This window comes from Nocardia sp. NPDC058480, from assembly GCF_042720495.1.
Taxonomy (GTDB): domain Bacteria; phylum Actinomycetota; class Actinomycetes; order Mycobacteriales; family Mycobacteriaceae; genus Nocardia.
In genome coordinates, this window is sequence record NZ_JBHXMN010000019.1 from 1 (window position 1) to 115,343 (window position 115,343).

A 115,343-nucleotide genomic window follows, 5' to 3' on the forward strand; every position below is an offset into this window, starting at 1 on the left:
CACACTATTGAGTTCTCAAAGAACACACGCACACACTTCTACCCACAACATCTAGTAGGGGTTTCGGTGAGGCAAGGGTTCAAACTTAGCTCAGACAACCGGTCGGAAGCAAATCCGACCCGAGTTCCTCTGAACACATGATCAGTCAGGCGCTCAACGTCCTACCTCGTGTCTCAACCGTTGGGCGGCTGAGTCGGTGTCCGTGTCGCTCTGACTCGAATAAAGTTACGTGCCGACCAACACGAAGTCAAATCGGCTGGTCAAGGGTGGTTTCCAAGCAGCAGGCCGGTGGTGAACCAACTCGGCGCCGCCGTGGTGAAGCGGTGGCGATCCCATTGTCCCGCGCCTGCGGGGATTGTGCCGACTACCGGGGTCTCGGTGACGCGCGGAAGATCATCGCGATTGCACTGGGCGGCGAGGTCGGGGTCGGTCGGCCAAGAGCCGATGACCAAGCCGGCGCAGGGAACACCGGCCGCGGCGAGCGTGCGGGTGGTGAGTTCGCTGTGGTTGAGGGTGCCGAGTCCGGCCGCGGCGACAACCAGCACCGAGGCACCGATCTTCTGCGCGAGGTCGAGCAGGGTGAACTCCCCCATCCGGACCAGCAGACCGCCCGCGCCTTCGACCAGCACCAGGTCGGCATCGCCGAGCGAATCGACGCCGGCGACGGTGTCGCTCAGAGTTAGTAGCGGCATAGCCGCGCGGCGTGCGGCGGTGTCGGGAGCGAGCGGTTCCGGGTAGCGGGCGAGCTCGAGGGTGCGGGTTACCCCGCTCAGGCGGGTGATCTCGGCGAGGTCGCCGGGTTCGCCGGGGGCGATGCCGGTCTGGGCGGGTTTGCAGACCGCGACGGTGCGGCCCGCGGCCTGTGCGGCGGCGGCCAGTGCCGCGGTGACGACGGTTTTGCCGACGTCGGTCGAGGTTCCACTGATCAGCAGGACAGTCATGCCGTCACCGATTCCTTGCCGCGGGCCGACGCGAGAACATCGCCGAGTACCTCAGCGATGGTCTCGAGTTCGGCGGAAGTGAGGTCGGCACGGGCGGTGAGACGCAGCCGTGAGGTGCCTTCGGGAACCGAGGGCGGGCGGAAGCAGCCGACGTCGAGTCCGCGGGCGCGGCAGGCTTGCGCGGCATCGAACGCCACCTGCGCTTCGCCGAGAACCACCGAGACCACCGCGGAATCAGGGTCGGGCACTCCGGCGATCCGGGCGATGTCGGCGGCGCGGCCGAGGACGCGGCCGGCCATCGCGGGATCGCGGCGCAGCAGTGCGAGGGCGGCGCGCGCCGCACCGACCGCGGCTGGCGCGAGCCCGGTGTCGAAGATGAAGGTGCGGGCGGCGTCGATGAGGTGGGCGCGGATCCTGGCATCGGCCAGGACTACCCCGCCCTGGGCGGCGAATGCCTTCGACAGGGTCGCGGTGACGACGAGGTCGGGTTCGCCGGCCAAGCCCAGCTCGTGCACGAGTCCGCGTCCGCCCGCGCCGCGCACACCGAGTCCGTGGGCTTCGTCGACGATCAGGATGGCGCCGTTCGCCCGGGTGACGCGATGGAGATCGGCCAGTGGCGCGAGGTCCCCGTCGGCGCTGAAGACCGAATCGGTGAGGACCAGCGCGCGCTCCTCGGTGCGGTCGGCGAGCAGCCGCTCGACCGCGGCGACATCGCGGTGCGGTGCGATCGCGACCCTGGCGCGGGAGAGCCTGCACGCGTCGACCAGCGAGGCGTGCGAGCCCGCGTCGGAGACCACGAGAGTGCCGCGTCCGGCCAGTGCGGTGACCACACCCAGGTTGGCGGCATAGCCGGTGGCGAAGACCAATCCTGTTTCGGCGCCGACGAATTCGGCCAGTTCGGCCTCGAGAAGCGCGTGCTCGGCGGTCGTTCCGGTGACCAGCCGGGATCCCGTGGCTCCCGCTCCCCACCGACGCACGGCCTCGATCGCACCCTCGACGACCTCGGGGTGCCGGTGCAGGCCCAAGTAGTCGTTGGAGGCGAGGTCGATCGCGGGCGACTCAGCGGCACGCACGCGCAAGTGCCTGCGTAGCCCGGCGTCGACCCGTTCGGCCGCACGCTCGTCCAACCAGCTCAACGGATCCGTACTCACAGTTGAGCAGCATACTTGAACACCGTTCAGGACGGTTGGCCGCGCACTCATCCGAGCGCTGCCGTTAGTACGGTCGGCATGACTCCGGCACCTCTCGACCAGGCGGTCACACGAGCGACGATGTCACCGTGGTGCGAACGGCCCCGGCGGTTCATGCGACCGAGGCCTTCACCGCCGCGCGCACGGCCTCGGTGATGGTGGCGATGTCGGCCGTGCTGCTGATGAACGGGGGCATCGTGTAGATGAGGTTGCGGAACGGGCGTAGCCAGGCGCCCGCGTCGACGGCGGCATCAGTCGCGGCGCGCATGTCGACGGGTTCATCGAGTTCGACGACGCCGATCGCACCGAGCACGCGGACCTCGGCGACGCCGGGCAGCTCGGCGAGCGGCGCGAGGCCTGCCAGTAGTTCGGACTCGATCCTGGCCACCTCCCCCTTCCAGTCTCGCGAGCGCAGCAACTCGATCGAGGCGACCGCGACGGCGCAGGCCAGCGGATTGCCCATGAAGGTCGGCCCGTGCATCAAACCGCCGTGCGCCGCACTGATCGTCTCGGCGATCCGCGTGCTGCACAATGCCGCGGCCAAGGTGAGATAACCGCCGGTCAGCGCCTTGCCGACACACATCACGTCCGGCGCGACGCCTGCATGGTCGGCGGCGAACAGTGCACCGGTGCGGCCGAATCCGGTGGCGATCTCGTCGAAGACGAGCAGGACGTCGTTGTCGTCGCAGATCCGGCGTAGTTCGGCGAGGTAGCGCGGGTCGTGCCAGCGCATGCCGCCCGCGCCCTGCACGACCGGTTCGACGATCACCGCGGCCAGCTCGTCGCGATGGGTGGCGACCGCGCGTTCGAGCACGGCGACGTAGTCGGGTTCGAAGTCGCGCGGCGGCGGGGGGACGAAGACCTGCTCGGTGAGGACGTCGGTCCACAGCGAGTGCATACCGCCGTCGGGGTCGCAGACGCTCATCGGCGTGAAGGTGTCGCCGTGGTATCCCCCGCGCCAGGTGAGCAGCCGGTTCTTCGCCGGGCGCCCGACACTGCGCCAGTACTGCAGGCACATCTTCGTCGCGACCTCGACCGAGACCGAGCCGGAATCGCAGAGGAAGACCTTGTCCAAGCCGGCGGGCGTCAGTTCGACCAGCAATTGGGCCAGACGGGTGGCCGGTTCGTGGGTGAGGCCGCCGAACATCACGTGACTCATCCGCCGCGATTGCGCGAGTAGGGCCGCGTCCAGGACGGGGTGGCAGTAGCCGTGGACTGCCGCCCACCACGAGCTCATCCCGTCGACGAGTTCGCGGCCGTCGGCGAGAGTGAGTCGCGTGCCCGCCGCACTGGCCACGACCAGCGGCTCGGTGGTCGCGGGAAATCCGCCGTAGGGATGCCAGACGTATTCGGCATCGAGGGCGGTGATCTGCTCGGGGCTCAGGTCCACAGGTTTCCTCGTCGTCGCCCGGGGCTGCCGAGACGACAGCCTTGAACGCTGTTCAAGTTATCACCTGCCGTCGCTCGCGGACCTGGCGTCGGAGTGATTCGCGATCACGGCAGGCAGCCGAGCCAGCGCGTTACGGAGCACGACCACCGAGTCAGCGCCGAGTTCGGCGGCGATCGTCTGTTCGATGCGCGCCAGGAGCTGCCCGCCCAGCGCCACCGCATCCCGCCCTCTTGCCGTGAGGAGGATCAACCGCGCGCGCCGGTCGGCAGGGTCGGATGTGCGCTCCACATATCCGGACTTTTCCAGGTGCGTGACCAGTTCCCCCATCGACTGTTGGGTCATCCCGGCAGCCTCGGCCAATTCGGTCACCCGCGATCCGCCGGGCGCCAGGTACCGGAATACCGGGTAGTGCGCGGGGCGCAGGTCGGTGCCCAGCTCCGCGCGCAGCAACGGATTCAGCGCACGCTCGTACGCATCGGCAGCCTGGACGAGAAGCTTCAACAATGAGGACCGCTCGGGCATTGACATAATAGGAAGGTTACCTTTATACCTGGAGTATGGCTGACATCGGTACGGTCCTCACTTTCCGTGACGGGAGTCGGGTCACTCTCGTCGATCGCGGCACCGACGCGCAGGGCCCCTTCCTGCTCCTCGAACACCGCACAGCGAAAATCGGCAGGCAAGCAGGCCCGCACTGGCATCCCGAGCTCGCTGAAACCTGGACCATTCGCACCGGCCGGGTGCGGTTTCGCATCGACGGGGAAGAGGTGGTGGCCGGGCCTGGCGACTCCGTCACCGCCGCACCGCGCGTCGTGCACGAGTTCTGGAACGAAGCGAACGACACCGTGATGGAACATCTGATCCGGCCGCCGCTGCACCACTGGGAGATGTTCGCGTTCTGGAGTGGCCTGGACAACGCGGGCAAGACGACGTCGAACAGACTCCCCCGCAACCCGCTGGCCCTCGGGCTGCTGTGGGAGTACGGAGACGGTTATCTCGTCGGTCCGCCCGTATTCCTGCAGCGGCTGATCCTCGGCGGATTGGCCCGGCTCGCGCGCCGCACGGGCTACGCCCGGCAACTGGTCGCGGCCACCTCCGCCTGAGCAGCGGTCAGCGAGCACCCAGTCACATCGTGCGCGGCGCGGCCATTGGTTCCATTACTGTCGTAGCATGTCGAGCCCGAACGACCGACCCGAGGTGTGGCCGGGCACCGCGTATCCGCTCGGCGCGACCTACGACGGCGGGGGCACGAACTTCTCGGTGTTCTCCGAAGTCGCCACGAAGGTCGAGCTCTGCCTGATCGCCAAGGACGGCGCCGAGACCCGCATCGACCTCGACGAAGTCGACGGTTATGTCCGGCACGCCTATCTCCCCTCCGTCACGCCGGGTCAGCGCTACGGCTTTCGCGTCCACGGCCCGTACGATCCGGAGCTCGGATTGCGCTGCGATCCCAGCAAACTGCTGCTCGACCCGTATGGGAAGGCGTTCGACGGCGAGTTCGTCAACGACCCCTCGCTCTATACCTACGGGCTGGATTCGCTGGGCCACACGATGACCGGGGTGGTGATCAACCCGTTCTTCGACTGGGGTCCCGACCGGCCACCGCACCGGCCCTATCACGAGACGGTGATCTACGAGGCGCACGTCAAGGGCCTGACGATGACGCACCCGGATATCCCGGAGGATCTGCGCGGCACCTACGCGGGTCTGGCGCATCCGGCGATCATCGGACATCTGAAATCGTTGGGCGTCACCGCGATCGAGCTCATGCCGGTGCACCAGTTCTTCCACGATCACGTACTCACCGATCAGGGTTTGCGTAACTACTGGGGCTACAACAGCATCGGGTATCTCGCGCCACACAACCAGTATTCGGCCCGGCCGCGTGGCGATGGTGCGGTGGCGGAGTTCAAGGCGATGGTGCGTGCGATGCATGCCGAGGGCATCGAGGTGATTCTCGACGTCGTCTACAACCACACCGGCGAGGGCAACCACAACGGGCCGGTACTGAGCCTGCGCGGCATCGACAACGCGGCCTACTACCGGCTCGACGAGACCGACCCCGAGCACTACAAGGACTACACCGGCACCGGCAACAGCCTCAATGTCCGGCATCCGCACACGCTGCAGCTGATCATGGATTCGCTGCGGTACTGGATTCTGGACATGCACGTCGACGGCTTCCGCTTCGACCTCGCCGCGACTCTGGCGCGCGAATTGCACGATGTGGACCGGCTTTCCGCGTTCTTCGACCTGGTGCACCAGGATCCGGTGGTGAGTCAGGTCAAGCTCATCGCCGAACCGTGGGACGTCGGCGAAGGCGGCTACCAGGTCGGCAACTTCCCCAGTCTGTGGACCGAGTGGAACGGCAAATACCGGGACACGGTGCGTGATTACTGGCGTGGGGAGCCCGCGACGTTGGGCGAGTTCGCCTCTCGGCTCACCGGGTCGTCGGATCTGTACGAGTCGACGGGGCGCAGGCCGGGCGCCAGCATCAACTTCGTCACCGCGCACGACGGCTTCACGCTACGAGATCTGGTGTCCTACAACGAGAAACACAATGACGCCAATGGCGAGGGCAATCGGGACGGCGAAAGCCACAATCGATCGTGGAACTGCGGGGTCGAAGGCGAGACCGATGATTCCCGAGTCCTCGCGCTGCGTGCTCGTCAGCAACGGAACCTGCTGGCCACGCTGATCCTGAGTCAGGGCACGCCGATGCTGGCCCACGGCGACGAGATCGGACGCACTCAGCTCGGCAACAACAATGTGTACTGCCAGGATTCGCCGCTGGCGTGGATGGACTGGTCGCTGGCGAAGACCAATGCCGACCTGCTCGCGTTCACCCGGGCCGTGATCACGTTGCGCACCGAGCATCCGATCTTCCGGCGGCGCCGTTTCCTGGCCGCCGGTCCGAGCGACGACCAGGGTCACCGGCGCGAAATCGCCTGGTTCACACCCGCGGGCACCGAGATGACCAACGACGACTGGGACAGCGGCTTCGGGAAGTCACTGGCCGTGCTGCTCGACGGCGACGGCATCGCCGAACCGGGTCCGCGTGGTGAGCGCATCACCGACGACTCGTTCCTGCTGTGCTTCAATGCGCACGACGACGCGATCGATTTCGTGCTGCCCGACCCGGAGTTCGGTGCGCAATGGTCGCTCGCCCTGGATTGTTCGACCCCGACCGGCGCGGCCGACGCGGTGTACGCCGCCGCGGCGACGCTGCCGGTTGCCAGCCGCTGCCTGCTAGTACTGCGCCGAACCGCCTAGCCGCCGAGCGAGACGATGACCGAGACCTATGTGACCGACCCGCTGACCATGCTGCATCGCGCACCCGTACGGGCCGGCACGGTGCGCAGCACCTACCGATTGCAGCTACGCCCCGACGCGCTCACCTTCGCCGACGCCCGCGCCATCGCCGAATACCTACAGCAGCTCGGCATCTCGCACCTGTACCTGTCGCCGATCCTGACCGCGACGCACGGGTCGACGCACGGTTACGACGTCACCGATCCGACCACGGTCTCGGCCGCGCTCGGCGGCCCGACGGGACTCAAGGCGCTCTCCGACGAAGTGCGTAGTCGCGGCATGGGATTGATCGTCGACATGGTGCCCAACCATGTGGGTGTCGCTGATCCGCGGCAGAATCCGTGGTGGTGGGATGTGCTGCGCAACGGCCAGAAGTCGCCGTACGCCAAGTATTTCGACATCGACTGGAGCTCGGGTAACGGCGCGGGCGGGCGGCTGGCGTTGCCGGTCCTGCAGAACGAGAACGACCCGGCCGCGCTGACCGTCGACCGGTCGGGGGCGGAACCGATGCTGGCACTGCACGATCTGCGATTCCCGATCGCGGCGGGTACCGACGGCGACAACGCGCTGCGCATCCATGACCGCCAGCACTACCGGCTGGTGAGCTGGAAGGCCGGGGTGTGCACGTATCGGCGGTTCTTCGCGGTGAGCAGTCTGGCCGCGATCCGGCAGGAAGACCCGGAGGTATTCGAGGCGACGCACCGGGAGCTGGCGGCCTGGTGCGAACACGATCTGATCGACGGTGTTCGGATCGACCATCCGGACGGATTGTCGTATCCGAGTGCGTATCTCACCCGGCTGCGCAGGCTGATCGGGCCGCAGCGGTTGCTGCTCATCGAGAAGATCCTCGCCAATCGCGAGCCCCTCGACGCGACGCTGCCGGTCGACGGAACCACCGGCTATGACGCGCTGGCCGATCTCGGCGGGGTATTGATCGATCCGGCGGGTGAGTCGACGCTGACCGAGCTGTCCCAGCACGTCGCGGGGCATGGTAGCGACCGGGCCTGGTTCGGCGAGACCGAGCACCGGATCAAGCGGGCTGTCGCCGAAACCATTCTGGCGCCGGAGATCCGGCGATTGGTCGCCGCGATCAAACGCGACGGCAATGCGGGCAGTTTCGACACCCTCGCGGTGAGCAACGCGACCATCGAGGTGCTGGCTTTCATGCCGGTGTACCGGGTGGATTACGCGCCGCTGGCCGGGATGACGGCCGCGGTCGTGGCGGAGGTGGAGAAGCGCAATGCCGAACTGACGGCGCCACTTTCGGTACTGGTGACCGCGCTGTCGGTGGGCGGTGAAGCGGCGCGGAGGTTCTCGCAGGTGTGCGGGGCGATCACCGCCAAGTCGGTCGAGGACACCATGTTCTATCAGGGTGCGCGGCTGGTGTCGTTGCAGGAGGTCGGCGGAAATCCGGCGCGATTCGGCCATTCCGTCAACGACTTCCACCTGTCCAACAGCGAACGCGCGCAGCGCTGGCCCGCGACCATGACGACGATCTCGACCCACGACACCAAGCGTGGCGAGGATGTGCGCGCCCGGATCGGGGTGCTGTCACAGGTCGCCGAGGTCTGGTCGCAGCGGGTTCGAGGCTGGCTCGAGACCACCCCCGCACCCGACGGGGCGACGGCATTGTTCCTGTTGCAGAACATGTTCGGGGTGTGGCCTGCCGACGGCCGGCCTGCCTCGTCGGTGCCCGGCCTGCGAGATCGGCTGCACCTGTTCGCGGAGAAGTCCATTCGCGAGGCCGGGACCAAGACGTCGTGGGAAGAGCCCGACGGTGAGTTCGAATCGGCCGTGCACGGCTGGCTCGACGCGGTGATCGACGGGCCGGTCGGCACCGGCATCGGCGACTTGGCGCATGAGCTCGCGCCGCACGCATGGTCGGACGCGGTGTCGCAGAAGCTCTTGCAGCTGGGCGCGCCGGGGATTCCCGATATCTACCAGGGCACCGAGTTGTGGGAGGACTCCCTCGTAGACCCCGACAATCGGCGGCCGGTCAACTTCGCCACCCGGGTGGGGATGCTCCAATCACTTACCGACACACCGACTCTGGATACCACTGGGGCGGCGAAGATGTGGGTGGTCGCCTATGCGCTGTGGTTACGCAGGGAGCGGCCGGAGTGCTTCGTCGGCGGGATGTATCGGCCGCTCTATGCCAGCGGTGAGCACGCGCAACGGTTCATCGCCTATGGGCGGGGTCCCGCGGGAGAAGCGCCGGAGGTGATCGTGGCGGCGACCAGGCATTCGGTCGGGCTCGGCACGACGGGCTGGCTCGACACCACTTTGCCGTTGCCACAAGGGAATTGGACTGACCGACTCACCGGAATCAGCTATTCGGGTAGTGCTCGGGTGGACAAACTGTTCGCCCGCCTGCCTGTCGCACTGCTGGTGCGCTGAACAGCGCGATGGCGCTCCACAGCGCTGCTGCCGCGGCAGCAGTCGTGGGCCAGAGCGACGGGTCTCGTACGCGGTCCGGGAGGCCGGGCACAAGCGGAGGGACCGACGCAGCGTGCGTCGGTCCCTCGTATCGGCTCAGCCCCTGTGTCCAGCTCAGCGGCCTCGGCGTAGACCCAGGTACTGAAGGGCGGCGAAACCGCCGACGGTCACCGACTGCATCACCGCCCACACCGCACCCACCGTGGTGAGACCGAGTGCGCCGGTCACCAGCGCGGCAAGGCTGGCCACGACCCAGGCGGTGTTGCCCATCGCCACCACCGACGCCGCGGCACGGTTGACGGGCGCCGATCGGCTGACGACCGCGACGGCGAGGCCGTAGACGGTGAGGAAGGCGCCGATCGCGAGGCCGACGCCGGCCTCGAGGCCGAGTAGCCGTTCCAGCGGTTGCGCCAGTGCCAGATAGGCCAGGCCGTTGGCGGTGGTGACGACGGCGTCCAGGCGCAACGACAGCCGCAGCAGGTTCTCGCCGGAGGCGAACAGTGCGGACAGGCGGGATGGGGCGGTGGTGGTCATGGCTGATCTCCTCGGCTGCGAAAGGGGTTAGGCGAGTGCGCCTGTCAGGTGGTGGTGGGGACCTGGTCGAGGAAGCCGTAGACGCTGTCGATGCGGCCGTCGGTGAGGACGGCGACGTCGAAGCCGATCACTACGGCGGGGGCGTCGGCAGGGCCGAGGCCCCAGGTGAAGCGGACCTGGTCGTGATGGGCGTCGACCGGGCCTGCCAGGGTGAAGGTCCAGTCGGGGAACTGGGACTGCACTCCCGCGATGGCGGCCTCGAGCTCGGCATGACCGGTGACCGCGACCAACGGATCGACGTAGCGGGCGTCCGGGGTGAACAGACGGGCGACCGCGGAGCGGCGGGCGGCGGGCTCGCGGGTGTTCCAGGCTTCCAGGTACTGTGCGACGACGGTGTTCATCTCGACCTCCGAAATGGGCTTTGAGCTGGTATTTCGCGGGTTGTTCCTGCGATGACACCAACGTTATGGCGCGAGGGGGGTCGGTCGAATCAGTCGCCTATAGGTACTTTTTCCGACGCGACTACTGCCGATACCGGTACGGCGATACGGTGGAGCCCATGCTGCACGGACGCGACAGCGAACAGGCCAGGATCGATGACCTGCTCAGTGGGGCGCGCGCGGGCCGGAGCGGGGCGTTGGTACTGCGCGGTGAAGCCGGGATCGGTAAAACGGCACTGCTGGATTACGCAGCGGCGCAGGGTATTCCGACTGTGCGCAGTGCGGGCATCGAGTCCGAGGCCGAATTGCCTTTCGCGGCACTACATCTGCTGGTCCGGCCCGGCATGGAATTGGTCCGCCGATTGCCGTCGCGGCAGCGTGACGCACTAGAGGCGGCGTTCGGGCTGGGCGAGGGCACCCCTGCCGATCAGATGCTGATCGGGCTCGCGGTGCTGACACTGCTCGCCGAGGAGGCGGCGCAGGGACCGCTGCTGTGCTTGATCGACGACGCGCACTGGCTGGACCGGGCAACCGCGGCGGCACTGCTGTTCGCGGCACGCAGACTCGACGCCGAGGGGGTGGTGATGCTGTTCGCGACTCGCTCGGGTCCGCAGGATTTTCCCGCTCCCGGGCTGACGGAACTCGTGCTGCCGGGGTTGCGTCCCGACGCGGCGGCGGCACTGCTCGATGCCGGTACGACCCCGTTGAGTCCGGCCGTGCGGTATCGGCTGCTCGCCGAATCGGACGGCAACCCGCTTGCGCTGCTGGAACTTCCGTCCGTCGTCGGCGCGGGCATCGTCGGCGAGACGAATCCGCTGCCGTTGACGCAACGGTTGCAGCTGGCCTTCCACGGGCGGGTCACCCGACTGCCCGCGGCGACGAGAACCGTGCTGCTGGTCGCCGCGGCCGCCGGCGCGGCAGACCTCGCTCCGGTGCTGCGTGCCGCGTCCGCGCTCGGCACGTCACTCCAAGACCTGCAACCCGCGCAGGACGCGGGCATGGTCGCCACCGACGGTCAGTCGCTCACCTGGCGCCATCCACTGTTGCGCTCCGCGGTCTACCAGGGCTCAGCGCTCACCGACCGCCTCGCCGCCCATCGTGCGCTCGCCGACGCGCTGGTCGACGACGACGCCGCCGACCTGCGCGCGTGGCACCTCGCTTGCGCGGCAACAGGTCCCGACGAGCACACCGCGACCGCGCTGGAGCGAACGGCCGATCGCGCCCGTCGCCGCCACGGCTACCACGGCGCGATGACCGCCTACGATCGCGCGGCGGCGTTGAGCACCGACGCCGGTGCACGGGTACGCAGACTCGTTCTCGCCGCTGAGACCGCGACCGAAGCCGGCCTCGGCGACCGAGCCGAGCGACTGGCTGATCGGGCCGAATCACTGTCCCACAGAACTGAATTCGATGCCGCCAAGCGCGAGTTCGACCGAGCGGAGACCGACCCGACGAGCCGGCCGGGCGAAGGAGCGACGTTCGGGTCCGAGGAGACCGAGTTCGAGCTGCGGCTGGACTTGGTGCGCGCGCAGGCCGAATTCGCCGGTGGTAAACCGGGTTCCGCGCATCGGCGGCTGATGTCGGCGGCCGTCGCAGCGCGCGCGACGGATCCCCGCGGCGCTGCCCGCATTCTGACCAAGGCCGTACACACCGCGTGGTACCTCGGATCCGATGAACTCGACGAGGTCGCCGCCGTCCTGACCACGCTGCGGCTGGTGGAGGACGATCCCGCGACGCCGATTGTGCGGTACCTGTCCGGGTCGGTGGCGGGACAGCGGGTCGCCGACCTGCGGGACGCGGCGGCCGCGGCGAAGGCAAGCGGGGCGGACAGTCCGGCCGACCTCGTGCAACTGTGTGGCAGCGGCTTGGTCGTCGGCCAAGACGAGCAGGTCGAGGAGCTGTCGGGTGAGTTGATCAGGGAATGCCGGGAGCAGGGGCGGATCGGGTTGCTGGCGCCACTGTTGTTCTTCCGATCCGAGGGGTTGTCGTTCGGTGGGCGCCCGCGGGAGAGCCGGATCGCGGCCGAGGAGGGGTTGCGGATCGCACGCGACATCGGGCAGGCGCAGTGGGTCAGTCAGATCCACGCGTTTCTCGCCTATCTCGCGGCACTGCACGGTGATTCGACATCCTGCCGCGACCACGCCGATCGTGCGGTGGCCGAGGAACTCGGTGGGCCGGGCGCGGTCGGTGCGTCGTGGGCGCACGCGGCCATGGCGCTGCTCGCACTCGGGGAAGGCAGACTGGAGCAGGCACGGACAGAGCTCGCGCATATGACGATCGAGCCGGCTCGACATCACGTGATCGGCCTGCGCACGCTCCCTGATCAGATCGAAGTGGCGGTTCGCCTCGGCGAGACCGACCGTGCGACCGACGCGCTGGATCGGCTCACCCACTGGTCGCAGCGGGCCGGACAGGAGTGGATCGCGGCGCTGGCGGCCCGCGGACGTGCGCTGCTGGCCGACGGATCGGACGCCGAGCAGCACTTCATCGCCGCGCTCGCCGCGAATCGCCCGTTCGACGAAGCCCGCACCCGGCTGCTCTACGGCGAGTGGCTGCGCCGCGACAAACGCAAGGTCGACGCGCGGGCGCAACTGGAGCAGGCGATGAACGTGTTCGATCGGCTCGACGCGACACCGTGGAGCCAGCGCGCCCGCACCGAATTGGGTGCGCTCGGCGTCGGCACCGGGGCCCGCGCGAGCGGCGGCCCGCTGCGCCTGCTCACCCCGCAGGAGTCACAGATCGTGCGGCTGGCGGCGCAGGGCTTGTCGAACCGGGAAATCGCGGCGCGGTTGTTCCTCAGCCACCGCACGGTCGGCCATCACCTGTACAAGGCATATCCGAAGCTGGGCGTGCTGTCGCGCGGCGAATTGAGCGCGCTCGACCTGACGGAGTGACTCCGCCACGGCGGGCCGAATCAGTGAAGCGAGGCGGTGCGGGTCGCGCCCACGGTCCAGCGGAGGGCGGCGACTGCTGCCGCGGCCAGCACCGCGACCTGCGGCGACCCGACGATCAGCAGCAACAGCGCACCGACCACGAGCGCGGCGACGAGCGCCTCGAGCTTGTAGACCGGCCAAGCGCTACCCGCGATGTCGACGGTCGCGGATGCTGCCGATGAGGTGAGTACTGCCATGCAGACCAGGATAGGCGCACATCGAAGTTCGGGCCACCGAACTTTCCCGGCTCACCCTGTCGGGAACATCACACAGCGTCGATTCGTTGTGCAGGTCATGCCACTGACAGGAGAGTACGCACCGAGCACCTCGGACTGGGCACGCGAACAGGCCGAGACCTACGAGAATTCCGGCGGCGCCGAGGGCACTTCGCTGCAGGGAAAGCCCGTCATCCTGCTCACCACCAAGGGCGCCAAGTCCGGCAAGCTCCGCAAGACGCCGCTGATGCGGGTCGAGCACGACGGTGAGTACGCCGTCGTCGCTTCGCTGGGCGGGGCGCCGAAGAACCCCGTCTGGTACTACAACGTCAAGGCCGATCCGCACGTCGAACTGCGCGACGGCACCACCACCGGGGACTACACCGCACGCGAGGTCGTCGGCGACGAGCGAGCGCAGTGGTGGGAGCGCGCGGTCGCCGTGTGGCCCGACTACCACGAGTACACGAAGAAGACCGATCGCGTGATCCCGGTCTTCGTCCTCACCCCGCACTGAACCCGCAGGTCCGAGCACACCCGCCGTGGCTGCCACGGCGGGTGGTTCCGCTCACCGAGCACCCGAACCGCCTCGGTAGCATTGTCCGGGTGTCCCCCATCGCTGACGTCGCCGACGTGTCCGTAATCCGTCCGCCGCTCACCGCGGACGAGATCGACGCCGCCGCCAAGCGAATTTCCGACATCATCGAGCCGACTCCGCTGCAGTACAGCGCGCGACTGTCGGCGAGCACCGGTGCGCAGGTCTACCTCAAGCGCGAAGATCTGACCGCGGTCCGTTCCTACAAGCTGCGCGGCGCCTACAACCTGATGGTGCAGCTCACCGCCGCCGAGCGCGCGGCCGGTGTGGTGGCCGCCAGCGCGGGCAACCACGCGCAGGGTGTGGCCTTCGCCTGTCAGGCGATGGGTGTGCGCGGGCGCATCTACGTGCCGACCACCACCCCCAAGCAGAAGCGCGACCGCATCCGCGTGCACGGCGGCGAGTTCGTGGAGCTGATCGCCGTCGGCGAGACCTACGACGCCGCGGCCGCGGCCGCCGCCGACGATGTCGCCCGCACCGGCGCCACCATGGTGCCGCCGTTCGACGACCCGCGCACCGCCGCCGGTCAAGGCACCATCGCCGCGGAATTCCTCGAGCAGCTCGGCAGCGCGCCCGACCTGGTGATCGTCCCGGTCGGCGGCGGCGGCTGCCTCGCCGGCATCGGCACCTACCTGCGCGAACGAGCACCGCACACCGGTCTGCTCGGCGCCGAACCCGCGGGCGCGGCCTCGCTCACCGCCGCGCTGGTCGCCGGTGCTCCGGTGACGCTGCCCGAGATCGACCCGTTCGTCGACGGTGCCGCCGTGCGCCGCATCGGCGACCTGCCCTACCGGGCGGCGGCCTCGTTCGGCGGGCGGATGGTCTCGCACGCCTCCCTGCCACTGCTCACCACACCCGAAACCCACACCGGCACAGCACCTTTCCGGGTGATGCTGGTGGACGAGGGCGCCATCTGCACCGCGATGCTCGACCTCTACCAGAGCGAAGGCATCATCGCCGAGCCCGCGGGCGCACTGGCCACCGCGGCACTGACCGAGATCGACGTCGAGCCCGGCAGCACCGTTGTGGTGCTGGTCTCGGGCGGTAACAACGATGTCTCGCGTTACGGCGAGATCATCGAACGCTCGCTGGTGCACCGCGGCCTCAAGCACTACTTCCTGGTCGACTTCCCGCAGGAACCCGGTGCACTGCGCCGCTTCCTCGACGATGTCCTCGGCCCCGACGACGACATCACCATGTTCGAGTACGTCAAGCGCAACAACCGCGATACCGGGGCCGCGCTGGTCGGCATCGAACTCGGCGCCACCGACGACTTGGCCTCGCTGATGCACCGCATCGAGGAGTCCCCGATCCAGGCCGAACGCCTGGAACCGGGCTCCCCCGCCTACCGCTACCTCACTTGACGTCCTCCCCGGCCTGAAGGCCAGGGATTCCTACCAACGCCCTGACGGGCGCTCTTGGTGGGTTCCTGTTTCACCGGGACTTGCCTTCCGCTACGCGGAGGGACTTACGGTCCCTCCGCAAGCGTTTAACCACTCCGCACGTCCTGCGGCGTGAATATTCATCGCAGCGTTGAGATCCCGGTCATGGACAGTGCCACACACGCACGACCACTCCCGCACATGCAACGGCTTCTTGCCATCCACCACCCCGCATACCGAACACAGCCGAGACGACGGAAAGAACCGGTCCACCTTCGAAAAGACCCGACCGTACCGAGCCGCTTTCTCCTCGAGCATGCGGGTGAACATGCCCCACCCGGCATCATGGACCGACTTCGCCAACCGGGTGCGCGCGAGACCTTTCACACACAAATCCTCGACGAACACCGCTTGGTTGTCACGGATGATCATCGTGGACTGCTTGTGCGCCCAATCCCTACGCGTATCAGCCACTCTCGCATGCGCCCGAGCGACCTCGACACGCGCCTTGGCCCGATTCCTCGAGCCTTTCTCCTTGCGGGACAACATTCGTTGCGCCTTGCCGAGCTTGCGTTCCGCCCGGCGCAAGAACCTCGGATTATCGATCGTCTGACCGTTCGATAACACCGCGAACGTCGTCAAACCTAGATCGATACCGACCTCGGAATCCGACACAGGCAACGGCTGCCCGTCCACCTCCACCACAAACGACGCGAAATACCGGCCTGCCGCGTCCTTCACCACGGTCACACTCGAGGGATCCGACGGCAGATCCCGCGACCAGCGAACCGCGACATCACCGATCTTCGGCAAACGCAACTTTCGGCCGGTCGTGACCGCGAATCGGGCGTTCTTCGTGAACCGGATAGCCTGCCGATTGTCCTTGCGAGACCGGAAACGCGGTGGCGCGACCTTACCGCCCTTCCGTACGCCGGTGACCGAGCCGAAGAAGTTGCGGTACGCGGTGTTCAGGTCGGCGAGGGCCTGCTGCAGCACCACCGCCGACACTTCTGCCAGCCACAATCGTTGCGGGGTCTTCTTCGACTCCGTCAACAACTTCGACAGTTCCGCATCAGTAACCCGACGGCCCTCCCGGAACGCCTGCTGCCGGATGGCCAGGGCGTCGTTGAACACGACCCGGGCACAACCGAATGCTTGCGCCAACGACTGCTGCTGCCCCACAGTGGGGTAGAGGCGGAAGTTATATCGCAACTGCATAACCGACAGTGTGACACCGGGGTACGACAACAAACCAGCCACCGGGAAACACCTGATCCCGAAAGCCGTGCAGGACCATCGCGTTCAGGGCACGCTCTGCCCTGTCGGCCTCCCACGTTGACCTTCACCACCCTGAAGGGTGGCGTACTTGACCCACACCCGGTAGCGGCTAAGCCGCCGCGCGGTCGACGCGGGATCCGGATTCGCGGCTCGCGCGCACGCTCGACAGGACCAGCGGCAGCAGCCAGCCCATGGCGACCTGGTCGTAGGGCAGCAGTATCTGGTCGAGGCGGTTGTGGACGTAGGCCACCGACAGGCCCGACTGCGGGTCGACCCAGCCGAACGAACCACCCAGCCCGATGTGGCCGAAGCCGTGCCGTGCGCCGGGGACGGGCAGGGAGTGGTAGCCCAGGTGCCACATCATCGGGAGGTAGAACAGCGCGTGGTCGAGCCGGTAGGTCTGGACCCGGCGGATCGCGGCGTGCGTGCTCGGCCGCAGGTACGGTGCGCCGTCGACGGTGACGCCGTCGGCCAGCGCGGCGTACATCTTCGCCAGCCCGGCGGCGGTGGCGACACCATTGCCCGCGGGCATCTCGGTGTTCAGGATCGTCGGGTCGTCACCGTCGAGGATGCCGTCGAGGCCGGGCACGAACAGGCAGCGAGCGGCCGCACCGAGCGGTCCGGGCAGCCGGAATCCGACCTTCGAGAGGAAACCCGCGGCGATCGGGTGCGCGGCGAAGCTCATGTGTGCGCCGGCCAGCCGGGCGTATTCGGTCGACGAGTCCGCGGCGGGCCGCCCGAGATGGATGCCATCGATACCGAGCGGATCGGTGACCTCGCTGCGGATCAGCTCGCTCATGCTCCGCCCGGTCACACCCCTGGCCAGACCGGCGAGCAGCCAGCCATAGGTCAGGGCGTGATAGGTCGGGGTGCCGAGCATGCGGTCGGGAGTGGCCAGCGCGAGGCGGTCCTCCATGAGCTCGTGATCGAGGGCTTCCGCGGCGGTGTTCGCGACCGCGGACAGCGACGACAGTCCGGCGCGATGGGTGAGCACGTCGGCGACGGTGATCGAACCCTTGCCGTGTGCGGCGAAGCGCGGCCAGTACTCGGCGACCGGCGCCTGGTAATCGATCAGTCCGCGATCGGCGAGCCGGTGGATAACGGTGGCGGTAACGCCCTTGGTCGCGGAGAACACGATCGCACCGGTATCGGCGTTCCATGGCCGGTCGCCCCCGCTGCCGGTCCAGAAATGGGCGAGGGGTTCACCGTGCCGATAGATGGCGATGGCACCGCCCGCGTCGCGGCGATGGCCGATCAAGGCGGCGAATGCGCGCACCAGCGGGCCGAATCCGGCCGGGGCGTAGCCCCCCACACCGGCCGGGAGGGCAGCGCTTTCCTGCCCGTAAGCGTCGTTGCTCATCATCTGACTATACGGCGTTATGCCTATTCGGCAATGCCGCGTTTCGGACTGTGGCCGACCCGTGCCCCGGCGTCATCACTCAGTGACCACCGCGCCCGCGCCGTCACCCTCCTCGAGAACGGCGAAACTATGGCCCGAAATGAGCGTTCCCGCACCACTTTCGGTGGCGGGTGACCAGGCCAGCAGGACCCGACCGTGCACCGGGATCAGCACTTCGTCCTCGGCGAGGTTGCACACCACCGAGATTCGGCCACGCCGCAGGATGAACCAGCGCGCCGCCTCGTCGTAGTCGGCCCAAACTCGTTCCAGCCATGGGTCGGTGAACTCCGGTCTCGACTTGCGCAAAGCGAGCAGGCCCCGATAGCAGGCGAGCAACCGAGCGTGCGGTTCGCGACCGACCTCGGCCCAGTCGAGCTTGGAGCGGGTGAAGGTGGCCGGATCCTGCGGGTCGGGCACCTCCTCGGTGGACCAGCCGTGCTCGGCGAATTCGGCGCGACGCCCGGTGGCGGTTGCCGCGGCGACCACCGGGTCGGTGTGGGAGGTGAAGAACTGGAACGGGGTGCGCGCGCCCCACTCCTCCCCCATGAACAGCATCGGGGTACTCGCCGAGAGCAGCACCAGCGCCGCCTTCACCGCGAGTTGGCCGGGGGTGAGATAGTCGCTGGGACGATCACCGATCGCTCGATTGCCGATCTGATCGTGGTTGCAGGTGTAGCCGAGCAGGGCGCTGCCGGGGATCAGGTCGCGCGGGATGGGAGCACCGTGCGTGCGGCCGCGGAAGCTGGAATACGTTGCGGCGTGGAAGAACCCGTGGGTGAGTGTCTGCGCGAGACAAGCCAATGAGCCGAAATCGGCGTAGTAGCCCTGCCTTTCGCCGGAGACAACCGTGTGGACGGCGTGGTGCAGGTCGTCGTTCCACTGGCCGGTGAGCCCGTAGCCGCCTGCCGCGCGCGGGGTGATCAGGCGGGGATCGTTGAGGTCGCTCTCGGCGATCAAGCTGAGCGGTCGGCCCAGATGTGCCGCCAGCGCGGTCGTTTCGACGGTGAGCTCGTCGAGCAGGTGCGTGGCGGTGCGGTCGACCAGCGCGTGGACGGCATCGATGCGCAAGGCGTCGATGTGGAATTCGCGCAGCCAGCGCAGGGCATTGTCGATGATGTAGGCGCGGACCGCGTCCGAGCCCGGGCCATCGAGGTTGAGGCTTTGCCCCCAGGTGTTGCGGCCGGTGGTGAGATAAGGGCCGAAGCGTGGCAGGTAGTTGCCGCAGGGGCCGAGGTGGTTGTAGACCACGTCGAGGCAGACGGCCAGGCCGCGGGCATGGCAGGCGTCGACGAAGCGTTGCAGGCCGTCGGGGCCGCCGTAGCTCTCCTGCACCGCATACCAGAGGACGCCGTCGTAGCCCCAGTTGTGGGTGCCGTCGAAGGCATTGACCGGCATCAGTTCGACGGTGGTGACGCCGAGGGCGACGAGGTGGTCGAGATGGGGAATCGCCGCGTCGAAGGTGCCGTCGACGGTGAAGGTACCGATGTGGAGTTCGTAGAACACCGAGCCGGCCAGGGCTCTGCCGGTCCAGTTCCGGTCGGTCCAGGCCGTCTGGTCGAGGTCGTGGACCGCGGAGGTTTCGTGCACGCCATCGGGTTGGCGGGGTGAGCGCGGGTCGGGCAATACTGTCGGATCGTCATCGACCAGGAACCCGTAGCGAGCCCCCTGACCTGCGTCGACGCGCACCGACCAGTTGCCGCCGCCGTTCCTTCGCATCGGGTGCTCGACCCCGTCCAGTTGCAGCCGCACCGCTCCCGCCTCCGGTGCCCACACCCGAAACTGCCTCATCGGCCCAGCATCGCATGCCCCGCGCCGGTGTGCTCGATCAACGAATCACCGCGCGTGCGCGGCGACCCCGACCGGTCCGGCGCCGATACACAGCGACTGCCGCTCGTCGAGGGACCTGATCCGCAGGGTGTCGCCGCCGCCGAGCAGCCGGACGTACACGGTGTTCAAGCCCGCACGCACGTCGGCGATCGTCTCGGTCTCGCCTTCGAAGGACACCGCGATCCGGCCGTCACGTTCGGCGTGGTAGTTCACCTGGGCGGTCCAGTCGCGGATCTGCATGGGGCCGTCGAGTGGGAGGTTGGCGCCGGTGGTGCCGTGCACGCGGTACCCGCAGCGGGGTTCGGGGCCCTCCACGATGGCGCGGTTCCACCAGACCTGTGCGTCGACGATGGCACCTTCGTCGGTGATCATCCGCAAGCGCGGGGTCGAGCGGGCGAACGTGCCGGGCGTTGAGATCGGGGCGAAGACACGGTCGGTCATGTTCTCGGGGAAAGCCAACGGGTTCAAGACATTCCACGGAACCTCTTGGGGCAGCAGTGGCGCGTCGGCAGCGCCCGGGAGAGCGGCGCGCACCCCGCTGACATAGGTGCGGGCCGGGCTGGGTTCCCAGGACCTGGTGAACGTGATCGTCGAGAACACACTGCTCGCGACGAACGCGATGATCGCCGCGATACCCGCCAGCTGTCGCCTCGGTCGACGCCGGCGGGGTGCCGAACCGATGAGCGCGAGCGCGATGGTGGCAACGACGGCGAAGTCGGCGAAATAGCGCATGGACTGCAGAAGTATCCCCGCGGTGCTCGGCCCGTCGCGCAACAGGACGACAGGTGCGATGGTGACCACCGCGTAGGCGACGGTGCACAACCCGACCGCGGCGACCCGGCTACGAGCGCGAATTGCCCACACCGCGAACAGGATCAGCAGTATCCAGCTCAGCGCGACCAGCACACCCGGTGCGTCAGCCCACGGCGTGGCGGGTTGCCAGCGTTCCCAGCGCCATGGGCCGCCGAACAGCGCGGGCACCAAGCCGTCGGACAGCGCGCTACTCCACAGGGACCCGGGATGTTCGGGAGCCGAGAGCCCCCTGGGACGTTGGATGACGAGCAGGAAGCACGCCGACCATGCGAGCAATACGGCGCCGCCCGACGTCCACAGCGCGGCCCCACGGCGAGCGGCGTCACGCACCGAACCATCCGACACATGTGCCGCGAGCACCGTGACCACGAAGGCCACCGGCAGCACGACCACCGCCTTCTCGAAGAACAGCAACGCCACCGCGAACACCACAGCCCCGGACACCGCATACCCGCGCCGCCCGGTCCGCACCAGCCGCACCGCGTCCGCGCTCACCCAGGCAAGGGCGATCTGCAGGGGCAGCGCGTTCACCGCGGCCGCCCACCAGGCGAACGCGGGCACCGTCAACGGCACGAACAGGTAGAACGCCAACGGCCCCAGGATCCGAGCCCGAACTCCGAGCAGTACGACGAGCAGGCGCAACACGGCCAGCGACGCGAGCACCTGCAACGCCACCAGCACGACGACCGCCACCGTCCAGTCCAGCGGCGCCACCGCGGTGACCAGCCAAGTCAGCACCAAGGCGAGCGGCATCACGTGCCCGTCGTGACTGGTGAACAGCAATTCCGCCGACAACACCGGCTGACTGCTCACCCGGCCGATCAGCAGGAAATCGTCCCAGTAGAAGAATCCCGACGCGGCCACCCAGCCGCGCAGTAACAGCTGCGCCACGATCAGCGCCGCCGCGGCGAGCAGCACGCTTCGCCCCGACATCCGCCACGGCACCGCCCGCAACAAGTCACGGGAGTGCGGTGGCGAGTCGAGCAGCGGCACGGACGTCACGTCTCTCGACGCTAGCTCGTAGTTCGCGGGGCGGCCATCACGACCCACCACAGGGGTGGCTCCGGTACCCGCACAGATATTTTTGGACCGACCTGTTCAAAATATGCTACGGTCATCGCCATGGCCAGGCCAAAGGAATTCGACGAGCACCGCGCGGTGGATGCCGCGATGCGCGCGTTCTGGTCCGCGGGCTACGAGGCGACCTCCACCCAGGATCTCTGCGCCGCAACAGGTTTGGGCCGCAGCAGCATCTACAACACCTTCACCAGCAAACGCGAGCTGTTCGATCGCGCACTGCAGCACTACATCACCACGAAGAACGCGCCCCTCTTCGAAATCCTCGACAGCGACGCACCGGCCCGGGAGCGAATCGGCGCCGTGCTGCACCGCGCCGCCGACGCACCCGATACCGAACCGGCGGGCTGCCTCGTCGTCAACTCGATCGTCGAACTCGCGCCGCACGACGCCGCCGCCAAGGCCAGCCTGCGCGCCGACGAGGAACACCGCCTCGACGCGCTCACCGCGACGATCGAAAGCGGCCAGCGCGCGGGCGAATTCGCCCTCGACCGCGAGGCACGCGCCATCGCCCAATTCCTGACCGCCACCATCAGCGGCATGCGGGTCGCGGCACGCGGCGGTGCGGACCGCGCCACCCTCACCGCCATCGCCGATACCGCGCTGCGCTGCCTCTGAGATCCCCTGACCCGAGCCGTCTTTCGCCATGCCTCCATTTTGGACTGATTGATTCAAAATAAGAAGGGTTCGTCATGCCGACCGCTATCTACATCCTGGGCCTTGCCATCTTCGCCCAGGGCACCTCCGAGCTGATGCTCGCCGGTCTCCTCCCCGACATGGCCGCCGACCTGGGCGTGTCCATTCCCAGTGCCGGGCTGCTCATCTCGGCTTTCGCGCTGGGCATGCTGGTCGGCGCGCCACTGCTGGCCGTGGTGACGCTGCGGTGGCCACGCCGCGACGCACTGCTCGCCTTCCTCGCGATCTTCGTGGCCGCTCATGTCGTCGGCGCGCTGAGCGGCGACTACTGGGTGATCCTCGGGACGAGAGTGGTGAGTGCCTTTGTCTACGCCGGGTTCTGGGCGCTGGCGGCGGCGACCGCGGTGAGCCTGGTGGCGCCGCGGTTACGCGGACGGGCGATGAGCATCGTCGCAGGCGGACTCACTATCGCCACCATCGTCGGGTTGCCCGCGGGCACCGTGATCGGCCAGCATTGGGGCTGGCGCGCGGCCTTCTGGGCGGTCGCCGGACTGTCCGCGCTGTCCATGCTCGGTGTGTTCGCGAAGATTCCCGGCGGTCGGCCCACCGCGGTCGCGGAGCTCGGCGGCGAATTGCGCGTGATGGCGAACCCGCGACTATGGGTTTCTTACGGCGCCACCGCACTGTCGACGGGTTCGGCGTTCGTCACTTTCGCCTATCTCGGCGCGATGCTGGCCGATACCACCGGCATTGCGGTGGCGTGGGTTCCGGCGGTGCTGGGTCTGTACGGTGTCGGCGGATTGATCGGCATCATGATCGGTGGGCGCTTCGCCGACGCGCACCCGTTCCGCACCCTGTACGTGGGGGCCGCCGGGATGACGGTGGCCGCGGCCGCGATCGCCATCACCGCGCACTCCCCCGCGGCGATGATCGTGCTCGTCGTGCTGCTCGGCGCTTCCGGATTCGCCACGAACCCCGCGTTGAACACCCGCGTCTTCGCACTGGCCGACGGCGCGCCGACGCTGGCCGCGGCGACCAACTACTCGGCGTTCAACGTGGGGATCACGGTCGGCCCGTGGCTCGGTGGACTTGCCATCGGTGCCGGGCTCGGCTTCGCCTCGGTCGGCTGGATCGGCGCCGCCCTCGGCCTGGCCATGCTCGCCACGGTGGCACTGTCCCACCGGCTGGAACGTGAACCCCGCACGGCCGCTGCTACTTCCGAGCCTCGCGTGCCCGAGTTCACCCGCCAGTAGACCTGGAACGGCGAAACCACCCGCGGCAATGTGGGTGGTTTCGCCCGTTTCCGGCTTGCTCAGCCCAGGCAGCCCGGACCGAGCAGTGCTTTCAGATCGCCCATCAAAGCCGACGACGGGGAGACCCGCCAGGCGTCGTCGAGTTTGAGCATGGTGGTCTTCTCGCGGGCACCAACGTGGCGGATGAAGACATCCGAGGTGCCCTGATGGCGGGTGAGGACCTTTTTGAGTTCACCGAGTTTGTCGGGCGTGCACATGCGTGTGGTCATCACGACAGCCACCGGCTTGGCCACACCGATGGCCGAAAGATCAGGCACGACAAGATCGTTGGCGATCAGCGAGATGCGGTCGTCACGCACGGAGACGCGGGCCTTCACCAGCACCACGGCGTCTTCGACCACATCCATGCCGTACACCGAGTACGACTGCGGGAAGAACAGCACTTCCACACCACCGGTGAGGTCCTCGAGCTGGGCCGAGGCCCAGGCAAGGCCGTTCTTGTTGATGCGGCGGTTCACCGAGGCGAGGATGCCGCCGATGGTCACCTGCGCGCCGTCCTTGACGTCGCCTTCCAGAATCGCCGGGATGGGAGTGTCGACCTGGGCGGCCAGCACGTGCTCGACGCCGTTGAGCGGATGCCCGGACACGTAGAGGCCGAGCATCTCGCGTTCGAGGGCGAGCTTGTGCTTGGTCTCCCATTCGTCTTCGGGGACTTTGACGTTGAACACCGACGCCATCGAGTCGTCGCCGTCGTCGAGGCCGCCGAACAGGTCGAACTGGCCGATCGCCTCGGCCTTCTTGGTCGACATCACCGCGTCGATCGCATCGGAATGGATCAGCAGCAGGCCCTTACGCGGATGCCCGAGTGAGTCGAAACCGCCTGCCTTGATGAGGGATTCAGTGACCTTCTTGGAGCAGGCGATCGCGTCGATCTTGTTCAGATAGTCGGAGAAGTCGGTGAACTTCGACTTCTCCCGGCGCGCGGTGATGATCGAGCCGACCACGTTGGTGCCGACATTGCGGACCGCGCCGAGACCGAACCGGATATCGGTGCCGACGGAGGCGAAGTTCAGCTCCGACTCGTTGACGTCCGGCGGCAGCACCGTGATGCCCATCTTGCGGCAATCCGACAGGTAGATCGCGGCCTTGTCCTTGTCGTCACCGACGGAGGTGAGCAGGCCCGCCATGTATTCGGCCGGGTAGTTGGCCTTGAGATAGGCGGTCCAGAACGAGACGAGGCCGTAGCCGGCGGCGTGCGATTTGTTGAACGCGTAGCCGGCGAAGGGGAGAATCGTGTCCCACAGCGCCTTGATGGCGGGCTCGGAGAAGTCGTTGGCCAGCATGCCGTCGCGGAAGCCCGCATAGGCCTCTTCCAGGACAGACAGCTTCTTCTTACCCATGGCGCGGCGCAGGATATCGGCTTGGCCGAGTGAGTACCCGGCCACCTTCTGCGCGATCTGCATGATCTGTTCCTGATAGACGATCAGGCCGAACGTATCGGCCAGGATCTCTTTCAGTGGCTCTTCGAGCTCGGGATGGATCGGTTTGACTTCTTGCCGGTTGTTCTTGCGGTCGGCGTAATCGTTGTGGGCGTTCATGCCCATCGGGCCGGGGCGGTACAGCGCGAGGACGGCGACGATATCGCCGAAGCCGGTGGGCTGCATGCGGCGCAGCAGATCGCGCATGGCGCTGCCGTCGAGCTGGAACACGCCGAGGGTGTCGCCGCGGGCGAGCAGTTCGTACGTGGCCGGATCTTCGAGTGGCAGGCGATCCAGGTCGAGATCGATGCCGCGGTTGGCCTTGACGTTCTCCAGCGTGTCACCGATGACGGTGAGGTTGCGCAGACCGAGGAAGTCCATCTTCAGCAGGCCGATGGCCTCACACGACGGATAGTCCCAGCCGGTGATGATCGCACCGTCCTGGGCACGCTTCCACACCGGAATCGCGTCCGTGAGCGGCTCCGAGGACATGATGACCGCGCAGGCGTGCACGCCCGCGTTGCGGATCAGGCCCTCCAGACCACGCGCGGTCTCATAGATCTTGGCAACGTCGGGATTGGAGCCGATGAGCTCGCGGACCTCGGCGGCCTCCTTATACCGCTCGTGATCGGGATCGGTGATACCCGAGACCGAGATGTCCTTGGCCATGATCGGCGGCGGCAGCGCCTTGGTGATCTGATCAGCGATCGCGAAACCGGGCTGGCCGAACAACACTCGCGCCGAGTCCTTGATCGCGGCCTTGGTCTTGATCGTGCCGAAAGTGATCACCTGGGCCACACGGTCGCTGCCCCACTTCTCGGTGGCGTAACGGACCATCTCACCACGGCGGCGATCATCGAAGTCGATATCGATATCGGGCATCGACACACGCTCGGGATTGAGGAACCGCTCGAACAGCAGACCGTGCGGGATCGGGTCGATATTGGTGATCCCCATCGCGTACGCGACCAGCGAACCCGCGGCCGAACCACGACCCGGACCGACCCGGATGCCCACTTCGAGCGCGTGCGTGATCAGGTCGCCGACGACGAGGAAGTAGGCCGGGAAACCCATCTCGCAGATGACTTTGAGTTCGAAGTCGGCGCGGTCGAGGTATTCGCGCGAGGGACCGTCCGGGAAGCGGCGATCGAGACCGTCGAGGACTTCCTTGCGCAACCAGCTGGCCTGGTCGTGGCCTTCGGGCACCGGGAAGATCGGCATCCGGTCGCGGTGAGCCCACACATCGTCGTAGGACTGCACCCGCTCACCGATGAGCTCGGTGTTGTCACACGCACCGGGGACCTCGGCATCCCAGATCGCGCGCATCTCCGCCGCGGACTTGAGGTAGTAACCGTCACCGTCGAACTTGAAGCGGGTCGGATCCGACAGCGTCTTACCGGTCTGAATACACAGCAACGCTTCGTGATTGGTCGACTGGTCTTTGGTGACGTAATGGCAGTCGTTGGTCGCGATCGGCGGGATACCGAGCTGTTTGCTGATGTCGATCAGGCCCTCGCGGACCCGGCGCTCGATCGACAGACCGTGGTCCATCACCTCGAGGAAGAAGTTGTCGGCGCCGAAGATCTCCTGCCACTTCGCGGCGGCTTCGAGCGCTTCGCGATCGTGGCCCAGGCGCAGCCGGGTTTGTACCTCACCCGACGGGCAGCCCGTCGTCGCGATGATGCCCTCGGCGTGCTGGGCGATGATCTCCTCGTCCATGCGCGCCCACTTGCCCAGCTGACCCTCGATCGAGGCCAGGCTCGACAGCTTGAACAGGTTACGCAGACCGGTCGCGTTCTCGGCGACCATGGTCATGTGGGTGTAGGCACCCGAACCGGAGACGTCGTCGCCCTTCTGACCCGGATCGCCCCACTTCACCCGCTTGGTATCGAAGCGCGAGCCCGGCGCGATGTAGGCCTCGATGCCGATGATCGGCTTGATGCCCGCCTTCTTGGCCGAGTTGTAGAACTCCGAGGCGCCGTACATGTTGCCGTGGTCGGTCATGCCGACCGCGGTCATGCCCAACCGATCCGCCTCCGCGAACAACGGCGAAATCTTCGCCGCACCATCGAGCATCGAGTACTCGGTGTGGTTGTGCAGGTGAACGAACGATCCGGACGGAGCCAAGACGGTCCTTCCTCCCATAGAGTCGGCGGGGGTTGGCCTTGGCATTCTATGCACGGGGGTCCGACAGATTTCGCACTCGGCGCGCGCGCCCCAGACCGCACCTCGGTGTGGGTCGGCGTGTCGTGGTGAAGGTCACCGACGAGCACTCGACATCGCGAAGAAGACGACCTGATCCGATTCAGGTGCCGACACCGACATAATCGGTGGGTGCACTCCGATCGGCCCACCCGTTGACCACCTTCATCGTGGCCGCGGTGGTCGCTGCCCTCCTGGTCGTGGCATTGCTGGTGTGGCGGCGGACCCAGCGTGTCGTCACCACACCCGCCCAGCGTGCCGTCCACCAAGCGCTGCACACCGCGTCGCTGGCCGCCGTGCCGTTGCGTCGTGGGCTGACCGAGGAGTCCGCGAATGAGGCGGCGCCACACCTGCGGGCCCTCGCCGGCGCGGAGGCGCTGGGTGTGGCCGATGCCGAGGGGACTCTGCTGGCGTGGGACGGTCCGCAGACCGGAATGCTCGCGTCGTTCGCCGATGCGGCGCGGCGGGCGGTCGCCGATGAGCGGCCGGTGCTGGTCACCGGTGACGAGCACACGTTGATCGCGCAGCCGTTGCCGATCGATACGGGGGCGGCGGTCGGTGTGCTCGGTATGGTGACGACCGGCAAGCCGGGACCGGGCATGCTCGGGGCGGCCGCGGAGGTCGCGCGGTACGCGTGTGGGCAATTGGAACTCGCCGAGCTGGATGCTTCCAGGGCTCGGGTCGACCGGGCCGAACTGCGGGCGCTGCGAGCCCAGATCAGCCCGCACTTCATCTACAACGCGCTCAATACGATCGCCTCGTTCGTCCGCACCGACCCGGACCGGGCCCGCGAACTGATCCTCGAATTCGCCGACTTCACCCGCTATTCCTTTCGCGCCGCAGGCGAATTCACCGTCCTCGCCGACGAACTGCGCAATATCGAGCGGTATCTGGCGTTGGAACAGGCCCGCTTCGGCGACGCCCTCGACGTGCGCTTACGCATCGCACCGGAAGTCCTCGGCGTCGTCCTGCCCTTTCTCGCCTTGCAGCCGCTCGTCGAGAACGCGGTCCGGCACGGCCTCGCAGGCGGCGGCCGCGGCGGCCAGCTCAGCATCGTCGCCAGCGACGCGGGCACCGACTGCCTGATCAGCGTCGAAGACGACGGCATCGGCATGGACCCCGACCTCCTGCGCTCGGGCGCCCTCGACGCCGTCGCCACCGATTCCGGCCCGGCCCGCACCGGCGAGGCCGCCCACGTAGGCCTGGCCAATGTCGACGACCGCCTGCGTGCCGCCTTCGGCAACGACTACGGGTTGGTCGTGGAAACCGCGCCGGGAGCGGGCACGAAGGTCAGCATGCGGGTCCCGAAGTTCCGCGCCGGCATCCGCGCTTGATTCGCGTCGCAGGGCAGCGTTCGACACCGGCACCGAGGGCGCCGGTTACGATGGATAGGTTGTGACTTGGAACACTGAAGAACCCTCGACCGCTCTGCGGGTGCTCGCCGTCGATGATGAGAAACCGGCGCTGGATGAGCTCGTGTATCTGCTGAGCACGCAGGCGGGAGTCGGTGAGATTCATCGGGCGGGTGAGGCGACCGCGGCGTTGCGGTTGTTGCGGGCGCATCCGATCGACGCGGTGTTTCTCGATATCGATATGCCGGGGCTCACGGGGATGGAGCTGGCGGGAATTCTGTCGGAGTTCGCGGAGCCGCCCGCGGTGGTTTTCGTGACCGCGCACGACGATCACGCGGTGGCCGCCTTCGATTTGGGGGCGGTGGATTATTTGCTGAAACCGTTGCGGGGGGCTCGGTTGGGCGAGGCGGTGCGGCGGATTCTGGCGGGGCGGGTTTCGGTGCCCACCGCGGTGGTCGCGGAGTCCGCGCATCCCAGTGAGGTGATTCCGGTGGAGCTCGGCGGGGTGACCACGTTGGTGAATCGGGCTGATGTGGCGTGGGTCGAGGCGGATGGGGATTACGCGCGATTGCATACCGGGAGTGGGTCGCATTTGGTGCGGATTCCGTTGTCGGCGCTGGAATCACGGTGGGAGGACGCCGGTTTCCTCCGGGTGCATCGGTCGTATCTGGTGGCGTTGCGAATGGTGACCGGGTTGCGGAGTGCGGGGAATGGGACTGTGGTGTGTTTGCGGGCCGAGGGGGCGGCGGGCGCGGTGGAGTTGCCGGTGAGCCGGCGGCAGGTGCGCGAACTCAAGCAGCGGCTCGTGCACGGGCCCCGGCAGAACTGGTCGCAGCGGTGACAGGTCCGCAGCGGCCCCCGCGCGAACGGGTGGTGCTGGCGCAGCGGCGGGGAGCACGTCAGGCGCGTACACGCACGGAGATGGTCGAGCAGACCGATCTGGGTGCGGCGTTGATCGGCGGGTTGATTCGGGCGCAGCTCGGTCTGGCATTGCGCCTCGGGCTGGTGGTGGCGATCGGGTTCGGCGCGCTGCCGGTGCTGTTCCGCGTCGACGCGATCGCCGAGGCCGCGGTGCTCGGTATTCGGCTGCCGTGGCTGATTCTCGGCGTTGTCGCGTTCCCGGTGCTCTACGCGGTGGGGTGGCTGTATGTTCGCCTCGCTCAGCGCAATGAGGACGACTTCCTGGAATTGGCCGGGGACTGATCCATTGAGCTCCGACACCCCCGCGCTCACGGTCGCCGCACTGCTGCTGGCCGCGCTTGCCACTGTCGGCATCGGTTTTTACGGAGTGCGGCTGTCCCGCACGACTTCCGACTTCCTTGTCGCCTCACGCACGGTGGGTTCGCGCTGGAACGCGGCGGCGATTTCCGGTGAGTATCTTTCCGCGGCTTCTTTTCTCGGTGTCGCCGGATTGATCGCCAAATACGGCGCCGACGCCCTCTGGTATCCGGTGGGATTCACCGCGGGCTATTTGGGCCTGTTGATGTTCGTGGCCGCGCCGCTGCGCCGGTCCGGTGCCTACACCGTGCCGGACTTCGCCGAATTCCGGTTGGGGTCGATTCGGTTGCGGCGCATGGCTGCCGGTCTCGTCGTGTTGGTCTGCGCGGTGTATCTGATCCCGCAGTTCCAGGGCGCCGGACTCACTTTGCACATTCTGCTCGGGGTGCCCGCCTGGGTGGGCGCGGTGTCGGTGGGCGCGATCGTCTCGGCGAATGTGATCGGCGGCGGAATGCGGTCGGTGACCCTGGTGCAGGCATTCCAGTACTGGCTGAAGTTGACGGCGGTCGCGGTGCCTGCGCTGGTGCTCGGAATGCACTTCCTCGCCGACGAACGACCGGTCGCCACACCCGTGCCGCCGACCGTCGACGAGCGCACCACCGTCGACATCTCCACCGATGTCGTAGTGCACCTCGATATTTCACAGCAGGTCACGGTCAACGGAATGCTGGACGGGTACTCCATCGCTGGTCCGGTCGAGCTGGCGCCGGGCGATCACACCCTCGCCGAAGGTAGCGAGTTGATCCTCGCGCCGGGTGCGGCCGTTCCGGTAGTGGCCGGAGCACCGGCCGACGGCGCGAGCTGGGTGGCGGCCGGCGGCGGTTTCGGCGGGGAACATCCGCAGTACCAGGTGTTTTCGCTGATCGTGGCAACGTTCCTCGGCACCATGGGACTGCCACACGTGCTCGTCCGCTTCTACACCAACCGCGACGGCCCGTCGGCTCGCCGGACCGCGCTGACGGTGATCGGCCTGGTGGGGGCCTTCTATCTGTTCCCGATCCTGCTCGGCGTCTTCGCCCGCCTCTACGTGCCACAACTGCTGATCACCGGCGCCTCCGACGCGGCGGTCGTGCTGCTGCCCGGCGCGGTGCTCGGCGGACTCGGCGGAAAGCTGCTGGCCGCGCTGGCGGCGGCCGGGGCGATCGCGGCGTTCCTGTCCACCTCGTCGGGGCTGCTGGTCAGCCTGGCCGGCGTGCTCAGCACCGACGTGCTGCGCGGGCGCATCCGGGACTTCCGGCTGGCCGCTCTGGTCGCCGGCGTGGTCCCGCTAACACTCGCGGTGACCGTCGCGTCCCTTGATCTGTCGCGCACCGTCGCCCTCGCCTTCTCCGTGGCCGCGTCGACCCTGTGCCCACTGCTCGTCCTCGGCATCTGGTGGCGCGGACTCACCGCGACCGGCGCGGCCGCCGGCATGCTCACCGGCGGCATCACCTCGGGCGGAGCCACCGTGCTGGCGGTGCTCGGCGGCGTCTCCCCTGACCTGGCGAACGGCTGGCCCGCCGCGATCGTCGACTATCCGGGCGCGGTCAGCGTGCCACTGGCCTTCGCGGTGACCATCCTGGTGAGCCTCGCCACCACGGGCCAGGATCCCCGAGCGGTAGCGGGCGTCTTCCTGCGCATGCACGCCCCCGAACGGCTCGGGATGAGCGCCGACCGCGACCCCGAAACCACCGCCCACCGGTGATCTTGCGACGACCGTTCGTCGCACCACACCGACCGCTCACCGCACGGGCGGCCACCTTCACCGAGTGACCCACGCCACACCATCATGCGGGCACGTCCGGCCCCTTACCGTCATCTCCACGCACGACCCCCCTTCACGCTAGGACGACCGGCATGACCCAAACCGACACCGAGGCGCCAGATCCGCGCACGCCGAGTGCCGACGAATGGCTCGCGGTACAAGCGAGTCCACAGTTCCAAGATCTGCGAAACCGGCTGCGCCGCTTTATCTTCCCGATGACCGCACTGTTTCTGGTGTGGTACCTGAGCTATGTGTTGCTCGGCGCCTACGCACACGACTTCATGGCCAAGCAGGTCTTCGGCAACGTCAATGTGGGCCTGCTGCTCGGCCTCGGGCAGTTCGTCTCCACGTTCCTCATCACCGGGCTCTACGTCCGTTTCGCCAACCGTGAGCTGGATCCGCGCGCCGCGGCCATTCGCGAAGAACTCGAGGGGGCCCGGGCATGAGCGTCACCCTTGCCGCGTCCGACACGGTGGGCAACCCCATCGCCAATATCGCTATTTTCCTGCTGTTCGTCGCGGTCACCATGGTCGTGGTGATCCGGGCCAGCCGCAACAATGCCAGTGCCGCGGACTATTTCACCGGTGGCCGCGGTTTCTCCGGCCCGCAGAACGGCATCGCCATCGCCGGTGACTACCTGTCAGCCGCAAGCTTCCTCGGCATCGCGGGCGCGATCGCCGTCTACGGCTACGACGGGTTCCTGTATTCGATCGGGTTCCTCGTCGCCTGGCTCGTCGCGCTGCTGCTGGTGGCCGAAATGCTGCGCAACACCGGCAAGTTCACCATGGCCGACGTGCTCAGCTTCCGGCTGAAGGAAGGCCCGGTGCGCACCGCGGCCGCGCTGACCACCCTCACCGTCTCGCTGTTCTATCTGCTCGCGCAGATGGCGGGCGCCGGTGGCCTGGTCGCGCTGCTGCTCGATATCTCCAGTCGCGCGGGACAATCCGTCGTCATCGCGGCCGTCGGCGTGCTGATGATCGTGTACGTGCTGGTCGGCGGGATGAAGGGCACCACCTGGGTGCAGATCATCAAGGCGGTGCTGCTGATCGCGGGCGCCGCGCTGATGACGGTGATGGTGCTGGCCAAGTTCGGCTTCAACTTCTCCGACATCCTCGGTGCCGCACAGGAATCGGTGAGTGATTCCACCAGCAAGGCGGTCGCCGCGCGCGATGTGCTCGCTCCCGGAGCGCAATACGGCGGCAGCGAGATGTCCAAGCTGAACTTCCTGTCGCTCGGTCTGGCCCTGGTGCTCGGCACCGCGGGTCTGCCGCACGTGCTGATGCGCTTCTACACGGTCCCGACCGCGAAAGAGGCTCGGCGCTCGGTGGTCTGGGCGATCGGCCTGATCGGTGCCTTCTACCTGTTCACCCTGGTGCTCGGTTACGGCGCGGCGGCCATCGTCGGCCCGGACAAGATCCTCGCCGCGGCGGGTGGCCAGAACTCGGCGGCACCGCTGCTGGCGTTCGAACTCGGCGGGGTGATCCTGCTCGGGGTGATCTCGGCGGTCGCGTTCGCGACGATCCTCGCGGTCGTGGCCGGACTCACCATCACCGCGTCGGCCTCGTTCGCCCACGACATCTACGCCAGCGTGCTCAAGAAGGGCGAGGTCGACGAGGTCAAGCAGGTGCGGGTCTCGCGGATCACCGCGGTGGTGATCGGTGTGCTCGCGATCGGTCTCGGCATCCTCGCCAACGGCCAGAACATCGCGTTCCTGGTGGCGCTGGCGTTCGCGGTGGCGGCGGCGGCGAACCTGCCGACGATCCTGTACTCGCTGTTCTGGAAGCGCTTCAACACCACCGGCGCGCTGTGGTCGATGTATGGCGGCCTGATCTCGACCATCGTGCTCATCGTGTTCTCGCCCGCGGTCTCGGGCAACAAGACCGCGATGATCAAGGGCGCCGATTTCGACTACTTCCCGCTGTCCAACCCGGGCATCGTGTCCATTCCGCTGGCATTCGCGCTCGGCGTGCTCGGCACCTTCCTCGGTGGACGTGGCGAGCAGCAAGCCAAGGCCGCGGAGATGGAAGTCCGGTCGCTGACCGGCGTCGGTGCGGAGAAGGCGATCTCGCACTAGCGCCAACCCTGCCCGTGCCGGTGGTTCGCCCCACCGGCACGGGCTGTACCCCCCACGTTTTTCGAAGGAGAATCTCTCGTGACCAGTTACCCGCCCGCCTCCGAGTTCGTCGCCTCGGCCAATGCCGATGCCTTGCTGTACGAGCGGGCGCGCGCCGATCGCGACGGTTTCTGGGCCGAGCAGGCACACCGGTTGTACTGGCACAAACCCTTCACCGAGGTGCTCGACTGGTCCGACGCACCGGTCGCGCGCTGGTTCGGCGACGGCGAACTCAACGTCTCCTACAACTGCGTCGACCGCCATGTCATCGACGGGCACGGCGACCAGGTCGCCATCCACTGGGAGGGCGAACCCGGCGACTCCCGGGCGATCACCTACGCGGAGCTCCTCGAGGATGTGTGCCGGGCCGCGAACACTTTCACCGCTCTGGGCCTCGTGGCCGGTGATCGGGTCGCGATCTACATGCCGATGGTGCCCGAGGCCATCGTGACGATGCTGGCGTGCGCGCGGCTCGGCCTCACCCACTCGGTGGTGTTCGCCGGGTTCTCCCCCACCGCATTGCGTCAGCGGGTCGACGACGCCGAAGCCAAGTTGATCGTGACCACCGACGGACAGTGGCGTCGCGGGAAGCCCGCCCCGCTGAAGTACGCCGTCGACGAGGCACTGGGTTCGGACCCGTCGAGCGTCGAACATGTGCTGGTGGTGCGCCGGGTCGGCCTGGACGTGCCGTGGACCGAAGTTCGCGACCTGTGGTGGGACGAAACCGTCGCTGTCGCTTCGCCTTCCCACGAAGCGCAAGCCTTCCCCGCCGAGCATCCGCTGTTCATCCTCTACACCTCCGGCACCACCGGAAAACCCAAGGGCATCCTCCACACCACCGGCGGCTACCTCACCCAGACCGCCTACACCCACCACAACGTCTTCGACCACAAAGCCGGACAAGACGTCTACTGGTGCACCGCCGACATCGGCTGGGTCACCGGACACAGCTACATCGTCTACGGGCCCCTCGCCAACCGCGCCACCCAAGTCGTCTACGAAGGCACGCCGAACTTCCCCGATGAGCATCGCCATTTCGAGATCATCGAAAAGTACGGTGTCACCATCTACTACACCGCGCCCACGTTGATCCGCACGTTCATGAAATGGGGCCGCGAGATCCCCGACGCACACGATCTGAGCACCCTGCGACTGCTCGGCTCCGTCGGCGAACCGATCAACCCCGAAGCATGGCGCTGGTACCGAGACGTGATCGGCGCGAACAAGACTCCGATCGTCGACACCTGGTGGCAGACCGAGACCGGCGCCATCATGATCTCCCCCTTGCCCGGCGTCACCGCGACCAAGCCCGGTGCCGCGATGGGCCCGCTGCCGGGGATCTCCAGCAAGGTCGTCGACGACGAAGGTACGCCGCTGGGTTCCGACGAATCCGGTCTGCTCGTCCTGGATCAGCCGTGGCCGTCGATGCTGCGCGGCATCTGGAACGACATGGACCGCTACCGCGAAACCTATTGGCAGCGTTTCGCTTCCGAAGGCTGGTATTTCGCCGGGGACGGCGCCAAGCTCGACGCCGACGGCGATCTGTGGATCCTGGGACGCGTCGATGACGTCATGAATGTGTCCGGTCACCGCATCTCCACCGCCGAGGTGGAATCCGCGCTCGTGGGGCACCCTGCCGTCGCCGAGGCCGCCGTGGTCGGTGCCTCCGACGAGACCACCGGTCAAGGGATCGTCGCCTTCGTCATCCTCACCGGTTCGGCCGGTGCGGCCGAGGCACTCGTCTCCGAGCTCAAGGCGGCGGTCTCGCTGGAGATCAGTCCGATCGCCAGGCCACGCGAGATCCACATCGTGCCGGAGCTGCCCAAAACGCGCAGCGGCAAGATCATGCGCCGACTACTGCGCGACGTCGCCGAAGGTCGCGAACTCGGCGATACCTCGACCCTGGTCGACCCGACGGTGTTCGAGTCGATCGCCACCGCGTGAGCGCGCCGGATGGACCAAGCCCGCGCGACACCGGGCATGCTGGGACGGTGGAGATACCTATGTTCCCGCTGGGTGCGGTGCTGCTACCCGGCGAGTCGCTGTCGTTGCAGATCTTCGAGCCACGATATGTGGCGCTGATCGAGGACTGCATGGATGGGCGGCGGGAGCCGGAATTCGGGGTCGTGCTGATCGCGCGCGGGCACGAGGTGGGCGGTGGTGAGGTGCGCACGGAGGTGGGCACCGTCGCCCGGATCACCGAGGTCATCGAACTGCCCGATTCGCGATACCGGCTGCGCTGCAAGGGAACCGACCGCATTCGCATCGAGAAGTGGCTCGTCGACGCCCCCTACCCCCAGGCCGAAGCCGCGCTCTGGCCGGACGGCCCCGGCGCCGACGACAGCGCGTTGCTGGCGGATCTGCGCGAACGCGCGGACCGCCTGCACGACCTGACGGCCCAGTTCGCGCGCCGCAACGGCATCCGCCGCCCGCCACCCTCGGCATCGCTGGACGACCTGCCCGACGATCCCACCACCCGCTCCTACGAACTGGCCGCTCGACTCCCGATCGGCCCGACCGACCGCCAGTCGGCCCTGTCCGCCCCGGATCCACACACTCGACTCGCGACCCTGTCCACCTCGGTCGACGACGCGATCGCGATGATGGAGTTCCGCCTGCTGTGATGCCCCCGGTATCGGCCGCACTCGCGGGTGGGGCGCAGGTTTCATACAGCATCCGCCACAGCGTTCTCCCGCAGATGCAGTTCCCGCCGGGCGATGAGCAGGCCATTTCCCGAGGTGACGAGGTCGCTCGGGCATAGCTGCAGAAGATGCGGGATGCGGCATGTTCGGACGTCGTGGAGCTGGTCTCTCAGGTCGGCTGTGGCTGCCAACCGGGACCTCGGAACAGGAAGCCGAGCTTGTGCGAGAATTTCGCCGCGTTCTTGACGTCCTGCCAGATCGCGACTATCTCGCGGGCGTTGATCTTTGCGATGTTGTAGGTGTTGACGTTCTTGGTGAGGCCGTAGATCGCCCGCTCGCCCTCCGGCTCGAAGGAGCCGAAGATGCGGTCCCAGATGATGAGCACACCACCGTAGTTGCGGTCGAGGTATTCAGTGTTGGAGCCGTGGTGCACGCGGTGGTGGCTCGGCGTGTTGAACACGAATTCGATAGGCGCCCAGAGTTTGTCGATGGCCTCGGTGTGGATGCCGAACTGGTACAGCAGGTTGATCGCGTAGGCGGCGGCGATGATCTTGCCATCGATTCCCGACAGTGCCAGTGGTGCGAGGAACGGCAGGGACGTGACAACCAGCCAAGGCGTACGTAGTGCCGTAGTGAGGTTGAAGCTCTCGCTCGAGTGGTGCACGACGTGGACTGACCAAAACACCCGGATTTCGTGGTGGGCGCGGTGAAACCAGTAGTAGGCGAAGTCGACCCCGATAAGTGCGACGGCCCACGCGACCCAACCCTCGAGGTGCCACGGCACCAGCGAAGAAACAGACGCGAAGATCGCGAGTTCCGCCAGCGCCCACGGAATGTTGAGGAGTTGATACCCCAGACCGGCGGCGATGGAGGTAGCTGAGTCGCGGTAGTCGTACGGCTTGCCGTGACGCTCGAGATACACGAACTCCGCCGCAACGGCGACGATAAAGACCGGAATTGCCAGCCAGATCAGCATGGTGGAGACATCCATACCGGACATCGCAGACGCAAGTCGGGGAATGACGATGACTACGGCAGCCGTGCCCGCGAGGAGCACTGCGCAAGCCAAGATGAACTTGGTCCGGCCGCGGGCCCGGAACTTCTCCCGCCACGCCTCGGTGGTCGATTTCATGCCACTCATAGGTAAACCATCGTCCGGAGCGGCGCTCCACACCAGGAACCCAAGGTGTGGCTGATCGCCACCTTGTCGCAGGCCGGACCGAATCGGCGGGGCAGGTCACGCCGTCGCCTGCTCGACCATATGCCGCCCCTTCGGCAAGTAGTTCCGCTGCTTCGGTGTGATTCGGACCGTCTCGGGAGTGTCCGCTCATCGGCAGATGCGGACGTTCGCGACCGCGCGAAATGCGGCATTCGCGGATGTTGACGGCTAGGGGCGAATCGCCGTACGGACGAGGTCGGCGACGGCTTTGGATCTGCTGTGTGGTGGCCAGGCGATGACGGTCGTCACGGCCGGTGCGTCGGGCACGCGCACGATGGCGTGATCGTCGCGGAGCTGGGCTCGGAGCGACTCCGGCATGACCGCGCAGGCCCGTCCGAGCGTGATCAGCTGGGTCAACTGGGTATGGTCGCGAACCTGTGGGCCGGGGCCGTCCGGATAACTTCCATCCGGTCGAGGCCAGCGCGGCAGGGGCAGGTCCGTTATGGCATTGACCTCGGCCATCGACAGATGCGGTCGGTTGGCGAGTGGGTGCCCTGCGGGCAGGACCACGATCTGCTGTTCGGTGTGCAGATCCTCGGTGTCGAATCCGGCCGTCGTGTCGTAGGGCCGGTGGAGCAGAGCAACGTCGGCACGTCCGTCGCGGAGCAGGCTTTCCGGTTCGCCGGGCCCGCACAGCACCACCTCGACTGCGACAGCGCAGGGATCGGCGGCGTAGGCGTTCAGCAGCTTCGACAACAGCTCGCTGGACGCCCCGGCCTTGGCGGCCAGCACCACACCGGGACGGTCGGCAGCGGCGCGGCGGGTGCGGCGCTGCGCGGCTTCGACCGCTTCGAGAGCGAGCCGAGCCTCCCGCAACAGCACCGACCCGGCCTCGGTCAATATGATCGCGCGGGAATTACGGTGCAGCAGAACGACTCCGAGCCGCCGTTCCAGCTGCTGGATCGCCCGCGACAGCGGTGGTTGCGCCATCGCGAGCCGTTGTGCCGCCCGCCCGAAGTGCAACTCCTCGGCGACGGCGACGAAGTATCGCAACTCCCGCGTCTCCACCATGCCATCGTATCCGGCGCTCACCACCACCAATACCCGTGCGGTATCGCCGCCCACCCAATCGGTCTTGGACGCCCCACCCGAGTTCGCAACATGATCAACGGCATGAGTGAACGGACTATCGCGCTGGTGACCGGCGCGAACAAGGGCATCGGATACGAGATAGCGGCGGGCCTTGGCGCCCTCGGCTGGCGAATCGGTGTGGGCGCGAGGGATCGACAACGCCGCGAGACCGCGGTGGAGAAGCTGCGCGCGGCCGGAACCGATGCGTTCGGCGTGCCACTGGACGTGAACGACGACGCGAGCGTCGCCGCCGCGGCCGACCTGATCGCCGACCATGCCGGAGGGCTCGACGTCCTGGTCAACAACGCCGCGATCACCGGCGGTATGCCACAGACACCCACCACGGTCGAACCCGCGACCGTGCGAGCTGTCGTGGAAACCAACGTGATCGGCGTCATCCGGGTCACCAACATGATGCTGCCGATGCTGCGCCGCTCGGCGTCACCGCGAATCGTCAACATGTCCAGCAGCGTGGGCTCGCTCGCCGTGCAGACCACGCCCGGCATCGACATGGGCCCGGTTCCAGTGGCGTACTCGGCATCGAAGACCTTCCTCAACGCCGTCACCATCCACTACGTCAAGGAACTGAGCGACACCGACATCCTGATCAACTCCGGCTGCCCCGGTTTCACCGCCACCGACCTCAACGGCTTCCGAGGCGTCCGCACACCACAACAGGGGGCGGCGATCGCGATTCACCTCGCGACCCTGCCCGACGACGGACCGACCGGCGGATTCTTCGACGACGCCGGAACAGTGCCGTGGTGACGGGCACCGATGCGAACCATTCCCGTTGTCGAGGTCAGCCGCGCGTCGTACGCCGGAGGAGAAGCACGACAATCACACCGGCTACACATCCAATATTCGGCAGTTGAGTGCGTTCATCGGCTGGTGCCGCAGCCCTCGGGATCGCGCGCGTCGCGGCATGAGAGTGCGAACCACAAGGACGACCATTCCATTCGATCCTCGATCACGGGTCGTGACAATGGGTCCGTATCTATACTACAAGTAGTAGTAGTAGTAGTAGATACTGCCGCATGAGGAGTAACGATCAACAGCAACCGAAACCTTCGACAGCGAGTACAGCCGCTGGTCCGGGCCACCGCGTGGTCGCACGCGGCAACCCGAACCGCGATCGGAATCAGCATCCTCGCAAGACCTGCCGTCGCGGACACCTGGGTCGGCGCGACCGAGAACGGCTCGGCAACGGTGCTGCGACCGGCCTTCGCAGTGCGCGACGCCGTTCTCGGTGTCGGCACGCTCTGGGCACTGGCGACCGGCAGGCCCATACGCCATTGGTTCCTGATCGGCACCGCGGTCGAAGCTGTCGAACTCACGGCAATCGCACGCAACCGCAGCGAATTACCGCCGACACTGACGAACAAAGCCTGGACGATGGCGACCGCCGCCGGACTTCTCGGCGGTACTCTGGTCGCCACGCTGCTCGATGAGAACATCTAGACGAGTACGACGGACGCCAGGCCCACTGTCGCGGTGGTCCTCGATTCGGCATGAGCGAACCTTCGCGAACGCGCGGCCTGCGGGTGCGTTGGGTAAGCCCGGAACGCTGAACACCGCGCTATTCGTAAATCGCCGCCGCGTTCAGAGCGCGAGCGAAGAAGGTCCAGTCACCGTTGCGGGGCAACTCTTTTCCGTGGTTCTGGTACCAGCCATTCGAGTCGTCCACCCATGCACCCAACGCCTCCAAGAACGACTCGAGGGTGAGGTTGTTCCACCGATCGCGATGTTCGAGCAGGTTGATTCGAAGGTCGCCGACGCACGCCGCGAACTCGGCTCTGGTCATGATCTCGTCATCAGGTGAGAGCGGCATCGGGGGAATGATAACGGGCCCCCGCCGGAGACCATGGTCGGTTCCATCGGCGCGATATGCGGCATCGCAGTACGTTGCCTCGGTGAATACCAAGCCGAAATACTCGCCGGATTCGGTGGATTCGCGACAACTACGCGGACGAGGGCATCTGGCTCCTCGTCGAACTCGATGACGATGGTTGGCCGAACCGGCAGGTCAATCTGCGAGGTTCAGACGGTGAGCCCGTCACCGCCGCAGCGTTAGGAGAGGTGATGCATGCACGAGATCGTGGGGGAACCCACCGGTTGACAGGCAGCAGAATGTGGGGACTACGAGGCTCATTCAGGCGGTCGTGTAGAAGTGTAGGGTCAGCTCGCCGACGCGGTAGATCACGATCTTCGCGAGCGTGCTCGGTCTAGCCGCGAGGCACCGGACGCTGCGGCGAACGTGTCTCGCCCGCAGGATTGGCCAAACACCGTTCGAGGGCGCCGAACGCTTCGAAAACTTCGGGAGCTTCGAAGGCACGGTTGCGGCGTCCGACCGTCGATTGCCGCAGGATTCCGGCGTCGATGAGCCGCTCGATCGCGGTGTTGGCGGCGGGAAAGCTGCGTTCGACAAGGGCCGCGGCGGTGGCGACGGTGATGCTCGGCGCGCCGACGAGATGCGGAAGCAATAGGGCGGCAGCTGAATCCGCTCGTAATGGCGCGACTCGCGCGCGCCATCGCGTCAACAAGGCGGCGGTTCTCGCCTCGAATACTGTGGCGTCGACGACTGCCTGTGTACACGCCGCGGCGAACCTGCCGATCCAGGCATTGGCGCCTTCCGTAGCCGCGGCGGTATCGGGTGGACCGAGGTGACGGAACGCGGTGAGGCCATCGATGTAGCTGCGGGTCGCCGTGGCCAAGACGAGCGAAACCGGCGCGATCACCCGCTCGGAGAGTCCTCGGCGACGGAGCACGAGGTGGATCAGAACACGTCCCGCACGCCCATTGCCGTCGACGAAGGGGTGGATCGTTTCGAACTGGGCGTGGGCGATCGCTGCCTGCGCGACCGCGGGCAGGTCGTCGGTGTTGACGAACGCGATCAGGTCCGCCATCAACTCCGCGACGAAGCGCGGCGGCGGTGGCACATACGCCGCCGAACGCGGGTTGTAGGAACTGCCACCGATCCAGTTCTGCTGATCCCGGTACCTGCCGCCGTGAGAGGCGAGGTGCGTGCCAAGCATCAACCGCCGATGCACGTCGGTCAGCACCTCAGCGGCGATTTCCTGACCGCGCGACACCGAACGTACGCCCAGTGCCATCGCGTCGATGTTCGCCAGCACTTCCACCGCGGTGACGTCCGTGGACACTCCGTCGAAGGACGCCGCGGCCTCGGCGCGCAGCAACCGTCGTGCGCCGATTTCGAGGCCTTCGATGCGAGAGGAGGCGACAGCCTCGGCGCGCAGCAGCAGTCGCGACAGCACCTCGGTATCGGACAACGCCGTCGCGTCCCGATCGAGCCGGGCAATGGCGATCTCGGCATCCGCGACATCGGCGGCCGTTGCGCCATCGAAGGTGAATGCCCTGCCCATCAGCGGATCCGGTAGGTAGGCATCAAAAGAACCGGCGCTTCGGTCCCGACGGGACAGCCCGCCACGATCAAGGGAACTCTCCCAACGACAGGACAGTAACTCGGCCAACTCACACCTCCTTATTAAAGTTTATCAGACAACCTTTAATAAGGGACTCGCCCGACATCGGATTCGGTCGAACCGGGAGGGGGTGTGGGCCGTTGACAGGGAAGGAGCCGGTCGGCGTGCGTCGCGGACCGGGCGGCCTCATCAACTGAATCGGAGAACCACCGATGACCATCAACGATTTCTCGCTGAACCGCCGCGCCGTCGTCGTGGGCGCGGGTGTACTGGCCGCCGCGGGGACGCTGACCGCGTGCGGTACCTACGAGAAGAACGACGTGGCACCCGTCGGGGCACCCGGACTCGGGAAACCCGCCCGCGCGCTGATCAAGGCGGCGGATGTGCCGGTGGGCGGCGGGGTGATCGTCGGCGACACCGTTGTCACCCAGCCGGCCGCGGGCAATTTCGTCGGGCTCTCATCGACTTGCACCCACGCCGGATGCAAGGTCGCCACCGTGGCGAACGGCACCATCAACTGCCCCTGTCACGGGAGCAGATTCGGGCTCGACGGGGCGGTGCGCGGTGGTCCCGCAACCGCGCCGCTACCCGCCAAACCTGTTCGCGTCGAGGGAGATTCGATCGTTCCCGGGTAAACCGAAGGCAGGCCACACCCGCACCGCGGCCTCGCCGCCGGTGCGGGTGTGGCGATGCGATCAGCCTGCGGCGTCCATCATTTCGGACATGCGGCGTTCCATTTCTTCGGGGCTGACGTCTTCGATGTGGGTGGCCACGGTCCAGCGGTGGCCCCACGGGTCTTCGAAGGCGCCGCTGCGGTCGCCGTAGAACTGGTCGGTCATGGGGGTGGTCGCGGTGGCGCCCGCGGTGAGCGCCGCGGCGAAGGCGGCGTCGGCGTCGGCGACGTAGACCATCAGGTTCACCGGGGAACCGCCGACGGCCTTCGGGTCGATGAAGCCGATCTCGGGGACCGGGTCGCCGACCATCAGCACCGAGTCGCCGACGAGCAGTTCACTGTGGACGATGGAACCACCGGGGCCGTCCATCTTCATGCGCACGGTCGCGCCGAAGATCGCGGTGTAGAAGTCGATCGCCGCGGCCGCTCCCGCGCACGCCAGCCCGGGACAGATCCGCGGATAACCGTCAGGGAAGGGTGAAACATCAGACATCGGATACCTCCGTGTCGAAAGTGATGCTAGGACGAACCCCAGCCTATTCCCCAGGCATGGCCGGGGAAAGGTCATCGCAGCTGTGGCCTTCCGGTCGGGCCGCAAGACTGGTAGAACTTGTTTCAGCTTATAGAACTTGTTTCAGTTTTGCTGTCGAAGTCGGAGGGCCTGGACGTGCGGTACGGGGTTGTGTTGTTCACCAGTGACCGGGGCATCACGCCCGCCGATGCGGCGAAGGCCGCCGAGGACGCGGGATTCGACGCGTTCTACGTCCCCGAGCACACCCATATTCCGGTGGTGCGGGCCGCGGCCCATCCGCAGACCGGGGACTCCTCGCTGCCCGACGACCGGTACCTGCGCACCCTCGACCCGTGGGTCGCGCTGGCCACCGCCGCCGCGGTGACCGAGCGGATCACTCTGTCGACGGCGGTGGCGTTGCCCGCCGAGCACCACCCGATCACCCTCGCCAAGACCATCGCCTCCCTCGATCACCTGTCCGGTGGGCGGGTGGAGCTGGGTGTCGGATTCGGTTGGAACACCGATGAACTCGCCCACCACGGCGTTCCCGCGAACAAGCGACGCACGGTGTTGCGCGAGAACCTCGACGCGATGCGGGCACTGTGGTCGCAGGAGGAAGCCGAATTCGCCGGTGACTTCGTGAATTTCGGACCGAGCTGGTCCTGGCCGAAGCCGGTGCGGGCCGGGGTTCCGGTGTTGCTCGGAGCGGGCGGTACCGAGAAATCGTTCGGTTGGCTGGCGGCCAATGCGGACGGTTGGATCACCACCCCGACCGAAGGTGACCTGGGCGCCAAAGTCGAACTCCTGCACCGGGTCTGGAAGGACGCGGGCCGCGAGGGCACCCCGAGGGTGATCGCGCTGGCCGGTCGTCACGATGCCGAGCAGCTCGCCCGCTGGGCCGACCTCGGCGTCACCGAGGTGGTCTTCGGTCTTCCTGATAAGAGTGCCGACGACGTCCGTGGGTATCTCGGCCACCTCGGCGGGAAACTCGCCGTCGCGGCGTGAATCCGCACCGGTTTCAGCCGTACCGGGTTTCAGCCGTACCGGGTTTCAGCCGCGGAGTTTGCGTACCTGAGCCGCGGTGAGATCGGAGAGTACGCCGGGGTCGACGACTTCCGGCGCGGTGACAACAACCTGAACCAGCGTGTTCCCTACCTGCACAAGCGACGTCGCCGACGTGAGCGTGAGTCCTTCGCTGGTGGCGGTCACGGTGAACGCCGAGCCGGCATCGCCGGCAGGCGGCTGAGCGAGCGCGCTCGTTCGATACTCGATCCGCACCCCGGCGTCGTCACCCGAGTAGCTGGTGCAGCGCCGAGGCTGAGCCTGGAGCGCGTCGAAGGCCGGGGCCAGCGCCGCGTCCGGATAGCTCGCGGCATCGATATCGATGGTGGCGAAGCTGGGCCCGGCGAACTGCACCGACGCGGCGGCGGCCGACCCCGGCCACTGCTGCGCGATCGGCAAGAGTAGACGCCCACAGTCCGGCGGATTCGTCAGCGCCGCGGGCGGTACCGCGAGCTCGTCGGACTCACCGCGCGGCGGCACCACCGCGAAAGCACCGGGCAGATCCGTCGCGGCGAGCAGACCGGCCGATAACTGCGCCGCATCGCGAACAACGGCACCGGTTCCGGGTGCGGCCGTGACCGCGGCGGAGAACGGACCCGATCCCGGCGAGTCCACCGTGTCGTCGGACCCACAGCCCGCGATCGCGGCCAATCCGGCGCATGCCGAGACAGCCGCGCCGACGCGCAGCGAACGTCCCCGCATCATTCCGTCCAGGTAACGCGTGTCGACTGCGTCTGCACCAATGTGCTCACGCTGCGCGCGTCCCGATAGGTCTGCTGTCCACCGATCTCGATGGAACCCGAAACCGGCAGCGGCATACCGAGATCGATGGTGATCGAGCCGACGCCTTCCATGACGTATCCGTCGATGTCGAGCTCACCGGCGTCGTTGGGCAACTCCCACACATTGTCGGTGGGCGTCTGATTCACCTGCAGATCGATGGTGAGCCGGTCGCCCTCCCGGCTGGTGAGCGTGGCCGTGGTGATCTGGTCCAGGGTGACCCCACCGGTGATCTTCTGATGCACCGTCCACACCGCACCGACCCCGACGGGCTGGTCCGGGAACGCGATCGACTGATACACAGCCTGGTAGAAGGCCTGCTCGAGCGCGGCCCGCGCCGTATTCGGGGTGTCCGGTGACGGGGCCATGCGCAGCTCGGTGATCGCACCGAGGTCGCTCATCCCCAAACCGGCGTGTGACCCGTCGGCGGAAGTGAACGCCTTGTTCAGCGCGGGGTCGGGGGTGGTGACCGCGCCGACGGTGAGGTCGACGCCATCGGTGCCGGCGCGCGCGATCATCGGGATGGTCAGCGCGGCGGGCGAGAAGTCGCGGACAGGCTGATCGTTGACCTGCTGCTGGATCTGATAGTCGGTGCGCAGCGTCACTTCCTGGGTGGTGCCCGCGGCATAGCGCGGCCGCAGCAGATCGCGCGGCTCTTCGCCGGGCGAGATCATCGTGGTGACCGCGGCCGAGATCGGCACGGTGACTTCCTTGCCGATGCCGAGCGGCTCGAGGCCATCGACCTCCGCGGCAGGAGCCGAGCGGTCGGCACACCCGGCACCGAAGGTCGCGAACCCGAGCACGAGCGCCACCAGTAACACCCCGGGGCGCGCGATGCGGGGTAAGCGAGATCTAGACAACACCGTCACAGCCATCAGGGTACGACCGCTTCCTGAGTAACACCTGGGACTCCCCGGCACCGCGGCGAAGGCCAGATCACCACTAAGGAATGATGGACGCGTGAGTGAAGACCGGCCAACCGACAACGCTGCTGTCCCCGAGACCGGCGACGACTCAGCGGCACCGGCGGCCGCTGCCGCATCCGAGGCGGCCGAGACGGCGAAACCCGCTGGTCGCCGCCGTTTGCCGATGTTGCTGATCATCGCCGTCGTCCTGTTCGGGCTCGACCTGCTGACCAAGTGCCTCGCGGTCGCCCTGATCGACCCGGGCGAATCGGTACCGATCATCGGCGATTTCGCGCGGTTCACTCTGGTGCGCAACCCGGGCGCGGCGTTCTCGATGGCGACCGGCATGACCTGGCTGCTGACCCTGATCGCCGCCGCGGTGGTGATCGGGGTGATCCGGATCGGGCGCACCCTGCGTTCGCTGTGGTGGGCCATCGGCCTCGGCATGGTGCTCGGCGGGGCGCTGGGCAATCTGGTCGACCGGCTCTTCCGATACCCAGGCCCGCTGCAGGGCCATGTGGTCGACTTCGTCGCCATCGGCTGGTGGCCGGTCTTCAACGTCGCCGACTCGGCCATCGTGTGCGGGGCGATCCTGCTGGTCGCGCTCACCGTGTTCGGTTTCGAACCGGACGGCACCCGCAGCGGTCGCAAACACACCGAGGAGACCGTATGAGAGAAACCAGAACCATGCCCGTCCCCGATGGACTCGACGGGATGCGGGTGGACGCGGGACTCGCCCGCCTGCTCGGCCTCTCGCGGACCACGGTCGTGGCGCTGACCGAAGACGGTTCGGTGCAGATCGACGGGGTCGCCGCGGGTAAGTCCGACCGGCTCACCGCGGGCGCGTGGCTGGAAGTGATCTTCCCCGAACCCAAGCGCGAACTGACGGTCGAGGCCGCCCCGGTCGACGGGATGAACATCCTCTACGCCGACGACGACATCGTCGCCGTCGACAAGCCGATCGGCGTCGCCGCGCACTCCGGTGTCGGCTGGACCGGCCCGACCGTGGTCGGCGGCCTGGCGGCGATGGGTTATCGCATCTCCACTTCGGGCGCGCACGAACGCCAGGGCATCGTGCACCGGCTCGACGTCGGCACCTCCGGTGTGATGGTGGTGGCACAATCCGAACACGCTTACACGATGCTCAAGCGCGCCTTCAAGGAACGCACGGTCGACAAGCAATACCATGCACTCGTGCAGGGACACCCGGATCCGAGCAGCGGCACCATCGACGCGCCGATCGGGCGTGCGCGGGGCAATGCCTGGAAGTTCGCGGTGACCGGTGACGGCAGGCCGAGCGTCACCCATTACGACACCATCGAGGCGTTCCAGGCGGCCAGCCTGCTCGACGTCCACCTCGAGACCGGCCGCACGCACCAGATCCGGGTGCACTTCTCCGCGGTGCGCCATCCCTGCGCGGGTGACCTCACCTACGGCGCCGACCCGACGCTGGCCAAACGCCTCGGCCTGGAACGGCAGTGGCTGCACGCACGTCAGCTCGGCTTCCATCATCCCGCCGACGGTCGCTGGCTGGAGATCACCAGCGAGTACCCCGACGATCTGGCGGGCGCCTTGGACGTATTACGCAATGCCTGACGACCCGCGGTCGTCCGAACCGGCGCCGGATACGGCGCCGGACGACCGCGGGGAACCGCCCGCCGAGCAGGCGGGAGCATCGATGGACGACAGCGCGAGCGCATCCTCGGAGACACTCGGGAACATGCCCGCGGAGCCGGGATCGCAGGCCGACGACGCCGATGGCCGATTCTCCCGGCGCAATGCCGCCTTCTACGCGATCGCGGCCATCGGCGCGGTGATCCTGCTGGTTGTCGCCTACCGCGAACCGGCGCCCACGTCGGCGGTGGCGACCGATCGGCTGGGGCCCGCACCCGGCGAACAGGTTCAGCAATACCTCGGCGACGCGCGGGCCTCCCTCGTCGGTGCCGGCACCGACCCGCACTGGGCGCTGGTGTCGTTCGCCGAATACCTGACGCCCCAACAGATTCCGGCCGTGGCCGATGGGTTGCGGGTTTCCGGGGTGATCCAGCACGTGCCCGTCGAGCGGGTGCAGACACCGGTGATCACGGTCGCCACTCCTGGCGGCGACGAGCCTGCGGTGAACTCCGGCGACGCGGCCGCGGGCTTGGTGGCGGCACAGCAGTTCCGCGATCAGCGCAGCGCCGAGATCGCCCATCTCACCGAGACCCGCCTGCGGGCAGGCTGCGCGTGCACGGCCGGCATCGTCGTGCGCGGCACGCTCCCCCAATTACGTGACCTCGCAACACAATCCGGCGTCAGGGCGGTGCAGGCACTGCCTGCCGACGCCGTCGCGGGCCGGTTCGCGGTGAGCCCGTTACTGCCGGGCAGCACCGACACCGTCACCCCGAACCCCGACGACGGCCCGGTTCCGACCGAGTAGCACTGCGGCCCAGTCGACGACGGCCCTTGCATCGCGACGGTATTCGCCGATGCGGGAGCCGCCTACGGCCGATCGGTGGCGCGGCGCGTATCGGCCAGTCCCCACAGCGCGCGTGCCCGGTCCACGTCGCCGGCTTGGTCGTAGGCACCTGCCATCAATTCGAGCGCACCGGCATCGAGCCGGTCGAGCTGCACGATGAGGTCGGAAAACAGGTCGTCGAGTTCGTCGGGGGTCACCGGGTGGTCCCGAGACGATCCGACAGGGTTACCTCCATAACCGGCAAAGGTACTCCAACACCGAATGCCGGTCCCGCACAAGGGTTCTCGAAATGATTACGGTCGGGTCAGTGATTCCTCACGCTCCCTGCGCACCGACCGGGGGAAAGAACTTGCCCGCGCCGCCGGAGCGCCGCGCCTGCACCCACCACGCCAACTCGACCAGCACGATGCCGATCACACCGCACACCACCGCGGCCAGTGTCAGGCGCGGGTTGGACGGGTCGAGTTTGAAGAACTCGCGGGTGAACGGGATCGTGAACAGCGCGATGTAGGCCAGCACCGATACCGCGATCAGCACCACCTTCCACCACACATACGGCCGCGCGACCAGCACGAGCACCCACACCGCGATCATGATCAGCGTGATCAGCGCGGTGGTGCCCGCCTGCACCTTCTGCGTTTCCGAGGCTTCCGGTCCGGCGTAGGCGATGAGGTAGGACACGAACGTCGCGACGCCGATCACCACACCCGACGGCACGGCCAGGCGCATCACCCGGCCGACGAAGCCGGTGCGGGCACGCTCGTTGTTGGGCGCCAGCGAGAGCACGAACGCGGGGATGCCGATGGTGAACCAGGCCGCGATGGTGACGTGGCGTGGCAGGAACGGATAGCCGATGGGGTCGTAGCCGAAGATCTGCGAACCGACGCCGGCGATACCGACGAGGAACGCCAGCAGCACCGAGTACACGGTCTTGGTGAGGAACAGGTTCGAGACGCGTTCGATATTGCCGATCACCCGGCGCCCCTCCCCCACCACATACGGCAGGGTCGCGAACTTGTTGTCCAGCAACACGATCTGCGCCACCGCGCGGGTCGCCGGGCTACCGGCGCCCATCGCCACACCGATATCGGCATCCTTGAGCGCCAGCACGTCGTTGACACCGTCACCGGTCATGGCGACGGTGTGCCCGCGCGACTGCAAGGCGCCGACCATGGCGCGCTTCTGGTCGGGCCGGACACGGCCGAAGGTGGTTTCGTGATCGAGGACGTCGGCGAGGGCGGCCGGATCGTCGGGCAGGGTGCGCGCGTCGACGGCGTGGTCACCACCGGGCAGGTCGAGCGAGGAGGCGACCGCACCGACGGACACGGCATTGTCGCCGGAGATCACCTTGATCGAGACCTGCTGGCTCGCAAAGTATTCCAGGGTTTCCTTGGCATCGGGACGCACCTTCTGCTCGAGCACCACCAGCGCGGCGGGCTCGACCCGGCCCGGCGCGTCGTCAGCGTCGACCGGACGGTCGCTCCGTGCCAGCAGCAGCACCCGCAGACCCGACGAGCCGAGCTGTTCGGCGTGGGCGGCATCGGCGGAGGCGGGATCGAGCAGCACGTCGGCGGCGCCGAGCAGCCAATCACCGTGGGCGCCATAGGAAATGCCGCTCCACTTCTTGGCCGAGGAGAACGGCGCGATGGCGGTCTGCGACCAGCCGGGCGAGTCGGGCAGCGCTTCGGCGATGGCCTGAACACTGGCATTGGGGCGCGGGTCGTCGCTCGCGAGCGCCGCCAGCGCGGCCTGCACCTGCGCCTCGTCGAACGCGCCGAGCGGTTCGACCTGCGCCAGGCGCATGCCGTTCTCGGTGAGGGTGCCGGTCTTGTCGGCGCACACCACGTCGACGCGGGCCAGGCCCTCGATCGCGGGCAGTTCCTGCACCAGGCACTGACGTTGACCCAGGCGAACCACACCGACCGCGAAGGCGATCGAGGTCATCAGCACCAGGCCCTCGGGGACCATCGGCACCAGCGCGGCCACCATCCCGGTCACGGCGGGACGCCACGATTCCCCGCTGGAGACCAGCTGGTTGTAGATGCTGAGCAGACCGGCCGGGATGAGCAGGTAGGTGATGAATTTCAGGATCTTGTCGATGCCCGAACGCAATTCGGAGTGCACCAGCGTGAACTTGCTGGCTTCCTCGGCCAGTTTCGCGGCGTAGGCGTCCTTGCCGACCTTGGTCGCGCGGTACGCGCCCGAACCCGACACCACGAAGCTGCCCGACATCACCGGCGCGCCGACGCCCTTGTCGATCGGGTCGGCCTCACCGGTCAGCAGCGACTCGTCGATCTCGAGCGCGGCGGCCTCTTCGACCTCGCCGTCGACCACGATCTGGTCGCCGGGGCCGAGCTCGATCAGATCATCGAGGACCACCTCGCCGGGCGCGATCTGCTCGGCGACGCCGTCGCGGCGCACCGTCGGCTTGGCCTGGCTGACGATCGCCAGCTCGTCCAGGGTTCGCTTGGCCCTGACCTCCTGGATGATGCCGACCGCGCTGTTGGCCACGATGAGCAGACCGAACATGCCGTCGATGATCGAGCCGGTCGAGAGCACCAGCAGGAACAGCACGCCGAGAATGGCATTGATGCGGGTGAGGACATTCGCGCGGACGATCTCGCCGACCGAACGACTCGCCCTGGCCGGGACGTCGTTGGTGCGCCCGTCGCGGCGGCGCTCATCGACCTGTGCTGTGGTGAGCCCGGCGGCCGCGGGTTCCTGCACGGATAGGGACATGCTCGAAAGATTAGCCGGTCGTATCATGGGATGAATGCAGCGCAGCTCATCCCCGCCCGGTGTCGTTTTCGGTGCGGGGGCCTACCTCATCTGGGGTTCGTTCGCCGCCTTCTTCGGGCTGCTGTCGTTCGCCTCGCCGGTCGAAGTGGTGGCGCAGCGGATCGTCTGGACGCTGGTGGTGGTCTTGCTCGTGCTCACGCTGACCGGGCGGCTGGGCAGCCTGGGTGGGATCGACGCCAGGACCTGGCGAATGGCTGCCGCCGCCTCGGCGGCGTTGTCGCTGAACTGGGGTGTGTACGTCTTCGGCGTCACCACCGGGCACATCGTGGAATGCGCGCTCGGCTACTTCATCAATCCGCTGGTCACCGTCGCCATCGGGGTGTTGCTGTTCCGGGAGCGGCTCACCAGGGCGCAGTGGGTGGCGCTGGGGTTGGGTGCGCTGGCGGTGGTGGTGTTGACCGTCGATTACGGCAGGCCGCCGGTGATCGCGTTGATCCTGGCCGGCTCGTTCGCCACCTACGGACTGGTGAAGAAGGTGATCCGGCTCGACGCGCTCCCCGGCATCGCGGCCGAAGGCATAGTGGCCGTGCCGTTCGCGCTGGCGTTCCTGATCGTCTTGATGGCCACCGGCCGTAGTGAAATGACCTCCAGCCCCGCCCATTTCGGTCTCATGCTCGCCACCGGGCCGGTCACCCTGCTGCCGCTGCTGCTGTTCGCAGTGGCGGCCAAGCGGGTCCCGCTCTCGACCATGGGCATCCTGCAATACCTCACCCCGGCCCTGCAGATGGCCTGGGGAGTGGCGGTCATGCACGAACCCATGCCCGCGTCGCGCTGGGCCGGATTCGCCCTGATCTGGACGGCGCTGGCGGTGTTCACCACCGACGCCCTGCTGCGGGGTCGCCGCAACCGGCAGCTCTCGGTGGCCGAGGCAACGGACGCGACCACGCATTAGCTCGATTCGGTGTCACCCCGGCGCGACTCGCCGGTGGATCACATGCCGACCGGTAGGCTCGCTAATCGGACAATCGGCTAGTGGGCACCCGAGAGAGGTGGGTTCTGTGCACGATGCGGGGTTCTCGGATCGGGTCGCCGGCGTGCTGGTGGGAACCGCGGCCGGTGATGCGCTGGGGGCAGGCTACGAATTCACACATCCGGGGCCGGACACGGTGATCGACATGATCGGCGGCGGGGTATTCAACTGGGCGCCGGGTGAGTGGACCGACGATACGTCGATGGCCGTGGCCGTAGCGGTAGCCGCTGCCAACGGGCCGGGGATCGATCTCGACGCGGTCGCGGCGGGGTTCGTCTCCTGGTACGACTCGAAGCCGCCCGACATCGGGAATCAGACTCGAACTGTGTTGTCTGCCAGGCCTTCCTCCGCGCTGGACATGCAAACCGTGGCGATGTCGATGACCGGACGAACCGGGGGCAACGGGTCGCTGATGCGCACCGCGCCGGTCGCGTTGGCCTATCTCGACGACGCCGCGGAATGCGTGGCGGCGGCGGGCCGGGTCGGACTGCTCACGCACTACGACGAGAACGCCGTCGAGGCGTGCAAGATGTGGACCTACGCGATCCGGCATGCCGTGCTGAACGCCGATTTCCACGGGGTTCGCGAATATGTCAGCGGCTCACCACAATCCGCGTACTGGACCGAACGTCTCGACGAAGCGGAGAAGGGCACGCCCGCCGACTTCCCGAACAACGGCTGGGTGGTGCACGCCCTTCAGACCGCGTGGTGGGCGATCACCACCACCGATCCCACTACGCCCGAACAGCTTCCGCTCGCCTTGGAGGCGTGCGTGCGCGCGGGAAACGACACCGACACCACCGCGGCCATCGCGGGCGGACTGCTCGGCGCCCGCTGGGGTGCCTCGGCCGTGCCTGCCCGCTGGCGCGCCATCCTCCACGGCTACCCCGGACTCACCGGCGCCGATCTCCCGGACCTAGCCCTGCGTATCGCCACCAACTCCCGGTAGCAGCCCGCGAACGCTTCGACGACAACCGGACAGGCACGCTGCCCGGATGGGTTTACTCTCCCCGACCGACTCGAGCCACCATAGATGCGCGACGGCATCGCGCCGATGTGCCGCCGCCTCGGAGCCGCCACAGTCGGGCATGGAGGCCCGTCTCGCTTTACGTTCCCGCATAGGGCGCGGAGCGGGAACGTCGGTGGCTGAACCGGCCGAGTGCCGACGCCACAGGGGTAACCTCGACACTCGACCGGCGAACTACCAAGCGGTGATGATGGGGCCGGGAGTCCATGTGCCCCAGCGGTTGTCGGAGTTGATATCCACCTTCGCGGGGGTGGCGGTGGTGTCGAGGGGGAGGTATTGCTCGAGGGAGCCCCAGTCCCGGTCCCAGTCGTTGTTCAGGTACGTCGGCAGGGTGCGGGCGGTGAACAGGAGCTGGGTCCAGCCGAGTGGGCCGCCGCCGTCGTGGCCCTGCCAGAGGTTGGTGATGGTGGCGCCGTTGCGGTCGGGCAGGATGCGGTATTCGGGGAGCTCGGCGATGCCGTTGTAGGTCGGCATCTGGTTCTGGCACGGGAAGTGCAGTCCCACAGCCCAATCCAGCAGGACCGGGGCGGTGCGGCCGACGAGTGCGCTGAGCGTGGTGGTCTGCGGCATGCGCGGCGGGGTGACCGCGAGCCACTGGTCGGGGCCGAGATCCTTGTCGGCGGCGACCAAGCGGACAACGCTCGTATCGGAGGGCAGCTGGTCCATCGGGATACGCAGATTGCGCCACATCGGCGCCGGGCCGATATCGGTCGGAGCGATCTGGCCCGCCACGGTGACGGTGCCGTCAGCCGCGGCGGTGCCGTACTCGATGGCCAGCTCCTGGCCGGGGTGGACGATACCGTCGGCGTCGACCGAGCGGATCCGGCCTGCCACCGACATCGCGAGCAGCGGGCCGCGCGGGCCGTCCGGTAGGCGGAACCAGCCCGTTGTCAGCGCGGCGGGTTCCTGGGCGCCGGAGCGGTAGCTACCGAGGACGGGGGTGGTCACGGGGTCGAGTCCGAACGGCAGTTGCAACGAGCCCTGCCGCGATTCCGAGCCGGCCGAGGTCGAGGCGTCCCGCAGTTCGTCGGGATCGTCGGACACCGAATTCGCTTGGCCGGTGGTCGATTCCACCTCGTCGGAGGTGAGCACCGGCGCGACGCCGTCGGCCCGGAAGCCGGTCGACTCGGTGCCGTTCATCGTGGTGATCATGTCGCCGGACAGCGGCGCGAGCATCGAGGCGTTCGGATCGGTTTCGACGAGCACCTCGTCGGCCATGCCACACCCACCGGCGAAAGCAGCGGAGAGATTGGAGCCGGCAAGGGAGTACGCGGGGTACTGGGCGACGGTGGCCTTGGCGAAGGACGCCACTTCGAACAGCACCATCATCGCGGCCGCGATGGCCAGGATGGGCAACCCGGCCACACGCCCCACCTTGGCCTTCGGGTTGAGGTTCGGGTGAATGTGGAACCACGCGGCCACGGCGAGCGCCAACACGGTCAGGCCGACGAACAAGGTCGAGACGCCGTAGCCCGCCACGGTCGGCGGCTTGTCCCACCAGGGGATTCCCCACGAGGAGACGTACCAGTACCCGTTGGCACCGACCCAGGTCATAGCGAGGGCGAAGAAGACACCCGCGGCGAACAGCGCGCGATTGCGCATCGGCCGCAGGACTTCCGAGCTCACCGCGACCGCGGTCACCGCGGCGACACAGGTGGCAAGGCCCGCGAACACACCGAACTGGTGGGTCCACTTGGTGGGCGAGAACATCATCAGCACCATGGCGGCGAGAGTGATGCCGAGCATCCGCCGGACCGGACCGACCGCGGTGCCGGGGATATGGCCGCCGCGGCGCAACATGATCGCAGTGCAGACGATCAGGCCGATCAGCATCGCGAAGACACCGAACCGCCTGGTCAGCCAGCCGTCGGCGTTGAGTTGCAGCAGGTACTGGTAGCGCAGGAATTCGAAGAACCAGGACTCACCCGGCCCGATCACGTTGTGCACGGCGAACATCTCCCGCACACCGGCGAAGGTCCGGTCCGCGAAGACGACAGTGAGCACCACCGTGCCCGCAGCCAGGATCGGCAGCAACTGCGCCAGGTAGCCCACCGACTTCGACCGCGCCACGATCATCGCGGTGACCACACGCGCACCGGCCACCAGCGCACCGAGGCAGATCAGGCCCGACGGTGCGCCGGTGAGGGTGAACGCGGCCACGATCACCGCGACGGCGAACGGCACGAGCCGCCGGGTCGCGATCGCTCGTTCGACCGACACCCAGGTGACCAGAACACCCAGCGCGACAACGAATTCCGCACGCAGACCGTTGTTGTAGGGCAGCCAGAAGGCCAGGAAGACGAAGGCAGCGGTCCAGGTGGCCACGCGTTCGCGGCGCAGTGCCACGCCGAGGCGGGGTAGCACCTCACGGCTGATCAACCACCAGGTGAGCACCCCAGCGCCGAGAGCGGGCAGCCGGACCAGCGGGCTGACCGCGGAGATGTGGGTGAGCCAGCCGATGATGTCGACGTAGGGGGTGTAGAACGGGCCCTCGTCGACGCTGAACCAGCGGTAGTAGTTGGACATGTTGCCCGAGCTGCTCGCACCCCTCGCCATGCCGAGGATGTAGCCGTCGTCGGAGGTGTTGGCGCCGATGAAATGCCAGACGAGCAGGACCGAGAACACCAGCCAGTCGACGGGACGCAGCCGCCACCAGCGTTGCGGCAGGAATCGGCGCGCGGAGCGGCCGTCGAGGGCGTCGAGACGGTGCAGGGCGAACAGCGACACCGCCGTCGCCAGCAGGCACAGCACGATCGCGGCCAGTTTGAGCCAGGTCGGCGAGGACGTGTAGCGGGCGTCGACGTCGACGCGCACCGCGAGGTCCGCGGGGGCGGCACCGGTCAGCTCACTGAACACGCCGACGACCTGCGGACGCAGATCAGCGGCCACCGCGGCGCCGGACGCGGTGAGACCTGTTGTGGTGACCGAGGATTGCTGCGGCGTGATCGCGATCGTCAGCGCGCAGGAGCGGTCGAGCACCTCGGCCAGCGGCGCCGTCCACACCAGGGTCGAGCGCGAGACCACGTCCACCCGGCCGGGTCGTTCGGCGGTATCGGCGACCACCTTGACGACGAAGCCGTACTTCTCCATGTCGGCCGACTGACGCGGCACGGTGGAGACAGCGACACCGCCGGTCGCGGCAAGGGAACTCAACGCGGCGCACGGCACCGTCGCCGACAGGGCGGCGGGCGCGTAGGCGATGAGCGGCGATTCGACCGCGGCGGGCGATCCCTGCTGGGGCCAGGACACCGTCGCGGCGTCGACCCGGACGGGCAGGAACGGGATCACCGCGGCACTGAGAATGCCGATCAGTCCCGCGACGATCGCGACGATGCGCGCCCACCCCGCGCGATCACGTCGCGTCGGCTCCGAAACACCCTTGGGCGGATGCCCCTGCCGCACGATCGTCTCTACCACGGGGCCCGATAGTAGCCGCGCCACCGACAGCAGGCGAAACACCATCGCGACTCGCACGCGAAAGCCCCGTCCGGAAACGTCCGAACGGGGCTGAAGCGAGGAAGATCAGGGGCAGGCGACCGAGGTCTGACCCAGGTTGGTCATCATGCCGCAGGCCCACGACTTCTGGACCTTCCACTTGCCGTCCTCGGCCACGAACGGCACGTCGACGACATTGGTCTGACCGTTGACCGTGAAGTTGGCCTTCGCGTTGACACTGTCACCGAAGGAGGTCACCTCGGTGACCTGCACCACGACATTGGCGTCCGAGGCGGCCTGGGCCAAGCGGTTCGGCAGCTCGGGATCGGCCTCGCCGCCCTGCACGAAGTCCAGCTTCTGATCATTGGGGACCGACGGATCCAGCGCGGTGGTGAGCTGGGCGTTGAGCTGCTCCACAGTCGGCACGGGAGGCAGGTCCGCGGCCGCCGAAGTCTCAGCCTTGGCGCTGGTGGTGGTTTTGGCGGCGGGCTTGTCACCCTTGTCGTCGCTGCACGCGCTCAGGCCGAGGGCGGCGACCACGGCCAGTCCGGCGATCGCTACACGTCCGGTCGTACGAAGCTTCAACTGCTCGTCCTTTGCGTTCGAGGTGGGAGTGGTTCCATCGCGGTAGTCGAGGCTACTCCTCAGGCGAGACTGTCGAGCGGATCGGCCCGTGTCAGCCCCGTGTCGTCGGCTGGAAAGGTACGCGCCGCACCGGGACCTGTCGAGCTGGTCTCGAAACGCACGGTCACCACGCCGTAACCCGCACCCTGCACCCAGCCGTGCCCGAAGTCCGGATGACTCACATCCATACCCGGAAACCACAGGCCCGCAGGCATACTCGGCTGTTCCGCCGGCGGGGGCGCGGTGTCGGCGACAGTGCCGAGATCGTCGGGCACCGCCTGATCCAGTTCGGGGAACAGCGATTCCTGGCGTACCAGCGACAAACCGCCGTAACCGACACCGACGAGGCGGATCGGGCCGAGCTCGGCCGGATCGATCGCGGAGCGTTGCGCGGCCGCGGCCAGGGTGGTCAGGTCGGCGGTGGCGTAGGGCAGGGTGAACGACCTGGTCACGATGCCCATATCCGACTTCCTGAGCTTGAGGACCACGGTGCGGGCGGCGCGGCCGTCGCGTTCGAGCCTGCGATGCGCCGAGGCTGCCATCGCGGTGACGGCGGCGCGCAAGTCGGTCATGGTGACGATGTCGCGTTCGTAGGTGTTCTCGGCGCTGATCTGCTTGGCCTCGGCGCGCTCGGTGACCGGGCGGTCGTCGATCCCACGCGCGAGCCGGTGCAGTGCGGCGCCCATGCTGCCACCGAGGGTCGAGACGGCCTCCGACTCCGGCAGTGCGGCGAACGCGCCGACCGTCTCGATGCCGAGGCTGCGCAGCCTCGCCTCGGCCACCGGACCGATCCCCCACAGTTTGCGCACCGGCAGCGCGGCGAGCAGCTCGCCCTGTTCCGACGGTGAAATGACCCGCATACCATCGGGTTTGGCGAGGCCGGAGCCGATTTTGGCGAGTTGTTTCCCGGTCGCCGCGCCGATCGAGGCCGTGAGCCCGGTCTGCGCTCGAACGAGAGCGCGCAGCATCGCGCAATAGTCCTCGACCGAGGCGACACTCGCGCCCGCCAACTCGGCCGGTTCGGCGAAGGCCTCGTCGAATGACAGCGTCTCGAGCACCGGAACACAGCTGCGCAACGCGTCGAACACCTGCGCGCTCAGTACCGAGTACAGCGCGCCGCGCGGCGGCACCACCACCGCCGATACACCGATCAGGCGCCGGGCCTGATGCATCGGCATCGCCGAGCGCGCGCCGTAGACCCGAGCCTCGTAGCTGGCCCCCGCGACGACACCGCGCTGGGTCGCCCCACCGACGAGAACCGGGCGGCCACGCAATGTGGGTCTGGTCAATTGTTCGACCGAGGCGAAGAACGCGTCCATATCGATGTGCAGCACCCAGCGACGGGCGGTGACCGCCGCATCGGGCCTGGCCGGGGCCACGGCGGCAGGAGTGTGAGTGCTCACGAGGCGCAATCTACGCCGGTCCACCGACAATTCCTCGAGCCCGTTGCCAGCCGTCGCACACCGATGACACAGCCGAATATGTGATGATCGGGGGATGAAGATCCGCAAGGCTGTCATTCCGGCGGCGGGAATCGGCTCCCGGCTGCTTCCGCTGACCAAGGCGACGCCGAAGGAGATGCTGCCGGTCGGGGACAAACCGGTCATCGAGCACACGGTGCGTGAACTGGTCGCCTCCGGGATCACCGACATCACCATCGTCGTGAGCAGCGGCAAGTCGCTCATCCAGGATCACTTCCGGCCGAATCCGGCGCTGGTCGCACAGCTACGCGCCGACGGCAAGTCCGCCTACGCCGATGCGGTGGAGGAGGTGGGCGAGCTCTCCCGCGAGGGCCACATCACCTACCTCGACCAGCACGGCCCGTACGGCAACGGCACGCCGGTGCTCAACGCGGCGCGCCACCTCGGCGACGAACCGATGCTGGTGCTGTGGCCCGACGATGTGTTCGTCGCCGAAGTACCGCGCGCCCAGCAGCTGATCACCGCCTACGAATCCACCGGGTGCCCGGTGTTGGCGCTGCTGCCGATGTCGCCGGGTGAATCGCAGCGCTACGGCGTGCCGGTGGTGCGCGAGGACCTCGACGACGGATTGCTTCGCATCTCCGGCCTGATGGAGAAGCCCAAGCCCGAAGACGCGCCGTCGGCCTACGCGGCGATCGGTGGGTATGTCGTGACACCGGGCATCATCGACGAACTGCGCACCCAGACCGAGAAGTGGTACACCCACCAGACCGGCGAGGTGTATCTGACCGATGCGATCAACAATTACGCCGCCGAGCACGCGGTGTACGGCCAGGTCATCCAGGGCCGCTGGTACGACACCGGCAACCCGGCCGACTACCTGGTAGCCCAGTTCGCCTCGGCCCTGGCCCATCCCGAATACGGCCCGCTGTTGCGTCAACTGGTGGACTGAAAGCTCTTTTCGCGGCCCGCCCTATTTCTGGACTGACCAGAGGGTCACGAATTTCAGCACCCTTCCAGCATGTTCGAGAACGCTCAGGCGATGAGGGTCAATGCCGCACGAATACCGGCGCGCACCGTGTCGTTGTCGCCGACGCCGCCGCTGATGGTGACGCCGTCGCGGGTGAGGAGTAGGGCGCGAGCCGCGTCATCGGGCGCGGCATGGCCGCCCGCGCGGAGGTGTTCGGCCATCAGTTCGCGGAACCAAGTGCGGTAGTCGTCGACCACCCGGCGCACCGGGTGTTCCGGGTCGGGGAATTCGACGGCGGCATTGAGGAAGGGGCAGCCGCGGAAGCCGGGGCCGCAGCTGATGTCACTGAGCGTGTCGAAGATGGTGGTGATGGTGGCGAAGCCTTCGCCTGGCACCGATTCCAGCGCGCCGCGCTGGCGTGCGTACTCGCGCTGCAAATAGGCGACCACCAGGTCTTCTTTGGTCTTGAAGTGCCGGTAGAACGTGGCCTTGGCGATGCCGGCCTCGGCGATGATCCGGTCGATACCGACCGTGTGGACCCCCTCGGCATAGAACAACCGGGTTGCCGTGTCGAGCAGACGTTCACGAGCCGCACTCATGGCCTGACCTGTGTCCTTTCCGGGAATCAGCGCTTCCCCTTGACGATATCAGACAGGTCTGTCTACTCTGATAATCAGAAGTGAACAGACAAGTCTGTCTAGGAGGACACCATGGCACCTATCTACACCGCGGTCGCAACCTCGGTCGGCCGCGACGGCCGTTCCTACACCGATGACGGCGTGCTCGATCTGACGCTCGCCCGCCCCAAGGAGATGGGCGGCGACGGCGCGGGCACCAACCCGGAGCAGCTCTTCGCGGCGGGCTATTCGGCCTGTTTCGCCAGTGCGCTGCAGCTGGTCGCCAAGCGGATGAAGATCGACGCCGACGACGCGTCGGTGACCGCCGAGGTCGGTTTGAATCCCCTCGAGGGCGGTCGGTTCGGGCTCTCGGTCGTGCTGCGCGTGGAACTGCCCGAGCACCTGCACAACGAGCAGGGGCAGCAACTCATCGAGACCACCCACCAGGTGTGCCCGTACTCCAACGCCACCCGGGGCAACATCCCGGTGGAACTGATTGTCGAGTAGGTCCACCAACTAAGTCCACCAAATAAGAAAGGTCCGGGCTCTGAATGCCCGGACCTTTCTGAACTGCAAAGAACTCAGACCTTGGCGACCGAAACCTTGACGCCGCCGGTGATCTCGGCGGCATCGGCACCCGCGTCACCGAAAGTCAGTGCGGTGGCGAGGATTTCCCCGGCGATCAGGTCGCGGTGGGTCGCGGCCCACGCCGCCCGCTCGGCCGGCACATCCAGGATCACACTGATCCGGTCGGACACCTCCAGACCCTGTGACTTGCGGGTTTCCTGCAGGTCGCGGATCAGGTCGCGGGCCCAGCCCTCGGCCTCCAGCTCCTCGGTGACCACCGAGTTCAGCACCACCAGGCCGGCATTGCCGGGCAGGGCGGCGGTGGACTCGGGTTCGGCGGCCACCAGTCGCTGGGTGTACTCCTCGGGCAGCAGGGTGATCCCGGCGGCGGTGACGACACCGTCGACGGATTCGCTCCACTCCCCCGCCTTGACTGCCTTGATCACCGTCTGGACCTGCTTGCCGATGCGCGGACCGGCGGCGCGCGCGTTGACGACCAGCTCGAACCGGCCGTGCGCGGAGACGTCGGTGGTCAGGTCGACCTTCTTGACGTTGACCTCGTCGGCGATCAGCGCGGCGAACGGCGTGAGCCGCTCGGCATCCGCGGCGGCGATGGTGACCTCGGCCAGCGGCAGCCGCACCCGCAGGTTCTGCGCCTTGCGCAGGCTCAGCACGGTGGAGCAGACCACTCGCACCTCGTCCATCGCGGCGACCAGCTCGGGATCGTGCGGCAGCTCGGTCTCGGTAGGCCAGTCGGTGAGGTGCACCGAACGCTCGCCGGTGAGCCCACGCCAGATCACCTCGGTGATCAGCGGCAGCAGCGGCGCGGCGAGGCGGGTGACCACCTCGAGGACCGTGTGCAGGGTGTCGACCGCGTCGCGGTCCTCGGACCAGAACCGCGAACGCGACCGGCGCACATACCAATTGGTGAGCGCGTCGGCGAAACCACGCAGTTCGTCGGCGGCACCGGCGATGTCGTAGGTCTCGAGCGCCTCGGTGACCACGTCGCGGGTGACTGCGAGCTTGGCCAGGATGTAGCGATCGAGCACGTTCGGCGAATCCGTCCGCCACACACCGGGCTTCGAGGCGTAGAGCTGCAGGAAGGTCCACGCGTTCCACAGCGGCCGCATCGCATGGCTCACGCCTTCGCGGATGCCACGCTCGGTGACGATGAGATTGCCACCGCGCAGGATGGGCGAGCTCATCAGGAACCAGCGCATGGCGTCGGAGCCGTCGCGGTCGAAGACCTCGTTGACGTCGGGGTAGTTGCCCTTCGACTTCGACATCTTCAGGCCGTCGTCACCGAGCACGATGCCGTGCGCGGCAACGGTTTTGAACGACGGCGAGTCGAACAGCGCGGTCGAGAGCACGTGCAGCGTGTAGAACCAGCCGCGGGTCTGCCCGTTGTACTCGACGATGAAATCGCCGGGGAAGTGGCTGTCGAACCACTCCTTGTTCTCGAACGGGTAGTGCACCTGGGCATACGGCATCGAGCCCGACTCGAACCAGCAGTCGAGCACCTCGGGTACCCGGCGCATGGTCGAGTTCCCGGTCGGGTCATCGGGATTGGCGCGGGTGAGGTCGTCGATGTAGGGACGGTGCAGGTCGGTGGGGCGCACGCCGAAGTCGGCTTCCAGCTCGTCGAGCGAACCGTAGACGTCCACGCGCGGGTAGGCCGGGTCGTCGGAGACCCAGACCGGGATCGGGCTGCCCCAGTAGCGGTTTCGGCTGATGTTCCAGTCGCGCGCGCCTTCGAGCCACTTGCCGAACTGGCCGTCGCGGATGTGCTCGGGCACCCAGCTGATCTGCTGGTTGAGCTCGACCATCCGGTCGCGGAACTTGGTGACCGCGACGAACCACGACGGCACGGCCATGTAGATCAGCGGCTGACCGGAGCGCCAGCTGTGCGGGTAGGAGTGCTCGATCGTCTCGTGCCGCAGCAGCTTTCCGGCGGCCTTGAGGTCCTTGATGATCACCGGGTTGGCGTCGAAGACCATCATGCCCTCGTACGGCGGCACCATCGAGGTGAACTTGCCCGCCGGGTCGAGCGGCTGCACGATCTCGATGCCGTTGGCCGAGGCGACATCCATATCCTCTTCACCGAAAGCCGGTGCGAGGTGGACGATTCCGGTGCCGGAATCGGTGGTGACGTAGTCGGCCGTGAGCACACGGTGCGCGTTCGGGTGGCCGACGAAGAAGTCGAACGGCGGGGCGTAGGACAGGTCGGCCAGCGCCGCACCGTCGTACTGGCCGAGCACGTCCGGCTCGTCGCCCAGTTCGCGGCTGTAGTGCGAAAGGCGTTCGGCGGCGAGCAGGTAGCGCTTGTCGTCGGCACCACGCACGTGCACGTAGCGCACGTCGGGGTGCACCGCGATCGCGAGGTTGGACGGCAGGGTCCACGGCGTGGTGGTCCAGATCAGCGCGTTCGCGCCGTCCAGCGCGGCGAGGGGGTGTTCGGCGGGGACGCTCAGGCGCATGTCGACGGTGACCGCGGGGTCCTGACGCATCTTGTACGCGTCGTCGAGGCGGGTCTCCTGGTTCGACAGCGGCGTCTGCTCGTACCAGCTGTAGGGCAGCACACGGAAGCCCTGGTAGATCAGGCCCTTCTCGTGCAGCGACTTGAACGCCCACATGACCGACTCCATGAAGTCGAGGTCGAGGGTCTTGTAGTCGTTGTCGAAGTCGACCCAGCGGGCCTGGCGGGTGACGTAGTCGCGCCACTCACCGGTGTAGCGCAGCACCGACGACTTACAGGCGGCGTTGAACTCGGCCAGCCCCATCTCGTCGATCTGGGCCTTGTCGGTGATGCCGAGCTGCTTCTCGGCTTCGATCTCGGCGGGCAGGCCGTGGGTGTCCCAGCCGAAGCGGCGGTCGACCTTCTTGCCGCGCATGGTCTGGAAGCGCGGGATCAGGTCCTTGACGTAGCCGGTCAGCAGGTGCCCGTAGTGCGGCAGACCGTTCGCGAACGGGGGGCCGTCGTAGAAGACGAACTCGCCTTCACCGTCGCGGTTGTCGATGCTGGCGCGGAAGGTGTCGTCGCGGGCCCAGTAGTCGAGCACCTGGGTTTCGAGCTCCGGGAACGTCGCGCCCGAACCCGCGCCGAAGTCGACTCTGGGGTATGCGCTACCGGTAGTTGTCTCGTCCGCCATCGCGGATTGCTCCTCGTGCCGCCGCGCCGTGAGCGCGAGATGTGGGCACGGGGACGATGTCGGCGCCGGTGCGCCGTACCGCGGTACCACCCCGTTTGCTCGCGCTACCCCCTCGCCGGGAGCGGCATGAGCCTCTCGTTGTGTGAGCTGTGACGGGCTCACCCGTTCGGTTCTACTGAGCGCTGCGCGCCGTTCTTCCGAAGGCTCCCCGGTGATGGCCGGATCAGTGCCATGTGTAGTTCGATTCTAACCGGGTGCGTCCAGTCGATATTCCGCGCCGGTCAGTTCCGCCGGGCGTGTCGGCCGGGTGGGACCGGTTCGCTCTCGGGTTTTCGCGCGGACAGTGCGCTCACGAGCAAACTCGCGGCACCCACCACACAGATCAGAATGCACCCCCACGCCCACACCACCGAACCGGTGGCGAGCGCTGCGACGAGCAGTCCGAAGCCGATCGCCGCAAGAACAAGCGTCAAGACGAGCATGGTGACTCCCAAGCCAACCGAGCAGCCCGACGATAACTGGGCATTCCCGAATCACGCGACGCGCTGCGTCGCGCGACTCGGGAACTAGTTTACTTGCCGCCCTTGGCGAAGGAGGCGGGAGCCAGACTGTTGGCCGAACCGTTGGTTTCGCCCGCGAACTCGCCGCCGTCGACCGGCACGGCCGACCCACGGTTCTCGAGCTCTTCCAGCTGCGATTCCAGGTAGGACTTCAGGCGCACCCGGTACTCGCGCTCGAAGGTCTTCAGCTGCTCGATGCGGCTTTCCAGCACCGTGCGCTGCTGGGTGATCGTGGCCATGATCTCGGCGTGCTGACGCTCGGCGTCGGCAGTGAGCGCCTCTGCCTTGTCCTTGGCCTGCCGGATCTGGGTGTCGGAGCGGTTCTGCGCGTCGGACAGCATCGCGTCGGACTTCTGACGCGCGTCGGAGATCATCGCTTCCGAGCGAGTGCGGGCGTCGCCGACCAGTCGCTCGGAGTTTGCTCGCGCGTTCGAGAGCAGACCCTCGGCCTCGGTCTTGGCATCGGTGGTGAGGCGGTCGGCCATCTCCTGCGCCAGGGTGAGCACCTTCGCGGCCTGCATATTCGCGTCCGGGCCGTTGTTCTGCACCGGCGCCGCGACGGGCATCGGGGCAGGCGGCGCGACCGGGACCGGCTGCGGAACGGGTTCCGGCACTGGCGGCGGCGCCTGCTGCACGGGCGCCTTCGCGGCGCTGACCGGGGCGGGCCCGCGGTTCTTCTTGGCGTCGGCCAGCTCGGTGTCGAGTTCGGCGACCCGCTGACGCAGGTCGGCGTTCTCCTCGATCAGGCGCGAAAGCTCCTGTTCGACGAGATCCAGGAAGGCATCGACCTCGTCCTCGTTGTAGCCGCGCTTACCGATCGGCGGTTTGCTGAACGCGACGTTGTGCACATCGGCAGGAGTCAGCGGCATCGAAGGATCCCTTCACGCGTCTTTTGGAGAACTAGCAAGCGGTCTTCTCGATTCATTGTGTCACACGGAGGTCACGGGCTGACCGAGCCTACCCACGATCGACATCAGGATGAAGACGAGGAAGAGCAGGACCATTATCGAAAGATCGAGACGAATCCCCCCAAGATTCACAGGAGGTATCAACCGCCTCAGAAGTTTCACCGGGGGGTCGGTAACGGTGAAGATCACCTCTAGGACGATCACCACCACACCGGTCGGGCGCCAGTCGCGCGCGAAACTGCGAATGAACTCGACGATCACCCGACTGATGAGCAACAGCCAGAAGATGAAAAGCACGAGGTACAGAACCGCGAACAGGGCCACGGGTTCACTCTGCCGCAAAACCGGCACCGTGCAAAATGGCCGCGCCGCGCAGTGCGCGGGCGGCCATCTCGGTATCGGGTGTGCGTTCTCTATTTCTGGTTGTAGAAGCCGTTTTCGGCGATGCGGCGGCGTTCTTCCGCTGATACGTCGACATCGGCCGGTGAGAGCAGGAACACCTTCGTCGCCACCTTGTCGAACGAACCACGCAGCGCGAAAGCGAGTCCGGCCGCGAAATCGACCAGCCTTTTGGCATCGGCATTGCTCAGGTCGACCAGGTCCATGATGACCGGATTCCCTTCGCGGAACCGTTCACCGATGATCCTGGCCTCGCTGTAATCGCGCGGACGCAGCGTGGTGATCTTGGACAAGGGACCTCCGTCCTCGAAGATCCCAGGACGCCGCGCGGGCGCGGGCTCGGGGCGCATGCGCTCCTCCAGCCTGCGCTCCTCGGCGTCGGGATCGACCGCGAGCGCACCACGAGTGGAGCCGCGCATACCGGGTGCGACACCGCCTGCCCGGAAGGACCGGCCCGACGACGGCGCCGTTTCGATCCTGGTGGGGCGACGCGGCGTCTCGTAGCGATCGTCGGCGTAGGTGTCGGCGACATAGTCGTCACGACGCGCCTGGTAGGCCGACTTGTAAGCCGGCTGTGGGAAGTCGTCGGCCTCGTCGGAGAAACGGTCGGAGCCGTAACGGTCTTCGGCATAACGGTCGTAGCTGCGCGGACGGGCGCGGCCCGCGCGCTCCTCGGCACCGCGAGGGGCATGATCGTCGACATAGTCGTCTTCGTACTCATCGAGCGGAACCATGCCGAAGTACGCCTTGAACTTATGCAGGGTACTCATCTGGTCGACCTTCCTTCGGCCCCGGTGGCGGCCGGGTGTTGAAGTTCTTGCTCAGCGCCTCTTCAGCCCAATCGTATGTGTCGAATGTGACTGATGAGGTTTCTTTGCTACGCCGAGGTTATCGGCCGGGCGCCCATCAAGGCGGTTCCGACACGCACACACGTCGAACCGTGTTCGACCGCAATCTCCAAATCACCCGACATACCTGCAGAAAGTTCGGTGGCTCCGGCGTGTTGCGCCATCAGCGAAGTGTGCAATGTCGCAAGATTCGCAAACGACACATCACTGGGGACGTCAAGGGGCGGAATCGCCATCAGACCGGCCAGATGCAGGCCGGGCGCCTTCGCTACCAGGTCGGCCAGGGCTTGCAGATCGGCCGGTGCGACACCCCCGCGTCCGGGGTCGGTGTCCAGGCTCACCTGCAACAGCACCCGCAGCGGCGCGATACGCTCGCCGGCTGCCAGTGCGTCCTGCGCGGCACGGTCGAGAGCGTTTGCCAGGCGTTCGCTGTCGACCGAAGCGACGGTGTGCGCCCACCGCGCTACCGCGCGTGCCTTGTTGCGTTGTAAACGGCCGATCATGTGCCATTCGACGTCGTTGTAGTCGAGCTGATCGACCTTCGCGGACGCTTCCTGCTCGCGGGACTCGCCGAATTCGCGTCGGCCGAGGGCGTGCAGGATGGCGACGTCGGTGGCGGGGAAGAACTTGGTCACCGGGAGAAGAGTGACCGAACCTGACGGGCGACCCGCGGATTCGACGGCGGCGTCGATGCGGGCGAGGAGACCGTCGAGACGAGCCGAGAGCTCCGCGGTGCGGATCGTGTCCGTCGTCATGCGGCGGGATCCATCCAGATCACGCCGGCGATGCGGCCGGTGGGTGCGCCACGGCGGTGGCTGAACAGGGTTTTGTCCTCGATGGTGCAGCGTGGGTCAACGGCGATTCCGCCGACGCCCGCCTCGGTGAGCTGTCGGCGGATGCCCGCCCGCAGATCGAGCCCGGGGGTTTTGCGGACGGTGGTGGTCGCGCTGCCGGGCAGGTGGGCCTCGACGTCGGCGCGCATGGCGGCGGGGACTTCGTACTGGCGACCCGAGGCGGCGGGGCCGAGGAAGGCACCGATGCGGTCGATGCGGGCGCCGACCGAGACCATCGCGTCGAGAACTCGCGGCACTATGCCGATCCGGGCGCCGATGCGGCCCGCGTGGACCGCGGCGATGACGCCCGCCTCGTCATCGGAGAGCAGGATCGGCACGCAGTCGGCGGTGAGCACCACCAGCGCCAGTCCCGGCACGGTCGTGACCAGCGCGTCGGTCACCGGCACCGGTTCGGCGCGCGGCCCGTCGACGATCTCGACGGTGCGCCCGTGCACCTGCTCCATCCACACCAGCCGGTCAGGAGCGAGGCCGATACCTTCGGCCAGCCGGATCCTGTTGCGGCGCACAGCTTCCGGATCGTCACCGACGTGGTCACCCAGGTTGAACGAGTCGTAGGGCGCGGCGGAGAAGCCACCGGCGCGGGTGGTGGTCACCCGGCGAACGGTCACGGTAGGAGGTGCGGAAGTCATAGTTCGAGCGTAGTGCGGTCACGGGGTCGCGCGGTCACCGCGCGGGGTGACGTCGGCAACCCCGGTGCGAACTGTCACGGGGCGATGGGCGGCCTCGTGTTTTCCGGATAACGCGATAGCGCCCGAACTCGATGGGAGTTCGGGCGCTATCGCGCAGACGAATGCTTATCGACGCATGAAGTCCGGGACGTTGATCTCGTCGTCATCGTCGCCTTCGCGAACTTCCGGGTTGTTGACGCGGTTCATGGCCGCCTCGGTGACCCGCTGACGCTCCGACTCCCGGTACCGCTCCGTATCACGGTAATTCGGCGCCGCGGCCCGGCTACTGGACACCCCGGCCGTAGCGGGCTCGGTGGGACGCGACGGCGCCTCGGACGTGCGTCCCTGACCGATCTCGCCCGCGCGGCCGGAACCGATCGGGTTCGCCCCGGTCCGGCTCGTCGTGGCCGCGCTGGATTCGGTATTGCGCCGCGACGGGCCGCCACCGTCGAATCCCGCGGCGATGACGGTGACGCGCACCTCGTCGCCGAGCGAATCGTCGATGACCGTACCGAAGATGATGTTGGCCTCGATGTGGGCCGCCTCCTGTACCAGCGAAGCCGCCTCGTTGATCTCGAACAGGCCCAGATCGGAGCCGCCCGCGATCGAGAGCAGCACACCGTGCGCGCCATCCATGGAGGCCTCGAGCAGCGGCGAGTTGATCGCCGTCTCGGCCGCCTTCACCGAACGACCCTCGCCACGCGCCGAGCCGATGCCCATGAGTGCCGATCCGGCACCCGACATCACGCTCTTGACGTCGGCGAAGTCGACGTTGATCAAGCCGGGGGTGGTGATCAGGTCGGTAATACCCTGAACACCGTTGAGCAGCACCTCATCCGCGGAGCGGAAGGCGTCCATCAGACTCACCGCCGCGTCGCCCAGCTGCAGCAGCCGGTCGTTCGGAATGACGATGAGGGTGTCGCACGACTCGCGAAGTAGGTTGATCCCTACTTCGGCCTGGTTCCCGCGCCGCTTGCCCTCGAAAGAGAACGGCCGGGTGACGACCCCTATAGTCAGGGCGCCCAGCTTGCGGGCGATGCTGGCGACGACGGGGGCGCCACCGGTACCGGTGCCACCACCCTCGCCCGCCGTGACGAAGACCATGTCGGCGCCCTTGAGCACCTCTTCGATCTCGTCCTTGTGGTCCTCGGCGGCCTTGCGACCGACTTCCGGATCGGCTCCGGCACCGAGGCCGCGGGTGAGTTCGCGACCGACATCGAGTTTGACGTCGGCGTCACTCATCAGCAGGGCTTGCGCGTCGGTATTGACCGCGATGAACTCGACTCCCTTGAGTCCCTGTTCGATCATTCGGTTGACGGCGTTCACGCCGCCGCCGCCGATACCGACGACCTTGATCACTGCAAGGTAGTTGTGCGGGGGCGTCATGGGCTCTCGCCTTCCTTCGATCTTAAACCCTCAACCTCAACCATAGGGTTGGCGTTATGTCAAGTATCCGACTGCTGCGGAACGCTATTCGCAGCCACTGCGATCCCGGCGCAGGCGCGCCGAGATGAGAGCCAGAATCTTGTGCCACAAAGAATGTCGCTCACTTTACCGTGACCAGATTCGGACTCGAAACGTCGAATACGGTCCCCTCACGGGTCAGTAGCGGCAACACGACGGCAGCTTTGCGCTCGCCGTCGTCCGTGCCGCCCCACACTACCTTCCTGCCATCGCGAAGGCTCAGCGAGACGTCCGAAATCGACCGTGCGACAACCTCACCCACCTGCACCGACAGGGCGGGAGGCAGGGTGACCAGCACATCCACCGCCGCCCTGGCCGCCGCTGACCCGGTGAACGAGCCCTCGGTGCGCAGTTTCGGCACCCCGATGGGCGGTTCTGGCTCGATCGCGAATTCGACGCTCTCGGCGTCGATCAGGTGGGCGCCGTCCGGTGCCTCGAAGTACACCACGGGTGTTCGCTCCACGACGGTGACCAGCACTGTCGAGGGGAATTTACGTTGCACCCGGACCGAGCGCACCTTCGGGATCGCGGCCACGCGCTGGGCGATCGCGGTGGTATCGATGCGTAACATCGAACGGCCGTCCGGAATTTCGAGTCGCCCGCGCACATCGACCTCCGGCACCGCCGACAGGCCGTCGATGCGCACGGTGCGCACCGACAGCGCCGGGGTGAACCAGGCCACTGCCACCAGCAGGCTCACCACGACCACCCCGACCACCGTCCAGAGACGGTAGCCGTGCCACCCGCGCGCGGCGGGCATCGGCAATCTCACCGGCCGCCCTGCTGCGGCCTGGCCCGCAGGCCGTCGAGGATCTGGCTGCCGAGCATGGTCACATCGCCCGCACCCATGGTGATCACGACGTCGCCGTCGCCCGCGAGCGCGGCGACCTGCTTGCCGACCTTGGACATATCCGGCTGGTAGTGCACGGGTTTGGTCACCGACTGGGCGACCAGCGCGCCGTTGACGCCGGGCAGCGGGTCTTCACGGGCGCCGTAGACGTCGAGGACGACCACCTCGTCGGCCAGGCTCAACGCGGTGCCGAACTCCGTGGCGAAAGTGGCGGTGCGGCTGTACAGATGCGGCTGGAACACCACGATCGCCCGGCCGCGCTGCAGGCGGTCGCCGTCGCGCGCCTCCTGGGCGACGAGCTGCGCGGCGGCCTCGAGCACGGCGCGAACCTCGGTGGGGTGGTGGGCGTAATCGTCGAAGACACGCACGCCGTTTTCCCGGCCGGTGAACTGGAACCGGCGATGCACGCCGCCGAATCCCTCCAGGCCGGCCACGATCTCGTCGATATCGGCGCCGGTGGCGCGGGCGGCCAGCAGCGCCGCCAGCGCGTTGAGCGCCATGTGCCTGCCGGGCACCGACAGTCGCAACGAACGCGGCGCGGTTTCGCCGTCGAGCTGGAACTCGACGATGCCGCCGACATCACGCGGTTGCCAGTCGAGCAGCCGCGCACCGACGGGCACGGGCGCGTCGGTGAGATCGCCCGATCCGTAACCGAGGACCGCGATCCCGCGTTCGGACATCCGCGGTGCGACCCGCTGGGCCAGCGCGAGCGAACCGGGATCGTCGAGGCACACCACCAGCAGACCGCCGGGGGCGAGCCGGTCGGCGAAGTCGTCGAAGACCTGGATGTAGGCCTCGTCGGTGCCGAAGTAGTCGAGGTGGTCGGATTCGATATTGGTGACCACGGCGACGTCGGGGTCGTATTGCAGCAGTGAGCCGTCGGACTCGTCGGCCTCGGCGACGAAGATGTCACCGCTGCCGTGGTGGGCGTTGGTGCCCGCCTCGTTGAGCTCGCCGCCGACCGCGAACGACGGATCGGCACCGCAGTGCTGCAGCGTGACGATCAGCATCGAGGTGGTCGAGGTCTTGCCGTGGGTGCCCGAGACCAGCAGGGTCTTGTGCCCGCGCATCAGCGCGGCGAGCACGGTCGGGCGCATCAGCACGGGGATGTCGCGCCGATTCGCTTCGACCAGTTCCGGGTTGGTCTTCGGGATGGCGGCGTAGGTGGTGACGACGACCGTAGGACCGCCGGGCAGCAGGTCGAGTGCGTCGGCGGCGTGGCCGATGCGCACCTCGGCGCCGCGGGCCCGCAGCGACAGCACACCGCGGCTCTCACGGGCATCGGAACCGGAGACCTTGCCGCCGCGGGAAAGCAGGATGCGCGCGATGCCGGACATGCCGGCGCCGCCGATGCCGACCATGTGCACGCGTTCGAGTTCGGGTGGCAGGGCCGCGCCGGTGGACTCCCCGATCGCCTGTTCCGGCTCGCTCATCGGGCGACCTCGGTGACGATCCTGGCCACCGTGCCGGCAGCGTCGCGATGGCCTGCGCCTGCGGCCGCGCGGCTCATCTGCGCGAGTCGAGCGGGGTCGAGCAGCAGCGGAATCACCTCATCGATCACGTATTTCGGGGTCAGCTCGGCGTCGGCCACAATTGTGCCACCACCTTGCGCGACCACCGGTCGGGCGTTGAATTCCTGTTCGCCGTTGCCGTGCGGCAGCGGCACGTAGAAGGCGGGTAGTCCCACCGCCGACACCTCGGCCACGGTCATCGCACCGGATCGGCACACCACCGCGTCGGCGGCGGCGTAGGCCAGGTCCATCCGCGACAGGTAGGGCACCGCCACATACGGTGCGGGCGCGTCGGCGGTGCTCACCTCGACACTGTTCTTGGGGCCGTGCGCGTGCAGCACCGAGATACCAGCGGCCGCGAGTTGCGGTGCGGCACCGGAGACGGCCTCGTTGAGGCTGCGCGCACCCTGCGAACCACCGAACACCAGCAGCACCGGTCCCTCGGCGGGCAGACCGAAGTGCGCGCGAGCCTGCGCCCGCAAGGCCGGACGGTCGAGCTCGGTGATGGAGGCGCGTACCGGAATACCGACGACCTGCGCGCCTGCCAGCCCCGAATCCGGAACGGCGGCGAGCACTGTGGCGGCGAGTTTCGCGCCGACCTTGTTGGCGATGCCTGCCTTCGCGTTGGCCTCGTGCACGATCACCGGCACCTTGCGCTTGCGGCCGAACAGCCCGCCGCGCGCGGCGAGGTACGCGGGCAGTGCGACGTACCCGCCGAAGCCGATGATCACGTCGGCCTGCACGTCGTCGATCACCGCTCTGGTCGCCTTGACCGAGGCGAGTACCCGGCCCGGCAGTCGCAGCAGGTCGGCGGAGGGCTTGCGCGGCAACGGCACCGGCGGGATCAGTTCCAGGGGGTACCCACGTTCGGGCACCAGTTTCGTCTCGAGTCCACGCTCGGTACCCAAGGCGGTCACCCGGATCGAGTCGTCGAGTCTGCGCAGCGCGTCGGCGACAGCCAGCGCGGGTTCGATGTGGCCTGCGGTTCCCCCGCCTGCGACGATCACCGACAACCCGGATCGCGGGTTACTCACCTGGATCTACCTCGTTCTCTCTATATCGAATCGATCTCGCGAAAGCGTGCGTGGTCATGCGCCGCCGCCTCCGCCGGTCCGCCGTTTCACCGGGCGGTGTGGCATCGGGTAGGTCGGTTCCCATGCTCTTGTCGACCGTAGCGAACTCGTGCCGCGGCTCTCCGGCGCACGTCGCCTGCGGTCGGCGGGCGGCTGGCGCCGCTGGGGCTGACGTGGGCGTTCGGTTCGGGCACGCGGCGCGACTTTGCGTGGCGCGGGCGGGGTGTACACCTCGGGCACCGGCAGCCGCAGCAGTCTGCTGAGCCTGCCGTCCTGGCCTGCCTTCAGCGCCGAGACCGCCTCCGGTTCGTGCCGGGCGGCGCTGGCGATGATGCCGAACATGAACAGCGTGATCGCCAGCGACGAACCACCGGCCGAGACCAACGGCAACTGCAGACCGGTCACCGGCAGCAGACCCACGACATAGCCGATGTTGATCAGCGCCTGCGCGGTGATCCAGGTGGTGGCGGTGGCGGTGAGCAGGCGCAGGAACGGGTCCACCGAGCGCAGCGCGATGCGGATGCCCGCGTAGACGAACAGGGCCAGCAGCGCCAGCACCAGCATGCAGCCGAGGAAGCCGAGTTCCTCACCGATGATGGCGAAGATGAAGTCGTTGTGCGAGTTGGGCAGGTAGCTCCACTTCGCGCGGCTCTGCCCGAGGCCGCGGCCCCAGATGCCGCCGTCGGCGAGGGAGTACTTGGCTTGGCGCGCTTGGTAATTGACCCCCTGCGGGTCGTCGCCAGGATTGAAGAACGCACGCACCCGGTCGGAGCGGTAGCCGGCCGACAACGCCAGCACCGACGCGGCGACCAGCCCGGTCACCATGATCCCGACGAACAATCGCACCGGCAGCCCACCGAACCACAGCAACGCCATCAACACGATGCCGAGGGCGATGGTGGTCGACAGGTTCGGCTCGAGCACCACCAGCAGGCACACCAGCAGCCCGGCGGGAACCAGCGGCACCAGGATGTCCTTGAGCTGGGCGCCCCGACGCGAGGCGAGCAGGTGCGCACCCCACACGATCAGCGTCACCTTGACGACTTCGGAGGGCTGGATCGACAGCGGGCCGATGTCGAACCAGCGACGCGCGCCACCGTGAATCGAGCCGATGCCGGGAATGAGCACCAATACCAGCGCGAGCACCGAGATGCTGAAGATCGGGAACGACCATTGGCGCAAGAACCGGAGCGGCAGCCGCAGCGCCACATAGAACGCGACAGCGCCGAGCGCGGCGAACATCGCCTGCTGGATGAACAGCGCGTAGGCCGAACCACCACCGGCATAGGACTCGACGCTCGACGCCGACAGCACCATCACCAGACCGAGCACGGTGAGCAGGGTCGCGATGGTGACGATCAGATGGAACGACGCGAGCGGCCGGGCCAACCACGCACCGAAGCGCTCCCCCGCCCAGTTCGGCTGCCCCGAACCGCGGCGGGTAGTACTCGCGCTGTCCACGCTGCCCCGGCTCTTACCCACGTTGCCCCCTTTTGGGCGGTGACGGGTCGGCCGGGCGCGCCTTCGTCATAGCGCCCGCCCGATGTCACCGTCTTCCAGTGCCGTCACCGCATCCACGAAACAGCGTCCGCGATGGGTGTAGTCGTCGTACATATCCAGGGAAGCGGCCGCCGGCGCGAGCAGGACGGTGTCTCCGGCGCGAGCCAGACCCGCCGCGGCGCGCACCGCACGGCCCATGACCGCCTCGGCTCGCTGGGATCTCGACGACTCCATGTCTGCATCGTCTCCCGCATCCAGCTCGATGACCGGGACTTCGGGTGCGTGTCGCGTCATCGCGGCGGCGATCACCGGCGCGTCGGCCCCGAACAGCACCGCGCCGACCAGTCGGTCACCGATCTCTTCGATCAGATCGTCGACACCGGCGCCCTTGAGCAGACCGCCCGCCACCCACACCACGTGCGGGTGCGCCATGATCGCGGCGCGCGCGGCGTGCGGGTTGGTGGCCTTGGAGTCGTCGATGAACTCGACACCGCCCAGTTCGCGGACGAACGCGGTGCGGTGCGGGCCCACCTTGTGCTCGGCGAGGCCTTCCTTGACGAACTGCGGTGCCACATCGATGGCCCTGGTCAGCGCGGATGCGGCCAGCGCGTCGGCGATGCCCGCGGGTCCCGGCGGGCTGATGTCGCTGGTCTCGGCCAGGATCGCGGCCTTGGTGAAGGCGCGGTCGAGGAGCTTGCCGTCGACCACACCCAGCTCACCGTCGGCGGGGACACCGATGCGGAAGCCAACTGTGCGGCGTGCCTTCGCTTTGCGGGCGAGTGCGCCCGCGACCGGGTCGTCGAGGCCGACGACGCCGACGCGGCCGGTCAGCGCGCGCGCCTTCGCGGCGGCGTAGGCATCGAGGCCGCCGTGCCAATCCAGGTGGTCCTCGGCGACATTGAGCACGACACCGGCCTCCGGTCGCACCGACGGCGCCCAGTGCAGCTGGAACGAGGACAGCTCGACGGCGAGGACCTGCGGACCGGGGTTGCGGCGCAGTGCGTCCAGGATCGGCAGGCCGATATTGCCGCAGGCCACGCTGGAGATGCCGGCGGCGCGCAGGATCGAGTGCGTCATCTGGGTGGTGGTGGTCTTGCCGTTGGTGCCGGTGATCACCAGCCACTTGCGGACCGGACCGTAGATGCGGGCCTGATCGACCCACCAGGCGAATTCGACGTCACCCCAGACGGGCACGCCCTCGGTGACCGCGGAGACCAGCACCGGCGAATCCGGTCGCCAGCCAGGGCTGGTGATCACCAGCGCGAACCGGCTCAGGTCGGCGCTTTCGAGTTCGACGCTCGGGGCGATCTCGAGGCCGAGTTCGGCGGCCTCGGCGAGCGCCTTGGCGCCGCTGTCGGTGACAACGGGGTGGGCGCCGATATCGCGCAGCGGTTCGATCAGCGAGCGTCCGGAGACGCCCCAACCGGCGACGAGAACGTCACGGCCACGCAGGAATTCGAGCATCGGGCCCGGGGAACGCAGGGCGCGGGGCGAGTGTTCGACCATGTCTCTACTCACCCGACCTGTGACAGATATTCGCTATAGAACAGGCCGAGGCCCACTGCGGCGGAGATGCCCGCCAAGATCCAGAACCGGATGATCACCGTGGTTTCGGCCCACTTACTCAACTCGAAGTGATGGTGGAACGGCGCCATCTTGAACAACCGATTGCGCGTGGTGCGATACACCGCCACCTGCAGCATCACCGATGCCGCCTCGGCGACGAACAGCGCGCCGATCACGGCCATCAGCAGCTCGGTGCGGGTGGTGATGGACAGCCCGGCGATCAGGCCGCCCAGCGCCAGCGAACCGGTGTCGCCCATGAAGATCCGCGCGGGCGCGGCGTTCCACCAGAGGAAGCCGATGCACGCGGCGGCCGCGGCGGCGCAGACCAGGGCGAGGTCGAGGGGATCGCGCACGTCGTAGCAGCCGGGGCCGGGACTGGTCGAGCAGGAATTGCGGTACTGCCAGAAGGTGATGATCACGTACGCGCCGAGCAGCAGGCTCATCGAACCGGCCGCGAGACCGTCGAGGCCGTCGGTCAGGTTGACCGCGTTGGACCAGGCCACGACCAGGAACAGCACCCAGACGACGAAGATGAGCGCGCCCATCGACACCGTGTTCCAGTCGCGCACATACGACAGGTGCTTGCTGGCGGGGGTGAGCCCGTCGGGACTGCGGAATTGTAGGGCGAGAACCGCGAAGATGACTGCCGCGGCGGTCTGCCCGATGTACTTGCCCGCGGCCGAGAGTCCGAGGTTGCGCTGCTTGCGCAGCTTGATGAAGTCGTCGAGGAACCCGACGATGCCGAGGGCGGTGGTGAGCCCGAGTACGAGCAGACCCGACGCCGTCGGGCCTTCCGCGTCGTAGCCGATACCGATCAGATGCGAGCCGAGGTAGCCCGCCCACATGCCGATCAGGATCGCGACACCACCCATGGTGGGGGTACCGCGCTTGGCCTGGTGACTGGCCGGGCCGTCGACCCGGATCTCCTGGCCGAAGCCCTGTCTGGCGAACACCCGAACCAGCAAGGGCGTCAACAGGATCGACACCGCAAGTGCGATCCCCGCCGCGAACAGAATTTGCCTCACGACTGCACCTCGCTAACGCTCGGCTCCGCCGTAAGGCCTTTGGCCGCTGCGCACATGATTCGTTCGCTACGCTCACTCATCGAGCTGTATTACCTTCCGCTGCCCCGGTCAGGTGCTCGGCGACGGCCCACAGGCCCACCGCCTTCGACGCCTTGACCAGTACCACATCGCCTGCGGCGATCTCGTCGTCGAGCAGCGCGATCGCCGCGTCGATATCGGGAACGAGGATCGATTCCTCGCCCCATGAGCCTTCCATCACCGCTCCCTGGTGCATGCCGTGGGAGGGTCGTCCGGTGCCGACCACGATCAACCGGTCGACATCCAGGCGTACGGCCAGGCGCCCGATCGCGTCGTGTTCGATCACCGAGGTGTCACCGAGTTCGCCCATTTCGCCGAGCACCGCCCAGCTGCGCCGGGGTTCGGAGCTCGACTTCGCGAGGGTGACCAGCGCCTTGAGCGCCGCGCGCACCGAGTCGGGGTTCGCGTTGTAGGAGTCGTTGATGACGGTGACGCCCGCGGGAGTGGTCGTCACATCCATCCGGCGGACCGAGGCCGCGGTGGCCCCGGACAGCGCCTGGGCGACGGTCGCCAGATCGGCACCACATTCGAGGGCTACGGCCGCGGCGGCCAGGGCGTTGCCGACCTGGTGCTCCCCGTGCACCGCGAGCTGGATCGGGATCGATTCGCCCGCGACGTGCAGGGTGAAGTGGGCGCGGGCCTGGTCGTCGGTGATCACGTCGGTGGCGCGGATGTCGGCATCGCCGGACAGGCCGACCTTCACCACGCGCGCCTTGGTGCGCGATGCCATGGCCGAGACGTTCGGGTCGTCGGCGTTGAGCACGGCCAGCCCTTCGGCGGGCAGTGCCTCGACGAGTTCGCCCTTGGCTTGCGCGATCGCCTCGCGGCTACCGAATTCGCCGAGGTGGGCGGTGCCGACATTGAGGACGACGCCGATCCGCGGCGGCGCGATGCGAGCCGCGGCGGCGATGTGGCCGACACCGCGAGCCGACAGTTCGAGCGCGAGAAACTTGGTGTCAAGACCGGCGCGCAGGGCAGTCCACGGGTGGCCGAGTTCGCTGTTGAACGAGCCGGGCGGCGCGATGACCGGACCCAGCGGCGCCAGCACGGCGGCCAGCAGATCCTTGGTCGAGGTCTTGCCGGAGGACCCGGTGACGCCGACGACGGTGAGACCGGTGCGCTCGGCCAGCCGCTCGGTGCTGACCCGCGCCAGCTCGGCCAGCGCGGCCAGCACGGCCGCGCCGGAGCCGAGGCTGTCATCGTGGCTGAGCGCCACCGACGTCCCCGGAACTGCACCGAGGCTGGGTGCCACGACAATGGCGGGCACGCCGACCGGGCGGGCGGCGAGTACCGCGACCGCTCCGGCGGCGACCGCCTTCGCGGCGTAGTCGTGTCCGTCGGAGTTGGCCCCGGGCAGGGCGAGGAACAGATCGCCGGAACCGATTCGGCGCGAATCGAATTCGACCGAACCGGTCACCAGTGCCTGGGGGTCGGGTACGTCGTGCAGCTCGCCGCCGACAACGTCCGCGATCTCCCGCAGTGTCATCTCGATCATGAAACCGTCAAGTCCTCCGAGTCCGTGAGCGGACTGTGTCGTATCCGCAGGGCATCCAGCGCCACCGCGACCACCTCGCGGTCGTCGAAGGGATGCTTGACGCCCTTGATCTCCTGCCCCGCCTCGTGGCCCTTACCCGCGACGAGCACTACGTCGCCGGAACGCGCCCAGTCGAGTGCGGCGGCGATGGCCGCCGCGCGGTCACCGATCTCGCGGATCTCGCCGCGGTCGGTGGCCGGGAGTTCGTGCGCACCGGCCACCACGGCGGACCTGATGGCCGCGGGGTCCTCGGTGCGTGGGTTGTCGTCGGTGACGATCAGCAGGTCGGCGCGTGCCGCCGCGGCGCCCATGAGCGGGCGTTTGGCTACATCGCGGTCGCCACCGGCGCCGAGCACGACGGCCAGCCTGCCTGCTCCGGCTTCGGCGAGGTGGCCGCGCAGGGTCGTCACGACCGATTCGATGGCGGCGGGCTTGTGCGCGTAGTCGACGACGGCGAGGAAATCCTGGCCGCGCTCGACGCGCTGCATCCGGCCCGGCACGTCGACGACGGCGAGCGCCGGGGCCGCGACGGCGGGATCGACGCCGGCCGCGGCGCAGGTCGCGACGGCCAGGAGCGCGTTGGCGACGTTGTAGCGGCCGGGCAGGCGCAGGCGCACCGTCAGTTCGCCGTCGGGTCCGGCGGCGGTGAATTCCTGTTCGCCGCCGGTGGTCTTGATGTCACCGCTGACCCGCCAGGTCGCGCCGCCATCGGCGGGCTCGAAGGCGGTAGCGGAGCGTGACCCCGCAGGGCCCTCGGTCGCGGCGCCATCGGACACAGCCGCGCCGGTCGTCGACACGGTCACGGGGTCGACCAGATCACCGGCCAGGCGGGTGCCCCATTCGTCGTCGAGGCAGATCACCGCGGTGCGCGCGGCGATCGGCGAATCCGCGTCGAACAGCCGACGTTTCGCGGCGAAGTAGTCCTCGAAGTCTTTGTGGAAGTCGAGATGGTCCTGCGACAGGTTGGTGAACGCGCCGACCGCGAACCGCACACCGTCGACCCGGCCCAGCGCGAGCGCGTGGCTCGACACCTCCATCACGACCGCGTCGACACCCTGCTCGACCATCGCGGCGAACATCGCGTGCAGCTGCGGCGCCTCGGGTGTGGTGAGCGCGCTCGGCACCCGCTGCCCGCCGATCCGCGTCTCGATGGTGCCGATCAGCCCGGTGGACAGTCCGGCCGCGGCCAGACCGGCCTCCACCAGATACGAAGTAGTGGTCTTGCCCGAGGTGCCGGTGATGCCGACGATGCGCAGCCGATCACTGGGGTGGCCGTAGATCTCGGCGGAGAGTTCGCCCAGTACCGCGCGGGGCTGCTCGCGCACCAGCACGGGTACCGCGACGTCACCGATCAGCTCGGCGCCCGCGGCATCGGTGAACACGGCCACCGCGCCGTTCGCGATCGCGTCGGCGGCGAATCGGGCGCCGTGCGAGTTCGCGCCGGGTAGCGCGGCGAACAGGTCACCGGAGCGCACCGCGTTGGATCGTTGCTCGATGCCGGTGATCGTCACCTCGGCGGATGCCGGGACCACCGGCGTGGCACCGGTGAGGTCCGCCACGGCCTGCAGCGACGTCGACAGCGGAGTGGTTGGCCGGAGCGCGTGCGGGCTGGACTGCGCGGGCACAAGGCTCCTCTCTGAGAGTGATCGAGCGCGTAGGCGAGACGAGCAGTCAGATTACCGACGCGCGGTGTCGGACAGACAACGCGGGTTGAGTTAATTGTTGTTCTCGGCCCGCCCGCCTCCGGACTGAGTGGAGGGTGCGACGAAGGAGTACCCGGAGGGAGGGAAGAGGCGGGCAACCAGGGGCCGAGAACTGCGGCACCAGCCGTTATGACACCGCCTCCAGCACGAGGCGCTCGGGCTCCGGCGAGGGCGGCACCCGGTCGCGCTGCAACGCCCAGGAGGCGATGCTGTGGAACAGCGGCGCGGCCGACCCACCGCCGGTGCCGTCGGAGCTGCGCACCGGCGCGTCGAGCATCATGCCGATCACGTAGCGGGGGTTGTCCGCGGGCGCCATCCCGGCGAACGTGCTGTAGAACGACGAGGTCGAATAGCACCGGCACGCGGGGTCGACCTTCTGCGCGGTGCCGGTCTTGCCCGCCACCTGATATCCCTCGATCGCGGCGGGTGCGCCGGTGCCCATCTGCACACCCATCGGGTCTTTCTGCACGGTCGCCTGGAACATCTCGCGCAGGGTGTGCGCGGTCTGCGGGCTCACCACGCGCACGCCGTCGGGCTGCAGTTCCTCGGTGCGGGTGCCGTCCGGGGCCACCTTGGCCTTGACGATGCGCGGCGGGATCCGCAGGCCGTCGTTGGCGATGGCCTGATACATCGCCGTCATCTGCAGGGTTGTCATCGAAAGGCCCTGGCCGATGGGCAGATTCGCGAAGGAACCACCGGACCACTGGTCGCGGGCGGGTACCTGGCCCGCGCTCTCGCCCGGCAGGCCGACGCCGGTGCGCTGGCCGAGCCCGAACCGGTTGATCATATCGGCGAACCGGTCCTCACCCACGCGCTGGGCGAGCATGAGAGTGCCGACGTTGGAAGACTTTCCGAAGATGCCGGTCGTCGTATAGGGCGCGACGTCGTGTTGCCACGCGTCGTTCACGGTGACGCCCGACATGCGGATCGAGCCGGGCACCTGCAGCACCTCGTCGGGCGTGGTCACGCCGTATTCGATGGCGGCCGCCGCCGTGACGATCTTGTTGACCGAGCCGGGTTCGAAAGGTTCGGTGACCGACGGGTTGCCCATCTTGCCCGAGGCCCAATGATTCGGGCCGAGTGCGGGATTGAAGGTGCCGTCGTTGGCCATCGCGAGCACCTGGCCGGTCTTGGCGTCGAGCACCACCGCCGAGGCCGAGGACGCGCCGGAGACCTGTTTGGCCTGTTGCACCTGCTGCTGCACGTAGTACTGCAGGTCCGCGTCGAGGGTCAGCTCGACGGCATAGCCGTTCACCGCGGGCTGCAGGTCGCGGTAGCTGCCGGGGATCACCGCGCCGTCGGAACCCTGGTCGTAGGTACGCGAACCGTCGGTACCCGACAGCACCGAGTCCAGTGCCGATTCCAGGCCCATCTGACCGTGTTTGTCGCCGCCGATCGCGCCGATCACATTGGATGCCAGTGAGCCACCGGGATATTCGCGCAGGTCCTGTCGTTCGGCGCCGACCTCCGGGAATTTGGTGGTGATCTCGGCGGCCACGCGCGGATCGACATTCTTGACCAAGTAGTGGAACAGTTTGTCGCTGCGCAGCTTGTCCAGCAGTTCCTGCTCGGTGGGCAGTCCGGGGGCCGCACCGACCTTCTCGTGGATGAACTTCGCGATATCCTTCAGGCGCTGCTCCGGGTCCGGCGCGCTCGCCTTGAGCTTCTTCGCTTCCGCCAGCTGCTTGCGCACCGTAACCGGCTGGAAAGTCAGGGCTTTCACGGTGAGCGTGAAGGCGAGCCGATTGCCGTGCCGGTCGGTGATCGGACCACGCACCGCGGCCTCTGTGTCCTTTTTGGTGCGCTGCGACGCCGACTGTGCCTGCAACGCCGGGGCCGCGAGGCTCTGGATGTAGAGCAGCTGCAGCGCGACAACGGCCAGGGTGGCCAGCAGGGTGACCCGGCCGACGCCGAGGCGCAGGCGGATCGGCCGGTCCGGCGAGAGCGAGCCGGAGCGGCGGGCCCTCGACGAGACCGGCCCGCGTCGCTGCTGCGACGCGGGCCCGCTCTGCTTCATCGAGGACCGTCTTGCGATTCGACCATCTGCGGCTGTTCGCTCGGCGATCCGGCCGCGGGAGCTCGTAGTCCGGGAGTCGGGGCGGCGACACCCGGTGCGGGTAACGGCGCATCCGCCGGGGCAGCGACGACACCCGGTGCGAGCGGTGGCGTGTCGGCCGGGGCCAGTGGTTCGCCTTGACCTGCGACATCGACCCGATCGGGCACAGTCACCGGTGCGAGCGGAGCCGGCGCGCCGCCGTCCGCCGGGGCGGGGACTTCGCCGTTCGACGGCGCGGGTGCGGCCGCTTCGGCCGGGGCCGGAGCGAGCGGAGCCGCCGCCGGCTGCGGCGAAACCGCCGGAGCCTGGGGCGAATTCGCGGCGGGGGCCGTCGGCGCCGCCGGTGCCGCGAGCACGTTCGCCGGCGCACCGTTGGGCACGGCCGGGCTCGGCGCGGCCGCACCCGGCTGGACCGGCACCACACGCTCGCCCTGCGCCTGGGCATGCCCCGGTGCCGGAGCGTTCGGCGTGGTGGTCGGCGGACCGTTCAACGGCGGCACCGGCGCACCCTGCGCGGGCGTCGGGTTACCGATCACGGTGATCTCGCCGTCGGCACCGATCACCAGCCGGGCCGGATCCTTCGCGGGGATCATGCCGAGTTCGCCCGCGCGTGCGGCCAATTCGGGAGCGGAGTCGGCGGCGGCGACCTCGCGCTGCAGCGCGGCCCGCTCGTCGGCGAGCTTGCGGTTGACCGTCCTGGCGTCACCGAGCTGGTAGCTGTCCTCGGCGGCGCGGGTGGTGAGCAACAGGGTCAGGGCAAGGCCGCAGCCGAGCAGTCCGATGATCGCGGTGACGAACGGGATCCGTCCCGCCATCGTCGAGGACGGTTCGGGCAGTTCGATGCCGTCGAGCAACTGCTCCCTGGTGCGCTTGCGGGCATAGGCCCGCTGTGCCGCACCGGACTTCACTCGTTCGGCCGCTGCTACTGCGGCCTCGGTGGTCGATGCGTCCACGCGCCGGGCAGTCTTGCTCGGCACCGCGACTGTGCTCGTCCGCACGCTCATCGTGTCCCCTCCTGTGTCCTCCCTGACCTCTCCGCGATTCGTTCGGCCGCGCGCATCCGCACCGGCGCGGATCGCGGATTGACCTCGATCTCGGACTCGGTCGCTTTTTCCGCTCCACGGGTCAGCATCCGGAATTCCGGTCCCATGCCGGGCAGTTCGACCGGCAGGTCCATCGGCGACCGGGATACGATCCGTGGCGCGAGTTCGTGTTTGACCAGCCGGTCTTCGAGCGACTGGTACGACATGACGCAGATCCGTCCGCCCACACGCAGTGAATCCAGTGCCGCGGGCAATGCCGCCCGCAGCGAGTCGAGCTCACCGTTGACCTCCACCCGCAGCGCCTGGAACGAGCGCTTGGCCGGATGTCCGCCGGTGCGGCGCGCCGCGGCCGGAATGGTCGCGTAGAGCACCTCGACGAGTTCGGCGCTGGTGGTGAACGGCTTGACCGCCCGCCTGCGCAGCACCTCCGAGGCGATCTTGCCCGCGAACCGTTCGTCGCCATAGGTTTTCAGCACCCGGGCCAGATCGCCGTGACTGTAGGTGTTGAGCACGTCGGCGGCGGTGATGCCGGTGGTCGGGTCCATCCGCATGTCCAGCGGCGCGTCGACGGAGTAGGCGAAGCCGCGCTCGGCCTCGTCGAGCTGCATCGACGACACCCCGAGATCCATGAGGATGGCTGAGACGGAACCGGTTTCGTCCAGTCCCGCTTCGGCCAGCGCCGCCGGGATGCCGTCGTAGCGGGTGTGCACCAGCGTGATCCGGTCGGCATAGGGTGCCAGGCGCTCGCCCGCCATGCGCAACGCGGTGGTGTCGCGGTCGAGACCGACCAGGCGCGCTCGAGGATAGGTGCGCAGGAAATGTTCGGCGTGGCCGCCCAATCCGAGGGTCGCGTCGATGTAGACGGCGCCCGGTTCACTCAGCGCGGGGCCGAGCAGATCGTCGGCGCGTTCGAGCAGGACCGGCACATGACGGGGGTTCTCGGCGTCATGGTTCACGTCGACCTCCCGGGATACTGCCTCGCGTCGCAGACGGGTCGCCATGCCACACAGTGCTTTTCGAATGAGTGCTTGTCGAACGAGTTGATGATGCGAATGCTTCGAGGTCTCTGACCGGGGCAAGGCACCTGGCGTCGGGGAAGTACGTCAGGGTCCACGCCCGGGCAGAGGCCTCGCAGCACTCGCGTGCTCCGGGTCAGAAGATTCCGCCCAGCGACTCGTCTCCGGCTTGCGCGTAGTCCTCCTCGTGTTCTTCGAGGTAGGTCTCCCACGCCTGCTTATCCCATATTTCGAGGAAGTCCACCGAACCGATCACCACGCAATCCCGCGCGAGGTTCGCATAGCGCCGATGGTCCGGCGACAGCGTGATCCGGCCCTGTGCGTCCGGACGTTGCTCATCGGTGCCTGCCGCCAGCGCTCGAACGAAAGCCCTTGCCTGCGGGTTGCTTCGGGACGCCGACGCGGCTCGCCGCGCGAGCGCGGTGAACTCGTCTTTGGGATACACGGCCAGGCTGTGGTCTTGGCCTTTCGTGACCATCAACCCTCCCGCCAGATCGTCTCGAAACTTCGCAGGCAACGTCAGCCGCCCTTTGTCGTCCAATCGGGGGGTGTAGGTACCGAGGAACATCTCGGCCACCTCCCTACTGGATTCACCTCGCCGTACGGCCTCTCCTGTAGTGCGCGACCCACATTACCCCACTTTCCCCCACTTTCAATCGAAACCCTGAGTGATCCTGCTCCCCGCCAACGCAATTCCGCAGGTCATCCCAGCTATCACTGAGATTCGCGGTTATCCCGTGTTCGGGCGCCCCGCGCGGGTCGGCAACCTCCCGTTCCGACAACGTTCAGCAAACATCGCAGGTACGCCGTCGGTCGAGTGACCAGGTGGGGGAAGTGTGGGGCGCGGTGGGGACGGTGGGGGAACCGCCCTGGCCACGCGCCCTGCCGGGAGCGGGCCCACAGACGCACGAAGGCGGCGCCACGCCCATGGTGGGTGTGGCGCCGCCTTCGTAAGTCGGCTAGGTCTGAGCTATTCCTGCTCGAACCGTCGTCGGAATCGGTCTTCCATGCGCTCGGAGAAGCCGCCGGACTTGCGCTGGCGACCACCGCGGGCGGTGGGTCCCGGCGTCGGGCCGCTGCCCGCCGCGGGCGGCTCGGTCGCATCCGGTCGGGCGGCGCGACGCGAGTTACCGATCATCAGCAGGACACCAGCGCCGAACATGGCGATGAATCCGACGAGACTGATGATCGGGAAACCGCCCGGCTTGAACGGGGCGGCGATGCCGGCGACGAGCAGAAAAAGGCCGACGGCGAACAACGCCGCAGCCTGGAGTCTGCGTCGACTCGACGTGGAGCGAAGTCGTCCGCCGCGGACGGACGAGGCGAACTTCGGGTCCTCAGCGTAGAGAGCGCTCTCGATCTGTTCGAGCATGCGCTGCTCGTGCTCGGAGAGTGGCACGTTTCCTCCCCCGGCACTAGGCGTGGCTGGTCGCCTCCGGGTAGGCGACGGGTAGCCGACCTTGGCGGCTATCTGCTCCCCATGATACGAGTTCGATCGGTGGCGTACCACCTACTCGGTCATAACTAAGCGGTCATGTCGCGGCCACGACTCGGCTGCGGGCGGCTCTTAGCCGCGGCTACCAGCGCATCGTCGACGTCGTAGAGGAATGCGCCCACCCGTGAGCAGAACTCGTCGGCTTGTGTGTCGGTGATCGCACGGTCCAATCCGGCCTCCAACGCGGCCCGTAATTGCGAGTGCGCCTCGAAGTAGTCGGCCCACATCACGAACTCCGGACTGGCGCGTCTCAGTAACACCCAGGCGCTGCGCGACCGTGCTCGCGGCGCCCGGTCGGCGCCGGTGAGCGCGATCATCGAGCCCGCACCACGCAGGGCGGCCAGATAGGCGGTGCGGAATCGCTCTCCCGGTTCGTGCTCCCAGGCGGAATCGGTGAGCAGCGCGTCGGCCTGGCGTAGTAGTCCGCCGGCGCGCCCATCGTGGCCCGCGTGCGCTCGACCATCGTTGTGACCAGCCATCTGCTGCCCCTTTCGCCCCTCGCACTGATCGAACTAACATTCGAACGTTTGAATTGAGATTGAATATAGGGACACCCACCGACAACTTTGGCGCGTCCGCGCGCCATCGACGAGAGCCATGACAGCCGTCAAGCCGAATCACACCCCCGCACCCGTCATCGTCGACCTCAGCGTCGCCGCCCTGCGCGCACGCCTGCACGACGCCCTGTCGGTCTATGTCGCCGCCATGGATTACCCCCGTGGCACCGAACATCACCGCGCCCCGATGTGGACCGAACACACCACCAGGGCCGGCTGGCGGGCGGTCGCCGCGGTGCTGCCCGACGATTCGGGTGGCGTCGACCTGCGCACCGCGCCGATCCTGGCCATCGCCTACGGCTACAGCGGCGCCCCGCGCCAGTGGTGGCATCAACAGGTGCAGACCGGGATGCGCCGCTGCGGGTGGCCCGATGCCGCCGCCCGCGACCTGCTCGCCGACTATTTCGAACTCACCGAGCTGCACGTTCACCCGGCCGCGCAGGGGCGCGGGATCGGGGCACGGCTGCTCGAGCGATTGCTGGCCGACCGCGTCGAGGCGGCCGTGCTGTTGTCGACACCGGAGGTACCGGAAGAGGCGAACCGGGCCTGGAAGTTGTACCGGCGGGCCGGATTCACCGATGTGATCCGCAATTTCGTGTTCGCGGGCGATACACGGCCGTTCGCCATCCTCGGGCGCAGGCTGCCGATGCCGCCCGCGCACCCGTGACGACGGTAGTGGTCGGATCCGGCCACAACGCGCTGGTCGCGGCCTGTTATCTGGCGCGGGCCGGGCAGCGGGTACAGGTGCTCGAGCGCGACGAGGTGCCCGGTGGCGCGGTGTCGACGGTCGAGCGGTTCCCGGGCCATCTCGTTGATCGCGGATCTTCCGCGCACATCATGATCCGGCACACCGGGATCATCGAGGAGCTCGAGCTCGAGCGGTTCGGGTTGCGCTATCTCGACTGCGATCCATGGGGGTTCACGCCGTCCGACGGTATGCGCCCGCCGATCGTGTTCCACCGTGATCTCGATGCGACGTGCGCGTCGATCGCGGTGGCCTGCGGCGTCAAGGACGCTGACGCATATCGCCGTTTCGTCGGGGTGTGGGGTGAGCGCAGCGCACGGGTGATGCGTTCGTTCGGCGGCCCGCCGACGCCGGGCAGGCTCGTTCGCTCGTTCTGGGGGCTGGACGCGCGGGCCGGTGGGTCGGCGTTGTCGCGGGAGTTCTTGCAGTCCGGTGACGCGCTGCTGGACTTCTGGTTCGACGACGAACGCCTCAAGGCCTCGCTGGCGTGGTTCGGCGCGCAGTCGGGTCCGCCGATGTCGGAACCGGGGACGGCGCCGATGGCCGGGTTCGCCGCACTCATGCACACGTTGCCGCCCGGGCGCGCGGTGGGCGGAAGTGGGGCGCTCAGCGCGGCGTTGATCGCGCGCCTGCGGGCCGACGGTGGTGAGCTGCACACCGGTGACGCCGTCACCTCGCTGCGCCGATCCGGCAGCGGGTGGCTGGTGGCGACCGAGTCGGGCCGGACTCTGCGCGCCGACACGGTGATCGCGGGCTCCCACATTCTGTCGACCCTCGACCTGTTGCGCGCGGGCGATTTCGACCCCGCTGTCCTCGACGACTGGCAGCGCCGCATCCGGGTCGGCCCCGGCATCGGCATGGTGGTGCGACTGGCGACCGATCGGCTACCCGAATACCCCGGCGTCTCCCCCGCCGAATCCGCCCATGGTCTGCAGTTTCTCGTCTCGGACCGCCGGCAGCTTCGACTGGCACACGGTGCCGCGCTGGCCGGTTCGCTGCCGCCGCGCCCGGTTGTGCTGGCGATGAGTTTCAGCGCGCTCGACCCGTCCATCGCACCTGCCGGCGAACATCAGCTGTCGCTGTGGGCGCAGTGGCATCCCTATGAGCTCGCCGATGGCAGCGACTGGGCGGCACACGCCGAGCCGGAGGCCGATCGGATCGTCGCCGAGGTCGAAAGGTACGCACCGGGTTTCACCTCGTCGGTGCGTCAGCGATTCGTGCAGACGCCGGTCGATCTCGAGCGCGAGATGGGGCTGCGCGGCGGCAATGTGATGCATGTCGAGATGTCTCTCGATCAGATGATGCTGTGGCGTCCGCTGCCCGAGTTGTCGGGCCAGCGCGTCCCCGGCGCTCCCGGCCTGTACTTGACCGGCGCGTCCACCCACCCCGGCGGCGGAGTGTCCGGGGCCAGCGGTCGCAGCGCGGCTCGATTGATCCTGGGTGATCGCCGTAAGCGCCGCTTCACCCTGCCGCACAAGCGATGAAGATCGACCCGTCGGACCGCGGAACCCGCCGAGCGGTATTCGTGACCGGCACACGCCGCGACCTCATGGGTACGGCACGTCGCGGTATCGCCGCGATCCGCGGCTGGTTTCGTGTCGATCCCCGCCGTGCGATTCCCGCTGTCGCCGCGCTGGCGCTGGTGCTGGTGCAGATCACCTACCCATTGAGTGCGGGTGGGACGCGTGATCGGATCACCGTTGTCGTGGTGGTGCTGTCGGCCGCGACCGCGATGGCGCACGCGGTGACGACTCGCGGATTGCGCTGGGCCGGCGGATTCTTCGTCATCGTGTCCGGTCTGGGGCTCGCCGCCGAGATCATCGGCACCGCGACCGGATTCCCCTTCGGCAGTTACGCCTATGCCGTCGATCGACTCGGGCCCGCGTTGGCCGACGTTCCGCTGGCGGTGCCGTTGGCGTGGACCGGCGGGTTGTACCCGATCTGGGTCGTCGCGGGCATGCTGGTGTCCGACAGGCACCAGGGCGGCCCGTCGGACGTCCCGAACGCGCAGAGCCCGAAGCCGCGCACAGCGACGATCGCCGGGCAGACGGGACTGCTCAGCGGGTCGAACGTCCGGCGGGTGGGACTGTTCGTCCTCGGGGCGGTCGGCTGGGATCTGTTCCTCGATCCGCAGATGGTCGCCGACGGCCAGTGGACCTGGGCGGTCACCGACGCCGGGCTACCCGGCCTGCCCGAGATCCCGTACACGAACTACGTGGGTTGGGCGCTTGTCGCCGTGTTCATGGCGGTGCTGCTCACCCTGCTCGATCGACTGCTCGCGCCACCGCGTGACCCCTCGATGGCGGTCCCGGTCGCGGTGTTCGGGTGGACCTGGCTCGGCTCGACTCTCGCGCATGCGGTCTTCCTCGGCCTCCCGGCGTCGGCGATCTGGGGTTTCGCCGGCCTCGGCTTGCTCGGAATCCCCCTCTTTCTGCGTGCGCGGGCCGGGCGACACGCGTTCTGAGCGGCCGACCGCGCCGCGACACACCTCTGATTCATGGCGAAAACGCCTGATCGGCGCGGGCGGGCGGTGCGCGGTGGGCCCGTCGTGTGGGCCTTCGGGCCTGAGCCTGGCACGATGTCAACCGTGCAGCCGAGTCCCGTCGCCGACATGCCCGCTCCTTCGCCGCGTCGTTTCGTGCCCGCGCGGCGCGTAGCGGCCGTTGCCGTCCTGCTGGCACTGCTCGTGCCCGCGCTGGCCGGGTGCCTGCGGGTGCAGGTGTCGATGGGGGTGTCGTCGAACGACCGGGTGTCGGGGCGGATCGTCGCCGCGGTGGTGCCGACGGGGCCCGAGGACAAGGGCCCGCAGCTGAAGGCGCCGGAGCAGTTGGCGGCGAAGGTGCGGGTAGAGAACTACAACCAGGATGGGTACATCGGCACCCAGGTGTTCTTCGACGACCTGTCCTTCGGCGAGGTCGGCCAGCTCGGTGGGCTGTCGGATCAGACGCAGGGCATGTTCACCCTCGACTTCCAGCGCAATGGCGATCTGGTGAGTCTCACCGGGCGGGTCGACCTGGAGTCGTTGCCGCCGCAGGGTTCGGACGTGCAGTTCTCCGTCGCGTTCCCGGCCCGCGTCGCCAAGACCAACGGCACCCGTGAGACCACCGACAGCGAGAACACCGTGTCGTGGAAGCTGCCGGCGGGCGAGATCTCGACCCTGCGCGCCGAGGTGAAGTACGCCGATCCCAACACCCGTTCGTTCGCGGGCTGGGCCGGCATCGTCGGCGGCATCACCCTGGCGGTGGCCGCGCTGATCGCGGGCCTGGCGTTCCGTGATCGCAACCCCGGCCCGCCGAACGCGCCGCGCAGCGGCTTCTCCCCCGCCGAGATGTGGCGCGAGATCACCAGTCGCAGACTGGGCCGCTGACATGGGCGCGGCGGCCCGCTACCTGACCTGGGCGGGCACGGGCCTGGCCGCGCTCGGCGCGACCACCGCCGCCTACAACCTGGTCACCTTGCGCACCCTGCCGCGCGGGGTCGCCGGCGTGATCGAACCGGTCACGGTGTGCGTCCCCGCCCGCGACGAAGCCGCGCGCCTGCCCGCGCTGATCGCCGACCTGCGCGCCCAAACCGGCGTCCCCCGGATGAACGTGCTGATCCTCGACGACGCCTCCACCGACGGCACCGACGAAGCCGCACTGGCCGCGATCGCCGGCGACGAGCGCTTCACCGTGCTGCGCTCGGCCGCGCACCCCGCCCCCGGCTGGACCGGCAAAGCCGCCGCGTGCGCGCGCCTGGCCGCCCGCACCGACGCGGCCGCCCTGGTCTTCGTCGACGCCGACGTTCGCCTGGCCCCCGACGCCGTCGCCGCAGCCGTCACCGAATTGCGCAGGCGCGGAGCAGGTTTGGTCTCGGCCTGGCCGGCGCAAGAATCAGGTTCGACCACCGAGCGCCTCGTCCAGCCGCTGCTTGCCTGGTCGTGGGCCTCGACCCTGCCCATCGGCCCCGCCAACCACAGCCTGCGCCCGTCCACCGCCGTCGCCTGCGGCCAGTTCCTCGCCGTCGACGCCGCGGCCTACCGCGCGGGCGGGGGTCACGCGGCCGTAGCAGCCAGCGCCACCGAAGATCTCGACCTCGCCCGCGCCGTGCGCCGAGCGGGCCACCGCACCGCCCTGGTGACCGCGGGCCCGGCCGCGAACACCCGAATGTATACCGGCACAGCCGAACTCACCGACGGCTACACCCGGTGGCTGTGGTCGGCCTACGGCGGCCGTCTCGACACCGGCGCCGCCATCGGAATCCTTGCCGCCCTTGCCTATTGGATCCCTCCGCTGGCCGCCCTGTTCGGCCGGGGTCGCACCCGCCGCGCCGGTCTTCTCGGTTACCTGGCGGCTGTCACGAGCCGACTCACTGCCCGCGCCACCGAAACCCGCCGGGCACCTACCGGCACAGACCTCGCCTCAGCCCTGGCCCACCCGGTAGGGATAGCCCACTACCTCACCCTGTGGACCCGCTCCCACCACCGCCACCGCACCGGCCGATTGCGCTGGAAACAGCGACCTTTGGTGACACCCGACGACACCATCGCCCGCCGCGCCTGACCAGCAGCACTCCCCGTCGACGCCGCGGCGATCCCCGTCGACCGTGGCAGTCGTGTCCCGGTTGCGCTGCCACCTCACCACCGGATCCCGTCCGCCGTGACGGCGATTTCGCTCGCGGCGCACCCAGTCGAATCGGCCGATTTTGTCATCGACCTCGGCGTATCGTTCCACGTCCATCGCGAATTCGAGAAAGTCCGCTGGCTGGCATGGCATTATCTGCTGCGCCCGCGCTTCTACCACTTCGCTGCCTCCTTCAATTCCGTTGTCGCACCAGCTATTTCGAGTCCCTCGCGGACGAGTTTCGCGTTCCTCGGCAGCGCGAGGAAGCCGAAGGACAGCAGGAGCATGATGCCCGCGCCATACCAAAGGGTGTAGCGGAAGGTATTGGCGAAGTTGAGCGCATTGGCATGCTCGCCTGCCTCGGTGAGCACGCGGGTCACGGAGGGATCGGCCGCAGCGGCTACCCGGCAGCTTTCCGGTTCCTCGGTGGGATCGACCTGTGCCGATCGATCGCGGACGCAGGCTCGGAATCCGGCGGCTATATCAGCCTGCACCGGGCCGGGCAGACCTTGTGCGGCGAGTTCGGTCCGCACTCGTGCCGCCGCCTCGTCGGCACCCCGCGCGGAATCGTGATCCAGTTGGGTGAAGAAGACGATCCCGACAAGCGCGACACCGAGCGCGATTCCGAGCTGCTGTCCGGTGTTGAGCAATCCGGAGGCCGCTCCGGCGGCGCGGGTGGGTACCTGACCGAGCACCAGGTCGATGGTCGGCGCGACCACGAATCCGAATCCGATGCCGATGCCGACCAGCGGAATCATCATCTGCCACGTCGTCGTCGCCTGGCCGTAGTGCTGAACCAGAGCGCCATAGCCGACGAATCCGGCACCGGTGACGAGTCCGCCGGTGACCAGGACACGTCTACCGAACCGGGGTGCCAACACACTGGCCGAAGTACCCGCACCGACCCCGGTAGCGACCGCGAAGAACAGCGAGGTGAGCCCGGCGCGCAGGGGCGACCAGCCCAGCCCCGCCTGCATGAGCAGCGTCCATGCCAGGAAGAAACCGCCGAAACAGATCCAGAACAAGAGCCAGCTGACAAGACCGAGCGTGAACGGACGTGACTGGAAGAGACTGAGGTCGATCAGTGGCGATCCATCGATGCGTCGGCGTCTGCGTTCGTAGCTGATCAGGGCCACCACCGCCACCGCCGACGCCGCCATCATGGCGAAAGTCCATGCAGGCCAGCCGAGGCGGCGGCCCTCGGTGAGCGGATAGGTCAGCAGCAGACCGCACACCGCGCTGTACACAGCGATTGCCTTGGCACGTTCCCGTTCGGGGAACGACTCCCGGAGGATCGCGAGAATTTGCGGCACCATCAGGCCCGCGGCCAGGCCCTGGAGGAATCGGGAGGCGATCAACATGGCCGGGCCGGCGCTCAGTCCGCACGCCGCCGACGCCACCGTGAAGAACACCATTCCGGCCAGGAAGACTCGCTTGCGGCCGTAGAGGTCGCCGAGTCGCCCACCGGTGATCAGGATCGCGGCGAAGGCGAGCACATAGGCGGCGATGATCCATTCGATCTGGGCGTACTGGGCACCGAGGTCTTCCTGAATGGTCGGCACCGCGACGTTGACGATGGTGACATCGAGTAGGTCCATGAAGCCGGCCGCCAGCGTGGTCGCGAAGGCGATCCAGCGTCGTGGGTCGGCCGGCGTCGAGTCGATATGAGGCGGTTCAACCTGACTCGGTTGACGGTGCGAAACCATGATTTCCCTGTCTCGGTTCGAGTGTCTGCTCTTCGACCGAGCGCTAACGCTAACGAAACCCCCCGGAACTCCGGAACAGGCTGGATTGCCAGCTTCCAACGGATTCCAGCCAATGCCTTCACCTGCACATATATGAATATCAACCCGCTGAACGCCTGGCAGTATTTGCCCACTACGCCTGGCCTATTGCCATGCATACGGTGGCTGTCCTGGCCTTGGACAAGGTCATTCCCTTCGATCTGTCCACGCCGATCGAGGCATTCGGGCAAACCCGGCTGCCCGACGGCCGAGCGGCGTACCGAGTCCGCGTCTGCGCCGCTACTCCCACCGTCGACGCCGGGACATTCGTCCTGCAATCACCATGGGGCCTGAACGCACTGACCGAGGCGGACACGATCGTGCTGCCCGGCTGTGCCGAGCCCACCGCGCCGATCCCGGACGAGGTGACCGCCGCCTTGCGGCGGGCCGCGGCCGACGGCACCCGGATCGCCTCGATCTGTTCCGGCGCGTTCGTCCTGGCCGCCACCGGGCTACTCGACGGACATCGCGCCACCACGCACTGGCGCGCCACCGACGCGCTGGCCGAGTGCTATCCGTCGATAGAGGTCGACCCGGATGTGCTGTATGTCGACAACGGCCAATTCCTCACTTCCGCGGGCGCATCCGCTGGTCTGGATCTGTGCCTGCACATGATTCGCCGCGACTACGGGTCGGCGGTCGCCGCGGACGCGGCCCGCCTCGCAGTGGTGCCGCTGGAGCGCGAGGGCGGCCAAGCCCAGTTCATCGTCCATGACCGCCCACCGACACCGTGTGGCTCCACGCTCGAACCAGTGCTGCACTGGATGCAGGAGAACTCGGCCGCCGAGCTCACTCTCGAAGACATCGCCGAGCATTCCGGGATGAGCACCCGGACACTCAACCGGCGTTTCCGCGAGCAGACCGGCACCACACCGCTGCAATGGCTCCTACGGGCCCGGGTACGTCAGGCGCAGCATCTGCTGGAAACCTCCGATCACCCTGTCGAACGCATCGCGGGACAGGTGGGATTCCACTCCCCCACCGCCTTTCGGGACCGCTTCAAACGGATCACCGGCACCACCCCCAACGCCTACCGAGCCGCCTTCCAGACCAGTCGATCGACCGCTGGGCACTGACTCGACGTGGTGCGTCCTGAAACGGCTACCGCTGAGCCCAACGCTGACCGGCCAGTTTCAGGCGACCTCGGTGATGCCGATGGTCGGGAAGAAGAAGCAGGAGCGGCCTGCGTTGTCGGTGGTGCCGAAGACGGCGGCCAAGACGGTGCCGCGGCCGGTGTCGACGGGGACGGCGCGGACACCGCCGACGGGGATGGCGGCGAAGAGGAAGTCGCGGATGGCGGTTTCGGCGAGCGGGCGCAGTTCGGCGGGGACCTCGGGCGGGACCATGGCGCGCACGATGTCGGCGATCGGGCCCATCGAAGCCATGCCGCCGCGGCCGGTGCTGATATTGAGCCAGGCCACCTGCATGCCGGAGGTTTTCGTGGCGGCGGTGTCGGGGGCGAGGCCGTAGGGCAGGAAGGTGAACAGGGTTTGGCCGGATTTCACGGCCGAGAGGTCGAGGCCGGGGATCGGGAGGGTGTTCGCCGGCCACGGGCCCGGCACCGCACCGGCGACGGCGGGGACCAGGCCGGTGCCGTCACCTGTGCAGTTCGCGGCGACCGTGGGGTAGAGGAAAGGCTGGATACCCATGGCTTTCAGCGTCTCGACCACGGTTTGATAGGCGCCGAGGAGATCTCCCGGACCCGCGGCGGGCGTGGCGTTCGGTGCGTCCCGGGTGACGACGGGTGTCACCGGCGCGGCCGGTTCGGCGGCGACCGGTGGGGCGGCCAGCAGTAGCGTGGCGGCGCAGGCCGTCAGCGCGGTCAGTGTGGTGGAACGACGCGGCATGATCACGACGTACTCCTCATCGACGCAGAGAAGGCCGACGCTACCGCGTGCGGTAGGTGAATCCGGACAGGTGAAGTAACCGGCCGTTCGGCGCGTCGCAATCTCGCAGCGAACCCACCGGTACCTGTCCGCGGCCCGGTATTCAGCCTTGCGACGAAGGCGCCGGCCCCAGGACCGCCAACCCAGAAAGTTGCCGGTCACCCGGCCTCCACAATCGCGTCCGACCAGTGCCCGCGCAGGCCGTTGACCACACCGAACCGGGGCAAGTATGCCGGTACCCCCTGCCGGTTCCAAGCTCTGCGCTCACGCTGATTTCTACCGTTGTGCGCAGTCACGCCTGTGCCACATGCTGATTCAGCTCGGGCCAGACAGCCGGGGCACAACCATCCAGAGCGACCGAGAGACCTGGCTCTACGACGTCGCAGCAACCCGCCCCGTTCAGGGGTGCGGGTGCTTCTGCCGGGATCGATGGAGGAGATCGTTGTGATGACTGTGGGATATCGCCGCCGACATATCGACCAGTGCCGGGTGACAGCGACGGCATGTCGAGCCTGAGCGCCGCCAGATCGCGAACCCGTAGCTGGCCGGGTGGAGGTCACCGCGCCTCGTTCCACTGTTTTCCGAAGGACTCCCATGACCGCGTCCGCCGTATCCGGCGCCGAGACCGCGCCCGCACCGCCGGGCGATGTTCCCCCCGCTGAGCCGATATCCGCCGCCGAGGCGACCGACCTTCCCCGGATCGCCGGATCGTGGCACCCGTGGCGGTGGGTCGTCGCGGCGGTCGCGCTGGTGGTGGTGGCCCAGTTCGCGCACGGTCTGATCACCAATCCGGGTTGGGACTGGGGCACTTTCGCCCAGTACTTCACCGCGAAGTCGGTGCTGGCCGCGCTCCGGGTGACCATCGAGCTGACCCTGTGGGGCACCGTTCTCGGTTTCGCCATCGGCACCCTGCTGGCGATCGGGCGGGTATCGAACAATCCTGTGCTGCGGGTGATCGCCTGGACCTACATCTGGGCGTTCCGTTCGATCCCGCTGATCGTGCAGCTGCTGTTCTGGTTCAACATCGCCTACCTGTATCCCCGCCTGTCCGTGGGCATTCCGTTCGGTCCGGCCTTCTTCGATTTCGAAGTCAACGGTGTCATCAGCGGTTTCACCGCGGCGGTGATCGGTCTGGCCCTGCATCAGGCGGCGTACTCGGCCGAGCTGATCCGGGCGGGCTTGCTCGCCGTCGACAGCGGCCAGCTGGAAGCGGCTGCCGCGCTGGGCATTCCGCGCTGGCGGCAGTTTCGCACGATCGTGTTGCCGCAGGCCATGCGCTCAATTCTGCCGAACGCGGCCAATGAGGTGATCAGCCTGTTCAAGGGCACCTCGATCGTGTCGGTGATGGCGATCGCCGAGCTGTTCTACCAGGTACAGGTGATCTTCGGCCGCAACGGCCGGGTGGTGCCGCTGCTCATGGTGGCCACGGCCTGGTACATCGTGCTCACCACCGCGCTGACGATCGTCCAGTTCTACATCGAACGGCATTACGCCAAGGGCGCGCAGCGTGAGTTGCCGCCGACACCGTGGCAGCGGGTCCGCACCAAGGTCACCGAGATCGCCGCCGTACCCCGAGGAGCCACCAGATGAGCGCAGCGGTGCAGGCACGAGGAATTCGCAAGTCCTACAGCGGTACCGAGGTGCTGCGTGGCGTCGACCTGGCGGTGCGCACGGGCGAAGTGGTCGCGCTGATCGGCCCGTCCGGGTCGGGTAAGTCGACGTTGCTGCGAGTGCTCAACCACCTCGAGGCGCAGGACGCGGGCACGGTGCACATCGGCGGTGAGCTGATCGGCTACCGGCAACGCGGCAACACCCTGCGCCCGCTGCCCGACCATGCGGTGCGCGCCCAGCGCAGCCACATCGGTTTCGTGTTCCAGCAGTTCAACCTGTTCCCGCATCTCACGGTGCTCGACAATGTCGTGCTCGCCCCGATCTCGGCACAGCGCCGCCCACGCGGCGAGGTGATCGCCGAGGCGAAACAGCTCCTCGACCGGGTCGGCCTCGCCGATTTCGCCGACGCCTACCCGCGCCGGCTCTCCGGCGGCCAGCAGCAGCGCGTCGCCATCGCCCGTGCTCTGGCCTTGCGGCCGCGCCTGATCCTGTTCGACGAGCCCACCTCCGCGCTCGACCCGGAACTGGTCGGCGAGGTTCTGGCGGTGATCCGCGATCTCGCGCACGGCGGCACCGCCTTGGTGATCGTCACCCACGAGATCGGGTTCGCCCGCGAGGTCGCCGACACGGTGGTGTTCCTCGACGAAGGACAGATCGTCGAGCAAGGCGACGCCGCCACCGTTCTCGACCGCCCCGAACATCCACGCACGCAGGCGTTCCTGTCGCGCGTGCGCTGAGTATCCCTTCCCACGAACAGGTTTCGACACCGATGAAACTCTCCACGCTGATCGGCATCATCTCGGCGGCCACGCTGCTGACCACCGGCTGCACCGCCGATCCGGAATCCGCCGAGACCGTCCAGGCGGGATCGGTCACCTTCGACCTCTCACCCACCCAGGAGAGCAGGGTGCGAGTGGCGAAGGTCGATGCGATCGCCGCCGAAGTGCCGCAGGCGATTCGCGATCGCGGCACCCTCCTGGTGACCGGATCTGGCAGTTCCGCGCCCCCGCTGCGGTTCTATGCCACCGATGACAAGACCCTCGTCGGATCCGAAATCGACTTCGCCAGTCTGGTGGCCGACAAACTCGGCCTGAAGCTGGTCGCGCAGGTGGCGGATTGGTCGCAGAACTTCGTGCGCGTCGATTCCGGCGAGGTGGACGCGTTCATCTCCAACGTCACGGTCACCGAGGAGCGCAAGGAGAAGTACGACTTCGCGACCTACCGCAAGGACAATGTCGCGCTCGAGGTGACCGAGGACAGCCCGCTCGTCTTTACCGACCGAAAGAGTCTGGTGGGCAAGCGAATCGGTGTGGGTGCGGGCACCAACCAGGAACAGCTGCTGGTGAAGTGGAATGAGCAGAACGTCGCCGAAGGGCTGGCGCCGATCGACATCGCCTACTACCAGCAGGTCACCGACTACTACCTCGCGCTCGCCTCGAAACGTCTCGACGGCTACATCGGCCCGAACCCTACCGGCGTCTACCACTCGACGACGACCGGGGAGACCAAGCTCATCGCCACCTTCTCCGGCGCCGGTGAGGCACTGCAGGGCGAGATCGCGGTGCTCACCAAGAAGAACAGCGGTCTCAATGCCGCCGTGCACAAGGCGCTGGTCGATGCCATCGCCGACGGCAGCTACCAGAAGGTCCTCGATCGCTGGGGCCTGGATTCGGAGAAGGTCACCGAGTCGCGGATCAACCCGCCCGGTCTGCCGAAGAAGCCTGCCGCATGAGGTCATTCGAGAAGCTAGGAGTCCGCGCATGAAATTCCTGCTGATGACGCTGATCACCCGGGTACCCGATCCGGTCACCGGCGTGGTTCCCACGACCCGCGATCGCCTGCACGGGGTGGTTGAACAGGCCAGGCGCGCCGAGGAATTCGGCTACGACGGGTTCGCTGTCGGTGAGCGGCACGAGGATCCGTTCCTCTCCGCCGCTCCCCCGGTGGTGCTGAGCCATCTCGCGGCGGTGACCTCGCGGATCAGCCTGTTCACCGCGGTCACCACGTTGAGCCTGCTCGATCCGGTGCGCGCGTTCGAGGACTATTCCACCCTGGACAACCTGTCCGAGGGCAGGCTCGAGCTGATCATCGGCAAGGGCAACGGCGCGGCGCAGGCGCAGCTCTATCACGTCACCACCGAGGACCAATGGGACCGCAATCGTGAAGGGTACGAACTATTTCGGGCGCTGTGGGACAGCGAGGAGGTGACCTGGTCGGGGCAGTTCCGGCCCTCGCTCACCGCGGCCAAGGCATTGCCTCGACCGCTACAGCCGCGGTTGCGGATCTGGCACGGCAGCGCGACGAGCAAGGAGTCGGTGGAACTGGCCGCGCGCCACGGTGATCCGGTGTTCTCGGCGAATGTCACCAACCCGATCGAGCCGTATGCCGAGCTGATCCGGCACTACCGCGAACGGTGGGCGCACTACGGTCACGACCCGGCCGATGCGCTGGTCGGGGCGGGGACCGCGGGCTTCCACGTCGCGCGGACCTCGCAGGAAGCCATCGAGGTGTTTCGCCCGCTCTACCAGGCACGCACCGCATTGCAGCGCAAGGTCGGCAATCCGGTCGTGTTCGAGACCGTCGAAGATTTCCTCGCCCGCTCGTCGGCGCTGGTCGGCAGTCCGGAGCAGGTGATCGACAAGGTCGGCCGCTATCACGAGCAGTTCGGGCACGAGGTCATCCACCTGTCCGCCGAACGTGACGGCCGCACCGAATCCGACTATCTGGGCAGCCTCGAGCTGTTCCAGGCCGAGGTGGCGCCCGAGCTGCGCCGCCGCATTCCGAGCCGTCCATTGGCCGCCGGCCGTCAATTCTCTGGAGTTACCTCGTGATCCGACATCGTCTTGCTGCTCTCGCGGGCGTACTCGCCGCCGCCACCACCGTCGTCGCGTGTGGCAGCGACACCGGGGGCTCCGGTGGTCAGGCCGGTCCGCCGCAGCCCGGCGGCACGTTGCGCTACGGGCTTTCCGGGGCGCCGACCTGCTCGGATCCGGCGCAGTCGGGCACCAACCAGACCATCTATGTGGCCCGCCAGATCGTCGACTCGCTGACCGATCAGGACCCGAAGACCGGTGCGATCACCCCGTGGCTGGCCAAGAGCTGGGAGGTCAGTCCCGATGCCAAGGTGTTCACCTTCAAGCTGGCCGACGGCGTCACCTTCAGCGACGGCACCGCGCTCACCGCCGACTCGGTGCGCGATACCTTCGACGCGGTCGTCGCGCTCGGTGCCGCCAAGGCGCAGCTGGGAGCCAGCTACCTGACCGGCTATGTGGGAACGACGGCGGTCGACAAGCTCACCGCCCGTGTCGAATTCAGTGCGCCGAACGCCCAGTTCCTGCAAGCGTCCTCGACCGCGCAGCTCGGCATCCTGGCGCAGTCAACCAATGCCAAACCGGCCGAGGCCAGGTGCGCGGGTGACAATATCGGCAGCGGGCCGTTCACCTACACCGCCTACAAGCAGGACACCTCGGTGACGCTGGCCAAGCGCGCCGGATACCACTGGGGCTCCGCCGTTTTCGGCCACCAGGGTGAGGCGTACCTGGATCGGATCGAGTTCACCGTCGTCCCCGAATCGGGTGTGCGCACCGGCAGCCTGGCCTCCGGTCAGCTGGACGCGGTCAGCGACGCGCTGCCCCAGGACGCGCCACAGATCGAGGCCGTCGGCGGGCGGATCCTGTCGACATCGAACCCCGGCACCCCGTTCGGCTTGACCCTCAACGTGACTCGCGGCCCCCTGCGGGATCCCGCGGTCCGGCAGGCACTACTGCCCGCGATCGATCGCAAGCAGCTCGTCGAGACCGTGCTCGGTCCACAGTTCAAGCCCGCGACCTCGAGTCTGGCGTCGGCGACCCCGGGGTATCTGGATCAGTCGGCCAGGCTCTCCTACGATCCGGCCAAGGCGAAGTCGATCCTCGAGCAGGCGGGTTGGCTGCCGGGCCCGGACGGCATCCGGGCCAAAGGCGGTGAGCGACTGAGCTTCGCGGTGACGTTCAGCCAGGTGTTCGCGGGCAATCAGGCGATTCTGGAACTGGCGCAGCAGCAACTGCGCCAGGTCGGTGTCGAGCTGAAACTCGATCTCGTGTCCACCCCGGAGGCCATCGCCCGGCAGAACGCGAAGGACGTCGACGCCGGTTACGGCAATTCCACCCGCGCCGACGGCGACATCCTGCGCACGTCGTTCGGTCTCGCCGGTCGCAATATCAACGCGCGTGGCCCGATTCCCGAGCTCGATCAGACCCTCGACAGTCAGCTGGCCACCAACGATCCGGCCGCCCGGGTGAAGCTGCTCGAAGCCGCGCAGCGGCAGGTGCTCGACAACGGGCTCTCCGTCCCCACGATCGAGCTCTCCCAGGCGATCGGTGCGGCCGCGAACACCCAGGACCTGAAGTTCGAGGCCTCGGCGCGCCTGCAATTCTTCGACACCTGGCTGAGCGGGCGCTGACATGAGTGGGCTGGTCCGTCAGCGGGGGCGGGTGGTGGTCGGCGACCTACCGCGTTATCTGGGTTCGCGGGTGCTGCAAGCGATCTGGGTGCTGTGGGCGGCGTTCACGATCTCGTTCGTGGTGCTGTACCTGCTGCCCGCCGATCCGGTGTCAATGGCGGCCGACACCGCCGGTGCCGGTACGCCTGTCGACCAGGCCGCCATCGCCGAACTGCAGGCTCGCTACGGGTTGGACAAGCCGCTGTGGGAGCAGTATGTGACCGCGCTCGGGAATGCCATCACCGGCGATCTGGGCCGCTCCATCAACACCGGTCAGCCCGTTACCGAAGCGCTCGGTGACTCACTACCGCCCACGCTCGGACTGGCTGCTCTCGCACTGCTTTTCGCGATGATCGGTGGTGCGGCTCTGGCCTTCGCCGCTACGTACACGCGTCGGCCGTGGCTACGCAACACCCTGAGCGCGTTACCGCCACTGGGCGTTTCGGTGCCGACATTCTGGACCGGCCTACTCCTGTTGCAGCTGTTCTCTTTTCGGCTGCACTGGTTCCCCGCCTTCGGTGGGACCGGCTTGCGCGGGACCCTGCTCCCCGCGCTGACCCTGGCCTTGCCGATCGGTGCGGTGCTCGCCCAGGTGCTCGCGGCCGGGCTGGAACAGACCTGGCGTCAGCCGTTCACTGACGTGGCACTGGCCAAGGGCGCCTCGCGCGGGTGGGTGCAGCGACGCCACATCGCCCGTCTGGCGAGTGTGCCCGCCTTCACGATCGCCGGCGTGCTGGTCGGCACCATGCTCGCGGGTTCGGTAGTGGTGGAGTCGGTGTTCGCCCGCGCGGGCGTCGGCCGGCTCACCCAGACCTCCGTGCTCAACCAGGACATCCCTGTCGTCCAGGGCGTGGTGCTGCTCTCGGCGCTGATCTTCGTCGGCGTGAATCTCGCGGTCGACCTGCTCTATCCGCTGCTCGATCCGCGCATCACCGGTACGCGGCGCCATCGACCGGCCGGGGCCCCGGCCAGCGCGCCTGCCGATAGCTCCCCACCGGTCGCAACGAGCGACGCGGCGGCCGCAGATCTCGCGACAACGGCGGGTGGCTCGTCTCCCGCGGCCGTGAAGGCGGTGCGCGATGCCTGATGTCAGCAGGAGCGGGGCGGGCACAGGCGCCACCACATCGCGGCGATCTACCCGGACTCGCACCACCGATACCGAAGGGAGCGAACATGGTTGACGTTCTTGTGCGACGGAGTACGGTCGCCGATCGACCCGTCGCGGCATCCGGCGTCGCACGCCGTTTTCGAAGTGCGCGGGTGCTCCGCTGGACGCGCGGGCACCTCGGACTCGTGCTCTCCGGTGTCGTGCTCGCGATTGCCGTCGGGTGGGCGGCGGCGCCGTCGCTGTTCGCCTCCGGTGATCCGCTGACCGGGGTGCCCGCGGAGAAGTTCCGGGCACCCAGCGCGGCACACTGGTTCGGCACCGACAACCTCGGGCGCGACCTGTACACGCGGATGGTGCACGGTGCGGGGCTCTCGCTCACCGCCACGCTGACCGCGGTCGGGATCGCGGTGGTGGTCGGGTCGGCGCTGGGGCTGCTGTCCGGCGCGTCGGGCGGCCTTGTCGACACCGCGATCATGCGGGTCGTCGATGTGCTGCTGTCCATCCCGTCACTGTTGCTCGCGCTGGCGCTGGTCACCGCGCTCGGCTTCGGCACCCGCAATGTGGCTGTCGCGGTCGGTGTCTCGTTGATCGCGAACTTCGCCAGGGTGATGCGCTCGGAGGTGCTGCGGGTGCGCCACGCTCCCTATGTCGAGGCCGCGCACGCATCCGGCGTGCGCTGGTACGCGGTGCTCGTTCGGCACGTACTGCCCAATTCGTTCCAGCCCGTCCTGGCTTTGGCGGCAGTCGAATTCGGTATGGCAGTGCTGGCCGCGTCCTCGCTCAGCTTCCTCGGCTACGGCACCAAACCGCCCACCCCCGAATGGGGTTCGCTGATCTCGGAAGGCCGCAACTTCCTCGCGTCGGCATGGTGGTTGACCACCCTGCCCGGGCTCATCATCGTCGCCGTGGTGCTGTCGGCGCAGCATCTAGGCCGCCTCGCGGGAAGGACCGGCCAGCGATGAGCAACCGATCGAACGGAACACATTTACCCACCGCGCGTCGGTCTGTGGCGGCGCCACGCACAGCGGCGACGGCAGGCCCCTTGCTGCGCGTGGAGGATCTGCGCATCGCGTATCGGACCGGCGCGGGATCAGTCGACGCGCTGCGGGGTGCCTCGGTCGAGGTGGCGCGCGGGGAAGTCGTCGCGCTCGTGGGCGAGTCGGGGTCGGGGAAGTCGACGCTGGCGCATGCGGTGATCGGGTTGCTCGGCGATTCGGCACAGATCGTGTCGGGCAGAGTCGAATTCGACGGTGAACGAGTCGATCCGGGCGACGAGAAGGCGCTACAGCGGCTGCGCGGCGCGCGGGTAGGGCTGGTACCACAGGATCCGGGGCTGTCGCTCAATCCGGTACTGCGGGTGGGTGATCAGGTCGCGGAGGCGCTGCTGGTGCATCGGCTGGCCGACCGGCGTGGGGCGGCATTGCGGGCCCTGGATCTGCTCGAGGAAGTCGGGCTGGATCAGCCGGAACTGCGGGCACGGCAATATCCGCACGAGCTGTCCGGCGGGCAGCGGCAGCGGGTGTTGATCGCGATCGCGCTGGCCTGCGGTCCGGAGTTGATCATCGCGGACGAGCCGACGAGTGCGCTCGATGCGACGGTGGCGCGGCAGGTGCTGGATCGGCTGGCCGAGCGGATCGCGGCACGCGGGACGGCGGTGCTGCTGATCACCCATGACCTTGCCGTGGCCGCCGAACGGGCGGATCGGCTGGTCGTACTCGAGCAGGGCCATGTTGTCGAATCCGGCTCGACCGCACAGGTATTGACCCGTCCGTCGCAGCCCTATACCCAGCGTCTGCTGGCCGCGTCCCCGGCGTTGTCGCCCACCGAGTTCCGGCCCAGTCGTCCCAGATCGGACACACCGTTGCTGTCGGTTCGTGCCCTGCACAAGCGATTCCACGCGGGAGCGGGCAGCATCACTGCCGTCGATGATGTCGAGTTCAGCCTCGATCGTGGCGAAACGCTCGCTCTGGTCGGTGAATCCGGTTCGGGCAAGTCGACGACGGCCCGGATCGCGCTGCGGCTCACCGAGGCGGACAGCGGGACGGTCACCTTCGACGGTCACGACCTCACGAGTGTCCACCGAAATCGGCTGCGCGCCCTGCGTAAGCGGTTCCAGGTGGTGTATCAGAACCCGTACTCATCGCTGGATCCGCGCTGGGAAGTCGCCGACATCATCGCCGAACCCTTGCGCGCCTATGGCGTCGGCGACCGCACGAAACGGGTCACCGCGCTACTCGAACAAGTCGCGCTACCAGCCGATTTCACCAAGCGCAGACCCGCCGAGCTGTCGGGTGGGCAGCGGCAACGGGTAGCGATCGCCCGTGCGCTGGCCCTGCGCCCTGACCTGCTGGTGCTCGACGAACCGGTCTCCGCGCTCGATGCCTCGGTGCAGGCGCAGATCCTCGACCTGCTCGACACCCTGCAGACCGAACTCGCCCTCGGCTACCTGTTCATCTCCCACGACTTGGCTGTGGTGCGCCGGATCAGCGACCGCGTCGCGGTGATGCACCACGGTCGCATCGTCGAAACCGGCCCTACCGCAACCCTGTTCACCGATCCGCAGCACCCGTACACCAGGGAGCTGCTCGCGGCGATTCCCGCGCCGGGCGCCCGGATCGATCCCCTCGACGGAAAGGACCTCACCCGATGAGCAAGAACGGACTGTTCCTCGGCATCGAAACAGTCGGCACCGGAACGCATCCCGCGTCATGGCGGCGCGTCGATTCCGGCGCCGAAGACCTGTTCACCGCCGGCTACTGGACGGCCGTGGTGTCGGCGGCCGAGGAGCTCGGGTTCGACGCCGTGTTCCTGCCGGACTCGTTCGGCATCCAGGCCGGCGGCACCGCCGTGACCCGCGGCAGGCTCGATGCCGTCGCGATCGCCGCCCGCACCGCCCCGCTGACCAGCCGGATCGGCCTGATTCCCCAGGTGCCGGTCACCCACACCGAACCGTTCCACGCGTCCAAGGCCGTGACCGCGCTCGACTTCGCGAGCCTGGGCCGCGCGGGGTGGGAGGTGACGGTGTCCACCGCCGACGTAGAGGCGAAGGCCTTCGGTCGCAAGGACATTCAGGATCGGCAGTCGCTGTGGCACGAGGCCGACGAAGCGGTCGAGGTGGTGACCCGGCTGTGGGACAGCTGGGAGGACGGCGCCGAGATCCGCGACGTGCCCACCGGCCGGTTCATCGACCGCGACCGCCTGCACTACATCGACTTCACCGGCGACAACTTCTCGGTCAAGGGCCCGTCGATCACCCCGCGCTCACCCCAGGGCCAACCGATCGTGACCGTCCGCGCCGACGACCCCGAGTCGGCCGAGGTCGCGGTCCGCCGCGCCGACATCATCCGCATCACCGCCACCGATCTCCCCATCGCCACCGAACGCCGCACTGCGTTGCGCGCAGCCATCGCTGCCACGGGCCGCGACCCTGACACCGTGCAGATCCTGCTGGATCTTCCTGTGCACCTGTCGGATTCGGTAGCCGACGCGCACACCGAGGTAGGAGAACTCGACGGCTGGGCCGCGCAGCCGCACCTCGATACCGATCGACTCCACCATGTCGGCACGGCCGCCGGACTCGATGACGTGCTCGCGGCGATCACTCGTTCGGGCATCGACGGGGTGGTCCTGCGACCGCTGGCCCTGCACGCCACGCTGACCGCTCTCACCGCCCACCGCACCAAGACCGAGCCGGGGCAGCTCGTCGACGCCGGTGAAATCGCCGCGGCGAGTCCGGCGCACCCGACCCTCCGTGACCGCCTCGGTCTTCCCCGCCCACTGAGCCGATACGCCACGACAGGAGCAGCGCTATGACTTCGAGACCACGCAAGCAAGTCCATCTGGCCGCGCATTTCCCCGGCGTCAACAACACCACCGTCTGGGCCGACCCGGCGTCGAAATCGCAGGTCGATTTCGCGTCCTTCGAGCATCTGGCGCGCACGGCCGAACGCGGCCTGTTCGATTTCTTCTTCCTGGCCGAGGGGTTGCGGCTGCGCGAGCATCGCGGGCAGATCCACGACCTGGATGTGGTCGGCAGGCCCGACACGTTCACCGTGCTCAACGCGGTGGCGGCGGTGACCGAGCGGCTGGGGCTGGCGGGCACCATCAACAGCACCTATAACGAACCGTTCGAGGTGGCCAAGCAGTTCGCCTCGCTCGATCATCTCTCCGGCGGCCGGGCCGCGTGGAACGTGGTCACCTCCTCGGATGCGTTCACCGGCGAGAATTTCCGGCGCGGCGGCTACCTCGAGCATGGTGAGCGGTATCGGCGGGCGGACCAGGTGGTCGCCGCGACCAGGGCGCTGTGGGACAGCTGGCCCACCGACTCGCTGGTGATCGATCGGACGCGTGGGATCTTCGCCCGCGAGGTGCCCGAAACCACTTTCCGCAGTTCGCAGTTCGACGTCGCGGCACCGTTCGTCGTCCCGCCGAGCCCGCAGGGCCATCCGGTGTTGTTGCAGGCGGGCGATTCCGACGAAGGCCGCGAGTTCGGCGCGAAGACCGCCGATGCGATCTTCACCGGGCACGGCACCCTCGAGGCGGGCCAGAAGTTCTACGCCGACGTCAAGGGCCGATTGACGAAATACGGTCGGGCACACGGTGATCTACTGGTGCTGCCCGCTGCCACGTTCGTCCTCGGCGACACCACTGACGAAGCCCACGAGCGGGCCCGCGGCATCCGCTACCAGCAGGTGAGCCCGCAGACCGCGATCGCCTTCCTCGAACAGGTCTGGGGCCGTGACCTTTCCGGCTACGACCCGGACGGCCCGCTGCCCGATATCGAGCCGGACGCCGCCGCCGAGATCACCCGAGGCCGGGTGCGGCACACGAAAGATCCACTGGCCGTGGCGAAAGCGTGGCGTGCGCAGGCCGAGGCGGGCAACCTCAGCATCCGCGAACTCATCATCGAGGTCACCGCCCGCCAGCAGTTCATCGGCACACCGACCGAGGTCGCCGAGCAGATCGACCACTACGTGCAGGCCGACGCCGCCGACGGTTTCATCCTCGTCCCCCACCTGACACCCGCTGGACTCGACGAGTTCGTCGACACGGTGGTCCCCGAACTCCAGGAACGCGGCAGCTTCCGCACCGAGTACACCGGCACCACCCTGCGCGACCACCTCGGTCTGCGCCACCCCCACCACCACACCGTCGCCGAAGGAGCACGCGCGTCATGACGATCACCGTCGAGAACCACACCCTCACCACGACATTCGCCGACGACTGGGCGCGCTGGCACCATGCCCGCGAGGACGGCCTGCGCGACCCCCTCGGCTGGCTCAGCCTGGCCGGACTGCACTGGCTCACCGACAGCCCGCAGCGCTTGGACGGTGTCCCCGGCACCTGGTGGGTCACCGACGACAAGGTGTTCATCACCGCGCAGCCCGCGGACCGGCTCGATGTGGACGGCGAACGGATCGGCGGCGTGCAGATCGTGACGCCGGTGGAGGGCGCGCCGGGGGTGAGCGTGCTCAACGAGGAGAAGGTCCTCGAGGTGATCCGCCGCTCCGGGCAGTACGCGGTGCGCGTGCACGATCCGGCCGCACCGACGTTGACCGCGTTCACCGGGGTCGCGGCCTATCCGGCCGACCCGCGCTGGGTGGTGACCGGCCGTTTCACCGCGTTCGCGCAGGCACGCACCGTCACCACGGGCGCCGTGGTGGACGGTCTCGAGCACCACCACAACGCCGCGGGAATCATCGAGTTCCGGCTCGGTGACAGCCACCAAGCGCTGCTCGCCTTCGGCACCCCCGACGACCTGAAGGTGCTGTTCACCGACGCCACCAGCGGCGTCACCACCTACCCGGCCGCCCGCTCACTCGCCATCGGCGCGGTCGACGCGGACGGCACCGTCACCCTGGACTTCAACCGGGCCGTGAACCTGCCGTGCGCGTTCACCGACTTCGCCACCTGCCCGGTGGCACCACGCGAGAACAGGCTGCGCGTGGCGATCGAAGCGGGAGAACAGGATCCGAAGCTATGAGCATTCCGCTGTCGATCCTCGATCTGTCCCCGATCAGCGAAGGATCAAGTGCCGCACAGGCATTGCGCAATACGGTCGATCTCGCCCGGCACGCCGAGCAGTGGGGATATCGCCGATATTGGCTGGCCGAACACCATTTCGTCTCGGTGGCGAGTTCGTCGTCGCTGACCCTGCTCGGTGTGGTCGCCGCGGCCACCTCGCGCATCCGGGTCGGGACCGGCGCGGTGCAGGTGGGCCACCACACCTCCGCCTCGATCGTGGAAGCGTTCGGTACCGTCGACGCACTGCACCCGGGACGACTCGACCTGGGTCTTGGCCGGTCGGGGCACCGTGTCAGCCAGTTCGGGGCAGCGGCGGCGACCACCAGGGGCGGTCATCCGGTGCTGGACACCGTCGCCGGGCGCACCGAGGTGCGTGACGGTGTGGTCGTGCCGCCGCCGTTCGATCCACGCCGGGTCACCGATCGCTCGAAGTTCCTCGCTTCGGCCGAGGCCTTGCAGCAACCCGGTGCGGAGTCGCTGGACTTCGCCGAACAACTGGCCGAGATCCAAGCGCTGCTCGACGGCCGGTACTTCACAGCCAACGGTGTCGCGCTGCACGCCGTTCCCGGTGAGGGCATCGATGCCGAGCTGTGGCTGTTCGGCAGTTCGGCGGGCGAAAGCGCCGAGCTCGCAGGCACATTGGGACTGCCGTTCGCAGCGGCCTACCATGTCGCGCCGGGCACCGCGCTGGACGCGGTCGCGGCGTATCGGGCGGCGTTCCAGCCCTCGGAACTGCTGGCCGAACCGCATGTGATCGTGTCAGCCGACGTCGTGGTCGCACCCGATGACGACACCGCCCGCCACCGCGCGAGCACCTACGGGCACTGGGTCCACAGCATCCGCAGCGGCGGCGCGGCCGAATACCTCGACCCCGCCACGGCGTCCCCGCTCACCGCCGACCAACTCCGTCTGGTCGACGACCGCCTGGCCTCCCAGATCGTCGGCTCCCCCAGCACCGCCGTCGGGCGCCTCGACGCCCTCCAAAAGGTCACCGGCGCAGACGAACTCCTGATCACCACCATCACCCACGACCACGCCGACCGGCTCGAATCCCATCGCCTACTGGCCGACGCGTGGGGACAGCGAGCCGCCCGCGCCGCCTGACCGCCAACCATGAAGGCGCCCCGACACGTCGACTCGACTACGGGGCGCCTTCTGGCTGTGCGACCGTCATCGCCCTGCGCAATCGCGCGAGCAGCCTCTCGAACTCGGCGAGCTGGGCGGGGTCGTAGTCGACCAGGATCGCGTCCTGCTCGGCATTGATCGGGTGGAAGAACTCGTCGGCCAGCTGCCGCGCGTTCTCGCTACACCGCAAGGTCACCACCCGCCGATCGGTGTGCTCGCGGCTGCGGGTGATGTATCCCGCCTGCTCGAGCCGGTTGAGCAGGGTCGTCATCGCCCCCGAGGTGAGGGTGATCCGCTTGCTCAGCAGCGCGGGAGACAGCGGCTCAGCGGCCTGTTCGGCGGCGGCGATCTCCATCAGCGCGAACGCGTCGGTGGAGTGCACGCCGAGAGTTTCCGCGAATCGGCGGCCCAGTTCGGTGAAGCTCGCGCCGTAGTCGATGAGCCCCGCGGCGAGCCGCTGCCGCCGCATCGCGACATCGCCGGATGTCTGCTCCACCATCTCGTCCTCTCGTCGACCGCCCGATTGACAACTTACCGCCCGACATTTACCTTCATTGTAAAGTAACTTTACGACGGAGGTATAGTGCGGACAGAAACCGAGACTCCACCGCTGCGCTTGTGGCTGGGGCTGATCGCCGTCTCGCTCGGCGTCGCGTTGATCGTGGTCGATCTGACGATCGTGAACGTGATCCTCGCGCCGATTGTCGAGGATCTGGCGATCACCTCGATTCAGGCGCAATGGATCCAGGAGTCGTACGCGATCGTCTTCGCGGCGCTGCTGCTGGTCGCAGGCCGGCTCAGCGACCTCCACGGCGCACGCAAGCTGTTCCTGATCGGGTTGGTCGTCTTCGGCGTCACCAGCCTGCTCGCCGCGCTGGCACCCAGTGGCGGTCTACTCATCGCGGCCCGTTTCCTGCAGGGCATCGGTGGGGCGATGATCCTGCCGACCTCGCTGGCCCTGGTGAACGCGACCTTCACCGGAAAGGCTCGCGGGCAAGCCTTCGCAATCTGGGGATCGACGATCGGCGCGGCCGCCGCGGTCGGCCCGCTGCTCGGCGGCCGGCTCGCCGACTTCTCCTGGCGGTGGGCCTTCGGCATCAATATCCCCGCGGTCGCGCTGATCATGGTGGCCGTGCTGATCTATCTCCCCACGGCACCGAAGAACGTCGGTCGCGTCGATTGGCTCGGCGCCGCACAGTCCGCGCTCGGCCTCGGCCTCCTCGCGTTCGCGATGATCGAAGGGCGGCATTACGGGTGGCTGACGGTGACCGAGCCGCTGAGTATCGGTGAATTCGGCTGGCGCAGTGGGCCTTCACCGGTGCTGATCGCGTTCATCGGTGCCGCACTCGCGCTCGGGCTGTGCTGGCGCAGGCAGGCGATGCTGGGTCGTACCGGCGGGGAACCGCTGGTCGATGTGCGGCTGTTCTCGATCGATTCGTTCCGCAAGGGCAACGTGGTGACACTGATCGTCGGCCTCGGCGAGTTCGGCATCATCGCGGTGCTGCCACTGTGGATGCAATTCGCCCTCGACTACACCGCATGGCAAGCCGGACTCGCGCTGGTGCCGCTGGCGATCGGCAGTTTCGTCGCCAGTGGCGCGAGTTTCGCACTGACGGCCTCGGTCTCGGCGCTGGGACAGGTCAGGATCGGTTTGCTGCTGGAAGCGGCCGGGCTGGCCTTGCTCGGCCTGTTCGCCGCGGCGGACAGCAGCTGGTGGTCGATCGCGTTCGCGCTGTTCGTCTACGGCATCGGCGTCGGCTTCGCCACCGCCCAGGTCACCAATATCGTGCTCGCCGATGTGCCGGGCGAGAGCGCGGGCCAAGGCTCGGGAATTCAAAGCGCGGCACGGGAACTCGGATCGGCGCTGGGTATCGCGGTCCTCACCACCGTCTACTTCAGCACGGTCGGCACCGGCCTGCGCGATCGCCTGACCGACGTCGGGCTGCCCGAATCCGAGGTGCGGCAATTGGAGTCGACCGTGACCGACAGCGCGGGTTCGGCGATCGGAGCCCTCGCCGAGAACCCAAACACGCTGCCCATCGCGGAAGCGGCCCGCGCGGCCATGGCCGCGGGCATCGAGGTGGCGAGCTACCTGTGCGCGGGTCTGCTCGTACTCGCCTTGGCCACCACCACATTCGTCAAACCCGTACAACACGAGTAGCGGCACCACCATGCGAGGGGGCATGGACTCGCTCCGTGGCTGTTACCTGAAACGTGGCCGTTTGTAGAACAACCCACTCTAGGCAGCCTCTCCTTGCGAAGAGACAGTCCCCGTCTGACCCACCAACCGTTGGTGGTGCGAGGTAGACGCTTCAACGCCTCCTGCCTTCCCCACCGAATCGGTGAGGCAGGTCTTGCGGATAGCTCCACGTCCATCTCCAGCCGAAACGCTGGCGGCCGGGCTACTCCCGGTACCGGTCCCCGATACACCACCAGTATTGGTGGGTTCGCCGAGGCGGGCGAGATTGATCGCCGCATTGGTATCCCGATCAATCGCCGGGCAACCATTACGGCAGTGGTGAACACGGTCGCGCAACGCCAGCTTGGTTGTCGCCTGACAACGCGAACACGTTTGAGTGGAAGGAAACCAGCGATCCGCGGTCACGAGCCGGGTCTGATTCCAGGTGGTCTTGTAGCCGAGCAAGGTTCGTATCCGGCCGAGCGCGGCATCACTGATGGCACGGTTCAGCCCGCGCTTGTAGGTACCGCCACCCCGGCACATTCCCGCGACGTTAAGGTCCTCGACCACGATCACGTCATGATTGCGGGCGAGTCTCGTGGTGGCGGTGTGGAGTTCATGGCGGCGGATGTTCGCCACGCGGGCATGAGCTTTCGAGATCCGGTGTTGGGTGCGTAGCCATCTTTTCGACGGGTCCAGCCGGGTTTCGGTTCTCTGCTCCCAACGGCCCTGCTGTCGGGCGGCTTTGCATTGCAACACCCGCAGCTTCGTTTGCGCGGCGGTGAGTGGTTTCGGCGCCACCACTCGCTCGATCTCTGTGCCGTCTGGTGCCGCAACGACGAGCAGGTCTTTGACTCCGACGTCGATTCCCACGATCGGGTACACCGGCTTGGCATCATGCGCGGACCGCTGCTTGCCTTCGACGATCACCTGAAACGCGCAATACCAGCGGCCGCCCTCGTATTTGACTGTCGCGGAAAGAATCCGCGCGGCTCCGGCCTCGGCCCGACGCGCCAGTTTGCGGGTGGATTCGTGGGTGTGGATCGTGCCGAGCACCGGCAGGACGACGTGGTGTCGATCGGGGGTCACTCGGATAGCGCCGGTGGTGAACCTGACCGAGTTCACCGCGCGATGCTTGGACTTGAAGCGAGGAAACCCGACTTCGGCGCCTGCCCGCTTACCTGCCCGCGATTTGGACCAGGCGTCCAAACCCCTTGCAAGGCCGTCTAACCCACTGTTGTATGCCTCTTTCGAGTTCTGCGACCACCATGGCGCGACCGCGCCCTTGCGGGCGTTCCACGTTTTGCGCAACGCCGCCAGACTCCAGCCCAGCGCGGGGGTCAATTCGTCGTCGGACACACCGTAGGAGCGTTCCGCGGCCCGCTGGCCGATAACTGATTTCACCAGCGCTAGCATGTGATTGTGAGCGAACCGCGCTGCCCCGCAGTGCGATCGGATCGCACGCTCTTGAGTCGGCGTCGGGTCCAACGCGAACCGATACGCCTGCACCGTCCATCCGTCGGGAACCTCGAACCTCGCCACCGGCTACCCCACCGATGTATCGGCGGCGGATTCGGTGGCGATAACGGCACGGTGCCCAACCACGAAGGGCGTCAAGCCGGAGGTATGACACCGGCATCCGATCGTCTTCCACCCCAACGGATTCACAGATTGATTCAAACATACGTTCGGTTCGCTGACAAGTAGCCATGTGGCTCAGTTTCAACATACTTCTATGTCACTCACACTTCGAGCAGGTGTGGCCGATATTCTTGCTGACCGGTGGAGTCCCCTATAGCCGATCAGACTGACGGGCGGCGACCACCATAATTGTCGGCGATGCCTGACGTCAGAGTCGGGCGCGCTGGATCAACTCGGTGGCGATATAGGAGTCCGACGCCGGGGTAACCACGGTGTCGTTGTCGACGTCGACCAAGTAGCGACCGGCCGCTCGATGTCCGTCGCGAATATCGATCCAGTTCAAGAATTGGGGCTGAAGCTTGTGACGGCCGCGAACGTCGAGTTCGATGCACAGGTGCCCCTCGGCGCTGCGGGGAGCTCGCAGAAGCGCACGGATGCGGGTTTCAACAACATCCTTACCGTCGGCTTGGACGAAGTACGAAGTCGGCGGTTCCTCACCCCGTACTCGTGGGGTGAAGCCGATCATGCGTTGTACTCGGCCACCACTCGTGGACGGCATGGTAGTGACGATTCCGCGGCTGAGGTTCGCCCGACGCGTGACCAGGAGTTCGAGTGCTCCACCGAATTCTATTGTTGCCCCGGGTAATTGGTGAAGGAGTACGCCGTAGTCCCCGGCGGCTACCGCCAGACATCGGATCCGGTTACCGGTGGCATGCACCTGGCCGGTACACAGGATCCGCAGTTCGGGGTCGTTCAGGGTTCGTAGCGCTCCCCTATCAGCCGGTCGAGAACTCGCACAACGTCGTCCACTGCTTCAGGGTCGAGCTTCAAGGTTCCCGCCGCGACAGCGTCATTCATCGCCTGGATCTGTGCCTGCCCGTAGTCGATCTGCACCACAACCCCCCGTATCTCAGTCGATCAGCGGCCACGTTACCAGCCGCCGCACCAGGCCGGCCTCACCGTGATGCTTCCCTCTACAACACACGATCCTCGGGACTGGCGAGGCGTGATTCGTACAAGCGCTGCAGCACTACCGACCGAGCGAACCATCGAGCGCGGTGCCAGACCGGACACGTGGCATCTTCGACGACGCTGAGTCTGGCCCGCCACCAAGGTATTCGGTGATGACCGGACTAGTACGCGAATGGTCCGCGCTCCCCCGTGAAGGGATGCGCGGACCGAGCACCAGGATAGCGCGGTCAGGCCGCCACGCCAACGCGCTGACACAACTCCCGAACATCCGGACCCATCCCCGTCGGCGGATGCTTGGACAACCCGAGCAGAAGTTCTTTG

100 protein-coding genes and 1 riboswitch (1 of these 101 running past the window's edge) are annotated in these 115,343 nt (G+C 67.7%); of the genes, 46 read left to right on the forward strand and 54 right to left on the reverse strand.

Annotated elements, in window-relative coordinates; translation table 11 throughout:
- Nucleotides 1–260: 260 nt before the first annotated feature.
- From bioD to ACFWO8_RS29345, 4 genes are all read right to left on the reverse strand, one after another.
- The gene (bioD, locus tag ACFWO8_RS29330; RefSeq protein WP_378969345.1) at nt 261–941 is read right to left on the reverse strand and encodes a dethiobiotin synthase; all 681 of its coding nucleotides are present in this window, start codon (nt 939–941) and stop codon (nt 261–263) included.
- Nucleotides 938–2,143 (reverse strand): 8-amino-7-oxononanoate synthase, encoded by a 1,206-nt coding sequence (locus ACFWO8_RS29335; protein WP_378969352.1) that lies wholly within the window; start codon nt 2,141–2,143, stop codon nt 938–940. Before ACFWO8_RS29335 ends, bioD begins: the two co-directional genes overlap by 4 nt.
- A 100-nt stretch (nt 2,144–2,243) precedes the next feature.
- Nucleotides 2,244–3,521 (reverse strand): adenosylmethionine--8-amino-7-oxononanoate transaminase, encoded by a 1,278-nt coding sequence (locus tag ACFWO8_RS29340; RefSeq protein ID WP_378969357.1) that lies wholly within the window; start codon nt 3,519–3,521, stop codon nt 2,244–2,246.
- 60 nt (nt 3,522–3,581) lie between these two features.
- Nucleotides 3,582–4,049: a MarR family winged helix-turn-helix transcriptional regulator gene (locus tag ACFWO8_RS29345; protein ID WP_378969364.1), complete on the reverse strand. Its 468-nt coding sequence runs from the start codon at nt 4,047–4,049 to the stop codon at nt 3,582–3,584.
- Between the two features lie 29 nt (nt 4,050–4,078).
- Here ACFWO8_RS29345 and ACFWO8_RS29350 point away from each other — a divergent pair, with 29 nt between their 5' ends.
- The 3 genes from ACFWO8_RS29350 to treY all read left to right on the forward strand — a co-directional run bounded on the left by ACFWO8_RS29350 (nt 4,079) and on the right by treY (nt 9,230).
- Nucleotides 4,079–4,624 (forward strand): cupin domain-containing protein, encoded by a 546-nt coding sequence (locus ACFWO8_RS29350; RefSeq protein ID WP_378969368.1) that lies wholly within the window; start codon nt 4,079–4,081, stop codon nt 4,622–4,624.
- A 67-nt stretch (nt 4,625–4,691) separates the two neighbouring features.
- Nucleotides 4,692–6,794, forward strand: coding sequence for a glycogen debranching protein GlgX (gene glgX / locus ACFWO8_RS29355; protein WP_378969376.1), 2,103 nt, complete (start codon nt 4,692–4,694; stop codon nt 6,792–6,794).
- Nucleotides 6,795–6,842: 48 nt separating this feature from the next.
- Entirely contained in the window at nt 6,843–9,230 is a 2,388-nt protein-coding gene (treY, locus tag ACFWO8_RS29360) for a malto-oligosyltrehalose synthase (protein WP_378969943.1), read from the forward strand.
- A gap of 153 nt (nt 9,231–9,383) precedes the next feature.
- Here the strand turns inward: treY and ACFWO8_RS29365 are convergent, their stop codons facing one another.
- A complete protein-coding gene (locus tag ACFWO8_RS29365; RefSeq protein WP_378969381.1) occupies nt 9,384–9,803 on the reverse strand; it encodes a hypothetical protein in 420 nt (139 codons plus the stop codon).
- A gap of 44 nt (nt 9,804–9,847) precedes the next feature.
- On the reverse strand, nt 9,848–10,204 hold the full coding sequence (locus ACFWO8_RS29370; protein WP_378969391.1) for a nuclear transport factor 2 family protein: 357 nt from the start codon (nt 10,202–10,204) through the stop codon (nt 9,848–9,850).
- Between the two features lie 158 nt (nt 10,205–10,362).
- On the opposite strand from ACFWO8_RS29370, the gene ACFWO8_RS29375 reads away from it, so the two are divergent.
- On the forward strand, nt 10,363–13,137 hold the full coding sequence (locus ACFWO8_RS29375; RefSeq protein WP_378969398.1) for an AAA family ATPase: 2,775 nt from the start codon (nt 10,363–10,365) through the stop codon (nt 13,135–13,137).
- A 20-nt stretch (nt 13,138–13,157) separates the two neighbouring features.
- Here ACFWO8_RS29375 and ACFWO8_RS29380 read toward each other — a convergent pair whose 3' ends face one another.
- Nucleotides 13,158–13,373 carry a hypothetical protein gene (locus ACFWO8_RS29380; protein ID WP_378969403.1) on the reverse strand — a complete coding sequence of 72 codons (216 nt, stop codon included), beginning with the start codon at nt 13,371–13,373 and terminating at the stop codon, nt 13,158–13,160.
- A 97-nt stretch (nt 13,374–13,470) separates the two neighbouring features.
- On the opposite strand from ACFWO8_RS29380, the gene ACFWO8_RS29385 reads away from it, so the two are divergent.
- Complete coding sequence (locus ACFWO8_RS29385) at nt 13,471–13,905, forward strand: nitroreductase family deazaflavin-dependent oxidoreductase (protein ID WP_378969410.1); 435 nt, start codon at nt 13,471–13,473, stop codon at nt 13,903–13,905.
- 89 nt (nt 13,906–13,994) lie between these two features.
- The gene (gene ilvA / locus ACFWO8_RS29390; protein ID WP_378969417.1) at nt 13,995–15,347 is read left to right on the forward strand and encodes a threonine ammonia-lyase IlvA; all 1,353 of its coding nucleotides are present in this window, start codon (nt 13,995–13,997) and stop codon (nt 15,345–15,347) included.
- Nucleotides 15,348–15,437: 90 nt separating this feature from the next.
- Here the strand turns inward: ilvA and ACFWO8_RS29395 are convergent, their stop codons facing one another.
- The 4 genes from ACFWO8_RS29395 to ACFWO8_RS29410 form a co-directional block, all read right to left on the reverse strand.
- A complete protein-coding gene (locus ACFWO8_RS29395; RefSeq protein ID WP_378969422.1) occupies nt 15,438–16,583 on the reverse strand; it encodes an RNA-guided endonuclease InsQ/TnpB family protein in 1,146 nt (381 codons plus the stop codon).
- A 169-nt stretch (nt 16,584–16,752) separates the two neighbouring features.
- Nucleotides 16,753–18,003 carry a serine hydrolase domain-containing protein gene (locus ACFWO8_RS29400; RefSeq protein ID WP_378969444.1) on the reverse strand — a complete coding sequence of 417 codons (1,251 nt, stop codon included), beginning with the start codon at nt 18,001–18,003 and terminating at the stop codon, nt 16,753–16,755.
- Nucleotides 18,004–18,078: 75 nt separating this feature from the next.
- A complete protein-coding gene (gene treZ / locus ACFWO8_RS29405; RefSeq protein WP_378969460.1) occupies nt 18,079–19,830 on the reverse strand; it encodes a malto-oligosyltrehalose trehalohydrolase in 1,752 nt (583 codons plus the stop codon).
- Between the two features lie 45 nt (nt 19,831–19,875).
- On the reverse strand, nt 19,876–21,684 hold the full coding sequence (locus ACFWO8_RS29410) for a hypothetical protein (RefSeq protein WP_378969467.1): 1,809 nt from the start codon (nt 21,682–21,684) through the stop codon (nt 19,876–19,878).
- 120 nt (nt 21,685–21,804) lie between these two features.
- Between ACFWO8_RS29410 and ACFWO8_RS29415 the strand changes: the two genes are divergently transcribed.
- Together ACFWO8_RS29415 and ACFWO8_RS29420 are read left to right on the forward strand one after the other, a co-directional pair.
- On the forward strand, nt 21,805–22,377 hold the full coding sequence (locus tag ACFWO8_RS29415) for a TetR/AcrR family transcriptional regulator (protein WP_378969479.1): 573 nt from the start codon (nt 21,805–21,807) through the stop codon (nt 22,375–22,377).
- A 74-nt stretch (nt 22,378–22,451) separates the two neighbouring features.
- Nucleotides 22,452–23,648 carry a Cmx/CmrA family chloramphenicol efflux MFS transporter gene (locus ACFWO8_RS29420; RefSeq protein ID WP_378969485.1) on the forward strand — a complete coding sequence of 399 codons (1,197 nt, stop codon included), beginning with the start codon at nt 22,452–22,454 and terminating at the stop codon, nt 23,646–23,648.
- Between the two features lie 59 nt (nt 23,649–23,707).
- Here ACFWO8_RS29420 and dnaE read toward each other — a convergent pair whose 3' ends face one another.
- A complete protein-coding gene (dnaE, locus tag ACFWO8_RS29425; RefSeq protein ID WP_378969493.1) occupies nt 23,708–27,253 on the reverse strand; it encodes a DNA polymerase III subunit alpha in 3,546 nt (1,181 codons plus the stop codon).
- A gap of 242 nt (nt 27,254–27,495) precedes the next feature.
- Here dnaE and ACFWO8_RS29430 point away from each other — a divergent pair, with 242 nt between their 5' ends.
- From ACFWO8_RS29430 to ACFWO8_RS29465, 8 genes are all read left to right on the forward strand, one after another.
- Nucleotides 27,496–28,662, forward strand: a complete 1,167-nt coding sequence (locus tag ACFWO8_RS29430; protein ID WP_378969956.1) for a sensor histidine kinase — start codon at nt 27,496–27,498, stop codon at nt 28,660–28,662.
- Nucleotides 28,663–28,723: 61 nt separating this feature from the next.
- Nucleotides 28,724–29,521 carry a LytR/AlgR family response regulator transcription factor gene (locus ACFWO8_RS29435; protein ID WP_378969498.1) on the forward strand — a complete coding sequence of 266 codons (798 nt, stop codon included), beginning with the start codon at nt 28,724–28,726 and terminating at the stop codon, nt 29,519–29,521.
- An 80-nt stretch (nt 29,522–29,601) separates the two neighbouring features.
- Nucleotides 29,602–29,883, forward strand: a complete 282-nt coding sequence (locus ACFWO8_RS29440) for a hypothetical protein (RefSeq protein ID WP_378969503.1) — start codon at nt 29,602–29,604, stop codon at nt 29,881–29,883.
- Entirely contained in the window at nt 29,849–31,642 is a 1,794-nt protein-coding gene (locus ACFWO8_RS29445) for a cation acetate symporter (RefSeq protein ID WP_378969506.1), read from the forward strand. The genes ACFWO8_RS29440 and ACFWO8_RS29445 overlap by 35 nt, the downstream gene beginning before the upstream one ends.
- A 152-nt stretch (nt 31,643–31,794) precedes the next feature.
- Entirely contained in the window at nt 31,795–32,148 is a 354-nt protein-coding gene (locus ACFWO8_RS29450; RefSeq protein ID WP_378969516.1) for a DUF485 domain-containing protein, read from the forward strand.
- Nucleotides 32,145–33,776 (forward strand): cation acetate symporter, encoded by a 1,632-nt coding sequence (locus tag ACFWO8_RS29455; RefSeq protein WP_378969521.1) that lies wholly within the window; start codon nt 32,145–32,147, stop codon nt 33,774–33,776. Before ACFWO8_RS29450 ends, ACFWO8_RS29455 begins: the two co-directional genes overlap by 4 nt.
- Nucleotides 33,777–33,854: 78 nt before the next feature.
- Nucleotides 33,855–35,759 (forward strand): acetate--CoA ligase, encoded by a 1,905-nt coding sequence (acs, locus tag ACFWO8_RS29460; protein ID WP_378969531.1) that lies wholly within the window; start codon nt 33,855–33,857, stop codon nt 35,757–35,759.
- Nucleotides 35,760–35,818: 59 nt separating this feature from the next.
- A complete protein-coding gene (locus tag ACFWO8_RS29465; RefSeq protein WP_378969536.1) occupies nt 35,819–36,439 on the forward strand; it encodes an LON peptidase substrate-binding domain-containing protein in 621 nt (206 codons plus the stop codon).
- 187 nt (nt 36,440–36,626) lie between these two features.
- On the opposite strand, the gene ACFWO8_RS29470 is transcribed toward ACFWO8_RS29465, so the two are convergent.
- Together ACFWO8_RS29470 and ACFWO8_RS29475 are read right to left on the reverse strand one after the other, a co-directional pair.
- Entirely contained in the window at nt 36,627–37,598 is a 972-nt protein-coding gene (locus tag ACFWO8_RS29470; RefSeq protein WP_378969542.1) for a sterol desaturase family protein, read from the reverse strand.
- A 246-nt stretch (nt 37,599–37,844) separates the two neighbouring features.
- On the reverse strand, nt 37,845–38,708 hold the full coding sequence (locus ACFWO8_RS29475) for a LysR family transcriptional regulator (protein ID WP_378969551.1): 864 nt from the start codon (nt 38,706–38,708) through the stop codon (nt 37,845–37,847).
- Nucleotides 38,709–38,789: 81 nt separating this feature from the next.
- On the opposite strand from ACFWO8_RS29475, the gene ACFWO8_RS29480 reads away from it, so the two are divergent.
- Entirely contained in the window at nt 38,790–39,515 is a 726-nt protein-coding gene (locus ACFWO8_RS29480; protein WP_378969558.1) for an SDR family NAD(P)-dependent oxidoreductase, read from the forward strand.
- Between the two features lie 441 nt (nt 39,516–39,956).
- A complete protein-coding gene (locus tag ACFWO8_RS29485; protein ID WP_378969561.1) occupies nt 39,957–40,208 on the forward strand; it encodes a hypothetical protein in 252 nt (83 codons plus the stop codon).
- Nucleotides 40,209–40,326: 118 nt separating this feature from the next.
- Here ACFWO8_RS29485 and ACFWO8_RS29490 read toward each other — a convergent pair whose 3' ends face one another.
- Both ACFWO8_RS29490 and ACFWO8_RS29495 read right to left on the reverse strand, forming a co-directional pair.
- Entirely contained in the window at nt 40,327–40,578 is a 252-nt protein-coding gene (locus tag ACFWO8_RS29490) for a hypothetical protein (protein ID WP_378969564.1), read from the reverse strand.
- A 394-nt stretch (nt 40,579–40,972) separates the two neighbouring features.
- Nucleotides 40,973–42,130, reverse strand: a complete 1,158-nt coding sequence (locus tag ACFWO8_RS29495) for a Fic family protein (protein ID WP_378969569.1) — start codon at nt 42,128–42,130, stop codon at nt 40,973–40,975.
- Between the two features lie 272 nt (nt 42,131–42,402).
- Here ACFWO8_RS29495 and ACFWO8_RS29500 point away from each other — a divergent pair, with 272 nt between their 5' ends.
- The gene (locus ACFWO8_RS29500) at nt 42,403–42,825 is read left to right on the forward strand and encodes a ubiquinol-cytochrome c reductase iron-sulfur subunit (protein WP_378969574.1); all 423 of its coding nucleotides are present in this window, start codon (nt 42,403–42,405) and stop codon (nt 42,823–42,825) included.
- A 60-nt stretch (nt 42,826–42,885) separates the two neighbouring features.
- On the opposite strand, the gene ACFWO8_RS29505 is transcribed toward ACFWO8_RS29500, so the two are convergent.
- A complete protein-coding gene (locus ACFWO8_RS29505; protein ID WP_378969577.1) occupies nt 42,886–43,356 on the reverse strand; it encodes a VOC family protein in 471 nt (156 codons plus the stop codon).
- Between the two features lie 174 nt (nt 43,357–43,530).
- On the opposite strand from ACFWO8_RS29505, the gene ACFWO8_RS29510 reads away from it, so the two are divergent.
- A complete protein-coding gene (locus tag ACFWO8_RS29510) occupies nt 43,531–44,379 on the forward strand; it encodes a TIGR03619 family F420-dependent LLM class oxidoreductase (RefSeq protein WP_378969584.1) in 849 nt (282 codons plus the stop codon).
- Between the two features lie 45 nt (nt 44,380–44,424).
- Here ACFWO8_RS29510 and ACFWO8_RS29515 read toward each other — a convergent pair whose 3' ends face one another.
- Together ACFWO8_RS29515 and ACFWO8_RS29520 are read right to left on the reverse strand one after the other, a co-directional pair.
- The gene (locus tag ACFWO8_RS29515) at nt 44,425–45,141 is read right to left on the reverse strand and encodes a hypothetical protein (protein WP_378969590.1); all 717 of its coding nucleotides are present in this window, start codon (nt 45,139–45,141) and stop codon (nt 44,425–44,427) included.
- Entirely contained in the window at nt 45,138–46,028 is an 891-nt protein-coding gene (locus ACFWO8_RS29520; protein ID WP_378969597.1) for a hypothetical protein, read from the reverse strand. Before ACFWO8_RS29520 ends, ACFWO8_RS29515 begins: the two co-directional genes overlap by 4 nt.
- A 148-nt stretch (nt 46,029–46,176) precedes the next feature.
- On the opposite strand from ACFWO8_RS29520, the gene lspA reads away from it, so the two are divergent.
- From lspA to ACFWO8_RS29535, 3 genes are all read left to right on the forward strand, one after another.
- The gene (gene lspA / locus ACFWO8_RS29525; protein ID WP_378969606.1) at nt 46,177–46,794 is read left to right on the forward strand and encodes a signal peptidase II; all 618 of its coding nucleotides are present in this window, start codon (nt 46,177–46,179) and stop codon (nt 46,792–46,794) included.
- Nucleotides 46,791–47,717, forward strand: a complete 927-nt coding sequence (locus ACFWO8_RS29530; protein WP_378969611.1) for an RluA family pseudouridine synthase — start codon at nt 46,791–46,793, stop codon at nt 47,715–47,717. Before lspA ends, ACFWO8_RS29530 begins: the two co-directional genes overlap by 4 nt.
- Before the next feature lie 124 nt (nt 47,718–47,841).
- Nucleotides 47,842–48,540: a hypothetical protein gene (locus ACFWO8_RS29535; protein ID WP_378969615.1), complete on the forward strand. Its 699-nt coding sequence runs from the start codon at nt 47,842–47,844 to the stop codon at nt 48,538–48,540.
- Between the two features lie 62 nt (nt 48,541–48,602).
- On the opposite strand, the gene ACFWO8_RS29540 is transcribed toward ACFWO8_RS29535, so the two are convergent.
- Together ACFWO8_RS29540 and ACFWO8_RS29545 are read right to left on the reverse strand one after the other, a co-directional pair.
- Nucleotides 48,603–48,776, reverse strand: a complete 174-nt coding sequence (locus tag ACFWO8_RS29540; protein ID WP_378969620.1) for a hypothetical protein — start codon at nt 48,774–48,776, stop codon at nt 48,603–48,605.
- Between the two features lie 118 nt (nt 48,777–48,894).
- Nucleotides 48,895–51,318 (reverse strand): HAD-IC family P-type ATPase, encoded by a 2,424-nt coding sequence (locus tag ACFWO8_RS29545; protein ID WP_378969627.1) that lies wholly within the window; start codon nt 51,316–51,318, stop codon nt 48,895–48,897.
- A 34-nt stretch (nt 51,319–51,352) separates the two neighbouring features.
- Between ACFWO8_RS29545 and rarD the strand changes: the two genes are divergently transcribed.
- Together rarD and ACFWO8_RS29555 are read left to right on the forward strand one after the other, a co-directional pair.
- The gene (rarD, locus tag ACFWO8_RS29550) at nt 51,353–52,270 is read left to right on the forward strand and encodes an EamA family transporter RarD (RefSeq protein ID WP_378969634.1); all 918 of its coding nucleotides are present in this window, start codon (nt 51,353–51,355) and stop codon (nt 52,268–52,270) included.
- Nucleotides 52,271–52,367: 97 nt separating this feature from the next.
- A complete protein-coding gene (locus ACFWO8_RS29555) occupies nt 52,368–53,297 on the forward strand; it encodes an ADP-ribosylglycohydrolase family protein (RefSeq protein ID WP_378969638.1) in 930 nt (309 codons plus the stop codon).
- 252 nt (nt 53,298–53,549) lie between these two features.
- Here the strand turns inward: ACFWO8_RS29555 and ACFWO8_RS29560 are convergent, their stop codons facing one another.
- From ACFWO8_RS29560 to ACFWO8_RS29570, 3 genes are all read right to left on the reverse strand, one after another.
- Nucleotides 53,550–56,792, reverse strand: coding sequence for an arabinosyltransferase domain-containing protein (locus tag ACFWO8_RS29560; RefSeq protein ID WP_378969642.1), 3,243 nt, complete (start codon nt 56,790–56,792; stop codon nt 53,550–53,552).
- Between the two features lie 105 nt (nt 56,793–56,897).
- Nucleotides 56,898–57,395 (reverse strand): hypothetical protein, encoded by a 498-nt coding sequence (locus ACFWO8_RS29565; protein ID WP_378969647.1) that lies wholly within the window; start codon nt 57,393–57,395, stop codon nt 56,898–56,900.
- 59 nt (nt 57,396–57,454) lie between these two features.
- Nucleotides 57,455–58,753: a DNA polymerase IV gene (locus ACFWO8_RS29570; protein WP_378969963.1), complete on the reverse strand. Its 1,299-nt coding sequence runs from the start codon at nt 58,751–58,753 to the stop codon at nt 57,455–57,457.
- A gap of 178 nt (nt 58,754–58,931) precedes the next feature.
- Here ACFWO8_RS29570 and ACFWO8_RS29575 point away from each other — a divergent pair, with 178 nt between their 5' ends.
- Nucleotides 58,932–59,807 (forward strand): UTP--glucose-1-phosphate uridylyltransferase, encoded by an 876-nt coding sequence (locus tag ACFWO8_RS29575; RefSeq protein ID WP_378969654.1) that lies wholly within the window; start codon nt 58,932–58,934, stop codon nt 59,805–59,807.
- Nucleotides 59,808–59,890: 83 nt separating this feature from the next.
- Here the strand turns inward: ACFWO8_RS29575 and ACFWO8_RS29580 are convergent, their stop codons facing one another.
- Nucleotides 59,891–60,424 (reverse strand): TetR/AcrR family transcriptional regulator, encoded by a 534-nt coding sequence (locus ACFWO8_RS29580; RefSeq protein WP_378969658.1) that lies wholly within the window; start codon nt 60,422–60,424, stop codon nt 59,891–59,893.
- 111 nt (nt 60,425–60,535) lie between these two features.
- On the opposite strand from ACFWO8_RS29580, the gene ACFWO8_RS29585 reads away from it, so the two are divergent.
- Nucleotides 60,536–60,949: an organic hydroperoxide resistance protein gene (locus tag ACFWO8_RS29585; RefSeq protein WP_378969664.1), complete on the forward strand. Its 414-nt coding sequence runs from the start codon at nt 60,536–60,538 to the stop codon at nt 60,947–60,949.
- A 74-nt stretch (nt 60,950–61,023) separates the two neighbouring features.
- On the opposite strand, the gene ileS is transcribed toward ACFWO8_RS29585, so the two are convergent.
- From ileS to ACFWO8_RS29695, 22 genes are all read right to left on the reverse strand, one after another.
- Complete coding sequence (gene ileS, locus ACFWO8_RS29590) at nt 61,024–64,158, reverse strand: isoleucine--tRNA ligase (RefSeq protein WP_378969670.1); 3,135 nt, start codon at nt 64,156–64,158, stop codon at nt 61,024–61,026.
- Nucleotides 64,159–64,439: 281 nt separating this feature from the next.
- The gene (locus ACFWO8_RS29595; RefSeq protein WP_378969673.1) at nt 64,440–64,640 is read right to left on the reverse strand and encodes a hypothetical protein; all 201 of its coding nucleotides are present in this window, start codon (nt 64,638–64,640) and stop codon (nt 64,440–64,442) included.
- A gap of 89 nt (nt 64,641–64,729) precedes the next feature.
- Nucleotides 64,730–65,587 carry a DivIVA domain-containing protein gene (locus ACFWO8_RS29600; protein ID WP_378969683.1) on the reverse strand — a complete coding sequence of 286 codons (858 nt, stop codon included), beginning with the start codon at nt 65,585–65,587 and terminating at the stop codon, nt 64,730–64,732.
- A 60-nt stretch (nt 65,588–65,647) separates the two neighbouring features.
- Entirely contained in the window at nt 65,648–65,950 is a 303-nt protein-coding gene (locus tag ACFWO8_RS29605) for a YggT family protein (RefSeq protein ID WP_056816435.1), read from the reverse strand.
- A gap of 89 nt (nt 65,951–66,039) precedes the next feature.
- Entirely contained in the window at nt 66,040–66,795 is a 756-nt protein-coding gene (locus tag ACFWO8_RS29610) for a cell division protein SepF (RefSeq protein ID WP_378969688.1), read from the reverse strand.
- A 107-nt stretch (nt 66,796–66,902) separates the two neighbouring features.
- Nucleotides 66,903–67,628 (reverse strand): YggS family pyridoxal phosphate-dependent enzyme, encoded by a 726-nt coding sequence (locus ACFWO8_RS29615; protein ID WP_378969695.1) that lies wholly within the window; start codon nt 67,626–67,628, stop codon nt 66,903–66,905.
- Entirely contained in the window at nt 67,625–68,356 is a 732-nt protein-coding gene (gene pgeF, locus ACFWO8_RS29620; RefSeq protein ID WP_378931898.1) for a peptidoglycan editing factor PgeF, read from the reverse strand. Before pgeF ends, ACFWO8_RS29615 begins: the two co-directional genes overlap by 4 nt.
- A 165-nt stretch (nt 68,357–68,521) precedes the next feature.
- Nucleotides 68,522–69,781, reverse strand: coding sequence for a cell division protein FtsZ (gene ftsZ, locus ACFWO8_RS29625; RefSeq protein WP_378969705.1), 1,260 nt, complete (start codon nt 69,779–69,781; stop codon nt 68,522–68,524).
- A gap of 160 nt (nt 69,782–69,941) precedes the next feature.
- Nucleotides 69,942–70,619, reverse strand: a complete 678-nt coding sequence (locus ACFWO8_RS29630) for a cell division protein FtsQ/DivIB (protein WP_378969968.1) — start codon at nt 70,617–70,619, stop codon at nt 69,942–69,944.
- A gap of 8 nt (nt 70,620–70,627) precedes the next feature.
- Entirely contained in the window at nt 70,628–72,142 is a 1,515-nt protein-coding gene (murC, locus tag ACFWO8_RS29635) for a UDP-N-acetylmuramate--L-alanine ligase (RefSeq protein ID WP_378969709.1), read from the reverse strand.
- Complete coding sequence (gene murG, locus ACFWO8_RS29640) at nt 72,139–73,254, reverse strand: undecaprenyldiphospho-muramoylpentapeptide beta-N-acetylglucosaminyltransferase (RefSeq protein ID WP_378969714.1); 1,116 nt, start codon at nt 73,252–73,254, stop codon at nt 72,139–72,141. The genes murC and murG overlap by 4 nt, the downstream gene beginning before the upstream one ends.
- A 54-nt stretch (nt 73,255–73,308) precedes the next feature.
- On the reverse strand, nt 73,309–74,754 hold the full coding sequence (gene ftsW, locus ACFWO8_RS29645; RefSeq protein WP_378969977.1) for a putative lipid II flippase FtsW: 1,446 nt from the start codon (nt 74,752–74,754) through the stop codon (nt 73,309–73,311).
- A gap of 66 nt (nt 74,755–74,820) precedes the next feature.
- Complete coding sequence (gene murD, locus ACFWO8_RS29650) at nt 74,821–76,257, reverse strand: UDP-N-acetylmuramoyl-L-alanine--D-glutamate ligase (RefSeq protein ID WP_378969986.1); 1,437 nt, start codon at nt 76,255–76,257, stop codon at nt 74,821–74,823.
- A gap of 50 nt (nt 76,258–76,307) precedes the next feature.
- Nucleotides 76,308–77,384 carry a phospho-N-acetylmuramoyl-pentapeptide-transferase gene (mraY, locus tag ACFWO8_RS29655; protein WP_378969719.1) on the reverse strand — a complete coding sequence of 359 codons (1,077 nt, stop codon included), beginning with the start codon at nt 77,382–77,384 and terminating at the stop codon, nt 76,308–76,310.
- 76 nt (nt 77,385–77,460) lie between these two features.
- Nucleotides 77,461–78,957, reverse strand: a complete 1,497-nt coding sequence (murF, locus tag ACFWO8_RS29660) for a UDP-N-acetylmuramoyl-tripeptide--D-alanyl-D-alanine ligase (RefSeq protein ID WP_378969734.1) — start codon at nt 78,955–78,957, stop codon at nt 77,461–77,463.
- Nucleotides 78,954–80,621, reverse strand: a complete 1,668-nt coding sequence (locus ACFWO8_RS29665) for a UDP-N-acetylmuramoyl-L-alanyl-D-glutamate--2,6-diaminopimelate ligase (protein WP_378969739.1) — start codon at nt 80,619–80,621, stop codon at nt 78,954–78,956. Before ACFWO8_RS29665 ends, murF begins: the two co-directional genes overlap by 4 nt.
- A 205-nt stretch (nt 80,622–80,826) precedes the next feature.
- Nucleotides 80,827–82,716, reverse strand: coding sequence for a peptidoglycan D,D-transpeptidase FtsI family protein (locus ACFWO8_RS29670; RefSeq protein WP_378969744.1), 1,890 nt, complete (start codon nt 82,714–82,716; stop codon nt 80,827–80,829).
- Nucleotides 82,713–83,759, reverse strand: coding sequence for a hypothetical protein (locus ACFWO8_RS29675; RefSeq protein WP_378969749.1), 1,047 nt, complete (start codon nt 83,757–83,759; stop codon nt 82,713–82,715). The genes ACFWO8_RS29670 and ACFWO8_RS29675 overlap by 4 nt, the downstream gene beginning before the upstream one ends.
- Nucleotides 83,756–84,799 (reverse strand): 16S rRNA (cytosine(1402)-N(4))-methyltransferase RsmH, encoded by a 1,044-nt coding sequence (gene rsmH / locus ACFWO8_RS29680; protein ID WP_378969759.1) that lies wholly within the window; start codon nt 84,797–84,799, stop codon nt 83,756–83,758. The genes ACFWO8_RS29675 and rsmH overlap by 4 nt, the downstream gene beginning before the upstream one ends.
- A 151-nt stretch (nt 84,800–84,950) precedes the next feature.
- The gene (gene mraZ, locus ACFWO8_RS29685) at nt 84,951–85,382 is read right to left on the reverse strand and encodes a division/cell wall cluster transcriptional repressor MraZ (protein WP_378969997.1); all 432 of its coding nucleotides are present in this window, start codon (nt 85,380–85,382) and stop codon (nt 84,951–84,953) included.
- A gap of 402 nt (nt 85,383–85,784) precedes the next feature.
- Nucleotides 85,785–86,213: a DUF3040 domain-containing protein gene (locus ACFWO8_RS29690; protein WP_378969765.1), complete on the reverse strand. Its 429-nt coding sequence runs from the start codon at nt 86,211–86,213 to the stop codon at nt 85,785–85,787.
- A 125-nt stretch (nt 86,214–86,338) separates the two neighbouring features.
- Entirely contained in the window at nt 86,339–86,788 is a 450-nt protein-coding gene (locus tag ACFWO8_RS29695) for an SAV_6107 family HEPN domain-containing protein (RefSeq protein WP_378969774.1), read from the reverse strand.
- 118 nt (nt 86,789–86,906) lie between these two features.
- Here ACFWO8_RS29695 and ACFWO8_RS29700 point away from each other — a divergent pair, with 118 nt between their 5' ends.
- The 5 genes from ACFWO8_RS29700 (at nt 86,907) to ACFWO8_RS29720 (ending at nt 92,152) form a co-directional block, all read left to right on the forward strand.
- On the forward strand, nt 86,907–87,533 hold the full coding sequence (locus ACFWO8_RS29700) for a GNAT family N-acetyltransferase (protein ID WP_378969779.1): 627 nt from the start codon (nt 86,907–86,909) through the stop codon (nt 87,531–87,533).
- Nucleotides 87,530–89,095, forward strand: a complete 1,566-nt coding sequence (locus tag ACFWO8_RS29705) for a phytoene desaturase family protein (RefSeq protein WP_378969786.1) — start codon at nt 87,530–87,532, stop codon at nt 89,093–89,095. Before ACFWO8_RS29700 ends, ACFWO8_RS29705 begins: the two co-directional genes overlap by 4 nt.
- Before the next feature lie 41 nt (nt 89,096–89,136).
- The gene (locus ACFWO8_RS29710; protein WP_378969797.1) at nt 89,137–90,075 is read left to right on the forward strand and encodes a carotenoid biosynthesis protein; all 939 of its coding nucleotides are present in this window, start codon (nt 89,137–89,139) and stop codon (nt 90,073–90,075) included.
- Between the two features lie 147 nt (nt 90,076–90,222).
- A complete protein-coding gene (locus ACFWO8_RS29715; protein ID WP_378970008.1) occupies nt 90,223–90,978 on the forward strand; it encodes an LppM family (lipo)protein in 756 nt (251 codons plus the stop codon).
- 1 nt (nt 90,979) lies between these two features.
- A complete protein-coding gene (locus tag ACFWO8_RS29720; RefSeq protein ID WP_378969802.1) occupies nt 90,980–92,152 on the forward strand; it encodes a glycosyltransferase family 2 protein in 1,173 nt (390 codons plus the stop codon).
- Between the two features lie 233 nt (nt 92,153–92,385).
- Here ACFWO8_RS29720 and ACFWO8_RS29725 read toward each other — a convergent pair whose 3' ends face one another.
- Nucleotides 92,386–93,918, reverse strand: coding sequence for an MFS transporter (locus ACFWO8_RS29725; protein ID WP_378969809.1), 1,533 nt, complete (start codon nt 93,916–93,918; stop codon nt 92,386–92,388).
- A 191-nt stretch (nt 93,919–94,109) separates the two neighbouring features.
- Here ACFWO8_RS29725 and ACFWO8_RS29730 point away from each other — a divergent pair, with 191 nt between their 5' ends.
- On the forward strand, nt 94,110–95,072 hold the full coding sequence (locus ACFWO8_RS29730) for a GlxA family transcriptional regulator (RefSeq protein WP_378969817.1): 963 nt from the start codon (nt 94,110–94,112) through the stop codon (nt 95,070–95,072).
- A gap of 57 nt (nt 95,073–95,129) precedes the next feature.
- Here ACFWO8_RS29730 and ACFWO8_RS29735 read toward each other — a convergent pair whose 3' ends face one another.
- On the reverse strand, nt 95,130–95,843 hold the full coding sequence (locus ACFWO8_RS29735; RefSeq protein WP_378970013.1) for a hypothetical protein: 714 nt from the start codon (nt 95,841–95,843) through the stop codon (nt 95,130–95,132).
- A gap of 380 nt (nt 95,844–96,223) precedes the next feature.
- A riboswitch (SAM riboswitch) is annotated at nt 96,224–96,318 on the forward strand.
- A gap of 158 nt (nt 96,319–96,476) precedes the next feature.
- Between ACFWO8_RS29735 and ACFWO8_RS29740 the strand changes: the two genes are divergently transcribed.
- The 12 genes from ACFWO8_RS29740 to ACFWO8_RS29795 all read left to right on the forward strand — a co-directional run bounded on the left by ACFWO8_RS29740 (nt 96,477) and on the right by ACFWO8_RS29795 (nt 110,209).
- Nucleotides 96,477–97,472 carry an amino acid ABC transporter permease gene (locus tag ACFWO8_RS29740; protein WP_378969822.1) on the forward strand — a complete coding sequence of 332 codons (996 nt, stop codon included), beginning with the start codon at nt 96,477–96,479 and terminating at the stop codon, nt 97,470–97,472.
- Entirely contained in the window at nt 97,469–98,230 is a 762-nt protein-coding gene (locus tag ACFWO8_RS29745) for an amino acid ABC transporter ATP-binding protein (protein ID WP_378969829.1), read from the forward strand. The genes ACFWO8_RS29740 and ACFWO8_RS29745 overlap by 4 nt, the downstream gene beginning before the upstream one ends.
- Before the next feature lie 32 nt (nt 98,231–98,262).
- Nucleotides 98,263–99,225 carry an ABC transporter substrate-binding protein gene (locus ACFWO8_RS29750; RefSeq protein ID WP_378969834.1) on the forward strand — a complete coding sequence of 321 codons (963 nt, stop codon included), beginning with the start codon at nt 98,263–98,265 and terminating at the stop codon, nt 99,223–99,225.
- A gap of 28 nt (nt 99,226–99,253) precedes the next feature.
- The gene (locus tag ACFWO8_RS29755; protein ID WP_378969839.1) at nt 99,254–100,324 is read left to right on the forward strand and encodes an LLM class flavin-dependent oxidoreductase; all 1,071 of its coding nucleotides are present in this window, start codon (nt 99,254–99,256) and stop codon (nt 100,322–100,324) included.
- The gene (locus ACFWO8_RS29760) at nt 100,321–101,934 is read left to right on the forward strand and encodes an ABC transporter substrate-binding protein (RefSeq protein WP_378969844.1); all 1,614 of its coding nucleotides are present in this window, start codon (nt 100,321–100,323) and stop codon (nt 101,932–101,934) included. The genes ACFWO8_RS29755 and ACFWO8_RS29760 overlap by 4 nt, the downstream gene beginning before the upstream one ends.
- Before the next feature lies 1 nt (nt 101,935).
- A complete protein-coding gene (locus ACFWO8_RS29765; protein ID WP_378969852.1) occupies nt 101,936–103,060 on the forward strand; it encodes an ABC transporter permease in 1,125 nt (374 codons plus the stop codon).
- Between the two features lie 86 nt (nt 103,061–103,146).
- A complete protein-coding gene (locus ACFWO8_RS29770) occupies nt 103,147–104,043 on the forward strand; it encodes an ABC transporter permease (RefSeq protein WP_378969861.1) in 897 nt (298 codons plus the stop codon).
- Nucleotides 104,040–105,731 (forward strand): dipeptide ABC transporter ATP-binding protein, encoded by a 1,692-nt coding sequence (locus ACFWO8_RS29775; RefSeq protein WP_378969871.1) that lies wholly within the window; start codon nt 104,040–104,042, stop codon nt 105,729–105,731. Before ACFWO8_RS29770 ends, ACFWO8_RS29775 begins: the two co-directional genes overlap by 4 nt.
- Nucleotides 105,728–106,894, forward strand: coding sequence for an LLM class flavin-dependent oxidoreductase (locus ACFWO8_RS29780; protein ID WP_378969877.1), 1,167 nt, complete (start codon nt 105,728–105,730; stop codon nt 106,892–106,894). The genes ACFWO8_RS29775 and ACFWO8_RS29780 overlap by 4 nt, the downstream gene beginning before the upstream one ends.
- Nucleotides 106,891–108,258, forward strand: a complete 1,368-nt coding sequence (locus ACFWO8_RS29785) for an NtaA/DmoA family FMN-dependent monooxygenase (RefSeq protein ID WP_378969886.1) — start codon at nt 106,891–106,893, stop codon at nt 108,256–108,258. The genes ACFWO8_RS29780 and ACFWO8_RS29785 overlap by 4 nt, the downstream gene beginning before the upstream one ends.
- Nucleotides 108,255–109,064: a DUF1684 domain-containing protein gene (locus ACFWO8_RS29790; protein WP_378969894.1), complete on the forward strand. Its 810-nt coding sequence runs from the start codon at nt 108,255–108,257 to the stop codon at nt 109,062–109,064. The genes ACFWO8_RS29785 and ACFWO8_RS29790 overlap by 4 nt, the downstream gene beginning before the upstream one ends.
- The gene (locus ACFWO8_RS29795; protein WP_378969899.1) at nt 109,061–110,209 is read left to right on the forward strand and encodes an LLM class flavin-dependent oxidoreductase; all 1,149 of its coding nucleotides are present in this window, start codon (nt 109,061–109,063) and stop codon (nt 110,207–110,209) included. Before ACFWO8_RS29790 ends, ACFWO8_RS29795 begins: the two co-directional genes overlap by 4 nt.
- A 37-nt stretch (nt 110,210–110,246) precedes the next feature.
- On the opposite strand, the gene ACFWO8_RS29800 is transcribed toward ACFWO8_RS29795, so the two are convergent.
- Nucleotides 110,247–110,729, reverse strand: a complete 483-nt coding sequence (locus tag ACFWO8_RS29800; protein ID WP_378969904.1) for a MarR family winged helix-turn-helix transcriptional regulator — start codon at nt 110,727–110,729, stop codon at nt 110,247–110,249.
- A gap of 84 nt (nt 110,730–110,813) precedes the next feature.
- Here ACFWO8_RS29800 and ACFWO8_RS29805 point away from each other — a divergent pair, with 84 nt between their 5' ends.
- Nucleotides 110,814–112,391, forward strand: coding sequence for a DHA2 family efflux MFS transporter permease subunit (locus ACFWO8_RS29805; RefSeq protein ID WP_378969919.1), 1,578 nt, complete (start codon nt 110,814–110,816; stop codon nt 112,389–112,391).
- 78 nt (nt 112,392–112,469) lie between these two features.
- On the opposite strand, the gene tnpB is transcribed toward ACFWO8_RS29805, so the two are convergent.
- The 4 genes from tnpB to ACFWO8_RS29825 form a co-directional block, all read right to left on the reverse strand.
- Entirely contained in the window at nt 112,470–113,951 is a 1,482-nt protein-coding gene (gene tnpB / locus ACFWO8_RS29810) for an IS607 family element RNA-guided endonuclease TnpB (RefSeq protein ID WP_378969924.1), read from the reverse strand.
- 307 nt (nt 113,952–114,258) lie between these two features.
- Nucleotides 114,259–114,768, reverse strand: coding sequence for a hypothetical protein (locus ACFWO8_RS29815; protein ID WP_378969928.1), 510 nt, complete (start codon nt 114,766–114,768; stop codon nt 114,259–114,261).
- A gap of 35 nt (nt 114,769–114,803) precedes the next feature.
- A complete protein-coding gene (locus ACFWO8_RS29820; RefSeq protein WP_378969932.1) occupies nt 114,804–114,944 on the reverse strand; it encodes a hypothetical protein in 141 nt (46 codons plus the stop codon).
- Nucleotides 114,945–115,249: 305 nt separating this feature from the next.
- On the reverse strand, nt 115,250–115,343 hold the final stretch of the coding sequence (locus ACFWO8_RS29825) for a helix-turn-helix domain-containing protein (protein WP_378969936.1). It continues 1,124 nt past the right edge of the window; only the last 94 of its 1,218 coding nucleotides appear in the window; its start codon lies off the right edge, out of view; its stop codon occupies nt 115,250–115,252.

Coding starts and splice junctions, on each gene's coding strand:
- bioD (WP_378969345.1), bottom strand. CDS start 941: ATGACTGTCCTGCTGATCAGTGGAACCTCGACCGACGTCGGCAAAACC.
- ACFWO8_RS29335 (WP_378969352.1), bottom strand. CDS start 2,143: ATGAGTGCGCGGCCAACCGTCCTGAACGGTGTTCAAGTATGCTGCTCA.
- ACFWO8_RS29345 (WP_378969364.1), bottom strand. CDS start 4,049: ATGTCAATGCCCGAGCGGTCCTCATTGTTGAAGCTTCTCGTCCAGGCT.
- ACFWO8_RS29350 (WP_378969368.1), top strand. CDS start 4,079: ATGGCTGACATCGGTACGGTCCTCACTTTCCGTGACGGGAGTCGGGTC.
- glgX (WP_378969376.1), top strand. CDS start 4,692: ATGTCGAGCCCGAACGACCGACCCGAGGTGTGGCCGGGCACCGCGTAT.
- treY (WP_378969943.1), top strand. CDS start 6,843: ATGCTGCATCGCGCACCCGTACGGGCCGGCACGGTGCGCAGCACCTAC.
- ACFWO8_RS29365 (WP_378969381.1), bottom strand. CDS start 9,803: ATGACCACCACCGCCCCATCCCGCCTGTCCGCACTGTTCGCCTCCGGC.
- ACFWO8_RS29370 (WP_378969391.1), bottom strand. CDS start 10,204: ATGAACACCGTCGTCGCACAGTACCTGGAAGCCTGGAACACCCGCGAG.
- ACFWO8_RS29375 (WP_378969398.1), top strand. CDS start 10,363: ATGCTGCACGGACGCGACAGCGAACAGGCCAGGATCGATGACCTGCTC.
- ACFWO8_RS29380 (WP_378969403.1), bottom strand. CDS start 13,373: ATGGCAGTACTCACCTCATCGGCAGCATCCGCGACCGTCGACATCGCG.
- ACFWO8_RS29385 (WP_378969410.1), top strand. CDS start 13,471: ATGCCACTGACAGGAGAGTACGCACCGAGCACCTCGGACTGGGCACGC.
- ACFWO8_RS29395 (WP_378969422.1), bottom strand. CDS start 16,583: ATGCAGTTGCGATATAACTTCCGCCTCTACCCCACTGTGGGGCAGCAG.
- ACFWO8_RS29400 (WP_378969444.1), bottom strand. CDS start 18,003: ATGAGCAACGACGCTTACGGGCAGGAAAGCGCTGCCCTCCCGGCCGGT.
- treZ (WP_378969460.1), bottom strand. CDS start 19,830: ATGAGGCAGTTTCGGGTGTGGGCACCGGAGGCGGGAGCGGTGCGGCTG.
- ACFWO8_RS29415 (WP_378969479.1), top strand. CDS start 21,805: ATGGCCAGGCCAAAGGAATTCGACGAGCACCGCGCGGTGGATGCCGCG.
- ACFWO8_RS29420 (WP_378969485.1), top strand. CDS start 22,452: ATGCCGACCGCTATCTACATCCTGGGCCTTGCCATCTTCGCCCAGGGC.
- ACFWO8_RS29440 (WP_378969503.1), top strand. CDS start 29,602: ATGGTCGAGCAGACCGATCTGGGTGCGGCGTTGATCGGCGGGTTGATT.
- ACFWO8_RS29445 (WP_378969506.1), top strand. CDS start 29,849: ATGAGGACGACTTCCTGGAATTGGCCGGGGACTGATCCATTGAGCTCC.
- ACFWO8_RS29450 (WP_378969516.1), top strand. CDS start 31,795: ATGACCCAAACCGACACCGAGGCGCCAGATCCGCGCACGCCGAGTGCC.
- ACFWO8_RS29455 (WP_378969521.1), top strand. CDS start 32,145: ATGAGCGTCACCCTTGCCGCGTCCGACACGGTGGGCAACCCCATCGCC.
- ACFWO8_RS29465 (WP_378969536.1), top strand. CDS start 35,819: ATGTTCCCGCTGGGTGCGGTGCTGCTACCCGGCGAGTCGCTGTCGTTG.
- ACFWO8_RS29470 (WP_378969542.1), bottom strand. CDS start 37,598: ATGAGTGGCATGAAATCGACCACCGAGGCGTGGCGGGAGAAGTTCCGG.
- ACFWO8_RS29480 (WP_378969558.1), top strand. CDS start 38,790: ATGAGTGAACGGACTATCGCGCTGGTGACCGGCGCGAACAAGGGCATC.
- ACFWO8_RS29490 (WP_378969564.1), bottom strand. CDS start 40,578: ATGCCGCTCTCACCTGATGACGAGATCATGACCAGAGCCGAGTTCGCG.
- ACFWO8_RS29495 (WP_378969569.1), bottom strand. CDS start 42,130: ATGGGCAGGGCATTCACCTTCGATGGCGCAACGGCCGCCGATGTCGCG.
- ACFWO8_RS29500 (WP_378969574.1), top strand. CDS start 42,403: ATGACCATCAACGATTTCTCGCTGAACCGCCGCGCCGTCGTCGTGGGC.
- ACFWO8_RS29505 (WP_378969577.1), bottom strand. CDS start 43,356: ATGTCTGATGTTTCACCCTTCCCTGACGGTTATCCGCGGATCTGTCCC.
- ACFWO8_RS29515 (WP_378969590.1), bottom strand. CDS start 45,141: ATGATGCGGGGACGTTCGCTGCGCGTCGGCGCGGCTGTCTCGGCATGC.
- ACFWO8_RS29530 (WP_378969611.1), top strand. CDS start 46,791: ATGAGAGAAACCAGAACCATGCCCGTCCCCGATGGACTCGACGGGATG.
- ACFWO8_RS29535 (WP_378969615.1), top strand. CDS start 47,842: ATGCCCGCGGAGCCGGGATCGCAGGCCGACGACGCCGATGGCCGATTC.
- ACFWO8_RS29545 (WP_378969627.1), bottom strand. CDS start 51,318: ATGTCCCTATCCGTGCAGGAACCCGCGGCCGCCGGGCTCACCACAGCA.
- rarD (WP_378969634.1), top strand. CDS start 51,353: ATGCAGCGCAGCTCATCCCCGCCCGGTGTCGTTTTCGGTGCGGGGGCC.
- ACFWO8_RS29570 (WP_378969963.1), bottom strand. CDS start 58,753: ATGGACGCGTTCTTCGCCTCGGTCGAACAATTGACCAGACCCACATTG.
- ACFWO8_RS29575 (WP_378969654.1), top strand. CDS start 58,932: ATGAAGATCCGCAAGGCTGTCATTCCGGCGGCGGGAATCGGCTCCCGG.
- ACFWO8_RS29580 (WP_378969658.1), bottom strand. CDS start 60,424: ATGAGTGCGGCTCGTGAACGTCTGCTCGACACGGCAACCCGGTTGTTC.
- ACFWO8_RS29585 (WP_378969664.1), top strand. CDS start 60,536: ATGGCACCTATCTACACCGCGGTCGCAACCTCGGTCGGCCGCGACGGC.
- ileS (WP_378969670.1), bottom strand. CDS start 64,158: ATGGCGGACGAGACAACTACCGGTAGCGCATACCCCAGAGTCGACTTC.
- ACFWO8_RS29595 (WP_378969673.1), bottom strand. CDS start 64,640: ATGCTCGTCTTGACGCTTGTTCTTGCGGCGATCGGCTTCGGACTGCTC.
- ACFWO8_RS29600 (WP_378969683.1), bottom strand. CDS start 65,587: ATGCCGCTGACTCCTGCCGATGTGCACAACGTCGCGTTCAGCAAACCG.
- ACFWO8_RS29610 (WP_378969688.1), bottom strand. CDS start 66,795: ATGAGTACCCTGCATAAGTTCAAGGCGTACTTCGGCATGGTTCCGCTC.
- ACFWO8_RS29615 (WP_378969695.1), bottom strand. CDS start 67,628: ATGACGACGGACACGATCCGCACCGCGGAGCTCTCGGCTCGTCTCGAC.
- pgeF (WP_378931898.1), bottom strand. CDS start 68,356: ATGACTTCCGCACCTCCTACCGTGACCGTTCGCCGGGTGACCACCACC.
- ftsZ (WP_378969705.1), bottom strand. CDS start 69,781: ATGACGCCCCCGCACAACTACCTTGCAGTGATCAAGGTCGTCGGTATC.
- ACFWO8_RS29630 (WP_378969968.1), bottom strand. CDS start 70,619: ATGCCCGCCGCGCGCGGGTGGCACGGCTACCGTCTCTGGACGGTGGTC.
- murC (WP_378969709.1), bottom strand. CDS start 72,142: ATGAGCGAGCCGGAACAGGCGATCGGGGAGTCCACCGGCGCGGCCCTG.
- murD (WP_378969986.1), bottom strand. CDS start 76,257: ATGCTCGAATTCCTGCGTGGCCGTGACGTTCTCGTCGCCGGTTGGGGC.
- murF (WP_378969734.1), bottom strand. CDS start 78,957: ATGATCGAGATGACACTGCGGGAGATCGCGGACGTTGTCGGCGGCGAG.
- ACFWO8_RS29670 (WP_378969744.1), bottom strand. CDS start 82,716: ATGAAGCAGAGCGGGCCCGCGTCGCAGCAGCGACGCGGGCCGGTCTCG.
- ACFWO8_RS29675 (WP_378969749.1), bottom strand. CDS start 83,759: ATGAGCGTGCGGACGAGCACAGTCGCGGTGCCGAGCAAGACTGCCCGG.
- rsmH (WP_378969759.1), bottom strand. CDS start 84,799: ATGGCGACCCGTCTGCGACGCGAGGCAGTATCCCGGGAGGTCGACGTG.
- mraZ (WP_378969997.1), bottom strand. CDS start 85,382: ATGTTCCTCGGTACCTACACCCCCCGATTGGACGACAAAGGGCGGCTG.
- ACFWO8_RS29695 (WP_378969774.1), bottom strand. CDS start 86,788: ATGGCTGGTCACAACGATGGTCGAGCGCACGCGGGCCACGATGGGCGC.
- ACFWO8_RS29700 (WP_378969779.1), top strand. CDS start 86,907: ATGACAGCCGTCAAGCCGAATCACACCCCCGCACCCGTCATCGTCGAC.
- ACFWO8_RS29715 (WP_378970008.1), top strand. CDS start 90,223: ATGCCCGCTCCTTCGCCGCGTCGTTTCGTGCCCGCGCGGCGCGTAGCG.
- ACFWO8_RS29720 (WP_378969802.1), top strand. CDS start 90,980: ATGGGCGCGGCGGCCCGCTACCTGACCTGGGCGGGCACGGGCCTGGCC.
- ACFWO8_RS29725 (WP_378969809.1), bottom strand. CDS start 93,918: ATGGTTTCGCACCGTCAACCGAGTCAGGTTGAACCGCCTCATATCGAC.
- ACFWO8_RS29730 (WP_378969817.1), top strand. CDS start 94,110: ATGCATACGGTGGCTGTCCTGGCCTTGGACAAGGTCATTCCCTTCGAT.
- ACFWO8_RS29735 (WP_378970013.1), bottom strand. CDS start 95,843: ATGCCGCGTCGTTCCACCACACTGACCGCGCTGACGGCCTGCGCCGCC.
- ACFWO8_RS29740 (WP_378969822.1), top strand. CDS start 96,477: ATGACCGCGTCCGCCGTATCCGGCGCCGAGACCGCGCCCGCACCGCCG.
- ACFWO8_RS29745 (WP_378969829.1), top strand. CDS start 97,469: ATGAGCGCAGCGGTGCAGGCACGAGGAATTCGCAAGTCCTACAGCGGT.
- ACFWO8_RS29750 (WP_378969834.1), top strand. CDS start 98,263: ATGAAACTCTCCACGCTGATCGGCATCATCTCGGCGGCCACGCTGCTG.
- ACFWO8_RS29755 (WP_378969839.1), top strand. CDS start 99,254: ATGAAATTCCTGCTGATGACGCTGATCACCCGGGTACCCGATCCGGTC.
- ACFWO8_RS29765 (WP_378969852.1), top strand. CDS start 101,936: ATGAGTGGGCTGGTCCGTCAGCGGGGGCGGGTGGTGGTCGGCGACCTA.
- ACFWO8_RS29770 (WP_378969861.1), top strand. CDS start 103,147: ATGGTTGACGTTCTTGTGCGACGGAGTACGGTCGCCGATCGACCCGTC.
- ACFWO8_RS29775 (WP_378969871.1), top strand. CDS start 104,040: ATGAGCAACCGATCGAACGGAACACATTTACCCACCGCGCGTCGGTCT.
- ACFWO8_RS29780 (WP_378969877.1), top strand. CDS start 105,728: ATGAGCAAGAACGGACTGTTCCTCGGCATCGAAACAGTCGGCACCGGA.
- ACFWO8_RS29785 (WP_378969886.1), top strand. CDS start 106,891: ATGACTTCGAGACCACGCAAGCAAGTCCATCTGGCCGCGCATTTCCCC.
- ACFWO8_RS29790 (WP_378969894.1), top strand. CDS start 108,255: ATGACGATCACCGTCGAGAACCACACCCTCACCACGACATTCGCCGAC.
- ACFWO8_RS29795 (WP_378969899.1), top strand. CDS start 109,061: ATGAGCATTCCGCTGTCGATCCTCGATCTGTCCCCGATCAGCGAAGGA.
- ACFWO8_RS29800 (WP_378969904.1), bottom strand. CDS start 110,729: ATGGTGGAGCAGACATCCGGCGATGTCGCGATGCGGCGGCAGCGGCTC.